This is a genomic window from Nocardioides sp. NBC_00368 (genome assembly GCF_036090055.1).
GTDB lineage: Bacteria > Actinomycetota > Actinomycetes > Propionibacteriales > Nocardioidaceae > Nocardioides.
Genome location: NZ_CP107970.1, coordinates 4485001 through 4596801, shown reverse-complemented (window position 1 = coordinate 4596801; position 111801 = coordinate 4485001). Strand labels below are relative to the sequence as shown.

At 69.6% G+C, this 111801-nt stretch carries 108 protein-coding genes, 3 tRNA genes and 2 rRNA genes (2 of these 113 cut by a window edge); 51 read left to right on the top strand and 62 right to left on the bottom strand.

Annotation, left to right across the window (positions count from 1 at the left end; genetic code table 11):
- Positions 1–56, top strand: the final stretch of a protein-coding gene (locus OG984_RS21960) for a class I SAM-dependent methyltransferase (protein ID WP_328528306.1). Its footprint begins 838 nt before the window's first position; only the last 56 of its 894 coding nucleotides appear in the window; its start codon lies off the left edge, out of view; its stop codon occupies positions 54–56.
- Here the strand turns inward: OG984_RS21960 and OG984_RS21955 are convergent.
- Positions 40–882, bottom strand: coding sequence for a hypothetical protein (locus OG984_RS21955; protein WP_328528305.1), 843 nt, complete (start codon positions 880–882; stop codon positions 40–42). The genes OG984_RS21960 and OG984_RS21955 overlap by 17 nt on opposite strands.
- 434 nt (positions 883–1316) lie before the next feature.
- Here OG984_RS21955 and OG984_RS21950 point away from each other — a divergent pair, with 434 nt between their 5' ends.
- On the top strand, positions 1317–2516 hold the full coding sequence (locus OG984_RS21950) for a glycosyltransferase (RefSeq protein ID WP_328528304.1): 1200 nt from the start codon (positions 1317–1319) through the stop codon (positions 2514–2516).
- An 81-nt stretch (positions 2517–2597) separates the two neighbouring features.
- Here the strand turns inward: OG984_RS21950 and OG984_RS21945 are convergent, their stop codons facing one another.
- From OG984_RS21945 to OG984_RS21930, 4 genes are all read right to left on the bottom strand, one after another.
- Positions 2598–3458 carry a S1 family peptidase gene (locus tag OG984_RS21945; RefSeq protein ID WP_328528303.1) on the bottom strand — a complete coding sequence of 287 codons (861 nt, stop codon included), beginning with the start codon at positions 3456–3458 and terminating at the stop codon, positions 2598–2600.
- Between the two features lie 235 nt (positions 3459–3693).
- A complete protein-coding gene (locus tag OG984_RS21940; protein WP_328528302.1) occupies positions 3694–4566 on the bottom strand; it encodes a S1 family peptidase in 873 nt (290 codons plus the stop codon).
- Positions 4567–4760: 194 nt separating this feature from the next.
- The gene (locus tag OG984_RS21935) at positions 4761–5633 is read right to left on the bottom strand and encodes a S1 family peptidase (RefSeq protein ID WP_328528301.1); all 873 of its coding nucleotides are present in this window, start codon (positions 5631–5633) and stop codon (positions 4761–4763) included.
- Positions 5630–6019 (bottom strand): hypothetical protein, encoded by a 390-nt coding sequence (locus tag OG984_RS21930; RefSeq protein WP_328528300.1) that lies wholly within the window; start codon positions 6017–6019, stop codon positions 5630–5632. The genes OG984_RS21935 and OG984_RS21930 overlap by 4 nt, the downstream gene beginning before the upstream one ends.
- Between OG984_RS21930 and OG984_RS21925 the strand changes: the two genes are divergently transcribed.
- Positions 6018–6923, top strand: a complete 906-nt coding sequence (locus tag OG984_RS21925) for a hypothetical protein (RefSeq protein WP_328528299.1) — start codon at positions 6018–6020, stop codon at positions 6921–6923. The two genes, OG984_RS21930 and OG984_RS21925, sit on opposite strands and share 2 nt — an antisense overlap.
- Before the next feature lie 7 nt (positions 6924–6930).
- Here the strand turns inward: OG984_RS21925 and OG984_RS21920 are convergent, their stop codons facing one another.
- The gene (locus tag OG984_RS21920) at positions 6931–7749 is read right to left on the bottom strand and encodes a hypothetical protein (RefSeq protein ID WP_328528298.1); all 819 of its coding nucleotides are present in this window, start codon (positions 7747–7749) and stop codon (positions 6931–6933) included.
- Positions 7750–7802: 53 nt separating this feature from the next.
- The gene (locus OG984_RS21915; protein WP_328528297.1) at positions 7803–8576 is read right to left on the bottom strand and encodes an IclR family transcriptional regulator; all 774 of its coding nucleotides are present in this window, start codon (positions 8574–8576) and stop codon (positions 7803–7805) included.
- A 135-nt stretch (positions 8577–8711) separates the two neighbouring features.
- Here OG984_RS21915 and OG984_RS21910 point away from each other — a divergent pair, with 135 nt between their 5' ends.
- Entirely contained in the window at positions 8712–9542 is an 831-nt protein-coding gene (locus OG984_RS21910; protein ID WP_328528296.1) for a fumarylacetoacetate hydrolase family protein, read from the top strand.
- Positions 9543–9547: 5 nt separating this feature from the next.
- Positions 9548–10207 (top strand): maleylpyruvate isomerase family mycothiol-dependent enzyme, encoded by a 660-nt coding sequence (locus OG984_RS21905; protein ID WP_328528295.1) that lies wholly within the window; start codon positions 9548–9550, stop codon positions 10205–10207.
- 92 nt (positions 10208–10299) lie between these two features.
- Here the strand turns inward: OG984_RS21905 and sigJ are convergent, their stop codons facing one another.
- A complete protein-coding gene (sigJ, locus tag OG984_RS21900) occupies positions 10300–11181 on the bottom strand; it encodes an RNA polymerase sigma factor SigJ (protein WP_328528294.1) in 882 nt (293 codons plus the stop codon).
- Positions 11182–11232: 51 nt separating this feature from the next.
- On the opposite strand from sigJ, the gene OG984_RS21895 reads away from it, so the two are divergent.
- On the top strand, positions 11233–11772 hold the full coding sequence (locus OG984_RS21895; RefSeq protein WP_328528293.1) for a carboxymuconolactone decarboxylase family protein: 540 nt from the start codon (positions 11233–11235) through the stop codon (positions 11770–11772).
- A gap of 61 nt (positions 11773–11833) precedes the next feature.
- On the opposite strand, the gene OG984_RS21890 is transcribed toward OG984_RS21895, so the two are convergent.
- Positions 11834–12403 carry a TetR/AcrR family transcriptional regulator gene (locus tag OG984_RS21890; protein WP_328528292.1) on the bottom strand — a complete coding sequence of 190 codons (570 nt, stop codon included), beginning with the start codon at positions 12401–12403 and terminating at the stop codon, positions 11834–11836.
- Positions 12404–12508: 105 nt separating this feature from the next.
- Between OG984_RS21890 and OG984_RS21885 the strand changes: the two genes are divergently transcribed.
- Positions 12509–13720 (top strand): MFS transporter, encoded by a 1212-nt coding sequence (locus tag OG984_RS21885; protein WP_328528291.1) that lies wholly within the window; start codon positions 12509–12511, stop codon positions 13718–13720.
- Positions 13721–13777: 57 nt separating this feature from the next.
- On the top strand, positions 13778–14197 hold the full coding sequence (locus OG984_RS21880) for an Ohr family peroxiredoxin (RefSeq protein ID WP_328528290.1): 420 nt from the start codon (positions 13778–13780) through the stop codon (positions 14195–14197).
- A 69-nt stretch (positions 14198–14266) separates the two neighbouring features.
- Here OG984_RS21880 and OG984_RS21875 read toward each other — a convergent pair whose 3' ends face one another.
- Positions 14267–14449: a hypothetical protein gene (locus tag OG984_RS21875; RefSeq protein WP_328528289.1), complete on the bottom strand. Its 183-nt coding sequence runs from the start codon at positions 14447–14449 to the stop codon at positions 14267–14269.
- Between the two features lie 249 nt (positions 14450–14698).
- On the opposite strand from OG984_RS21875, the gene OG984_RS21870 reads away from it, so the two are divergent.
- Positions 14699–15439 (top strand): hypothetical protein, encoded by a 741-nt coding sequence (locus OG984_RS21870; RefSeq protein ID WP_328528288.1) that lies wholly within the window; start codon positions 14699–14701, stop codon positions 15437–15439.
- A gap of 128 nt (positions 15440–15567) precedes the next feature.
- Positions 15568–16470, top strand: coding sequence for an endonuclease/exonuclease/phosphatase family protein (locus OG984_RS21865; RefSeq protein ID WP_328528287.1), 903 nt, complete (start codon positions 15568–15570; stop codon positions 16468–16470).
- Positions 16471–16486: 16 nt separating this feature from the next.
- Here OG984_RS21865 and OG984_RS21860 read toward each other — a convergent pair whose 3' ends face one another.
- The gene (locus tag OG984_RS21860) at positions 16487–17710 is read right to left on the bottom strand and encodes an alanine racemase (protein WP_328528286.1); all 1224 of its coding nucleotides are present in this window, start codon (positions 17708–17710) and stop codon (positions 16487–16489) included.
- A 97-nt stretch (positions 17711–17807) separates the two neighbouring features.
- On the opposite strand from OG984_RS21860, the gene OG984_RS21855 reads away from it, so the two are divergent.
- Positions 17808–18413, top strand: a complete 606-nt coding sequence (locus OG984_RS21855; protein ID WP_328528285.1) for a TetR/AcrR family transcriptional regulator — start codon at positions 17808–17810, stop codon at positions 18411–18413.
- Between the two features lie 9 nt (positions 18414–18422).
- Here the strand turns inward: OG984_RS21855 and OG984_RS21850 are convergent, their stop codons facing one another.
- Positions 18423–19643: an amino acid deaminase/aldolase gene (locus tag OG984_RS21850; RefSeq protein ID WP_328528284.1), complete on the bottom strand. Its 1221-nt coding sequence runs from the start codon at positions 19641–19643 to the stop codon at positions 18423–18425.
- Between the two features lie 128 nt (positions 19644–19771).
- Between OG984_RS21850 and OG984_RS21845 the strand changes: the two genes are divergently transcribed.
- Both OG984_RS21845 and OG984_RS21840 read left to right on the top strand, forming a co-directional pair.
- Complete coding sequence (locus tag OG984_RS21845) at positions 19772–21079, top strand: D-arabinono-1,4-lactone oxidase (protein WP_328528283.1); 1308 nt, start codon at positions 19772–19774, stop codon at positions 21077–21079.
- A 45-nt stretch (positions 21080–21124) separates the two neighbouring features.
- Positions 21125–23188: an acyltransferase family protein gene (locus OG984_RS21840; protein ID WP_328528282.1), complete on the top strand. Its 2064-nt coding sequence runs from the start codon at positions 21125–21127 to the stop codon at positions 23186–23188.
- Here OG984_RS21840 and OG984_RS21835 read toward each other — a convergent pair.
- The 3 genes from OG984_RS21835 to OG984_RS21825 all read right to left on the bottom strand — a co-directional run bounded on the left by OG984_RS21835 (position 23185) and on the right by OG984_RS21825 (position 26426).
- On the bottom strand, positions 23185–24480 hold the full coding sequence (locus OG984_RS21835; protein ID WP_328528281.1) for an MFS transporter: 1296 nt from the start codon (positions 24478–24480) through the stop codon (positions 23185–23187). The two genes, OG984_RS21840 and OG984_RS21835, sit on opposite strands and share 4 nt — an antisense overlap.
- Positions 24481–24642: 162 nt before the next feature.
- Entirely contained in the window at positions 24643–25566 is a 924-nt protein-coding gene (locus tag OG984_RS21830) for a serine hydrolase (protein WP_328528280.1), read from the bottom strand.
- Positions 25563–26426: a LysR family transcriptional regulator gene (locus OG984_RS21825; protein ID WP_442940914.1), complete on the bottom strand. Its 864-nt coding sequence runs from the start codon at positions 26424–26426 to the stop codon at positions 25563–25565. Before OG984_RS21825 ends, OG984_RS21830 begins: the two co-directional genes overlap by 4 nt.
- 107 nt (positions 26427–26533) lie before the next feature.
- Between OG984_RS21825 and bla the strand changes: the two genes are divergently transcribed.
- Positions 26534–27412 (top strand): class A beta-lactamase, encoded by an 879-nt coding sequence (gene bla, locus OG984_RS21820; RefSeq protein WP_328528278.1) that lies wholly within the window; start codon positions 26534–26536, stop codon positions 27410–27412.
- A gap of 108 nt (positions 27413–27520) precedes the next feature.
- Here bla and OG984_RS21815 read toward each other — a convergent pair whose 3' ends face one another.
- The gene (locus tag OG984_RS21815) at positions 27521–28402 is read right to left on the bottom strand and encodes an SDR family oxidoreductase (protein ID WP_328528277.1); all 882 of its coding nucleotides are present in this window, start codon (positions 28400–28402) and stop codon (positions 27521–27523) included.
- 111 nt (positions 28403–28513) lie between these two features.
- Here OG984_RS21815 and OG984_RS21810 point away from each other — a divergent pair, with 111 nt between their 5' ends.
- The 5 genes from OG984_RS21810 to yidC are packed head-to-tail and all read left to right on the top strand — an operon-like array spanning position 28514 to position 32104.
- Positions 28514–29257, top strand: coding sequence for an enoyl-CoA hydratase family protein (locus OG984_RS21810; RefSeq protein ID WP_328528276.1), 744 nt, complete (start codon positions 28514–28516; stop codon positions 29255–29257).
- Positions 29254–30324 carry an NAD(P)H-dependent flavin oxidoreductase gene (locus tag OG984_RS21805; RefSeq protein WP_328528275.1) on the top strand — a complete coding sequence of 357 codons (1071 nt, stop codon included), beginning with the start codon at positions 29254–29256 and terminating at the stop codon, positions 30322–30324. Before OG984_RS21810 ends, OG984_RS21805 begins: the two co-directional genes overlap by 4 nt.
- 17 nt (positions 30325–30341) lie before the next feature.
- Positions 30342–30911, top strand: a complete 570-nt coding sequence (locus OG984_RS21800; protein WP_328528274.1) for a GNAT family N-acetyltransferase — start codon at positions 30342–30344, stop codon at positions 30909–30911.
- Positions 30912–30946: 35 nt separating this feature from the next.
- On the top strand, positions 30947–31234 hold the full coding sequence (locus OG984_RS21795) for a hypothetical protein (protein ID WP_328528273.1): 288 nt from the start codon (positions 30947–30949) through the stop codon (positions 31232–31234).
- 57 nt (positions 31235–31291) lie between these two features.
- Complete coding sequence (yidC, locus tag OG984_RS21790) at positions 31292–32104, top strand: membrane protein insertase YidC (RefSeq protein WP_328528272.1); 813 nt, start codon at positions 31292–31294, stop codon at positions 32102–32104.
- A gap of 21 nt (positions 32105–32125) precedes the next feature.
- Here the strand turns inward: yidC and OG984_RS21785 are convergent, their stop codons facing one another.
- Genes OG984_RS21785 through OG984_RS21775 form a run of 3 tightly spaced genes read right to left on the bottom strand, consistent with a single transcriptional unit; the run spans position 32126 to position 35259 of the window.
- Entirely contained in the window at positions 32126–33274 is a 1149-nt protein-coding gene (locus OG984_RS21785) for an acetyl-CoA C-acetyltransferase (RefSeq protein ID WP_328528271.1), read from the bottom strand.
- Between the two features lie 15 nt (positions 33275–33289).
- Positions 33290–34084 (bottom strand): SDR family oxidoreductase, encoded by a 795-nt coding sequence (locus OG984_RS21780; protein ID WP_328528270.1) that lies wholly within the window; start codon positions 34082–34084, stop codon positions 33290–33292.
- Positions 34081–35259 (bottom strand): acyl-CoA dehydrogenase family protein, encoded by a 1179-nt coding sequence (locus OG984_RS21775; protein ID WP_328528269.1) that lies wholly within the window; start codon positions 35257–35259, stop codon positions 34081–34083. Before OG984_RS21775 ends, OG984_RS21780 begins: the two co-directional genes overlap by 4 nt.
- A gap of 47 nt (positions 35260–35306) precedes the next feature.
- Between OG984_RS21775 and OG984_RS21770 the strand changes: the two genes are divergently transcribed.
- From OG984_RS21770 to OG984_RS21745, 6 genes are all read left to right on the top strand, one after another.
- The gene (locus OG984_RS21770) at positions 35307–36152 is read left to right on the top strand and encodes an enoyl-CoA hydratase (protein WP_328528268.1); all 846 of its coding nucleotides are present in this window, start codon (positions 35307–35309) and stop codon (positions 36150–36152) included.
- A 124-nt stretch (positions 36153–36276) separates the two neighbouring features.
- Positions 36277–37407 carry an acyl-CoA dehydrogenase family protein gene (locus OG984_RS21765; RefSeq protein WP_328528267.1) on the top strand — a complete coding sequence of 377 codons (1131 nt, stop codon included), beginning with the start codon at positions 36277–36279 and terminating at the stop codon, positions 37405–37407.
- The gene (locus OG984_RS21760) at positions 37404–38366 is read left to right on the top strand and encodes an acyl-CoA dehydrogenase family protein (protein WP_328528266.1); all 963 of its coding nucleotides are present in this window, start codon (positions 37404–37406) and stop codon (positions 38364–38366) included. Before OG984_RS21765 ends, OG984_RS21760 begins: the two co-directional genes overlap by 4 nt.
- Entirely contained in the window at positions 38363–39316 is a 954-nt protein-coding gene (locus OG984_RS21755; protein WP_328528265.1) for an acyl-CoA dehydrogenase family protein, read from the top strand. The genes OG984_RS21760 and OG984_RS21755 overlap by 4 nt, the downstream gene beginning before the upstream one ends.
- The gene (locus OG984_RS21750; RefSeq protein WP_328528264.1) at positions 39313–40137 is read left to right on the top strand and encodes a CoA transferase subunit A; all 825 of its coding nucleotides are present in this window, start codon (positions 39313–39315) and stop codon (positions 40135–40137) included. Before OG984_RS21755 ends, OG984_RS21750 begins: the two co-directional genes overlap by 4 nt.
- Positions 40134–40889, top strand: coding sequence for a CoA-transferase subunit beta (locus OG984_RS21745; protein WP_328528263.1), 756 nt, complete (start codon positions 40134–40136; stop codon positions 40887–40889). The genes OG984_RS21750 and OG984_RS21745 overlap by 4 nt, the downstream gene beginning before the upstream one ends.
- A gap of 106 nt (positions 40890–40995) precedes the next feature.
- Here the strand turns inward: OG984_RS21745 and OG984_RS21740 are convergent, their stop codons facing one another.
- Complete coding sequence (locus OG984_RS21740) at positions 40996–41613, bottom strand: TetR/AcrR family transcriptional regulator (protein WP_328528262.1); 618 nt, start codon at positions 41611–41613, stop codon at positions 40996–40998.
- A 46-nt stretch (positions 41614–41659) separates the two neighbouring features.
- Between OG984_RS21740 and OG984_RS21735 the strand changes: the two genes are divergently transcribed.
- Positions 41660–43195 (top strand): AMP-binding protein, encoded by a 1536-nt coding sequence (locus OG984_RS21735; protein ID WP_328528261.1) that lies wholly within the window; start codon positions 41660–41662, stop codon positions 43193–43195.
- A gap of 71 nt (positions 43196–43266) precedes the next feature.
- Entirely contained in the window at positions 43267–46089 is a 2823-nt protein-coding gene (locus OG984_RS21730) for an FG-GAP-like repeat-containing protein (protein WP_328528260.1), read from the top strand.
- A gap of 51 nt (positions 46090–46140) precedes the next feature.
- Here the strand turns inward: OG984_RS21730 and OG984_RS21725 are convergent, their stop codons facing one another.
- On the bottom strand, positions 46141–47733 hold the full coding sequence (locus tag OG984_RS21725; RefSeq protein WP_328528259.1) for a cation:proton antiporter family protein: 1593 nt from the start codon (positions 47731–47733) through the stop codon (positions 46141–46143).
- A gap of 83 nt (positions 47734–47816) precedes the next feature.
- Here OG984_RS21725 and OG984_RS21720 point away from each other — a divergent pair, with 83 nt between their 5' ends.
- Both OG984_RS21720 and OG984_RS21715 read left to right on the top strand, forming a co-directional pair.
- Positions 47817–48077, top strand: coding sequence for a ribbon-helix-helix protein, CopG family (locus OG984_RS21720; RefSeq protein ID WP_328528258.1), 261 nt, complete (start codon positions 47817–47819; stop codon positions 48075–48077).
- Complete coding sequence (locus OG984_RS21715) at positions 48074–48325, top strand: type II toxin-antitoxin system RelE family toxin (protein ID WP_328528257.1); 252 nt, start codon at positions 48074–48076, stop codon at positions 48323–48325. Before OG984_RS21720 ends, OG984_RS21715 begins: the two co-directional genes overlap by 4 nt.
- 91 nt (positions 48326–48416) lie before the next feature.
- Here OG984_RS21715 and OG984_RS21710 read toward each other — a convergent pair whose 3' ends face one another.
- From OG984_RS21710 to OG984_RS21700, 3 genes are all read right to left on the bottom strand, one after another.
- Positions 48417–49634, bottom strand: a complete 1218-nt coding sequence (locus tag OG984_RS21710; RefSeq protein ID WP_328528256.1) for an acetyl-CoA C-acetyltransferase — start codon at positions 49632–49634, stop codon at positions 48417–48419.
- A 9-nt stretch (positions 49635–49643) separates the two neighbouring features.
- A complete protein-coding gene (locus OG984_RS21705; protein ID WP_328528255.1) occupies positions 49644–50411 on the bottom strand; it encodes an SDR family oxidoreductase in 768 nt (255 codons plus the stop codon).
- Between the two features lie 66 nt (positions 50412–50477).
- Positions 50478–51365 (bottom strand): hypothetical protein, encoded by an 888-nt coding sequence (locus tag OG984_RS21700; protein WP_328528254.1) that lies wholly within the window; start codon positions 51363–51365, stop codon positions 50478–50480.
- Positions 51366–51582: 217 nt separating this feature from the next.
- On the opposite strand from OG984_RS21700, the gene OG984_RS21695 reads away from it, so the two are divergent.
- Positions 51583–52275: a nitroreductase gene (locus tag OG984_RS21695; protein ID WP_328528253.1), complete on the top strand. Its 693-nt coding sequence runs from the start codon at positions 51583–51585 to the stop codon at positions 52273–52275.
- A 94-nt stretch (positions 52276–52369) separates the two neighbouring features.
- Here OG984_RS21695 and OG984_RS21690 read toward each other — a convergent pair whose 3' ends face one another.
- Both OG984_RS21690 and OG984_RS21685 read right to left on the bottom strand, forming a co-directional pair.
- Positions 52370–54463, bottom strand: coding sequence for a YhgE/Pip family protein (locus tag OG984_RS21690; protein ID WP_328528252.1), 2094 nt, complete (start codon positions 54461–54463; stop codon positions 52370–52372).
- The gene (locus OG984_RS21685) at positions 54460–57153 is read right to left on the bottom strand and encodes an MMPL family transporter (protein WP_328528251.1); all 2694 of its coding nucleotides are present in this window, start codon (positions 57151–57153) and stop codon (positions 54460–54462) included. Before OG984_RS21685 ends, OG984_RS21690 begins: the two co-directional genes overlap by 4 nt.
- Positions 57154–57214: 61 nt before the next feature.
- Here OG984_RS21685 and OG984_RS21680 point away from each other — a divergent pair, with 61 nt between their 5' ends.
- Positions 57215–57835: a TetR/AcrR family transcriptional regulator gene (locus tag OG984_RS21680; protein ID WP_328528250.1), complete on the top strand. Its 621-nt coding sequence runs from the start codon at positions 57215–57217 to the stop codon at positions 57833–57835.
- Positions 57836–57882: 47 nt separating this feature from the next.
- Positions 57883–59109 (top strand): TerC family protein, encoded by a 1227-nt coding sequence (locus OG984_RS21675; RefSeq protein ID WP_328528249.1) that lies wholly within the window; start codon positions 57883–57885, stop codon positions 59107–59109.
- Positions 59110–59135: 26 nt separating this feature from the next.
- Here OG984_RS21675 and OG984_RS21670 read toward each other — a convergent pair whose 3' ends face one another.
- The gene (locus OG984_RS21670; protein ID WP_328528248.1) at positions 59136–60047 is read right to left on the bottom strand and encodes an AraC family transcriptional regulator; all 912 of its coding nucleotides are present in this window, start codon (positions 60045–60047) and stop codon (positions 59136–59138) included.
- A gap of 73 nt (positions 60048–60120) precedes the next feature.
- Between OG984_RS21670 and OG984_RS21665 the strand changes: the two genes are divergently transcribed.
- Both OG984_RS21665 and OG984_RS21660 read left to right on the top strand, forming a co-directional pair.
- Positions 60121–60906: an NAD(P)H-binding protein gene (locus tag OG984_RS21665; protein ID WP_328528247.1), complete on the top strand. Its 786-nt coding sequence runs from the start codon at positions 60121–60123 to the stop codon at positions 60904–60906.
- Complete coding sequence (locus OG984_RS21660; RefSeq protein WP_328528246.1) at positions 60906–61334, top strand: anthrone oxygenase family protein; 429 nt, start codon at positions 60906–60908, stop codon at positions 61332–61334. Before OG984_RS21665 ends, OG984_RS21660 begins: the two co-directional genes overlap by 1 nt.
- Before the next feature lie 49 nt (positions 61335–61383).
- On the opposite strand, the gene OG984_RS21655 is transcribed toward OG984_RS21660, so the two are convergent.
- Genes OG984_RS21655 through OG984_RS21645 form a run of 3 tightly spaced genes read right to left on the bottom strand, consistent with a single transcriptional unit; the run spans position 61384 to position 62497 of the window.
- Entirely contained in the window at positions 61384–61947 is a 564-nt protein-coding gene (locus OG984_RS21655) for an NADPH-dependent F420 reductase (protein WP_328528245.1), read from the bottom strand.
- On the bottom strand, positions 61935–62177 hold the full coding sequence (locus tag OG984_RS21650) for a (4Fe-4S)-binding protein (protein ID WP_328528244.1): 243 nt from the start codon (positions 62175–62177) through the stop codon (positions 61935–61937). Before OG984_RS21650 ends, OG984_RS21655 begins: the two co-directional genes overlap by 13 nt.
- Before the next feature lie 2 nt (positions 62178–62179).
- Positions 62180–62497 carry a GNAT family N-acetyltransferase gene (locus OG984_RS21645; RefSeq protein WP_328528243.1) on the bottom strand — a complete coding sequence of 106 codons (318 nt, stop codon included), beginning with the start codon at positions 62495–62497 and terminating at the stop codon, positions 62180–62182.
- Between the two features lie 143 nt (positions 62498–62640).
- Here OG984_RS21645 and OG984_RS21640 point away from each other — a divergent pair, with 143 nt between their 5' ends.
- Both OG984_RS21640 and OG984_RS21635 read left to right on the top strand, forming a co-directional pair.
- The gene (locus OG984_RS21640; protein WP_328528242.1) at positions 62641–63828 is read left to right on the top strand and encodes a CE1758 family FMN-dependent luciferase-like monooxygenase; all 1188 of its coding nucleotides are present in this window, start codon (positions 62641–62643) and stop codon (positions 63826–63828) included.
- Complete coding sequence (locus tag OG984_RS21635) at positions 63828–64514, top strand: CE1759 family FMN reductase (protein ID WP_328528241.1); 687 nt, start codon at positions 63828–63830, stop codon at positions 64512–64514. The genes OG984_RS21640 and OG984_RS21635 overlap by 1 nt, the downstream gene beginning before the upstream one ends.
- 19 nt (positions 64515–64533) lie before the next feature.
- On the opposite strand, the gene OG984_RS21630 is transcribed toward OG984_RS21635, so the two are convergent.
- The gene (locus OG984_RS21630; RefSeq protein ID WP_328528240.1) at positions 64534–65037 is read right to left on the bottom strand and encodes a MarR family winged helix-turn-helix transcriptional regulator; all 504 of its coding nucleotides are present in this window, start codon (positions 65035–65037) and stop codon (positions 64534–64536) included.
- A 118-nt stretch (positions 65038–65155) separates the two neighbouring features.
- Here OG984_RS21630 and OG984_RS21625 point away from each other — a divergent pair, with 118 nt between their 5' ends.
- A complete protein-coding gene (locus OG984_RS21625; RefSeq protein WP_328528239.1) occupies positions 65156–65974 on the top strand; it encodes an APH(3'') family aminoglycoside O-phosphotransferase in 819 nt (272 codons plus the stop codon).
- Between the two features lie 104 nt (positions 65975–66078).
- Here OG984_RS21625 and OG984_RS21620 read toward each other — a convergent pair.
- A tRNA-Arg gene (locus OG984_RS21620) sits at positions 66079–66151 on the bottom strand.
- A gap of 107 nt (positions 66152–66258) precedes the next feature.
- Here OG984_RS21620 and OG984_RS21615 point away from each other — a divergent pair.
- A complete protein-coding gene (locus OG984_RS21615) occupies positions 66259–67329 on the top strand; it encodes a LuxR family transcriptional regulator (RefSeq protein ID WP_328528238.1) in 1071 nt (356 codons plus the stop codon).
- 382 nt (positions 67330–67711) lie between these two features.
- On the opposite strand, the gene OG984_RS21610 is transcribed toward OG984_RS21615, so the two are convergent.
- Positions 67712–67805: transfer RNA gene (locus OG984_RS21610), tRNA-Ser, on the bottom strand.
- A gap of 43 nt (positions 67806–67848) precedes the next feature.
- Positions 67849–68343, bottom strand: a complete 495-nt coding sequence (locus tag OG984_RS21605) for a hypothetical protein (RefSeq protein WP_328532381.1) — start codon at positions 68341–68343, stop codon at positions 67849–67851.
- Positions 68344–68433: 90 nt separating this feature from the next.
- On the opposite strand from OG984_RS21605, the gene OG984_RS21600 reads away from it, so the two are divergent.
- On the top strand, positions 68434–68739 hold the full coding sequence (locus OG984_RS21600) for a hypothetical protein (protein WP_328528237.1): 306 nt from the start codon (positions 68434–68436) through the stop codon (positions 68737–68739).
- 3 nt (positions 68740–68742) lie between these two features.
- Here the strand turns inward: OG984_RS21600 and OG984_RS21595 are convergent.
- The 4 genes from OG984_RS21595 to OG984_RS21580 form a co-directional block, all read right to left on the bottom strand.
- Positions 68743–68830, bottom strand: a tRNA-Ser gene (locus tag OG984_RS21595).
- 42 nt (positions 68831–68872) lie between these two features.
- A complete protein-coding gene (locus OG984_RS21590) occupies positions 68873–69103 on the bottom strand; it encodes a biotin/lipoyl-binding carrier protein (RefSeq protein ID WP_328528236.1) in 231 nt (76 codons plus the stop codon).
- A gap of 50 nt (positions 69104–69153) precedes the next feature.
- On the bottom strand, positions 69154–70923 hold the full coding sequence (locus OG984_RS21585) for a hypothetical protein (protein ID WP_328528235.1): 1770 nt from the start codon (positions 70921–70923) through the stop codon (positions 69154–69156).
- Between the two features lie 85 nt (positions 70924–71008).
- A complete protein-coding gene (locus OG984_RS21580; protein ID WP_328528234.1) occupies positions 71009–71785 on the bottom strand; it encodes a carbon-nitrogen hydrolase family protein in 777 nt (258 codons plus the stop codon).
- Positions 71786–71892: 107 nt separating this feature from the next.
- Here OG984_RS21580 and mobA point away from each other — a divergent pair, with 107 nt between their 5' ends.
- From mobA to OG984_RS21565, 3 genes are all read left to right on the top strand, one after another.
- Positions 71893–72462, top strand: coding sequence for a molybdenum cofactor guanylyltransferase (gene mobA / locus OG984_RS21575; RefSeq protein ID WP_328528233.1), 570 nt, complete (start codon positions 71893–71895; stop codon positions 72460–72462).
- Positions 72463–72613: 151 nt separating this feature from the next.
- Positions 72614–73591, top strand: coding sequence for an NAD(P)H-quinone oxidoreductase (locus tag OG984_RS21570; protein ID WP_328528232.1), 978 nt, complete (start codon positions 72614–72616; stop codon positions 73589–73591).
- Positions 73592–73605: 14 nt separating this feature from the next.
- Entirely contained in the window at positions 73606–74196 is a 591-nt protein-coding gene (locus tag OG984_RS21565) for a bacterial proteasome activator family protein (RefSeq protein ID WP_328528231.1), read from the top strand.
- 43 nt (positions 74197–74239) lie between these two features.
- On the opposite strand, the gene OG984_RS21560 is transcribed toward OG984_RS21565, so the two are convergent.
- The 3 genes from OG984_RS21560 to OG984_RS21550 all read right to left on the bottom strand — a co-directional run bounded on the left by OG984_RS21560 (position 74240) and on the right by OG984_RS21550 (position 79208).
- The gene (locus tag OG984_RS21560) at positions 74240–76975 is read right to left on the bottom strand and encodes an ATP-binding protein (RefSeq protein ID WP_328528230.1); all 2736 of its coding nucleotides are present in this window, start codon (positions 76973–76975) and stop codon (positions 74240–74242) included.
- Between the two features lie 95 nt (positions 76976–77070).
- On the bottom strand, positions 77071–77715 hold the full coding sequence (locus OG984_RS21555) for a VOC family protein (protein WP_328528229.1): 645 nt from the start codon (positions 77713–77715) through the stop codon (positions 77071–77073).
- A 125-nt stretch (positions 77716–77840) separates the two neighbouring features.
- Positions 77841–79208, bottom strand: a complete 1368-nt coding sequence (locus tag OG984_RS21550) for a dihydrolipoyl dehydrogenase family protein (protein WP_328528228.1) — start codon at positions 79206–79208, stop codon at positions 77841–77843.
- A 162-nt stretch (positions 79209–79370) separates the two neighbouring features.
- On the opposite strand from OG984_RS21550, the gene OG984_RS21545 reads away from it, so the two are divergent.
- A complete protein-coding gene (locus OG984_RS21545) occupies positions 79371–80192 on the top strand; it encodes an alpha/beta fold hydrolase (RefSeq protein WP_328528227.1) in 822 nt (273 codons plus the stop codon).
- A gap of 24 nt (positions 80193–80216) precedes the next feature.
- Here the strand turns inward: OG984_RS21545 and chrA are convergent, their stop codons facing one another.
- The gene (gene chrA, locus OG984_RS21540; RefSeq protein WP_328528226.1) at positions 80217–81353 is read right to left on the bottom strand and encodes a chromate efflux transporter; all 1137 of its coding nucleotides are present in this window, start codon (positions 81351–81353) and stop codon (positions 80217–80219) included.
- A 165-nt stretch (positions 81354–81518) separates the two neighbouring features.
- On the opposite strand from chrA, the gene OG984_RS21535 reads away from it, so the two are divergent.
- Entirely contained in the window at positions 81519–81734 is a 216-nt protein-coding gene (locus tag OG984_RS21535; protein WP_328528225.1) for a hypothetical protein, read from the top strand.
- 261 nt (positions 81735–81995) lie between these two features.
- On the opposite strand, the gene OG984_RS21530 is transcribed toward OG984_RS21535, so the two are convergent.
- The 3 genes from OG984_RS21530 to OG984_RS21520 are packed head-to-tail and all read right to left on the bottom strand — an operon-like array spanning position 81996 to position 83546.
- The gene (locus OG984_RS21530; RefSeq protein ID WP_328528224.1) at positions 81996–82574 is read right to left on the bottom strand and encodes an NUDIX hydrolase; all 579 of its coding nucleotides are present in this window, start codon (positions 82572–82574) and stop codon (positions 81996–81998) included.
- A 10-nt stretch (positions 82575–82584) separates the two neighbouring features.
- Complete coding sequence (locus OG984_RS21525; protein WP_328528223.1) at positions 82585–82914, bottom strand: YnfA family protein; 330 nt, start codon at positions 82912–82914, stop codon at positions 82585–82587.
- Entirely contained in the window at positions 82911–83546 is a 636-nt protein-coding gene (locus OG984_RS21520) for a histidine phosphatase family protein (protein WP_328528222.1), read from the bottom strand. Before OG984_RS21520 ends, OG984_RS21525 begins: the two co-directional genes overlap by 4 nt.
- A 127-nt stretch (positions 83547–83673) precedes the next feature.
- Between OG984_RS21520 and OG984_RS21515 the strand changes: the two genes are divergently transcribed.
- Positions 83674–84627, top strand: coding sequence for a helix-turn-helix transcriptional regulator (locus OG984_RS21515; RefSeq protein ID WP_328528221.1), 954 nt, complete (start codon positions 83674–83676; stop codon positions 84625–84627).
- Between the two features lie 10 nt (positions 84628–84637).
- On the opposite strand, the gene OG984_RS21510 is transcribed toward OG984_RS21515, so the two are convergent.
- From OG984_RS21510 to OG984_RS21460, 11 genes are all read right to left on the bottom strand, one after another.
- A complete protein-coding gene (locus tag OG984_RS21510) occupies positions 84638–86008 on the bottom strand; it encodes a cytochrome P450 (RefSeq protein WP_328528220.1) in 1371 nt (456 codons plus the stop codon).
- A gap of 117 nt (positions 86009–86125) precedes the next feature.
- Positions 86126–87337: a hypothetical protein gene (locus tag OG984_RS21505; protein WP_328528219.1), complete on the bottom strand. Its 1212-nt coding sequence runs from the start codon at positions 87335–87337 to the stop codon at positions 86126–86128.
- Between the two features lie 153 nt (positions 87338–87490).
- Entirely contained in the window at positions 87491–88216 is a 726-nt protein-coding gene (locus OG984_RS21500; RefSeq protein WP_328528218.1) for a TetR/AcrR family transcriptional regulator, read from the bottom strand.
- 272 nt (positions 88217–88488) lie between these two features.
- Positions 88489–90186, bottom strand: a complete 1698-nt coding sequence (gene atzF, locus OG984_RS21495) for an allophanate hydrolase (RefSeq protein ID WP_328528217.1) — start codon at positions 90184–90186, stop codon at positions 88489–88491.
- Entirely contained in the window at positions 90183–93863 is a 3681-nt protein-coding gene (gene uca / locus OG984_RS21490; RefSeq protein ID WP_328528216.1) for an urea carboxylase, read from the bottom strand. The genes atzF and uca overlap by 4 nt, the downstream gene beginning before the upstream one ends.
- A complete protein-coding gene (locus OG984_RS21485; protein WP_328528215.1) occupies positions 93860–94651 on the bottom strand; it encodes an urea amidolyase associated protein UAAP2 in 792 nt (263 codons plus the stop codon). Before OG984_RS21485 ends, uca begins: the two co-directional genes overlap by 4 nt.
- Entirely contained in the window at positions 94648–95502 is an 855-nt protein-coding gene (locus OG984_RS21480) for an urea amidolyase associated protein UAAP1 (RefSeq protein ID WP_328528214.1), read from the bottom strand. The genes OG984_RS21485 and OG984_RS21480 overlap by 4 nt, the downstream gene beginning before the upstream one ends.
- 470 nt (positions 95503–95972) lie before the next feature.
- A complete protein-coding gene (locus tag OG984_RS21475; RefSeq protein WP_328528213.1) occupies positions 95973–96776 on the bottom strand; it encodes an HAD family hydrolase in 804 nt (267 codons plus the stop codon).
- An 81-nt stretch (positions 96777–96857) separates the two neighbouring features.
- Positions 96858–97556, bottom strand: coding sequence for a cation transporter (locus OG984_RS21470; RefSeq protein WP_328528212.1), 699 nt, complete (start codon positions 97554–97556; stop codon positions 96858–96860).
- Positions 97553–98461 (bottom strand): cation diffusion facilitator family transporter, encoded by a 909-nt coding sequence (locus OG984_RS21465; RefSeq protein WP_328528211.1) that lies wholly within the window; start codon positions 98459–98461, stop codon positions 97553–97555. Before OG984_RS21465 ends, OG984_RS21470 begins: the two co-directional genes overlap by 4 nt.
- On the bottom strand, positions 98461–98796 hold the full coding sequence (locus tag OG984_RS21460; RefSeq protein WP_328528210.1) for an ArsR/SmtB family transcription factor: 336 nt from the start codon (positions 98794–98796) through the stop codon (positions 98461–98463). The genes OG984_RS21465 and OG984_RS21460 overlap by 1 nt, the downstream gene beginning before the upstream one ends.
- A gap of 298 nt (positions 98797–99094) precedes the next feature.
- Here OG984_RS21460 and OG984_RS21455 point away from each other — a divergent pair, with 298 nt between their 5' ends.
- Positions 99095–99673 (top strand): TMEM165/GDT1 family protein, encoded by a 579-nt coding sequence (locus tag OG984_RS21455; protein ID WP_008355279.1) that lies wholly within the window; start codon positions 99095–99097, stop codon positions 99671–99673.
- 16 nt (positions 99674–99689) lie between these two features.
- On the opposite strand, the gene OG984_RS21450 is transcribed toward OG984_RS21455, so the two are convergent.
- Positions 99690–100922, bottom strand: a complete 1233-nt coding sequence (locus OG984_RS21450; RefSeq protein WP_328528209.1) for an RNA polymerase sigma factor — start codon at positions 100920–100922, stop codon at positions 99690–99692.
- A 1-nt stretch (position 100923) separates the two neighbouring features.
- Positions 100924–101301: a YciI family protein gene (locus OG984_RS21445; protein ID WP_328528208.1), complete on the bottom strand. Its 378-nt coding sequence runs from the start codon at positions 101299–101301 to the stop codon at positions 100924–100926.
- A gap of 178 nt (positions 101302–101479) precedes the next feature.
- Between OG984_RS21445 and OG984_RS21440 the strand changes: the two genes are divergently transcribed.
- The gene (locus tag OG984_RS21440) at positions 101480–102301 is read left to right on the top strand and encodes a nicotianamine synthase family protein (RefSeq protein ID WP_328528207.1); all 822 of its coding nucleotides are present in this window, start codon (positions 101480–101482) and stop codon (positions 102299–102301) included.
- Here the strand turns inward: OG984_RS21440 and OG984_RS21435 are convergent.
- Positions 102298–103182 (bottom strand): LLM class flavin-dependent oxidoreductase, encoded by an 885-nt coding sequence (locus tag OG984_RS21435; protein WP_328528206.1) that lies wholly within the window; start codon positions 103180–103182, stop codon positions 102298–102300. The two genes, OG984_RS21440 and OG984_RS21435, sit on opposite strands and share 4 nt — an antisense overlap.
- Before the next feature lie 152 nt (positions 103183–103334).
- On the opposite strand from OG984_RS21435, the gene OG984_RS21430 reads away from it, so the two are divergent.
- The 3 genes from OG984_RS21430 to OG984_RS21420 are packed head-to-tail and all read left to right on the top strand — an operon-like array spanning position 103335 to position 106307.
- Positions 103335–103763 carry a YciI family protein gene (locus OG984_RS21430; RefSeq protein WP_328528205.1) on the top strand — a complete coding sequence of 143 codons (429 nt, stop codon included), beginning with the start codon at positions 103335–103337 and terminating at the stop codon, positions 103761–103763.
- A gap of 27 nt (positions 103764–103790) precedes the next feature.
- Positions 103791–105020: an RNA polymerase sigma factor gene (locus OG984_RS21425; RefSeq protein WP_328528204.1), complete on the top strand. Its 1230-nt coding sequence runs from the start codon at positions 103791–103793 to the stop codon at positions 105018–105020.
- A gap of 21 nt (positions 105021–105041) precedes the next feature.
- The gene (locus tag OG984_RS21420; RefSeq protein ID WP_328528203.1) at positions 105042–106307 is read left to right on the top strand and encodes an Nramp family divalent metal transporter; all 1266 of its coding nucleotides are present in this window, start codon (positions 105042–105044) and stop codon (positions 106305–106307) included.
- A gap of 106 nt (positions 106308–106413) precedes the next feature.
- On the opposite strand, the gene OG984_RS21415 is transcribed toward OG984_RS21420, so the two are convergent.
- On the bottom strand, positions 106414–107214 hold the full coding sequence (locus OG984_RS21415) for a siderophore-interacting protein (RefSeq protein ID WP_328528202.1): 801 nt from the start codon (positions 107212–107214) through the stop codon (positions 106414–106416).
- A 104-nt stretch (positions 107215–107318) separates the two neighbouring features.
- Here OG984_RS21415 and OG984_RS21410 point away from each other — a divergent pair, with 104 nt between their 5' ends.
- Positions 107319–108611 carry an MFS transporter gene (locus OG984_RS21410; protein WP_328528201.1) on the top strand — a complete coding sequence of 431 codons (1293 nt, stop codon included), beginning with the start codon at positions 107319–107321 and terminating at the stop codon, positions 108609–108611.
- A 320-nt stretch (positions 108612–108931) separates the two neighbouring features.
- Here the strand turns inward: OG984_RS21410 and rrf are convergent.
- Together rrf and OG984_RS21400 are read right to left on the bottom strand one after the other, a co-directional pair.
- Positions 108932–109048, bottom strand: a 5S ribosomal RNA gene (gene rrf, locus OG984_RS21405).
- A 115-nt stretch (positions 109049–109163) separates the two neighbouring features.
- Positions 109164–111801 (bottom strand): 23S ribosomal RNA (locus OG984_RS21400) (it continues 455 nt past the right edge of the window).

Genomic DNA, 111801 nt, shown 5'->3' with positions numbered 1-111801 from the left:
GGGTCGTCACCGACCCCGAGAACGGCGACGACGACCTGCTCATCGACTTCCGGTGAGAGGGTCCCGCGGACGGGTGGTGGCAGCGTCGCGCTCCGGGTCCATCAGGTCGAAGCTCTGGATGACCCAGAAGATCGCGAAGCACACCAGCAGCGACACCTCGGTCGCCAGCAGCCACAGGTGCCACCCGACCAGGCCGAGCACGATGCCGGCGGCCAGCAGCACCACCATCGCCACGACCAGCACCCAGTAGGTCTTGTCCAGCCGGGTGCGCGCCTTGTCCGCCTCGCGCGCGATCTTCCGCACGCCCCAGTCGGTGTTGAGCACGACCGCCAGCGCGAACGGCGTGAAGGTGAAGATCGCCGCGAGCCCGTGCGCCTTGGCCGCGAAGCTCTCCTGGTCGATCAGCAGCCAGCCGACACCGACGAACCACGCCCCCGCGACCGAGACCAGACCGATCAGGCCCCAGCGCGAAGGCCAGGCACCTGCGGCGGCCCGCTTGCGGAGCCCGAAGATCAACACGACCACCCAGCCGATCGCCATCACCGCCAGATAGCTCCAGGCGTTGTTGACGATCGCCGCCTTGTCGATCTCCTGCCCGATCTCGGGTGTCGGCACGAAGCCGACCATCGGCGCCGAGAGCCCGGCGAGGTTGAGGGCGGTGTCCTCCGCGTCGGTGTAACCCCGCAGCACCACCAGACACACGCCGAGCGCGCACAGGACGGCGGTGAAGACCGGGCCTGCGGGGGTGTAGTAGTAGGACGAGATGGAGGTCTGCCACTCCCCGCTCACGATCGTCTCGGCACCCACGGAGACCGCCAGGCCCAGAAGCAGACAGCACAGCGCGAAACGGACATAGCGGTACGTCGTCACCTCGGTCGTCATGGTTCTCGAAGGTAGCGGGATCCGGCCACCGTTGCGCCTCTATTCGGCAGCGCGTCCGAGACCCGCGCCATCCGTTCACCGAACAATCTCGGTGAACGCATAGCGTGACGCACGCCACATCCGATAGCGTAAATCGACTCCGGATCCCCGCCGGTTTCGAGAAATCCTCCGTCCCTCCCTACGATGCGCGCGTGAAGATGACGAACAAGTGAAATCACGCGTCCCGAGCCGACGACGCCTTGGGATGTTCATCCCGACGCGTTAGCGTCCACCCCGGATGCCGAAGGCACCCGATGTTGCCCTGAACTCGTTCAAACGGGCCCGCTGGCTGACGCTCGATCAGCGACGATCACCTGCAAAGCCGCATATCTCTGCCGTAGCCCCACCAACTCCAACGCTCGGGCGATGCTGCCCTGCGGATCAGTGAGGTCGACATGTCTAACGTGGCATACCTCGAGGACGGCCCCTCCGTCCTCTCCCTGTACGAAGGTTTCTTCGCCGGCGGCGCCCGGATCCTGCATACCGCCGTCGTCCGCGCGCTCGATGCCACCACGCCGCAACGGCACAGCGTGCTGAGCCTCAGCGACCGCGTCCAGCGCGAGTTCACCGCCCAGCGGATCTCCTCGGACAACTCCTACCGACGCCTGACCTCGGCCGGGGTTCCGGTCCGGGCGTTGAGGCGTACGCCGACCGGTCCGATCACCGCCAGCCAGCTCAAGCGGGTGGCGCAGTCGGTGGCGAAGGCGGACGTCGTGCTCTCCCTCAAGGAGCAGCCGCTCACGGTGCTGGGGAGGGTCGGCACGTCGGGCACTCCGCTGATCACCTGCCTTCACCGCTCCGACCCGGAGCACCAGGGGGCCGGCGTACAGGAGCTCATCGACCTCGACCGGGCCGGGCTGCTGACCGCGGCGGTGTGCTGCGCGGAGTCGACGCAGCGGGCCTACCACGAGGCCACCGGTATCCCGCTGGAGCGGCTGCCGGTCTTCCCGAACGGCGTGGACCTCCACAAGTTCCGCACCGACGCCGACCTGCGCGCGAGCAAGCGCGCCGAGCTCGGCGTGACCGGCGAGCAGCCGGTCGTGATGATCGCGGCCCGCTTCGACGAGATGAAGAACATCCCGCTCTTCGTCCGCGCCGCGCGCCGGTTCGTCCACGAGCACCCCGACGCCCACCTCGTCATGTGCGGCGCCGGGATGACCGCGGACAACCCGGCCTTCGCAGCACTCGTGGCCGAGGAGCTGGGCGCGTGGCCGGCCCTGGGGACCAACCTGCACGCCCTCGGGATCCAGAGCCAGATGGCGCCGCTCTACAACGCCGCCGACCTGATCACGCTCACCTCGGCGTTCGGCGAGGCCGCCCCGCTGTGCCTGCTCGAGGGGATGGCCTGCGGCGCGGTCCCGGTGACCACGCCGGTCGGGGACGCGCCGGCGATGGTCGGCGACCAGCGCCTGGTCGCGTCCTTCGACCCGGCCGAGATGGCCGAGACCTGGAAGGTCGCCTTCGCCCAGCGCGAGGAGCACTTCGAGCGCATCTTCCGCAACCGGCAGCGTCTGTCCGAGCAGCGGCTCTTCGACGCGTACGCCCGGCTCATCAAGGAGTCGGCAGGCTCGGCCCTGATTCCGGTTGCGGTCTGAGCGTCTGCTCGCCCTGAGTCGGCGCAATACGGTCCTCGCTTCGCTCCGGTCCGTTTGCGCCGACTCAGGCTCGCCGAACGCTCAGTAGACGGTCACGCCGTAGGCGTTGACGGCCTCACGAACGGGCTGGAAGAAGGTCGTTCCGCCCGTCGTGCAGTTGCCGGAGCCGCCCGAGGTGATGCCGAGCGCCTTCGTGCCGTCGTAGAGCGCGCCGCCGGAGTCACCGGGCTCGGCGCACACATTGGTCTGGATCAGCCCACCGACCCGACCCGAGCCCTGATACCGCACGGTGACGTTGAGCGCCTGGACGATGCCGCTGTGGACACCGGTGGTCGAGCCGTCTCGGGTCACCCGCTCGCCGACGTACGCATCGGCGACCGTGAAGCCACCTGGGTGCGAGAGCGAGCTGTTGTCGTAGCGGACCAGGGCGTAGTCGTTGCCCGGAAAGCTCGAGGCGACCGTCGGTCCGATCAGGGTGGACTGGGACGAGTTGGCGTACCAGGTCGGAACCTCGTCACCGCAGTGACCGGCGGTGACGAAGTAGTAGCTGCTGCCGCTCTGCACGTTGAACCCCAACGAGCAGCGGTAGCCGGAGCCGTAGATGGCGTCGCCGGCACCGAGCAGCGTGGTGAACGTGCCGTTGGTGCGCTTGACCGTGAGCGCGTCGGCGTCGGCGCCGGCAGCCTTGGTGACCTTGGCGAGCTCTGCCTTCGAGACGGTGGAGTCGGCGGTGACGACGACCTTGCCGGTGGCTTCGTCGGTGTACCAGGCGATGCCGGACACACCTGACTTGTCGACGGCGGAGTTGAGGGAAGCCAGCGCCTTCGGGCCGAGCTTCTTGTCAGCTGGTGCGGCGGCAGCCGGCATGACGGCAGCGGTGGCTGCCAGGCCAAGACCGGCCACGACTGCGGCCAGGCGGGTGCGGGACGTGGTGAAACTCATGTGTTCCTCCTACGAAACGACCAGGCACCCGCGTGGTTGCAGGCGCCAGGAGTGCCCGACCACCGCGATGTGCCCGAGCACGACCTCCTGGGAGTATGTCGGCGGCTCAACCGGTCGGCCATGCGGAGAAAGAAAATTTCACCGTTACCCCGAAATCATTACCACATAGGGCGAAGTGGTCTGGACCACTTCGTCCCATGTGGCGTCACCATGCCCCCGACGGGGGCGGCGACCATCAGTAGATGTTGACGTCGTAGGCGCGGACGGCTTCGCGAACGGGCTGGTAGAAGGTGGTCCCGCCCGAGGAGCAGTCACCGGTGCCGCCCGAGGTGATCCCGAGGGCGGTCGAACCGGCGTAGAGCGGACCACCGGAGTCACCCGACTCGGCGCAGATGTCGGTCTGGATCATGCCGCGCACGGTGCCGGAGCCGCGGTAGCGGACCGAGACGTCGAGCGCCTCGACCCGGCCGGAGTGCACGCCGGTGGACGAGCCGTCGCGGGTGACGCTCTGGCCGACCCGGGCGTCACCGACGGTGTAGCCGCCCGCGTGGGTGAGCGAGGTGTTCGCGTAACGCACCAGCGCGTAGTCGTTGCCCGGGAAGCTCGCCTTGACCGTCGGCCCGATCCGGGTGGTCTCGCCGGAGTTCGTGTACCACGTCTCGACATCGTCGGCGCAGTGACCGGCGGTGAGGAAGTAGTGGTTGCCGCCGCTGCGTACGTTGAAGCCCACCGAGCACCGGTAGCCCGAGCCGTAGATCGCGTCGCCGGCGCCGACGAACGGCTTGAACTCGCCCTTGGCACGCTTGAGGGTGATCGCGTCGGCATCGACGCCGACGGCATCGGTCAGCCTGCTCAGCGCGGATGCGGGGACCGTGGAGTCGGCCGTGACGACCACCTTGCCGGTGGCCTCGTCGGTGTACCACGCGATGCCGGAGAGCGCCGACCGGTTGACCGCCGAGTCCACTGCGGAGTGGACGGCCGCGAGCGCCCTCGCGCTGTGCCTCTGCTCCGGTGGCGCGGCGCCCGCCGGCATGGCCGCGGCGCTAGCCGCCAGACCTAGACCGGCTGCTGCTGCCAGCAGACGGTTACGTGACCTGGTGAACCTCATACATTCCTCCACCGCAGTGTGCCCGAACACGACCACAGTGAGTATGGCGTTGTAGATGCCTCATCGGCCAGTCGTTGGCAAAAAACTTTCGTTGTTCGACGAAATTTCGTACGCCGCGGGGCAAAGTGGACCAAACCACTCCACCCCGCGGCGTACCTGCACTGGATCAGCCGTGCGGGATCAGCCGTGCTCGATCAGTAGATCGTGGCGCCGTACACGCTGAGCGCCTCGGTCACCGGCTGGAAGAAGGTCGTGCCGCCGGTGGTGCAGTTGCCGGAGCCACCCGAGGTCAGACCCAGCGCGGTCGAACCGGAGTAGAGCGCGCCGCCCGAGTCACCGGGCTCGGCGCACACGTTGGTCTGGATCAGGCCGCTGACGGTGCCCTCGGCGTAACGGACGCTCGCGTTGACCGCCGTCACGGTGCCGCTGTGGACGCCGGTGGTCGAGCCGTCACGGGTGACGCTCTGGCCGACCCGGGCGGTGCCCGCGGTGAAGCCGCCGGTCTTGGAGATGGACGTGTCGTGGCGGACGATGCCGTAGTCGTTGCCCGGGAAGCTCGACCCCGCGGTCCGGCCGAGCAGCGTGGTGTTCGACGAGTTGGCGTACCAGGTCGAGACGGCGTTGGTGCAGTGACCCGCGGTCAGGAAGTAGTCGGCGCCGCCGACCTTGACGTTGAAGCCGAGCGAGCAGCGCGAGCCGCCGCCGTAGATGGCGTCGCCGGGGCCGATGAGCGGGGTGAACTCGCCCTTGGTGTGCTTGACGGTCACGGCCTCGTCGCCCTGGCTCGTCTTCTCCGCGGCAGCCTCCTTGACCTCGGCGATCTCGGCCGCGGAGACGGTCTCGTCGACGGTGACGACGATCTTGTTGGTGGCCGGGTCGGTGTACCACGACGAGCCGACCGGGGCGGACTCGGCGACGGCCGACCTGACCGATGCGACCTCGGCCTTGCTGAACTCGGCGTCCGCGGCGGCTGCCGGGACGGCGACGGCAGCGGAGGCCGCGAGACCCACACCCGCGGCGAGCGCGGCGACGGTGCGGGGACGGAAAGTGGTGCGTTCGAACCTCATACGTCTCCTCCTGGGGGAAAGGCCCGCTTGTTGCGGGCTTCCGCCCCGGAACCACGGGTTTCGCGGCTTACCGGGAACGGGTAACTGAGTTTCGTGTTCTTTCCCTTGCCCCGCAGCACATTCGATTCCCCAAGAATCTGCATTGCAAAGACTGGTTCTTCGAATTCCTGCAGTGCAGCAACACGCGATTCCCGAAGGGTTTCCGGCACACGGCCCGACGAAGAGGATTGGGTAAGCATGGCCAAGTTGTAGGTGCCCGGGTCCCGGGCCGCGTACGGTGGGTATCCATGTTCATCTCGCCGCTCGAACGGTGAATCGGACCGGAATTCGTCCGTCTTCGAAACCTTCGGCGTGGCGACCGTCGATAGATGGTAGACAAACCCCATGCCGTATCCGCCGCCCCCAGGCTCCCCCGGTTCGGGCGCGCCTGACGAGGAGCCGCAGAATCAGCCTGCCCCGTTCGACTACAACGAGCGCCTGATCGGGCTCTCCGAGGACCTCGGCGGCGACCGGCCGGCGTTCAACGCCCGCAAGGAGCGCGCCGGGCGCGGCGGCCCGCTGCGCCAGCTCCTGACCATCGCCGTCTCGCTCGGCCTCGTGGTCGTGTGCGGAGTGGTCGTCTACGCCCTCTTCACGCGCGGCGACGACGCGGCCACGACCGCCGGCGCGCCGACGTCGAGCGACACGCCCTCGGCCGGCAAGGCACCGACCGGATCGGCGAGCCCGGGTGGCGGCAGGTCCGACGTCAGCGGCGAGTCCAGCCGCGGACCCGGCTGGCCCGACACCAGCTCCCCGGCCGACCCCAGCGACGGCGCCACCTCGCGTTCGACCATCGGCCCCGAGCACCTCTCCAAGGCCGATGTCCCCCGGCCCTGGCAGTTCACCTACGGCGACGTCACGCTGAAGGCCCGCTACCTCAGCGGCAAGGACTACTCCGGCTGCAAGGCGACGCTCAAGCGCGCCATCCGCGACCTCGGCTGCGACTACGCCGTCCGGGTCTCCTACAAGGCTCAGCAGGGCAACTTGCGGATGACCCACTTCATCTACGACTTCACCACCGTCGAGGACGCGGGCAAGGCCGCCGCGCGGATCGAGCCACGACACGTGATCCCGCCCACCGAAGCCTCCCTGCCCGGATACACCCAGGGCTGGTTCAAGGTGAAGGACTACGGCAAGTACGTCGTCTACACCATGGTCACGGCCAACGACGGCATCACCGTGGCCAAGGGCAAGGAGTACACCTCCTACGGCAACACCGACCTCGGCGCGGAGATCCTCTTCCGGATGTGACCCCGGCTCAGGGAGTCGCCGGGTCGGTGGCCTCCGAGGAGGCTCCTGCCGTGGGCGACGGCTCGCTGGACGTGCCGGCGCTCTCGCTCGGCTGCTCCGACGGCGTCGCGCTCGGGCCGGTCGAGGTGGACGGCTCGGCGCTCGGGTCCCCCGTCGCGGGCGACTCCGACTCCTGGGGCGCCTCCTCCGAGGGCTCGGTGGTGGTGCTCGCGGACTCCTCCGGCGTCGCGGTGGCACCGCTCGACGGGTCCTCGCCCGGCCCCTCGTCGCGAGCGTCCGATCCGCCGCCGGTCACGCGGGAGAGCGTCGTGCCGCCGTCACCGTTGCCCACGATCGAGCTGACACTGCGCCCGGCCAGGAGCTCGAAGACCGTGATCACGGCGACCACCACCACGAACATCGCCAGCGAGAGCAGAGCGATCCGCTTCCAGGGCAGCGCCTCGAGGCGCTCCCGCCACGACGGCATCGGCTCGGTGTCGGTGACCTCGGTGGCTTCGGTCGCGGTGCTCCCGTCCCCCGTCTCGGCCTCGGGTTCCGAAGAAGCCTCGCTCCGTGCGCCGGCCAGCCCGGCCGACCGCCACCGGGCGATCGCCTGGACGCTGGTCACCTTCTGGTGGGTCTTGGCGAGCCACTGCGTGTAGAGGTTGGAGCCGACGGTGGCCGCGACGCTGCCGATCGCCGCCCCGATCAGGGTGCCCACGGCTCCGAGAGTGGAGAGCAGCAGCGCGGAGGTGACGGCGGCAAGAGCGCCTGCGGTGGTGGCTAGCCAGTCGATGCCGGCCGGTTTCGATGCTTTGGTGTCGATGGAGGGGGGAGTATTGCTCATCGGCCTCTAGGTTAACTCGCCAACCGACGCTACCGGCATCAAGTTGACGCAGATCACCCTTGACTCAGGTCACGCTCCAGGGACGCCGCACCGGACATCAGGGTCGCGACGATGCTCGGCAGCGACTCCTTGTCGTAGCGGACGCTGGGCATGGAGATGGACATCCCGGCGACGACGTCGCCACCGGCGCCACGGACCGGCACCCCGACGGCGACCACGCCCCGCTCGGAGCGGCCGTCGTTGAAGGCGAAACCGTTGCGGCGTACGCGCTCCAGCTCGGTGCGCAGCGCCTCGAGGTCCGGGCGATCGGCCAGGTGGTCCGCGTACCTCTCCCGGCTGTAGAGCGAGGCGAGCTCGTCCTCGGAGATCTGGGCCAGCAGCAGGAGGCCCGCGGTGGTGCGGTGGGCGGGGAAGACCATGCCCTCGCGGGAGCCGACCTTGAGCGACTGCGGCGACTCGACCGAGGCGATGAACCGGCAGGTGTCGCCCGCGCGCACGGCGACGTTGGCGGACTCGCCGAGCAGGTCGACCAGGCGCTGCAGGTGCGGCAGCGCCACCTGGCGGAGCCGGGAGGCGGTCGAGCGCGAGTGGGCGGCCAGCTCCAGCACCGGTCCGGCCCGGTAGACCTTGTCCTCGTCCTGGACCGCGAAGTCCCGGTAGACCAGCATCGCGAGCAGTCGGTGGGCGGTGGAGCGAGCGACGTCGAGCCGAGCCGCTGCCTCCGAGACGGTCAAGCGGCCTTCGAGCTGAAGGATCGTCGCCAGCTTGAGTGCGTGGTCGACGCTCGTGATCGCGTACGGGGGCCGGGTCTTGAGCGGCTTGTCCATCCCACCTCTTCCTGATCACACCAAACCTGGCATCTATCGCTCGCCTCCGCAGGAGATTGCCCGAGCTCGGGACGGCGCTGTGAGAATGGCCACGTCTCCGAAGCCCTCCCCTCGACAAGTGAGGAACACCAGACGATGAAGCTCGCCACCATCCGTACGGCCAAGGGAACCCGCGCGGTCAGGCTCGACGGGGACCAGCACGTGGACCTGGGTTACGCCTCCGTGGGCGACCTCCTCGCAGAGGAGGACTGGAGTTCCCGGGCGTCCTCGACCGGATCGACCACCTATCCGGCCGACGGCGCCGACTTCGCGCCGGTCGTGCCCCGGCCCAGCAAGGTCGTCTGCGTCGGGCTCAACTACCGCAGCCACATCGAGGAGATGGGCCGTGACCTGCCCGAGTACCCGGTCCTGTTCGCCAAGTTCGCCGACACCCTGACCGGCGCGAACGACGCGGTGGCCAAGCCCGCCGAGACCGAGCAGCTCGACTGGGAGTGCGAGCTGACGATCGTGATCGGCTCGACCGTGCGGCACGCGGACGAGGAGCAGGCCGCCGCAGCGATCGCCGGCTTCACCGCGGCCAACGACTACTCGGTCCGCGACTGGCAGTTCCGCACCCGCGAGTGGCTGCAGGGCAAGATGTGGGAGGCCACCACACCGGTCGGCCCCTACGTCGTGACTCCTGACGAGCTGCCCGGCGGCGTACGTCCGCAGCTGGCCGCGAGGCTGACCGTCGACGGCGTCGAGAAGCAGAGCGCGAACACCTCCGACCTGCTCTTCGACCCGGTCGACCTGGTCCGCTACATCTCCACGATCACCACGCTGCGCCCCGGCGACCTGATCCTCACCGGCACCAACGGCGGGGTCGGGCACGCCCGCGCACCTCAGGAGTTCCTGTGGGGCGGGGAGACCGTCGAGATCACCATCGAGGGCATCGGCACCCTCACCAACACGATCGTGAAAGGCTGAACACGATGTCCGTCCTGATCGGCACCACCCCGACGCGTACGTTCGACGACTCCCGTCGCTGGGCCAGGGAGGGCACGGCCCTGCTGACCGGCGCCATCGACGGCCTTTCTGCCGCCGACTTCGAGGCCGACTCGCAGCTGCCGGGCTGGACCCGCAAGCATCTGATCGGCCACGTCGCCGCCAACGCCGATGCCCTCGGCAACCTGATCTCCTGGGCGGAGACCGGCGTGGAGAAGCGGATGTACGCCTCCACCGAGCAGCGCAACGCCGACATCGAGGCGGCGGCGACGCGGCCGGCCGAGGAGCTCCGCGAGTGGTATCTCCGCGGCGCCGGCGAGCTCGACGCGGCCATGGACCGGCTGACCGCCTCGCAATGGGAGCACGAGATCATCACCGCGCAGCTCGTCACCCGCAAGGCCAGCGACGTCCCGTGGATGCGCGCCCGTGAGGTCTGCATCCACGCCGTCGACCTCGGCGTCGGAATCACCTTCGCCGACCTCCCCGACGACTTCCTGCTCGCCCTCGCCGGCGAGATCCGTACGAAGCGAGGGCTCTCCGACGACGACCTGCGCGGTGTCGCGGGCTCGCTGCCCGACGTCGCCGCCTGGCTCGCCGGGCGGCCGCACGGCCTCGTCGACGCGCCGGAGCTCGGGCCGTGGCTGTGACCTGGCTGTCGGGGTAGTCCAGGGAGTTCCGGTCTATTACCAGCGAGTAGACCGACGGAAACTCCCTGGACTACCGCCTCCGGGGGCAGCGGTCAGCTCCAGCGGGCCAGCTTGTCCGGGTTGAGGACGATCCAGACGTCGGTGACCCGGCCGCCGGCGACCCGGAGGTTGGCGACGCCTCGGTGAGCGCCGTCCTCGACGAGCGTGAACCCGAGGCCGTCGGCGGTGGCCTCCGTGCGGATCGTCCAGGTCGGCCGCTTCGTGAGCACGCCCAGCAGGAACCGGGCGACCTTCTCCGGCCCCTCGATCGGGTTGCGCGCCGCACTGACCCGGCCGCCGCCGTCGGAACGGAGCGTGACCGACGGGTCCAGCAGCGTCACCAGCCGGCCGAGGTCGCCGCCGGCGGTGGCCGAGACGAAGGCGCGGACCACGTCGTCGTGCTCGGGCAGCGGCGCGACGTCGTCGCGCTGCTGGGCGACCCGGCGTCGTGCCGAGGCGGCGAGCTGCCGCACCGCGGCCGGCGAGCGGCCGACCACCTCGGCGACGTCGCCGAACGGGACGGCGAAGATGTCATGGAGCACGAACGCCACCCGCTCGGCCGGGGTCATCGCGTCGAGCACGACCAGCAGCGCGGTGCTCACCGTGTCGTCCAGGGTCGCCCGGTCGGCCGGATCCTCGGGGGCCGCCAGGAAACCCGGCCTGACCGGCTCGGGCAGCCAGGGGCCGACGTACCTCTCCCGGCGGGCTCTCGCCGACTTGAGTACGTCGAGGCAGATCCGGCTGGTGACGCGGCTCAGCCAGCCGGAGGGGTTGTCGATCGCCGCCCGTTCGTCGTCGGAGAGGCGGTACCAGCGCAGGTAGGTCTCCTGGACCGCGTCCTCGGCCTCCTCGAGCGTGCCGAGCAGTCGGTAGGCGAGCGCGATCAGGCGACGGCGCTCGATCATCACCTCGCCCAGGTCGTCCATGTCAGGCATCGTCGCATCTCCTCCGGGTTCACCCAGTGTGACGAGCCAGACAGTGTGAATGTGAGGTGGCGACCTCACATCCGTCGGCGCCACCTCGTCAACCTGATGAGTGCCCGCGCTGTGGCGGGCCAGACCCGAAGGACCACGATGCTCGCCAACGTCAACGTGACCAAGCTGTTCCCCGCTGCGTACAAGGCCCAGATGGCCGTGGAGGAGGCGGTCGAGGAGGCCATCACCGTCGCCGGCGTCGACCGGCTCACCGTCGACCTCGTCAAGCTCCGCGCCTCGCAGATCAACGGCTGCGCCTTCTGCCTGCGGATGCACACCCAGGACGCCCTCAAGAACGGCGAGACCACCGACCGTCTCGCCCTCGTCGCCGCCTGGTGGGAGTCGCAGTACTTCACCCCCGAGGAGCAGGCCGCCCTCACCATCGCCGAGCAGATCACCCGCATCGGCGACCTGCACACCGCCGCCGCCCCCAAGGTGGATGTCGAGAGCATCCTCGACGACAAGCAGATCGCCGCCCTCACCTGGGTCGCGATCGCCATCAACGCCTGGAACCGCATCGCGATCTCCAGCCACTACCCCGTCGCCCCCTGACGAGCGACGAGATCGGGCCCGGACGCGGTGGCGTCCGGGCCCGCTGCGTATCTCAGGTGTCTCAGGTACGCGGGGAGGACTCCAACACCGTCCGGGCGAGCTCCCTGGCCAGCCGGACGGCTTCCGGGTGCGAGTCGAGCTGGGAGTTGGCCACGGCTCCGTCGTAGAGCAGCCGCAACCGGTCGGCGACCGCGGCCGGATCGTCGTAGCCGGCCTCGACCGCCAGCGAGAGCAGCATCTCCCGCAGCCAGCCGCGGAAGGCCTTCAGCGCGGCCAGCTCCGCGCTGCCTGCCGCTGCCTCGACGCTCGCGTTGGCGAACGGACAGCCCCGATAGGTCGGAAGATGCGCCACCTCGTCGAGAGCGTCGAAGCTCGCGAGGAGCTTCTCGACCGGATCGGACACGGCATTCTGATGGTGCTCCGTGCGCTCGCGCCGGCGCTGATGGCGCCCTTCGAGGTAGGCAGCGACCAGCTCGTCCTTGCCCGAGAAGTTGTAGAACAACGAACCCTTCGCGACGCCGGCCTCCTCGATGATCCTGTCGATGCCGACCGTGTGCACGCCCTCTGCGTAGAACAGGCGGTCGGCCGTCTCCAGCAGACGCTGCCGTGCGGATGGCCTCTTCGTGCTCATGGAAGAAGAATATCAGACAAGTCTGTCTAAACGGCTTGACTTGCTTGAACAGATCTGTCTAAATGGACCCATGAAGTTAGACCGATCTGTCTAAGGAGTCCTCCGATGTCACGCACCCTCAGCCCTACGGCGGCATTCGCCGGGCTCGCCGCGATCTTCGCGGCCTTCTTCTTCGCGGCCGGCGCCCCGACGCCGCTGCTGGCCCTCCGTCAGCAGGAGTGGGGGTTCTCGGCCGGCACCCTGACCTTCGCCTTCTCGGTCTACGCCCTCGGCCTGCTCGTGGCGCTCCTGGTCGGCGGCTCCCTGTCCGACCATCTCGGCCGCCGGCCGGTCCTCGTCACGGCCCTGGCCGGGGAGCTGATCTCGATGGTCGCCTTCCTCGCCGCCCCCGACATCGGCTGGGTGATCGTCGCCCGTGCGATCCAGGGGCTGGCGACCGGCCTCGCCACGAGCGCTTTCAGCGCAGCGATCGTCGAGCACGCGCCCGCCCACATGAAGATGCTCGCCGGCGGGCTGGCAGCGGCGTCGGTCGCCGGAGGTCTCGCCCTCGGCGCGCTCGCGACCGGTGCCGCGGTGCAGCTCCTCCCGGACGCCAACACCCTGGTGTTCGGCACGCTCTCGCTGGTGATGGTGCTGGCGATGGTCTTCGTCGTGTTCACCAGCGAGACCTCCGACCCGCGACCGGGCGCCTGGCAGTCGTTGGCACCCCGGATCAGCGTGCCCAGCAACATCCGGACCGAGTTCCTGGCCGGGATTCCCGTCCACGTCGCGGCCTGGATGACCCCGGCCTTCTTCCTCGGACTCTCACCATCGGTCCTGCGTCTCCAGTTCGGCCTGGATGGCGGTCTGGTGACCGGGTTCACCGCCTTCCTCGGACCGTTCGTCGCAGCGATCGCCAGCTTCTACTTCGCCCGGCATCCCGCCCGCCGGAGCACGATCGCGGGAAAGGTGCTCGTGCTCATCGGCATGGTCGTCGTGGTCGCCGGCGTCCTCACGACGTCACTCCCGATCCTCTGGCTCGGGGCGGTCCTCGGAGGGCTCGGGTTCGGCGGGGCCTTCGGGGGCCAGCTCCGCCTCGTCGCCCCACACATCCGGCCCCAGGACCGGGCCGGCGTCTTCGCCGGGATCTACACCGTCGCGTACCTCTCCTTCGGTGTTCCCGTGATCATCGCCGGCCAGCTCGCTCAGCGATGGGGCCTGATCCCGACCTTCGAGCTGTACGCCGGGGTCCTCATCGCCGTCGCCGCGCTCGCGATCGTCGTCCAGGCCGGCCTCGGCCGCCGCGCGTCCAGCCGGACCGCCGCCGTAGGCGCCTGAGCGACCCACACACCTCCCTGGCGACCGCCAGGGATCGGAAGAGAAAGAGAACCATCGATGACCAGCAAGAGCTACACGGCCGTCGTCACCACGGTCGGCGAGGGCCGCAACGGAGGCCGGAGCACCACCCCCGACGGCAATCTCGACGTCCTGCACGCCTACCCCGTCGAGCTGGGCGGCAACGGCGCCGGCACCAACCCGGAGCAGCTCCTGGGCGCCGGATGGTCCGCGTGCTTCCGCGGTGCACTCGGCAAGGCCGCCGCCGACCGTCAGATCCGGCTCGGTGACACCGAGGTCACCGCCGAGATCACCGTGACCGCAGACAACGGGGACCACAACCTGAGCGCGGTCCTCCGGGCTTCGGCGACCGGCGTCGACCACGTCACCCTGCGGGCGCTCATGGAGGTCGCGCACACCCTGTGCCCGTACTCGAAGGCCACCGCCGGCAACATCCCGGTGGAGCTGATCGCGGGTTAGACCGAGTAGTCCGGGGCGTTCTGGTCCACTACCTGCGGGTAGAAGGACGGGAACGTCCCGGACTGTCTTTCAGCGACTGCTGTCGCGACCGAGCAGGTAGCCGACCGCCAACGCGACGACCGCCAGAGCCACCGGATAGCTCCGCAAGAAGCCCCCGATGACCACGTCTGCCATGAACCCGAGCAGCTCGAGGACCACCCAGATGGCCACGACCGCCCCGGCGACGACGAGGACCTTCCACCTGGTCTCCATCTACGGGCTCACCCGGTCGGAGGCGTACGTGGTCGGGCGAGAAGCCATGGAGGATCCTTTGTGCGGAGCGTGAGGGGCCAGCGGGCGCCCACCCGTTGGCGCATCGCAGAAAGTAGCAGCGGTGGCGGGGACGTAGGAGAGAATTGCGGAACCGCGGGGAAACGCTTCTCCCACGGGATTCTTTACTCGGGCAGGGGACCGATGACGACACCGACACCACCACCGCCTCCACCGGACGGGTACGGGGCGATGCCGCCTGCGCCGAACCTCCAGCCCGGGCCGCCGCAGGCCGGCTGGCCGCCGAACGAGAGTTCGTTCGGCACGGGAGGTCCGCCCCCGCCGCAGAAGCCTCACAACCCGTGGCCGATCGTCATCGGGCTCGGGGCGATCGCGGGTGTGCTGATCATCGGCGTGATCATCACCGCGGCGATCGTCATCCTCCGAGGCGAGGATGACCCGACCGGAGGGCCGGGGCCGGTGACGGTCACCGCGACCCCGACCACGTCGCCGGACCCGTCCTCCGCGGCTCCGGCTCCGGGCGGGCTGGCCGCGGACCTCTTCGAGGGTGACTGGAAGTTCAAGCTCGGCGACGTGAGCATGAACGCGACGTACGTGGCCTCCCAGGACTACCCAGACTGCGGGGCGATCGCGTCGGCTGCCCTGGACCGGAAGGGCTGCCGCTACGCCGCGATGGGGATCCACGACGCCGAGGGCGGCAAGCTGCGGATGCTCCGGGTCATCTACGTCTTCGACAGCGAGGCGAAGGCGACGGCGGCCGCGGAGGCGGTCAAGGAGACCGACATCGACCTGCCCACCGGCAGCCTCATCGAGGACGACGTGATCGGGAAGTGGGTCGCCAAGGACTCCTCCAAGGCGGTCGTCGTCGGTTTCGTGACCGCGCAGAAGGGCGTCCCCGAGGCGACCGTCGACGACTACCTCCACTACGGCACCGCCGACATCGCGGGCGCTCTGATCTTCATGGACCTGTAGGCGCCGCGGGTCGTCACGGAACCGTCCGGTCGCTCATGGACCCGGTTCCCTGGTCGTTCATCTGGGGTTTCGCGGTATTCGAACGCGTTTGGCCGTGCGCACACTGCCCGCCCATACCGTCAGTAGGCGTGTCCCCCACACTGATCTCCTCGGGTCCAGGTCGGGCAGCGTTGCTGCGCGCCGTCGTGCCCGCGGTCGCGTTGTGCGGCGTCCTCGGCGCTGCCCTGAGCTTCCTGGTCCCGACGACGGCGGCCGCCGGCCCGACCGTCGAGGTCACCCAGGCGGCACCGGTTCAGCCGGGCTTCCAGCGCTTCGCCTGGCTCAACGCCTGGGCCGACCACCACACGGCTCCCGGAGGCGCTGCCGCCGGCCGGCTCGACGGCGTGCCACGGATGCGGATCGTGGTGGGCCACCTGCGGCGTACGGCTGTCGACTTCGGCGTCCTCGCGGAGGTGGAGGCGCCGCAGCGGGAGGCCTTCGAGTCCTTCGGACGGGAGTACGCCCTCGTCTCGACGCCCGACGCCACCGACGACGCGGTCTTCTACCGCAGATCGGCGTTCCGGCTGGTCAGCAAGGATACGGTTGCCATGTACTACCGCCACGGTGCCCGCGTCAGCGCGCCCGTGGTGGTGCTGGAGGAGCGCTCCTCGGGCGAGCGCTTCGGGGTGCTTCCCGTGCACTTCCCTGCGAGCATCCCCTCGGCTCCTCGACAGAAGAGATGGCGCGACATCAATGCCCAGATCGTCAAGGACGTGGTCGCGCGCGCCGAGGTGCCGATGGTCGTCGCCGGTGACTTCAACCAGCGCAACGACATCCTGTGCGACCTGACCTCGCCCGGGACCGGCCTGGTGAGCCCGCTCGCGAAGCATGAGGGCTGCGCCACCGGCCCCCGGGCGCCGATCGACCAGGCCTTCCTCAGCCCGTCGCTGCGTCCGGACCGCTACCAGGTCTACTCCGGTCCGTCGGCCCGCCGGGCCACCGACCACGGCGCGTTCTACCAGGTCAGAGTGCGTCTCTCCGACATCGCGTGACGCCTCGGCGGACGCCTCAGAAGTACGTCCGGACCAGGTCCGTCACCGTGTAGTCGAGGTCGACGACAGGGATCAGCCGCCACTTGTCGAACGCCGTGCACGGGTGCGAGATCCCGAAGCTGACCAGGTCGCCCGGCCGCAGGCCGGCGTCGGTGCGCAGGAAGGCGTGCTGGTCGCCCAGCTTCTCGACGGTGCCCGCCAGCTCCTCCGCACCGCCGAAGCCGCTGCGCCGCACCGTGAGCGGGATCGGCATGCCGTTGTCGTAGGGCACGTCCCGCCGGCCCATACCCACGATGACCAGCCCGTCCTCGGGGGCCGAGACGACCTGGGCCCACACCTCGATGGCCGGGTCCAGGCTCCCCGCGATGCGGTTGTAGGGCGTCGTGGCGGCGTAGAGGCCGTGGTCGTGGGTGAGGTAGGTCCCGCTGCGCAGCACCTTGCGAGGCGTCATCCCCTCGGGCCAGCCCGCGGACCAGCGCTCGGCGAGGACGTCGAAGAAGGCGCTCCCGCCCGCCGAGACGATGGCATCGGCGGCGACGAGGCCCTCGGTGAACAGGATCGAGGCGAGCTCCTCGAGACGGTCGAAGTAGTCGCCGACCTCCTCGGCCGTCTCCAGTCCGCCCTCGTAGCCGGCCACCCCGGCGAGGAGTACGCCGGGCGTGGAGTCGACCACGCGCGCGAGCTCGACCGCCTGCTCGACGGAGCGGGTGCCGGTACGTCCGCCCGGGAAGCCCAGGTCGATCAACACGGCCAGCGGCCGGTCCTCGACGCCCACCAGGGCCGACGCCTCGGCCGCCGCCTCGACGCCCTCGACCGAGTCGACCCAGTGCAGGTGGAGGAACTCGGGGTCGGCCGCACGCTCGGAGGCCACCCAGCTCAGCGCGCTGTGGTCGAGGATCTCGTTGGCGACCAGGACCCGGCGTACGCCGGCGCGGCGGGCGACCAGCGCCTGGCTGGGCGAGGCGACCGTGATCGCCCACGCGCCGGCGTCGAGCTGCCGCCGGTAGAGCGACGGCGCCATCGTGGTCTTGCCGTGCGGGGCGAGCAACAGTCCGTGCTCCTCCGCGAACTTCGCGAGGGTCGCGATGTTGTGCTCCAGCGCGTTCTTCTTGAGCGCCATCACCGGCCAGGTGAACGAGCCGTCGAAGAGGTTGCGGCCGGAGGTTGCGTAGGTGGTGAGATCGACGGCTTCCCCCGGTTCCATGAAGCCCTTGTCCGCCCAGGTCACATGATCGTCCATCGGGACCGAACCTACCGACGGCCCGTCGGCCGGACACCGGGTTTCGAGAAAACTTGGAAATCTCCAGAGAGGTCCCGGCGTCGCCTATCGTGACGCCATGGCCAAGCGTGCGGCTCAGAGGGCGATGACTCGCCAGCTCCTGCTGGATGCAGCGATGGATCGGTTCGTCGCGAGCGGCTACGCAGCCACGACGATCGATGAGATCGCCTCGGCGGCGGGCACCACCCGGGTGACGTTCTATGCCTACTTCCCCTCGAAGTCGGAGGTCATCAAGGCCTTGGTCGCCGAGCGCCTCGAGGACGAGCTGATCCAGATTCGTTCCCCCGAGGGCAGCTCGCTCGGCGGCCTCGCCGATGCGGTGGCGGCCGGCACCCGCGAGCAGCTCGGTTCCTGGATCCGGCAGGCCATGGCCCGGTGGCCGGGGGTGCGTCCGATCGTCACGGTCGCCCGGGCAGCCCAGGCCGTCGATCCCGATCTCAGCCATATCGTCGACGCCTGGACGGACGAGACGATCGAGGACGTCAGCGCGGGTCTGGACAAGGCGGACCGGTTCGACGCCGACAGCCGGCGGCTGCGCGGCGCACTGGCGGTCGGCCAGCTCGACTATCTGTTCCAGCGCTGGTCGGACGGGTTCTGGGGTGTCGAGCACGACCGCATGTGCGAGCTGGTCACCGAGAGCTGGTTCCAGCTGCTGGGCGAGTGACCCGGCAGGTCACAGGAAGGTCTGGCCCTCACCGCGGTACGTCGGTGCGACGGTGATGATCGAGTCGCCCTCGATCAGGTGGAGGGTGTCGAGCCGTTCGCACACCTCGCCGGCCTTGGCATGGCGGAACCAGACCTTGTCGCCGATCGCGAGCTCGTCGGCGGCATGCCCGCGCAGCGGGGTCTGGACCTCCCCGGCGCCTTCGGTGGCGACGTACTCCAGGCCGAAGGGGTAGGTGGGGCTCGGGACCCGGTCGAGTCCCGGCGGGCCCGAGGCGATCCAGCCGCCCCCGGCGACGGTGACGATGCCTGGCGCGGGACGACGCACGACGCTCAGCCCGAAGTAGGCCGCCGGGTGAGGCGTGAAGCCGTCGTAGCGGTCGAAGAGGGTCGGACCGTAGAGGCCGGAGCCGGCCGCGATCTCGGTGACCGACGTGTCGGCCCTCGTGGACTCGATCGAGCCGGTGCCGCCACCGTTGACGAACTCGAGATCGGTCAGGGAGCGCACGGCCGCGACGATCTTCCCGCGGCGCTCGGTGATCTCGGCGATGGAGGCCTTCTTCATCCGCCGGATCACCGGGGCGGGCGGGTTGCCGCCGAGCGGACGATCGACGGTGCCGGCGACCTGGCCCTCGTAGGCCATCAGCCCGACCAGCTGGAAGTCAGGGTCCTCGGCGACGATCCGGGCCAGCGCGACGGCTTCCTCCGGGGTGCGGACCGGCGAGCGGCGGGCGCCGAGCCAGATGCGGTGCGCGATGACCAGCGCGGCGTCGAGGTCGATGGCCACGCGTACGGGGGCGACCGGGGTGCCGATCGCGGCCTTGACCAGCGACAACCCCTCGGCACTGTCCACCATCAGCGTGATCCGGGCGAGCTTCTCCTCGTCCTTCGCGAGCGCGGCGAGCGCGGCCCGGTCGACGGTCGGGTAGCCGATCACGATGTCGTAGTGCGTCTCGGCCAGCCACAGCGCCTCGGGCAGCGTGAAGGCCAGGATCCCCTCATATCCCTCACGGGCGAGCACGCGGTCGATCAGCGCCCGGCAGCGTACGGACTTGCTGGCGACTCGGATCGGGGTGCCGGCGGCTCGGCGCACGAGGTCGTCGGCGTTGGCGTCGAACGCCTCCAGGTCGACGGCCCCGACGGGACCGTCGAGAGCGGCGGTCGCACGATCGAGCCGTTCGTGCTGCTGGGCCGAGAGATGGTGGGAGCGTTGAATAGAGGGCTTGACCACGACCCAAGTGTCTATGCCCCGTGCGGCGCCCGCGTCAACGGCAGATGACGAACTGTGCCGCGGTACGGGCTGGACGGATCTGAGCGAAGTCGTTGACCGCACGCCTCCGACCCGACACCCTTGCCCGCGTGAGCGAATGGCAGAACTGGGCGGGCAACCAGCACGCGGGATCGGTCGAGGTCATCGCGCCTCGCGACGAGGCGGAGCTCGCGGCGGTCGTGGTGGCCGCGACCGAGGCCGGCCGGAAGGTCAAGCCGATCGGTGCGGGACACTCCTTCACCGCCATCGGCTCGCCGGTGGACGTCCAGGTCAGCCTCGACCGGATCTCTGGGATCGTACGAGCCGACTCGACCACGGGGCTCGTGACGGTCCGTGGCGGCACCCGCCTCAAGGTGCTCAACCGTGCGCTCGAGGCGCTCGGGCTCTCGATGACCAACCTCGGCGACATCGAGGAGCAGTCGATCTCGGGGGCGATCTCGACCGGCACCCACGGCACCGGGGCCCGCTTCGGCGGCCTGGCGACGCAGGTACGCGGCCTCCGGCTGCTCCTCGCCGACGGCTCCGTCCTCTCGTGCTCGGCGACGGAGAATCCCGAGGTCTTCGACCTCGCCCGGGTGGGGCTGGGTGCGCTCGGGATCATCGTGGAGGTCACGCTGCAGACCGAGCCGCTGTTCGCGCTCAGCGCGCGTGAGGGCAACGGCGAGCTCGCCGACGTGATGAGCGGCTTCGAGGAGCACTCCTCGGGGACCGACCACTTCGAGTTCTACTGGTTCCCGCACACCACCCGGGTGCTGACCAAGCACAACACCCGGCTGCCGCTGCCGGAGACGCCGCTGGCCCCGGTGGGCCCGGTCCGGGGGTGGTTCGACGACGAGCTGCTCTCCAACACCGCGTTCGGCGCGACCGTCGGCCTCGGTCTCCGTGTCCCCGGCCTGGTCAAGCCGCTGGCGCGCTTCGCCGCCTCGGCCCTCTCGCCGCGCGAGTTCACCGACATCTCCTACCGGGTCTTCACCTCGGAGCGGAAGGTGCGGTTCGTGGAGAGCGAGTACGCCGTCCCGCGGGCCGCCGGAATGCAGGTCCTCGCCTCGCTGCGGCAGGCCGTCGAGGCGTCCTCGTGGCACATCTCCTTCCCGGTCGAGGTCCGGGTCGCCGGCGCCGACGACATCCCGCTGTCCACCGGGTTCGAACGCGAGAACGTCTACATCGCCATCCACACCGCCCCGGCCTCGCCGTGGCGGGCGGAGTACTTCGCGGCCTTCGAACGGATCGCCGGCGAGGCCGGTGGCCGCCCGCACTGGGGCAAGATGCACACGCTCTCCGCCGCCGACCTGGCCGAGCGCTATCCGCGGTTCGGTGACTTCGTCGCGCTGCGCGACAAGCTCGACCCGTCCCGCGCCTTCGGCAACCCCTATCTGGAGCAGGTCCTCGGCTCTTAACCTGGCCTTCTCCCCCGGGTCACCGGCCACCCTTACCGTGACCCGATGCCGCAGCCGCCGTCGTCTCAGCGCATCGCCGAGATCCACGGGCTGCGGGGGCTGGCGCTGGCGCTCGTGGTGGTCTTCCACCTCTTCGGCAACGGCCGCGTCTCCGGCGGTGTCGACGTCTTCCTGGCGCTGACCGGGTTCCTCGTCACCCGGTCGCTGGTCCGGCGGGTCACCTCGTCGGAGCTCCACCTTGCCGACCACTACGGACGTACGTTCCTGCGGCTCTCGGCTCCGATGCTGGTCGTCCTCGCCGGGACGGCGGTGCTGATGGTGGCGGTCATGCCCCGGTCGATGTGGAGCTCGACCTTGCGGGAGATCGCTGCTTCGGCTGCGTACGTCCTGAACTGGGAGATGATCCGCTCCCAGCTCGCCTACGGAGCCGCCGGGCCGAGCGCGAGCCCGCTGCAGCACTTCTGGTCGCTGGCGGTACAGGGGCAGTTCCTGCTGGCCTGGCCGCTGGTCGTGGTCGGCCTCGGATGGTTGGCGCGGCACCGGCTCCGGCTCGTGATGACCGTCGTGGTGGCGGTGGCGACGATCGCGTCGTTCGTCTTCGCATGGCGGCTCGGGGCGGCCGACCAGCAGGTGGCGTACTTCCACTCCTGGGCGCGCTTCTGGGAACTCGGCGCGGGCGCGCTGCTGGCGCTCGGGCTCGACCGGCTCCGCCCGCCGGGTGGGGCGCGGCCGGTGCTCGCCTGGCTCGGGCTGGCGCTCGTCGCGAGCTCGGGGTTCGTGCTCGACGGGGCCGCGCTCTTCCCCGGCCCGTGGGCGCTGTGGCCGGTCGGCGGGGCGCTGCTGGTCGTGATCGGCTCCGGGTCTTCTGCCCGCTGGGGCCCGCAGCATCTCCTCGCTGTCAGGCCGCTGCGGTTCGTCGCCGACATCTCCTTCCCGCTCTACCTGTGGCACTGGCCGCTGCTGGTGGCGTGGCTGAGCTGGACGTACGCGACCCGTACGAGCCTGGTCGCCGCGGCCGTGGTCCTGTCCGGGTCGACGGCGCTGGCCTGGCTCACCCATCGGTACGTCGAGCGGCCGGTCACCCGGATCGGGGCGCCGTTCACCGGCGTGGTGCGGCTCGTGACGGTTCCCGCGGTGCTTGCGCTGGTGGTGGGCGGCACGCTGGTGGTCACCGGTGAGGTGGAGCGGCAGGACGCCGCCCGGAAGGCGGCCGCGGTCGAGGCCGCCGAACGCTACGCGGGCTGCATCGGCGCCGCCGCGCTCGACCCGGCGCTCACCGACTGCCGGCGCCCCTCGACGCTGATCGACGCGAGCCTGGGCTACCAGGCTCCGGACGGGTCGGCGTGCTGGTCCAACAAGGAGCGGCCGGTCGCACTGAGGGTGTGCACGCTCGGCCCGAGGACCGGCTACACGCGGCGGCTGCTCGCGATCGGCGACTCCCACAACCACCAGTTCGTGCCCGCCTATCGCGCCATCGCCGAGAGCCGCGGCTGGCGCATCGACGTGGCCGGGCGGGCCGGCTGCCACTGGAACGCCCGGGACCGCGTCGGCACGCCCGAGGCGAGCGTCGAGCTGTGCGACCGGTGGAAGCGGAAGCTGGCGGCGTACGTCGCCTCGGAGAGGGGGATCGATGCCTACGTCGTGGTCCACTCCAGTCTGGTGAGCGTGGAGGCCTCTCCCGGCGAGAGCGAGGTCGAAGCGCTCAGCCGTGGGATGGCGGAGGCCTGGGCGACGAGACCGGACCCGTCGGTGCCGGTGATCGCGGTGCAGGACTCACCCATCTTCGAGGGCAGCAGCGCACTCTTCGCACGCGTGGTCCAGCCGTGCATCGACGACCACGGGCTGGCGGCCTCGACCGAGTGCTCGCGGAGGCGCAGCAGGGTCGTACGCGACGACGGGAGCCTGGGCGCCACCCGGCTCGCGACGAACGCCCATCACGTCGACCTGACCTCCTACTTCTGCGCGAAGAGGCGGTGCTCGCCCGTCGTCGGGAACCTGGAGGTCTACCTCGACGGCTTCCACATCTCGCCGCTCTACGCCGAGACGCTGGCGCCCTACCTCGGCGACCGGATCGCCGGGGTCCTGCGCCGATCCCCCGGGTCGAGCTAGGCGGCGGCCGGCTCCGGCTCGTTCTCGCGCGGGAAGTGAGTCTCCTTGAAACGTACGGCCATCCGGGTCGACGGACCCATCGCGGCCGCCGCGGCGACGATGATCGCACCGATCACGATCCAGCCGGCACCGCTGTAGAACTCGGGGTGCCAGCCCATCGCGAGGAAGGTGAACAGGGCCGGGGCCCAGGCGCCGCCGAGCTGGCGACCGATGCCGGCGACACCTTCGTACTCACCTCGTCTGGCCGGGTCCATGAGCTCTGCCTGGAAGGCCCAGCCGGCGGAGCCGATGGCCAGCTCGGCGCCGGTCACGGCCACGTGGCCGACCCAGACCAGGAAGATGGTGAGGATGCCGCGGGTGTCGTGGGTGACCAGCGTGATCGCGCAGGCGGCGACGAAGAACCCGCTGCTCCACCAGACGCGCCGCAACGCGTCGCCGACGCTGTGAACGCCCTTCGAGGTGTAGGCCGGGAGGATGATGCACAGCACCGTGTTGGTCGCGAAGAGCCACGCCAGCAGCCAGCGAGGCGAGTCGGTGTATTCGACCAGCCACAGCGGGATCACGGTGTGCAGCAGCACCTGGTTGGACCACAGCGTGCCGGTGAAGGTCGTCACCAGGAGCCAGCCGACGTTGCGAAGCGCGCCCGGGCCGGGCAGCTTCTCGGTGACCTCGCCGGCCGCGCGGCGCTCCTCGTGCGGCGCCTTCGGCAGCCGGGTGATCCAGACCGAGTTGGCGATCCCGATCACCAGCGCGAAGAACGGCACACCCCACTTGAGAACGGTGTCGGTGTCCAGCGCGAGCGCGACACCGGCGATCAGGGCACCGATGGTGAAGCCGAGGTTGAGGCTCGAGTACATGAACGCCTGCGTCTCGACCCGCTCCTTGTCGGGGAGGACGTCGAGGACGTACGCGTTCCGGCCGGCGCCGCCCGCGTTGTTGACCACCTCGAAGACGACGATGACGGCGAGGTAGGCCCAGAAGCCGTGGATGAACGGCATCGTCGCGAACATCAACGCGCTGATCAGGGCGCTGATCGCCCAGATCCGCTTCGGACCGATGACGTCGGCCAGCCGGCCCATCGGGTAGGCGGTGAGGAAGCTCGCGATCCCGGCAACCGTCAGGCCCACACCGATCTGCGCCGGGCTCAGGCCCACGAAGGCGACCAGGTAGAACGCGGCCGCGGTGTTGAACGTCCCGTCCCCCGCTGCGAAGAGCAGCGACTGCGTCGCCAGACGCTTCGACAACGGCGTCGGCGGGATCAGGTTGTTGAGGAAACCGGGCAGGGCGGGCACCGGCCAATTGGACCACCGCGAGGGGGTGGCTGCCATCTGGTTATTTGCCGAAGCGTCAGCCCGATCGGCCGAAGCGTCACTCCCGTCGATCGAGGTGGCACAGGGATGCCATCTCGGCCGACGGGAGTGACGTCTCGGCCGACGTACCTGACGCCTCCGCGGTCAGGCTCGGCGGGAGGCGAGGGCGTCGACGGCGTCGCGGGCGGTGGCGGCGATGGCGAGGTCGACGTCGTTCTGGATCCGGGCGGTGCGGTCGGAGTCGGTGAGTACGGCGATGGCGACGCGGCCGCCGGGGTGGGTGACGACAGCGATCTCGTGTCGCAGGGTGAGGAATCCGCCGGTCTTGCCGGCGAGCTGGATGTCGTCGGCGAGCAGGTCCGCGGCGATCCGGTGGGTGAAGACCTGCTTGCCCATCAGGCGTCGCACCATCTCGGTCGCCTCGGGCTTGGCGATCTCGTCCCGCCAGACGCGCTCGAGCAGGTCGACGCAGGCGCGCGGCGAGCCGATCGTGGCGCGCTCGACGTCGAGCGAGTCGATGACGTGCCGCCCACCCGGCCGCCGCCCCTCGACCGCGAGCTGGGTGGCGAGGGCGAAGTCGGGGCCGGCGACCCGGGTGGCGTAGTCGTACATCGGCTGCATCCGGTGCCGCACGCGCAGCCCCTCGACGCCCCATTCGGCGAGCTGCTCGTCGACGTCGCTCGGCGTGACGAGATCGAAGAGAGCATCGGCGGCGGCGTTGTCGCTGAGGCCGAGCATCATCAGCATCAGGTCGGCGACGGAGCAGGTCGCGTCGTGGGTGAAGGCGGAGATGCCGTACGGACCGTAGCTCCGCTCCGCCGCGGCCAGCGTCACCATCGTGGCGCCGTCGATCTCACCGCGGGCGATCCGGTCGGCCACGACCAGGGCCAGCGGCACCTTGGCCACCGACGCCAGCGGCATCGGCCGGTCGACGCCGATCCCGACCTCGAGGCCGGTGTCGATGTCACGGGCCAGGAAGGCGGCCCGGACCCGGAGGTCCCGGAAGCGCTCGGCGGCGATCTCGGCCAGATCGATCAGACCTCGGTCGCTGCCGACCAGCGGGCTCACTCGGCACCTGCTTCGGACGCTCCGATGCTCGCGCCGAGCAGCGCGAGCGCCCGGTCCCGGACCGGGCCGGCGGCCAGCGGTCCCGGCACCGGCGGCTGCTCGACCAGCCGATGGCCGCGGCGTACCGGGTGGGCGAAGGGCGACCAGCTCAGCCCGTACGTCACCGCCTCGTGCCGCGCGCAGATCAGAGTGCCGCGTCCCGCAAGGGTCTCGGCCACCGCGAGCGGGTGCGGCGCGCGGCGCAGGGTGGCCGGTCCGATGCCCGCCCGGTCTGCCTGCTGCCGCAGGCGCCCGTCGGGTTCGTCCAGGTCTCGCGGGAGGGCCAGCACCTGCGTACGTTTTCCGCCGCGGCGGGGCCGGAGCGCACCCAACGACACCGGGCTCAGCGTGGTCCCCGGCGCGGTGGCCGCACCCAGCGGGGTGGCCCAGGTGGCCGCGTCGGGGTCGCACGCCTCGACCGTCCAGGCCGCCGACTCGGGCGTCTCGTCGGTCGAGAACGCGAGGCGTACGTCGACGCCTTCCTCCTCCAGCAGCGCGACCAACCGGGCCAGCGGCGCCGGGTCGCAGCCGGACGGCACGGCGACCACGAAGGGCTCCCGATCCTGGCGGCGGATGCTCCGCAGCAGATGGTCGGCCTGGTCGACCAGGTGCCGGGCCCGCGGCAGCAGCGCCGCACCGGCCGGGGTGAGCGCGATCTGGCGCCGGCTGCGGTCGAGCAGCTCCACGCCGAGCTCCCGCTCGAGGGCACGCAACCGACGGCTGAGGAGCGGCTGGTCGACACCCAGCTCCAGGGCCGCCTCGGAGACGCTCATCTCGTCGGCGACCGCGGTGAAGCCGCGAAGGTGAAGCAGTAGGTCCACGCGTACAGGATGGCTGATCGCCTCCACCTCGTCCCATGTCGGCGATGCATACGTCCATGCGTGATCGTCCTTGGACGCCGTCGCGGCAGCGGGGTCACGATGCCCGCATGACTCACCCGATCCTCAGCCGCCGCACCCTTCTGGGCGGAGCCGCCACAGCCGCCGCCGTCGCCGCGACCGGTGTCGGCAGCTCCGTCGCGTACGCCGCCGACAGCCCATCGATCGCCGCTCTCGAGCAGAAGCATCAGCGTCACCTCGGCGTCTGGGCGAAGAACCTGCGGACCGGACGCGTCATCGAGCACCGTGCCGACGAGCGCTTCCCGATGCTGTCGACGTTCAAGACCCTGCTCGTGGCCGCGATCCTGCACTACCTGCCCGCGCGTACGCTGCAGCAGCGCCTGACCTGGGAGGCGACCGATGTCGTGGTCAACTCGCCGATCACCTCGCTCACGGTCCGTAACGGCCTGACCGTCGCGCAGCTGGCCGAGGCGACCATGACGCGGTCCGACAACACCGCGGCCAACGAGCTGCTCCAGCTCATCGGCGGCCCGGCCGGGGTGACCTCGTTCGCACGGTCCCTCGGCGACACCATCAGCCGGCTCGACCGCTGGGAGCCCGACCTCAACAGCGCGATCCCGGGCGACCCGCGCGACACCACGTCGCCGCGAGCCATCGCGAAGACGTACACGAGACTCGTGCTCGGCGACGCCCTCGACCGTGGCGACCGGGACCAGCTGATGACCTGGATGCTGGCCAACCAGTCGACCGTCACGCGGTTCGGTGCCGGGGTCCCGGCCGGCTGGCGCCTCGCCGACAAGACCGGCGGCGGCGACTACGCCTCCCGCAACGACGTCGGTGTCACCTGGACCCCCGACGGTGCCCCGATCGTCATCGCCGCCCTCACCCGCTCCGACGACCCCACCGCCGAGCCGCTCGACGTCCCCCTCGCGGACATCGCGGCGACTGTGTGTGGGGAGCTCGGCTGAGGCGTTGGGGTACCCGGTCAACCGGTGAAACCTGCACTTCTCTGGCGTTGCATTGCCTGAGAAGTGCAGGAATACCCTGTCAACCGGGTACTCGTGGGGCTGGTGTGACTAGCTCCCATAGACCGGCTCCGGCTCCGGCGCCTGCGCGAGCAGCTTACGCAGCGCCGGCCCGACGTCGGCGGCCTCCCAGCGGGCGCCGGCGTCGGCGGAAGGACCGTGGGCCCACCCGTTCTCGACGGTGATCCGCGGACCGTCGATCTCGATGACCCGGCCGGTGATGTCGCGGGCGTCCTCGGAGGCGAGCCAGGCGACGATCGGTGAGTTGTCCTCGGGGAGCGCCATCGCGGAGGTGTCGAAGGCGCCCTCGGTCATCCGGGTCTTCGCGACCGGGGCGATGGCGTTGACGGTGACGCCGTAGCGAGCCATCTCGGCGGCAGCGACGAGGGTCAGGCCCGCGATCCCCGCCTTGGCGGCCGAGTAGGTCCCCTGCCCGATCGAGCCCTGCAGGCCCGCGCCGGAGGAGGTGTTGACGATCCGGGCCTCCCGCTGACGACCGGCCTTCGACTCCGTCCGCCAGTACGCACCCGCGTGCCGCAGCGTGGCGAAGTGGCCCTTGAGGTGGACCCGGATGACCGCGTCCCACTCCTCCTCGGAGGTGTTGACGAGCATCCGGTCGCGCACGAAGCCGGCGTTGTTGACGAGGATGTCCAGCCCTCCGTACGTCTCGACCGCCTGCCGCACCAGGGCCTCCGCCGCCGCGAAGTCGGCGACGTCGGCGGGATTGGCAACCGCCTCCCCGCCTGCGGCGACGATCTCGGCGACGACCTTGTCGGCGGGCGACTCACCGGTGCCCTCACCCGCCAGCGAGACCCCGAAGTCGTTGACGACCACCTTCGCGCCATGGCGGGCGAGCTCGAGCGCATGCGCCCGGCCGATCCCCCGCCCCGCTCCGGTGACGATCGCGATCCGGCCGTCCAACAGTCCGGTCATTGAGTGCTCCCTGCGTCGATGCGTACGTCGTCCTTGCCAGCTTGAACCAAGCAACTGCTAGGCTACCAAGCAATCGCTAGGTTAGGCAGTGCACATTCAAGGACGGACGCCATGGGCATCTCCACCGAGATCACCGACGAGCAGATCGCCGTCGTCACGATGAACCACCCGCCGGTGAACGCGCTGCCGGTGAAGGGCTGGTTCGAGGTTGCCGACGCGGTCACGACCGCCGCCGAGAACGGCGCCCGGGTGGTGATCCTGCGTGCCGAGGGCAAGGGCTTCAACGCGGGCGTCGACATCAAGGAGATGCAGCAGATCGAGGGGTTCGAGGGCATCCTCGGCGCCAACCGCGGCTGCTACGCCGCCTTCAAGGCGATCTACGAGTGCCCGGTCCCGGTCATCGCCGCGGTCAACGGCTTCTGCCTCGGCGGAGGGGTCGGGCTGGTCGGCAACGCGGACACGATCGTGGCCAGCGACGACGCCTTCTTCGGCGTACCCGAGGTCGATCGCGGCGCCCTCGGAGCCGCCACCCACCTGAGTCGGCTGGTGCCCCAGCACATGCTGCGTACCCTCTACTTCACCGCCCAGACCATCACCGCCCAGCGCCTCCACGAGCTCGGCTCGGTCCATCAGGTCGTCCCCCGCGAGGACCTCGACGAGACCGCTCTCGAGGTCGCCCGGCAGATCGCTGCCAAGGATCCGCAGGTCATCCGCGCCGCCAAGGCCGCCCTCAACGGCATCGACCCGGTCGACGTGAACGCCTCCTACCGCTTCGAGCAGGGCTTCACCTTCGAGCTCAACCTCGCCGGCGTCGCCGACGAGCGCCGCGACGCCTTCGTGAAGGACGGCCGATGAGCACCGCACAGACGTTCCGTACGCCGCTGACCGAGCTGGCCGGCGTCGACCACCCGATCGTGCAGACCGGGATGGGCTGGGTCGCCGGCCCGCGTCTGGTCTCGGCGACCGCCAACGCGGGCGCCCTCGGCATCCTCGCCTCGGCCACGATGACCCTCGACGAGCTCGAGAAGGCGATCGTCGAGGTCAAGGGGCGCACCGAGAAGCCGTTCGGCGTCAACCTGCGCGCCGACGCCTCCGACGCCCCCGACCGCTGCCAGCTGCTCATCGACCACGGCGTGAAGGTCGCGAGCTTCGCCCTCGCCCCCAAGCCCGAACTCATCAGCAGGCTCAAGGAGCACGACATCGTCGTGATGCCGTCGATCGGGGCGGCCAAGCACGCCAAGAAGGTGGCGAGCTGGGGTGCCGACATGGTGATGATCCAGGGCGGTGAGGGCGGCGGCCACACCGGCGCGGTCCCGACGACCCTGCTCCTGCCGAGCGTCCTCGACGCCGTCGACATCCCCGTCGTCGCCGCGGGCGGCTTCTTCGACGGCCGCGGCCTCGCCGCGGCGATGGCCTACGGCGCGGCCGGCATCGGCATGGGCACGCGGTTCCTGCTCACCGCAGACTCCGCGGTCCCCGAGGACGTACGGAAGCGCTACCTGACCTTCGGCCTCGACGGCACCGTCGTCACCACGAAGGCCGACGGCATGCCGCACCGACTGCTACGCACGGAGTTCATCGACACCCTCGAGAAGGAGGGCATCACCGCCAAGCTGCTGCGCACGCTCAAGCGAACCAGGCAGTTCAAGGAGATGTCCGGCCTGCCCTGGCGGACGCTGATCAAGGACGGCCGAAGCATGGTCCACGGGGGCGACCGCACCTGGGCCGAGGTCGTCCTGGCCGCCAACACCCCGATGCTCCTCCGTGCCGGGCTCGTCGAGGGCGACACGAATGCCGGGATGCTCTCCAGCGGCCAGGTCGTCGGCCTCCTCGACGACCTCCCCACCTGCGAGGAGCTCGTCGACCGGATCATCGCCGGCGCCGTCGATCGCATCAAACATGTGGACGCGGTCCGCGCCTGAGCAGCAGTCTTGGACCCATGGTGATCGAGGTTCGCCCGGCAGAGGTGTTCGAGGACGTACGCACGCTGGTCGGCCCCAAACGTGCCGACGCCAGCGTGTGCTGGTGCCTGAGCTACCGGATCCCCTCGACGATCAACAACAAGATGCGCGGCCAGGAGCGCGGGGAGTTCGTGCGCAGCCTGCTGGCCGACGGCCCGTTGGGCGTGCTCGCCTACGAGGGCGACGAGCCGGTCGGCTGGGCCGCCGTCGCCCCACGCGCGGACACCACCTTCGCCCGCAACCGGAAGATCCCCCACGTCGACGACCTGCCGGTGTGGTCGGTGTGGTGCATCCGGGTCCGGCCGGGCCATCGCGGCCAGGGCATCTCCCACGCGCTCATCGAGGGCGCGGTCGAGTTCGCGCGCGACCGCGGCGCGCCGGCCGTCGAGGCCTACCCGCTCGACAACAAGGGCGCGAAGGTCGACCTGACGATGGCGTACGCCGGGATCCGCAAGAACTTCGAGGCGGCAGGCTTCACCTGGGCCGCCGACACGACCTCCGTCCTGGCCGGTCACCCGCGCGTGCTGATGCGGCGCGACCTGACCTGACGACCCGGTTGACCACGATCGCTAGACTGACCTGCGTGAACACCGAGACGAGCCGCGTACGCATCGCGCTCGTCGCACTTTTCACGCTGATGCTCCCGGCGCTGATGAGCGTCGACCCCGAGCAGGCGCTGCTCACCATCGCCGTCTCGACCGCGCTCGCGGCCGTCGCGGTCGGATCGCTCCACGGCGTCAGCGCGTTCGCCTTGGTCAGGGCCCGTTCGACGGTCCCTCCGGACGTATCCGACGGACCGCACCATCTCGCTGCCCGGGTCACCGACCCGGTCTGCTCCCCGCGGCGCCCGCGCGCTCCTGAGCAGGTCTGACCCCTCGCCCACCGGCGAGCCCGTCAGGCCTACCCACTCACCCTCAGGAGCACACCCATGTCCGTTCTCGCCCCGCTGTCGCACGCCCTCGCCGCCGTCCTCGCCGGCGCCCACCACGTCCTGGCCTCCGTCGGCCCCAACGTCAGCTGGCTGCTGGCCATCGCCGCCGTCGTCGTGCTGGTCAGGCTCGTCCTCCTGCCGCTCGCGATCCGCGGCGTACGCCACGCTCACGCCTCCGCCCGGGCCCGCCCACAGCTCCAGGCACTGACGAAGAAGTATCAGAAGAAGACCGCGAAGGGCAGCGCCAGCCAGGCCGACATGATGGCGATGATGGAGGAGCGGCGGAAGATCAACGAGGAGCACGGCGTACCCCGCTTCGCCATCCTCGCCGCCTTCGCCCAGCTGCCGATCTTCCTGGCGCTCTACCACCTGCTCTCCGACGTCAGCCGGAGCAACCCGGTTGGCGCGATGAACGACTCGCTGGTCGACTCACTCGGCGCCGCGACCTTCCTCGGCACGCCGCTGACCGGCCACGGCTATCTGTCCGGCGACACCACCCACCTGGTGATCACCCTCGGGCTCGCCGCCACCGCCGCCGCGGTCAGCTACCTCAGCCAGCGGCTGTGGGTGCTGCCCAACATGGTCCGCGCCGACATGCCCGAGTCGATGCTGCGGATCCAGGAACTCATGCCCGTCATCTCCGCCGGCGGCATGCTCCTCGCCGGCAGCACCGTCCCCCTCGCCCTGCTCGTCTACTGGGTCGTCAGCGGCCTGTGGACCGCCGGTCAGGCCGCGGTCATCCACCGCTGGTTCCCCACCCCCGGCTCCCCCGCCGCCGAGCGCCGCACGCTCAGGTTGCAGCCCGCCTGACCCGGTCGGTCAGGCCAACCTTCAGAGCCGCTCGATGATGGTGACGTTCGCCTGACCGCCGCCCTCGCACATGGTCTGGAGACCGTAGCGGCCGCCGGTGCGCTCGAGCTCGTTGAGGAGGGTGGTCATCAGCCGGGTTCCGGTGGCGCCGATGGGGTGGCCGAGGGCGATGCCGCCGCCGTTCACATTCACCTTCGAATGCGGGACGTCGAGCTCCTTCATCCACGCCAGCACGACGGAGGCGAAGGCCTCGTTGCACTCGAACAGGTCGATGTCGTCGACCGTCAGGCCGGTCTTGACCAGGGCATGACGAGTCGCCTCGATCGGGCCGGTGAGCATCCAGACGGGGTCGTCACCGCGGACCGAGAGGTGGTGGATCCGAGCTCGCGGGGTGAGGCCGAAGGTGCGTACGGCCGCCGCCGAGGCCACCAGCAGCGCCGAGGACGCGTCGCAGATCTGCGAGGCGACGGCCGCGGTGATCCGTCCGCCGGGAGCGAGCGGCTCCAGCGCGGCCATTTTCTCCAGCGATGTCTCGCGCGGGCACTGGTCGACGGCGAAATCACCGACCGGCACGATCTCCCGGTCGAACCGCCCCTCGGCGATCGCGGTCTTGGCGCGCTGGTGGGAGGCCAGCGCATAGGCCTCCATGTCCTCACGGGAGATGTCCCACTTCTCCGCGATCATCTCGGCGGAGCGGAACTGGGAGACCTCCTGGTCGCCGTAGCGCTTCACCCAGCCGGGCGACTCGGCGAACGGCGTGGTGAACCCGTATTGCTGTCCCACCAGCATCGCCGCCGAGATCGGGATCGCGGACATGTTCTGCAGCCCACCGGCGACGACGAGGTCCTGCGTCCCCGACATCACCCCTTGCGCCGCGAAGTGCACCGCCTGCTGCGAGGAGCCGCACTGCCGGTCGATGGTCACGCCGGGTACGTGGTCGGGCAGCCCGGCCACCAGCCACGCCGTCCGCGCGACGTCTCCTGCCTGTCCGCCGATGGTGTCGCAGCAGCCCATGATCACGTCGTCGACGGCCCCCGGGTCGATCCCGGTGCGGTCCACGAGCGCGGCCAGCGAGTGGGCGCCGAGATCGGCCGGATGAATCCCCGCCAGCGCCCCGCCTCGCTTCCCCACAGGCGTACGAACCGCGTCGATGATGAATGCCTCAGGCATCGGTGATCCTCTCGATCAGGCGTGCTGGCTGGAGACGGATACGACCTCGCCGGTCATGTAGGACGAGTAGTCGCTGGCCAGGAAGACCATGACGTTGGCGACCTCCCACGGCTCGGCGGCGCGGCCGAAGGCCTCGCGGCCCTTGAGCTCGACGAGCAGCTCGGGCGAGGTGACCTTCTCCAGGAACGGGTGCATCGCCAACGAAGGCGAGACCGCGTTGACCCGGATCCCGTGCGGCGCGAGGTCGGCGGCGGCCGAGCGGGTCAGCGCCATCACCCCGGCCTTGGCCGCGGCGTAGTGCGCCTGCCCCTCCTGCGCACGCCAGCCGATCACGGAGGCGTTGTTGACGATCACGCCACGCTTCCCGGCGGCCACGAACCGCTGTCCGACCGCCCGGATGCACCGGAACGTCCCGGTCAGGGTGATGTCGAGGACCTTCGACCACTGCTCGTCGGTCATCTCCAGCACCGACGCGGTGCCGCCGAGGCCGGCGTTGTTGATCATCACGTCGACGCCGCCGAACGGCTCGGCCGCGTCGAGCAGCGCCTGGACCTGGTCCTCCTGGGTGACATCGCAGGTCACGGCGGCGACCCGGTCTGCACCGAACTCCTCCCCGAGCGCATCGACGGACTCCTTGAGCCGCCGCTCGTGGGTGTCGGACATGACGACCGCCTTCGCACCCTCCTCGAGCACCTTCCGCACGACCGCCGCCCCGATCCCCGCACCGGCGGCGGCGGTCACGACGACGACCCGCCCCTCGAGGAGCGAGTGGCCGGGGACGTACGCGGGGGTGGGCTGTTCCGGCTTCATGCACGGACCTCTCGTGGCAGGCCGAGGACGCGCTCGGCGATGATGTTCCGCTGGATCTCGTCCGAGCCGCCGTAGATCGTGTCGGCGCGGGAGAAGAGGTAGAGGGACTGCAGCCGGTCGAGCGCGTAGTCCTCTCCGGTGGTCAGCCCGGCGGGGCCGAGGACGTCCATCGCCAGCTCGCCGAGGTCGCGGTGCCACCGGGCCCAGAGCAGCTTGGAGACGCTCGCCTCGGGGCCCGAGGAGCCGGAGTCGTACGCAGAGAGTGTCCGCAGCGCGTGCAGCCGGAGCACCTCCAGCCCGACATGGGCCTGGGCGAGTCTGGACGAGATGGCGGGGTCGTCGATGGTGCCGTTGGCGCGCGCGGCCTCCTCCACCGTCTCCAGCTCGCGCGCGAAGCCGACCTGCTGGCCGATGGTGGAGACCCCGCGCTCGAACCCCAGGGTCGCCATCGCGACCTTCCAGCCGTCGCCGGGCTCACCCACGACCATGTCGGCTGCGGTGACGGCGCCGTCGAAGAAGACCTCGTTGAACTCGGAGGTGCCGGTGAGCTGCTCGATCGGGCGTACGTCGACGCCGTCCTGCGCCATCGGCACCAGCAGGTAGGACAGCCCGTGGTGGCGCTCGGAGCCCGGCGTCGTGCGGCACACGACGAAGCACCAGTCGGACAGATGGGCGTTCGACGTCCAGACCTTCTGCCCGTCGACGACCCACCGGTCGCCGTCCAGCCGCGCGCGGGTGCGTACACCGGCCAGGTCGGAGCCGGCACCGGGCTCGGAGTAGCCCTGGCACCACAGCTCCTCGACGGCGACGATCTTGGGCAGGAACCGCTCCTGCTGGGCCGCGGTGCCGTGCGCGATCAGCGTCGGCCCGAGCAGCTCCTCGCCGAGATGGTTCACGCGGGTCGGGGCATCCGCCCGGGCGTACTCCTCGTGGAAGATCACCTGCTGCCACAGGGGCAGGCCGCGCCCGCCGTGCTCCTCGGGCCAGCCCAGACACGTCCAGCCGTGTGACGCCAGGTAGCGGTTCCACTCCAGCCGACCCTCGTACGACTCGTGGTCGCGCCCGTTGCCCCCGGTGCCACGCAGCGCCGCCCACTCGCCGGCCAGATGGTCGGCCAGCCACTCGCGCACCTCGGCACGGAACGCCTCGTCCTCGGCGGAGTAGGTCAGGTCCATGCCGGACAACCTACCAAACCAAGCACTTGTTTGGTAGCGTCTGCGGCATGAGCGCCACTCCCACCGAGACCAGTGTCGTGACGTACGAGACCCACGGACCCGTCGCGGTGGTGCGGCTGAACCGCCCCGAATACCGCAACGCCCAGAACTCGAAGGTGACCTACGCGCTCGACGCGGCGTTCACCCGGGCGACCAACGACGACGAGATCAAGGTGATCGTCCTCGGCGGCAACGGCAAGCACTTCTGCGCCGGCCACGACATCGGCACCCCGGGCCGCGACGTCGACGAGAGCTTCGAGCGCAAGGCAGTGATGTGGTGGGACCACGTCGGCAAGTCGGGCGTGGACAGTCGGTTCGCGCGCGAGTCCGAGGTCTACCTCGGCATGTGCCGCCGCTGGCGCGAGCTGCCGAAGCCGACGATCGCGATGGTGCAGGGGGCCTGCATCGCCGGCGGCCTGATGCTGGCCTGGTCCTGCGACTTCATCGTCGCCTCCGACGATGCCTTCTTCTCCGACCCGGTGGTCAAGATGGGCATCCCGGGCGTCGAGTACTTCGCCCATCCGTGGGTCACCAACCCTCGCGCCGCCAAGGAGATGCTCTTCACCGGCGGCCGCTTCTCCGCTTCACAGGCGGAGCGTTGGGGCATGGTCAACCACGTCGTACCCCGTGACGACCTCGAGACCGAGACCCTCGAGCTGGCGGGCCGGATCGCCGAAATGCCGCGCCTCGGGCTCGCCCTGGCCAAGAAGGCGGTCAACCAGGCCGAGGACCTGATGGGCATGCGCGCCGGGATGGACTCGGTCTTCGGCCTCCACCATGCCGCCCACGCGCACAACGCCGAGGTCGGCAAGGACTCGCTCGCCGGGATGGACGCGAAGGCGATGAAGTCGTGAAAGCCGAGAATGGCCCGCTGCGGCCGACGAGCGCCGCTGTAACACGTCGTTCGTCGGACTACTCGCCCGTTCAGAACGACCGGACAGTCCTACGAACGACGTGTTACAGCGAGCGAGGAGCGCGATGAGCACCTTGGAGTTCACCGAGGCCGAGGAGGCCTTCCGGCTCGAGGCCCGCGAGTGGCTCGCCGCCAATAACCCCGGCCGGCTGCCCTCGATGGACACCGCCGAGGGCGCCGCGGCACACCGGGAGTGGGAGCGCACGCTGGCCTCCGGTCGCTGGTCGGTCGTCACCTGGCCCGAGACCTACGGCGGCCGGGACGCGTCGCTGACCGAGTGGGTCATCTTCGAGGAGGAGTACTACCTCGCGGGCGCCCCCACGCGGATCAGCCAGAACGGCATCTCGCTGCTCGCGCCGATCATCTTCGGCCACGGGACCGAGGCCCAGAAGGAGCGCTACCTGCGCGACATGACCGACGGCACGCTCGTCTGGGCGCAGGCGTGGTCGGAGCCCGAGGCCGGTTCCGACCTGGCCTCGCTCCGCGCGACCGCGACGCGGGTCGAGGGTGGCTGGAAGCTCAACGGACAGAAGACCTGGAGCAGCCGGGCGCCCTTCGCCGACCGCGGCTTCGGCCTCTTCCGGAGCGATCCGTCCGCGGAGCGGCATCGAGGCCTGACGTACTTCCTCTTCGACCTCCATACCGACGGCGTGACCGTCCGCCCGATCGACCAGCTCGACGGCACCCCGGGGTTCGCGGAGATCTTCTTCGACGACGTCTTCGTGCCCGACGAGGACGTGCTCGGCGGCGTCGGAGACGGCTGGAAGGTCGCGATGTCAACGGCGGGCAACGAGCGGGGCCTCTCCCTGCGGTCGCCGGGTCGGTTCTGCGCAGCCGCGGAGAGGTTGCTGGACCTGTGGGCGACCGACCCGCAGTCGCACCTGCGCGACCAGGTCGTCGACGCCTGGATCGGCGCGGAGGCCTACCGCCTCTACACCTGGGGCACGGTCGCCCACGTCGAGGCCGGCGGCTCGGTCGGCGCCGAGGGCTCGATCAACAAGCTGTGGTGGTCCGAGCTCGACCTCTCGCTGCACGAGACCGCGCTCTCGCTGCTCGGCGCGGACGCCGAGCTCTCCGGTCCGTGGGCCGACGACTACCTCTTCTCCCTATCCGGCCCGGTCTACGCCGGCACCAACCAGATCCAGCGCAACATCGTCGCCGAGCGCGTGCTCGGACTCCCGAGGGGTGGCCGATGAGATTCGGACGTACGCCGGAGCAGCACGCCTTCTCCGAAGCACTCGACGACCTCCTCGGTGCCGCCGACGTCCCGGCGGCGTCGCGCGCCTGGGCGACCGGTGACCACTCGGCGGGGTTGAAGCTGTGGCAACGACTCGCCGAGCTCGGTGTCACCGGGTTGCTGGTGTCGGAGGAGAACGGCGGCCTGAGTGCGTCCGCCGTAGACCTGACCGTCGCTTTCGAGCGGCTCGGCTACCACGGCGTTCCCGGGCCCTGGATCGAGTCCGTCGCCGTCGCTCCGCGACTCCTGCCCGGCACTCCCGAGGGGGACCTCCTCGCGCGGCTGGCCTCGGGCGAAGCGCTGGTCTCGGTGGCCCCGGGGAAACGGGCGCTCGACGCCGATGTCGCCGAGCGGACCTACGCACTCGGCGCGACTCTGTGCCGAGCGGAACCCGGTGCCGAGCGGACGTCGGTCGACCCGACCCGGCGGCTCTTCGAGGTCACGCCCGGCGAGGAGATCGCCACGATCGACCCTGCGCCGGCGCTCGACCTCGGCACGCTCGCCTGCTCGGCCCAGCTCCTCGGCGCCGGACTGAGGCTGCTCGATGACTCGGTCGCGTACGTGAAGCAGCGGACGCAGTTCGGGCGCCCGATCGGTGAGTTCCAGGCGGTCAAGCACCTGCTCGCCGACGTACGCGTCGCCCTGGACTTCGCCGCCCCGCTGGTGCACAACGCGGCCGTCGAGCTCGACGCCGGCACCCCGACGGCGGCCCGGGCGGTCTCGGCCGCGAAGGTCGCCGCCGGAGATGCGGCGTACCTCGCCTCGCGTACCGCGCTCCAGGTCCACGGTGCGATCGGCTACACCCGCGAGTTCGACCTGAGCCTGTGGATCCTCAAGGTGCGCGCACTGGTGGGTGCCTGGGGCACCCCGGCCGAGCACCGTGCGCGGATCCTCGAATCACTGGTGGAGGCGCGATGAGGTTCGCGCTCACCGAGGAGCAGACCGACCTGGTCGCGACGGTGCACACGCTGATCGCCAAGCGCGCGGCGTCGATGGACCTGCGGGCGGCGATCGCCACGCCCGAGGGCTACGACACCATCCTGTGGCAGACGCTGACCGAGCAGATCGGGGTGACCGCGCTGGCGGTCCCCGAGGCGTACGGCGGGGTCGGCTGCACCTACATCGAGGCGCATCTCGTCCTCGAGGAGCTCGGCGCCACGCTCACGCCGTCGCCGTTCGTCGGAACGCTGCTGGCGACGCAGGTCCTGACCGCCGCGGGCACCCCGGCCGCCGGTGAGCTGCTGGAGCGCATCGCCGGCGGCGCCACAGCCGCGGTGATGGTCCCGGATTCCGAGCTGGTCATCGATGCCACCGACGCGGAGATCCTTCTCGTGCTGCGCGGCGACCAGGTCCACGCAGTGGATCCCTCGGCGGTCACGGTCACCACGGCCCCCGCAATGGACCCGACCTGGAGGTTCGCGACGGTCACCGTCGACGTTCCCGGCGACCCCGTCGGCACGGTCGACCCGGCGTACGTCACCACCGTCGGCGCCACCATGATGACCGCCCTCCAGGCCGGCGCCGCACGCGAGGCGCTGGAGCGTACGGTCGCCTATCTCAAGGAGCGTCACCAGTTCGGCCGCCCGCTCGGCTCGTTCCAGGCGCTCAAGCACCGGTGTGCCGACCTGCTCGTCCAGGTCGAGACGGCCAGGACGATGAGCTGGGCGGCGGCCTGGGAACTGACCCAGCCCGCGCCCGATCGACGTCTCGTCCACGCCGCCAAGACCTGGTGCTCCGACGCGTTCTCGCAGGTCGCGGCCGAGATGATCCAGCTCCACGGTGGCGTGGCGATCACCTGGGAGCACGACGCCCACCTCTACTTCAAGCGCGCTCACGCCACCGCCCAGCTCTTCCGAGGAGACACGTGAACAAGACCCCGCTCGACAAGACATTGCCCCTCGCCGAGGTCGCCAGCAAGCTCGAGTCCGGGATGACCATCGGCATCGGCGGCTGGGGCTCGCGCCGCAAGCCGATGGCGCTGGTCAAGGAGATCCTCCGCAGCGACATCACCGACCTGACCGTGGTCGCGTTCGGCGGCCCCGACGTGGGTCTGCTCGCCCGCGCCGGGAAGATCCGCAAGCTGGTCTACGGCTTCGTCAGCCTCGACTCGATCCCGCTCGACCCGAACTTCACCCGCGCCCGGGAGCGGGGCGAGATCCCGGAGACGAACGAGTACGACGAGGGCATGTTCGTCGCCGGCCTGCGAGCAGGCGCCAACCGGCTCAGCTTCCAGCCCATCCGCGCCGGCCTCGGCAGCGACGTGATGGCGATGAACCCCGACCTCAAGACGGTGAAGTCGCCCTACGACGACGAGGAGTACGTCGCCGTCCCCGGCCTCCGCCTCGACGTCTCGCTCATCCACCTCAACCGCGCCGACGCGGCCGGCAACGGGCAGTACCTCGGCCCCGACCCCTACTTCGACGACCTCTTCGCGATGGCCGCCGACACCACGATCATGTCGGTCGAGCAGATCGTCTCCACCGACGACCTGACCGCCAAGGCCCCGCCGCAGACCCTCCTGGTCCCGCGGATCTTCGTGAACCACGTCGTCGAGGCACCGGGCGGCGCCCACTTCACCAGCTGCGATCCCGACTACGGGCGGGACGAGGAGCTCCAGAAGGCGTACGTGGCGGCAGCCAAGTCAGAGTCCGACAGCGACTGGACCGAGTTCGAGGAGCGCTACCTGTGACCACCCAGACCATCACTCGGGCCGACGTATGCGTAGCCGCCGTCTCCGACGCCTTCAAGGGCTCCGGCGAGGTTCTCGCCCACGCCGTCGGGATCGTCCCGGCGATCGGCGTACGTCTGGCCAAGGCCACCCACACCCCCGAGCTCGCGCTCAGCGACGGCGAGGCGTTCATGATGGCCGAGGCTCCTCCGTTGCTGAAGACCGCGGCGGCCGGCGGCACTCCGGAGGCCTGGGTGCCGTTCCGCAGCATCTTCGACATCGTCGCCAGCGGCCGCCGGCACTCGATGATGGGCGCCAGCCAGATCGACCGCTACGGCAACCAGAACATCTCCTCCATCGGCGACTGGCGACAGCCGAAGCGCCAGCTGATCGGCGTACGCGGCGCGCCGGGCAACACCGTCAACCACCGTGTCGACTACTGGGTCGCCAAGCACTCCGCCCGGATCTTCGTCGACCGCGTCGACGTCGCCAGCGGCGTCGGCAACGACCGCGCGGCTGGCACCGCGGGCCGCTTCCACGACCTCGGCGTCATCGTCACCAACCTCGCCGTCTTCGGCTACGACGACTCCGGGCTCGTCAAGGTCGTCTCGATCCACCCCGGCGTGACCCCCGAGGAACTGCAGGACGCCACCGGGTTCCCGATCGACGCCACCGACGCACCCCTCACCCGCGAGCCCACGGCGGATGAGCTGGAGATCATCGAGGCTGAGGACCCCAAGGGTCTCCGCCACCGCGAGGTGCCCGAAACCTGAGACGCCGGTGGTTACTGGACGGACACTTGGTGGGGTTGACGGGTGTTTCAGTGCCCGTCAACCCCAGGAATACCCGGTCGACCGGGTATCCCTGGGGTCCGCCCGGTCAGGCGAGGATGCCCGCGTGGAGCAGCTTCAGATACTGCTCCGAGAGCGTCTCGGGGGTGTGCCGCCCGCCGGGGCGATACCAGGAGACCGTGGACCAGACGCCGTCGCGGATGAACCGGTAGGTCAGCGCGGGGTCGAGGGAGTCCTGGAAGACGCCCGAGGCCTGGCCGGCCTCGATGACCCGGATCCACAGCGCCTCGTTGTCGCGGGAGCGCTCGGCGACGAACTCGAAGCCCTCGACGGTCGCCAGGAAGGATGCCTCGTTCTGGTAGAGCGCGACAGCGAGGCGCTCGTTGTGGATCGTCCGGAACGACTCCGCGATCAGCCCGTCCAGGTCGGCCTGAGGGTCGACGCCGGACTCGACGATCTCGGTGAACCGGGCGTTGAGCCCGTCGAGGAAGCCCGACAGCACCTCGGTCAGCATCGCCTCCTTGGAGCGGAAGTGATGGTAGAGCGAGCCCGAGAGGATCCCCGCGGCGTCCGCGATGTCGCGTACGGTCGTCTGGGAGAACCCCTTGGTCGCGAACATCTCGGCCGCCAGCGTGAGCAGCTCGGCCCGCCGCGACGACCCCGACGCCGTCCCCCGCCTTCTCGGCGCAACCCCCGTGTCAGTCATGGATGAAGGCTACCAAACAAGCAGTTGCTCAACTACGCTTGCCCGGGTGACCCCGCGCACGATCCCCGCCCTGCTCGAGAGGGCCAAGCAGACGTACGCCGACCACCCGGCGATCGTCGACGGCCCCACGACGCTCACCTACACCGAGCTCGCCGACGCAACGGAGAAGGCCGCGCGCGCCTTCCTCGCCAGCGGCGTACGCAGCGGCGACCGGGTCGCGATCTGGGCGCCCAACCGCTGGGAGTTCCCGGTCGCCGTCCTCGGCGCGCAGACGATCGGGGCGGCCGTGGTGCCGCTGAACACCCGCTACCGGGGCCATGAGGCGCGCGAGATCCTGGAGCGGTCCCGCGCCACCGCACTGATCACCGTCAACGGCTTCCTCGGCACCGACTACGTCCAGATGCTCCACGACGCCGGCCCGCTCCCGGAGCATCTGCTCACCGTCGTCGACCTGGCGAGCGGCTGGGACGAGTTCCTGGCGAGAGGCGACGACACGACCGAAAAGCGTCTCTCGGACGCCAAAGCGACCGTCACCCCCGACACCCTCGCCGACCTGCTGTTCACGTCCGGCACGACCGGGAAGCCGAAGGGCGTGATGAGCGCCCAGCGTCAGACGATCGGCGTCGCCGACGTCTGGGCGCGCGGCGCCGCGCTCTCCCCCGAGGACCGCTACGCCATCGTCAACCCGTTCTTCCACGGCTTCGGCTACAAGGCCGGCTTCATCGCCGCATTCACCGCGGGCAGCACGGTCTACCCGGTCGCGACCTACGATCCGACCCAGGCGCTGAAGCTGATCCAGGACGAGCGGATCACCGTCCTCCCCGGCGCCCCCACGATCTTCACCACGCTCATCAACCACCCCGACCTGAAGACGTACGACCTCTCCTCGCTGCGCTTCGCGATCGCCGGCGCCGCGAGCGTTCCCGAGAGCCTCTTCGCCGACATGCGCGACGTCCTCGGGATCGACGAGGTCAAGGGCGCCTACGGGCTCACCGAGTGCATGGTCGCGACCACCACCCGCCCCGGCGAGGACCCCGAGCACGTCGCCAAGGTGGTCGGTCCGGCGGTCGAGGGGCTGGAGATCCGCACCGTCTCCGCGTCCGGCACGGATGCGGAGCCGGGTGAGGACGGCGAGGTCTGGATCCGCGGCGACAACGTCATGCTCGGCTACTTCGAGAACCCGGAGGCCACCGCCGAGGCGATCGACGAGGACGGCTGGCTCCACACCGGTGACGTCGGCTACCTCGACGAGCACGGCTGCCTGAAGATCACCGACCGGATCAAGGACATGTTCACCGTCGGCGGCTTCAACGTCTATCCGGCCGAGGTCGAGAACACCCTCGCCGGCCATCCCGGCATCGTCGAGGCCGCGGTCATCGGCATCCCCGACGCGCGCCTGGGTCAGGTGGGCAAGGCCTTCGTCGTCGTACGCGACGACCTGACCGCCGACACGATCGCGACCTGGCTCAAGGACCGCCTGGCCAACTACAAGCAGCCGCGGACGTACGTGCTGGTCGACAGCCTTCCGCGCAACGCCAGCGGCAAGGTGCTGAAGACGGATCTGCGTGACACCTCGATATAGGTGAGACACCCGACCCCGCGGGGGTATAGGTTTCCTCAGCCCGTTCTTTACTTCCCCCACGGAGGCCTTCGATGCCCCGACGCGCCACGATCGCGTCCATCTCCGGCACCACCCTCGTTCTCGGCGTGGCCGCAGTCGCGATCCCGCTGACGCTGAACTCCGCCACCGCCGAGCCGACCACGTCCGGCCCGCTGGCCGCGTTCGACGCCGCGAACAGGGAGCCGTCCACCCTTCCCGCCGGCCCGGTGGAGTCTCACGTCGATGAGATCTCACTGACCACCTCGACCGGCAAGGCGACCGAGCACGCGACGAAGGTCGACAAGCCCCGCACGGACGTCATCAAGAGCGACCCGCAGGACGTCACCGGCTTCGGTGTCGTGGGCGTGACCTGGTCGGGCGCCATCGCCGACGGCGTACGCCCCGAGATCCGCACCCTGAAGGACGACGTGTGGTCGTCGTGGAGCCCCATGGTCGTCGACGTCGAGGACCACGGTCCGGACGCCGGCACGGCGGAGGCGAAGGGGGTCCGCCCGGGTACCGACGAGTTCCTGGCCGGGCACGTCGACCAGGTGCAGACCCGGATCATCGTCCCCGACGCCGCCGAGATCCCCGCCGACCTCGAGCTCGCGGTGATCGAGCCCGGCAAGCCTTCGGACACGGTCGAGGAGCTCCCCGAGATCGAGACCGACAAGGACAAGCCCCGGGCGACCAGCACCCACAAGGGCAGCAAGGACTCCGACCTCAACCTGGTGGCGTCCACCTACACCTCGAGCCCGACGATCTACAGCCGTGCGCAGTGGGGCGCCGACGAGACGATCCGCGAGCAGACGGCCCCCAGCTACCGCCAGATCCACGGCGGTTTCGTCCACCACACCGCGGGCACCAACGACTACACCGAGACCGACGTCCCCAGCATCATCCAGGGCATCTACGAGTTCCACGTGAAGACCCGCGGCTACCGCGACGTCGGCTACAACTTCTTCGTCGACAAGTTCGGCCGCATCTGGGAGGGCCGCCACGGCGGCGTAGCGCTGCCGGTCGAGGGAGCCCACACCAGCGGCTACAACTACGACAGCTTCGGTGCGTCCGCGCTCGGCTGCTTCGACACGGTCGCGGCCGGCTGCCCTGACGACACCGGCGCGACACAGAACCAGCCCACGGACGCGATGGTCCAGGCGTACGGCTCTCTCTACGCCTGGAAGCTCTCGCTCCACGGCGTCACCGCCAACGCCACCAATGTGACCCTGACCAAGACCGACGGCACCAAGACGACGTTCCCGCACGCGATCCAGGGCCACCGCGACGCGGGCACCACCGTCTGCCCGGGGGCTAACCTCCAGGCCAAGCTCCCCAACATCCGTACGCTCGCCGCCAGCCTGCAGAAGAGCTGGAGCGGTCGCGACCTGGAGTCCCACATCACCGGCACGAGCCACTCCGACTTCGTGGCCCGCCGGGCCTCCGACGGCCGGATCTTCACGCTGCGTACGGGCGGGTTCGCCGGGTTCAACTCGACCAGGACGTCCACGACGGTCGGCAGCACCGTGCGCGAGGCGGTCGTCACCCCGGACATCACCGGCGACGGCAAGGCCGACCTGATCCAGGTCCGCACCGACGGCTCGGCCGGCATCCGCAAGGGCCGCGGCGACGGCACCTTCGCGGCGGTCTTCAAGAACCTCGGCAGGAGCACATTCTCCGGGGTCTCCAAGATCACCGCGACCGGCAACATCGGCGGCACCTCGGCCAACGACCTGGTCGGCAAGAACGCGAAGGGTTACCTGGTCCGCTACACCGGCAACGGCTCCGGCGGATTCACCCGGGCAGGCAGCACGCGCTCGCTGAGCGGCTTCGACAAGCTCGCCGCGACCGGTGACGTCAACAAGGACGGCAGGCGCGACCTGATCGGCCGCAAGTCCGGTGCTCTCTACTACTTCAAGGGCTCCGGCAGCGGTACGTTCGGCTCCCCCGTCAAGCTCGCGACCCAGAGCCCGTCGTGGTCCTCGCTGGTCCAGATCAGCGGCTACGGCGACTTCACCGGCGACGGCCGCGGCGACCTGATCGGCCGGGACTCGTCCAACCGCGGCTGGATCTACCCGGCCTCCGGCTCGGGCTTCGGCAAGCCGTTGGGGCCGTACGCGGACGTCAACCGCACCCTCGTCGGCGCGGTCAACCTCGTCGGCAACAGCCTCCCGGACCTGGTGATGAAGTCCGGCTCGACGCTCTACGTCAAGCCGAACAGCGGCCGGGTCAGCCTGGCCGCTCCGGTCGACAGCGGCATCACCCTGACGAGTGCCACCGCGCTGATGAACGCCGGCGACTGGAACCGCGACGGCAAGGGCGACTTCCTGGCGAAGATGTCCGACGGCTCCGTCCGGCTCTACCGGGGCTACGGCACGGGCAAGTTCGCCAGCCCCGTCACGATCGCGACCGGCCTCGGCACGGTCAGCGTCATCGACGCGGTCGGCGACGTCACCGGCGACGGCTACCCGGACCTGATGGGCCGCGTCTCCGGCGGCACGATCAAGCTGTGGCCGGGCAAGGGCTCGACCAATGTCGGCGCCTCGATCGTGATGCGCACCTCGGCAGCGGGCACCCGCCTGGTCGGTGTCGGGCGCTGGAACAGCAGCAACACCCCCGACGTACTCTTCGTCAACGGCACCAGCACCGTCGTCCACGAGAGCAACGGGCCCGGCGGCCTGGTCTCCACGCAGAGCCTGTCGATCAACCTGTCGGGCTATGACGCAGTGCTCGGCGTACGCGACCTGCGGGCCGGCTCGGGCGGCGACCTGATCGTGCGGTCGGGCAGCTACATCTACGCGCTGGAGCGCAACAGCACCGGCACCGGCGTGACCCGCACCTACCTGGGTGCACTGTCGGGCTTCAACCTGCTGGGCTGACCCGAGTTGTGAAGCCGAGAGTGGCCTACCGGTCGCTCTCGGCTTCACAGCTCACCCGGAGAGCTGGCGCTCCTGGTTGACCCGGATCGCCTTCACGGCGAGGTCGGAGCCGGCCGAGGCGTAGAGGTTCAGGACGGCGTGGGCGCCACGCTTCTTGAGCTCGTCGCGCTCCTCGGGGCGCAGGGCGATGGCGGCCACGGTGCCCTTGAAGCCGAGCTTGTGGAGCAGGTCCATGGCGAGCAGGTTGTCGCCGTGGAAGGGCATCGTGAGGACGACCAGCTCCATGCCGGCGCCCTTCTTGACCCGCTCCCAGAAGTCCTGGTCGGTGGCGTCGGCCTCGACGACGTCGAAGCCCTCCTCCTTGAGCGCGTCCGCCCGCACCGAGTCGTGCTCGACCGCCAGCACGTGGTAGCCCTGGGTGTCGCGGAGCTCCTCGTAGGTCGTACGGCCCACCCGGCCCATCCCGACGACCAGTGCCTTGGCGTCGCCGAGGTTGATCGGCCGGTCCGCCTCCTGGAGCCGCTCGGGCCTCCGCTCCGGCAGCAGCCGGTTGAGCAGGTTGATGAGCTTCGGGGCGTAGGCGTTGAAGACGGCGCCCACCAGGAACGAGAGCGACGTCGCGACCGCGAGCACGGTCTGCCACTGCGCCGAGGCCAGCCCGGTCGCGGAGGCGATGACGATCACGATCAGCCCGAACTCGGAGTAGTTGGTCAGGGTGAACGAGGCCAGCGTCGCGGTGCGGTAGCGCAGCCCCATGAGGACGAAGATCACGACGTACGCCGCGGCCTGCAGCGGCAGCAGGATCTGCAGCACGGAGGCCAGCGCCAGGTCCTCCAGCGACGGCACCCCGGTCAGCCCGATGCTCAGGAAGAAGGCGATGAGGAAGAGTTCCTTGGTGCTGAACAGCAGCTTGGCCAGCGCCGGCGCCTTCGCGTGCGACCCGAGGAGTACGCCGACCACCAGTGCCCCGAGGTCGCCCTTGAGCCCCACGGTCTCGAAGAGCCAGTAGCCCGGCACGAGCGCGATCGCCAGGCCGAAGAGCGCGGTCAGCTCGGCGGAGGTGATCCGGTCCCAGATGCGGTGGGCGAGCCACGCGCCCGGGAGGAGCAGCACCAGCGCGAAGACCCACGGCGAGGGCCAGTGGCCCTTGGAGATGGTCAGGAACGCCACCGCCACGATGTCCTGCATGACCAGCACACCGATCGCGATCCGGCCGTAGAGGGTGTTGTTGTCGCGGCGCTCGTCGAGGACCTTGATCGCGAACACGGTGCTCGAGAAGGAGAGGACGAACGCGATCAGTGCCATCTCGCCGAGGTCGGCGTCGGCGAGGAGCGCGAAGCCGAGCGGCGCGATGCCGGCCAGCAGCCCGACGCCGATGACGACGCTGAAGCCGAGGTGGGCGAAGGTGCTCAGCCACACGTCGGGCCGGAGCAGCGATCTCACGTCGAGCTTGAGGCCGATGCCGAACAGGAGCAGCGTGACGCCCAGGTCGGCCAGCGTGTGCAGACCCTCCACCTCACCGACGCCCGCGGCGTGCAGCCCGAACCCGGCGGCCAGGAACCCGACCAGGGGCGGGAGTCTCAAGAACATCGCGACCAGCCCCGCTCCCAGTGCGACGAGCAGATAGAGCGCGGTCAGCGACATGTTCGGATATCCCCCAGGCTGAAACTCGACGTTCCGACCCGCGTACGATACCGCGTGATACCACCTCGGGTTACGCTGGGTCCATGGCTATGACTCTGCGACTCAGCGAGGCCGACGACCGGCTGCTGACCGACCGCGCCCGGTCGGAGAACCGCTCCAAGCAGGAGATCGCCCGCGAGGCCATCCGCGCCTACCTCAACGACCACGACCGGCGTATCGAGGATCTCGAGGACGATCTCGCCATCGCGCGCTACTCGCTGCGCCGCGAGCTCGGCGAGGTCCGCTACACCCCGCATGCCGAGGCCCGCCGCGCCCTCGGTCTCGACCGCCCGCTCGGCGAGTGACCTATCAAGTCGTCTGGGCCGACGAGGCGTTGCAGTCGGCCGAGGCGTACGTCGACGACGACCCGATCGGCCTGATCCAGGTCTTCGACACCGTCGACTCCCTGGCCGAGACCCCGCGTGACGTCGGCGCGTACGCCTGGGGCAAGGACCGCTACCGCCTCCGCGTCGGCCGCTACCGGATCGTCTACGTGGTCGAGGAGCGCCGGATCACGGTCGCTGTCATCCACCTCGGCCGGCGGAGCGTCTGACCCGCCGAGACTGTAGTTGTGGGCGACGAAACTGCAGTTTCGTCGCCCACAACTACAGTCTCGGCGCGCCGCTTCTACCGATTCGGCGGGATCAGGACAGCCGTTCGATGACCAGCGCCATGCCCTGGCCGCCGGCGGCGCACATCGTCTCCAGGCCGTAGCGGCCGCCGGTCTCCTGCAGACCGTGGAGCAGCGTCGTCGTCAGGCGGGCACCGGTGGAGCCGAAGGGGTGGCCGAGGGCGATCGCGCCGCCGTTGACGTTGACCCGCTCGGGGTCGAGACCGATCTGGTCGATGCTGGGCAGCACCTGGGCGGCGAAGGCCTCGTTCATCTCCACGAGGTCGATGTCGGACGCCGAGAGTCCGGCACGGGCGAGCGCCTGGCGAGACGCCTCGACCGGCCCGAGCCCCATGATCTCGGGCGAGAGACCGGAGACGCCGGTCGACACGATCCGGGCCAGCGGCTGGATCCCCAGTTCCGCCGCGCGGGAGTCGCTCATGATCACCAGCGCGGCGGCGCCGTCGTTCAGCGGGCAGCAGTTGCCGGCGGTGACGGTGCCGTTCTCCCGGAACACCGGCGCCAGGCCGGCGACCTTCTCCAGGGTCACCCCGGCCCGCGGCCCGTCGTCGGTGGAGACGACCTCACCGGACGGCAGCGTCACCGGCGTGATGTCCCGCTCCCAGAAACCTCGGGCAGCAGCGGCCTCGGCGCGGTTCTGGGAACGTACGCCCCACGCGTCCTGCGCCTCCCGGGTGACGCCGCACATCTCGGCGACGTTCTCGGCGGTCTCGCCCATCGCCAGGTGGTAGTCGGGCAGCTCGCCGGACTCGCGCGGATCGGCCCACGCCGTCCCCGCAGCCACCCGGGCGGCACCGCGCTCGCCGGCCTTGAGGAACTCCTCGGCCTTGGTGTCCGGCATCCCGTCGGCCTTGCCGCGCTCGTAGCGGGACACGCACTCGACCCCGGCGGAGACGAACGCGTCCCCCTCGCCCGCGCGGATCGCGTGGAAGGCCATCCGGGTGGTCTGCAGCGACGATGCGCAGTAGCGGTGGACGGTGGTGCCGGGGACCGCATCCAGGCCGAGGCGTACGCCGACGACCCGACCGATGTTGTAGCCCTGCTCCCCCGCGGGCTGGGCACAGCCCATCATCAGGTCGTCGAGCTGCGCCGGATCCAGCTGCGGAACCGCGGCGAGGGCGCTGCGTACGATCTGCTCGGCCAGCTCGTCCGGCCGCAGGTCCTTCAGCGACCCCTTGAAGGCGCGGCCGATCGGCGAGCGGGCGGCAGAGACGATGACTGCTTCGGGCACGGTTTCTCCTCAGGAGTTGGGGGTGTGCTGGAGGAAGGCGGGCCACTCCCCGCCGCCGTCGACGGCGAGGACGGCGCCGGTGATGTGTGTGGCGAGCGGCGAGGCGAGCATCAGACAGGCATCCCCGATCTCCGACGGGGTCGCGAAGACGCCGCGCGGGATGGTCGCGGCCACGGCGGCCCGCTGCTCCGCGCTGCCGTAGTGGTCCTCGGACCCGGGGGTCGCGACGATCCCGCAGGAGATGGCGTTGACGCGTACGTCCGGAGCCCACTCGACCGCGATCGACCCGGTCAGGCTCTCCACGGCCGCCTTGGCAGCGCCGTAGACCGCGGTCCCGGGACTGGGCCGCCGTGCCGAGATCGAGCTGATGTTGACGATGGATCCGCGCGAGGCCTTCAGCGCTTCGTACGCCGCCTGGCAGACGTAGGCGGTGGCCAGGAAGTTGATGGCGGAGATCTTCTCGTGGAAGCGCGGCGACGCGGTCGCGAAGTCGGCGTAGGGGGCGCCGCCGGCGTTGTTGACGACCACGTCGAGCCGACCGAGCCGTGAGGTGATGGCGGCGATCCAGGCCGCGACCTGCTCGGGATCCCGGACGTCGACCTGGGAGAAGACCGGCTTGCGGCCGTCGATCACGGGAAGATCGGCCGGAGCCGTCCGGCCGCAGATCTCGACCTCCGCGCCGGCCTCGAGGAACCGGGCGACGATCCCGGCGCCCACCCCGCGGGCGCCACCGGTCACCGCGACCACCTTGCCGCTGAAGTCGATCTCGACTGCCATGTCCGGCAGTCTAGAGCGCCTACCAAGCAAATGCTAGGTTGATGGTCGCGGTGACCGATTCAGAGGTCAGACGCAGTGCACGTCCACCCAGTAGGTGTGATCTCCGCTCATGTGCTTCTTGACCTGCACCGGGACGGTCACCGAGCCGTTCGCGTCGGGAACGAACGTCTGCCCGGCGTGGTGCACGTCATCGATCTCGCAGCCGACCTGGTCGGTCACGGTGATCTTGTGCAACCCTGCCTCCGCAGCCTCGACGTGCGCCTCGTGGAACGCGAGGACGGCCGGGTTGTACTCGGAGTACTTCACGTTGTGCGCCCCCAGGGTGTCGGTCCAGTGGGCAGCCAGACCGTCGATGAACGGCCCGCCGTGCCGGGAGAAACGGGTGTCGATCTCGACGATCGCCCGGGCTCGGACCTTGAAGTTGTCGGTCTTGCTGTCGGCCGGGACGAAGCCGTGCCGGTTGCCGGGCGCGGTGGGGTCGAGCGCGTCGTACGGCGTCAGCCAGACCTTGTACTCGCCACCGTTGTTCGGAGTGTCGAGGAAGGGGAACAGCTGCACGGTGATGCCGCCGTCCTCCGCGTCGGTGCCGGTCGCGTGCGCGCAACCACCGCTGGGTGCGACGCTGACGAAGCGGCCGCTGTCGTCGACCTGGACCAGGCGGCACTCGACGGCGTCGGTGGAGAGCAGCGTCTTGCCGGACGGGTCGGTCACCTGGAAGGCGTAGATCCCGGCAGGCAGGCCGGCGGCGTCATCGGGCGCGTTGATGCCGGGACCGCCGTTGAGATAGACGTCCTGCTTGGCGGCGTAGTGGTTGAGGTTGACGGGCGCGCCGGAGACGTCGGTGGTGAAGATCGCGCCGGAGAGCTGCATCAACGGCGCAGCCGAGGCCGGCATCGACCAGAGCGCCGCCGCGGCGACCCCCGCCGCGACGGCACAGACGAGCTTTCGGATCATGGGTTTCCCCCTCAGATAGGTCGGACCTCGAGTCTTCGACTCGCGGCGGTAAAGGCTCCCGTCCGGCCCCCGGGTATCACCCGAACCGGGTAGGTCCCCGGAGTGTGTGATGAGCCACCTTCGCGCCGCCCACGGGAATACCGGAGAGTCCCTCCGTCTTTGGCCAGGAGTGGATCGAGGTCATCAGCCCTCGGCAGACCTGAGAGGAACCCTTCTTGTGAGCGCTACCGCCGTCGACACCTTCACGGACGTGATCCGAGCTCGCCGGTCCGCGCGGGCCTTCCTGCCCGACCCGGTGCCCGCCGACGACATCCGCGGTGTGCTCGAGGACGCCCAGCGCGCCCCGTCGCACAGCAACACCCAGCCCTGGGAGGTCCACGTCTTCTCCGGCGACGCCCGCGACGAGCTCAGCGCCGCGATGCTCAAGGCGTTCGAGGCCGGCCAGATGAGCCCCGACTTCACCACGACGTACGGAGACGACGACAGCGTCCACGTCCAGCGCTCGCAGCGTGCCGGGGCCGCTCTCTACGGTGCCATGGGCATCGCCCGCGACGACGCCGACGGGCGCACCAAGGCCGTCGCCGAGAACCTCCGCTTCTACGGCGCACCCCACGTGGCCCTGCTCTTCGTGCCGGAGCTCGGCGATGTCGTACGCGCGGCCAACGACGTCGGCATGTACGCCCAGAACTTCCTGCTCTCCCTCACCGCCCGCGGCTACCACGGCGTCCCGCAGGGCATGCACGGCCTGTTCGCCGACACCGTCCGCGCCCACCTCGGCCTCCCGGCCGACCTCAAGCTGCTCTACGGCATCTCCTTCGGCACCGCCGACCCCGAGGCCTCGGTCAACCGCGTCGAGATGGGCCGCGCCCCGCTCGACGAGCACATCGTGCTGCACGACACCTCGCTCTGAGCCGCCGCGACGAGCTGTAACACGTCGTTCGTAGTACTTCTCGCCCTGTTGCGGCGACCGGATAGTGCTACGAACGACGTGTTACACGTGCGGATCAGCCGGCAGCCGCAACCCTGCGGATCTCCGACACAGACGTACGCTGCGCCCGACCCGCCGCGAAGACGCTGAGCGCCACCGCGAGCAGGAGCCAGAGGACCAGCCCCCCGACCGGCGCACCGACCGCGGCACCGCTCTGCGCGACCACGACCCCGCGCAGCGCCTCGGCGGCGAGCGGGACCGGCAGGATGCCGGCGAGCGCGCCGAACGGTTCGGACGCCGTGGCGACCGGCAGCAGCCCGCCGAGGGAGACCAGCTGCAGGGCGAGGAAGGCGAGCGAGATCAGCCACCCGCGGCGCTGGCCGGCGAGCGCCACGACGGCCTGGTGGACCGCGACGAACACCACCGCAGCAAGAGCCGCGAGACCGACCGCCGCGACCGGCTCCGCGAGATCCGCGCCGAGAAGACGAGCCGCTCCGACGAGCAGACCCGCCTGCGCCAGCCCGATCAGGGCCGCCGGCCACAGGCCGACGAAGGTGAGCCGGCGTGCCGTGAGAGCCTCGCGCAGCCGTCCGGCGGGGAAGGCCGGGCGGAGCAGATAGACGGCGAGCGCACCGAGCCACAGCGCCAGAGCGATCACCCCTGGCGCCAGCCGGGTCGCCCCCGAGGTGGACGTGCCGGAGGCGACGGCTACCTGCACCGGGTCGGCGACGACCTCGGCCTGCTTCTCACCGGGGACCGCGATCTTCGAGGCCCCGTCGTCGAGTCCCGAGGCCAACGAGGACGCGCCCTCGTTCAGCGAGGAGGTCCCGGCGGAAAGGTCGTCGGCCCCGGTGGCCAGGGAGGCCGAGCCGTCCTCGAGCCGCTTGGTGCCCGAAGCGAGTCGGGACGCACCGGAGGCCAGCTCGGTGGCCCCGTCGTTCGCCTCCCCGACACCGGCGGAGAGCTCCCGCGCCCCGGCGGCCACACGCTCGTTGGCGGAAGCGAGCTGGGACGCCCCGGAGGCGACCTTCCTTGCGCCGCCCGCCGCCGACGAGATCCCACCGCTCAGCTCGGGCGCCGCCTGCGACAGCGCGGAGGCACCCGAGGCGACCTGGTCCGCCCCGGCGGCGAGCTGGTCGGCCTGGGCACCTCCGGACCCGACGGCCGCGGCGGTGGCGCCGCACAGCTGCGGCTTGGAGGCGGCGAGCACCGGGTCGCTCGCGCACGCCTGGGCCCAGCCCTTGGCGAGCTGGGTGTAGCCGTCCACGCCCTCCGACACCTGAGCGGCGCCGGTGGCGAGCGCCGAGGTCTGCGACGGGAGCTCCGCGGTCGACCGCTCCAGCCGGTCGAGCCCGCCGCTGAGCTGGCGGACACCGGCCGACAGCGAGGACGCACCCTTCGACGCCTTGCCCGCGCCGGTGGCCAGCGATCCGGCACCCGACTCGAGTCGCGCGGTCCCGCCGGCGAGCGAGTCGAGGCCACCGGCGACCTGCGAGGCGCCGTCGGCCGCGCCCGCGGCGCCGGAGGTGAGCTCGCGGGCACCGTCGGCGACCTTCCCGGCACCCGAGTCGGCGGCAGCGGTGCCGTCGGCGAGCTCGTCGGCCCCGTCGGCGGCGTCGGTCAGGCTGGTCTTGAGCTTCCCGGTCTCGTCCCGGACGCCATCGAGGTAGGTGGTCGTGACCGTACGCCCCAGGGTCGACGCGGACTGCCGCGCGACCTGCCGCGCGATCTCGGCGGTGACCTCGCTGGAGGCGTCGGACGCCTCCACGCTCACCCGGCCGGCGCTCGGGTCGCTGCCCTGCACGCCGGACAGCGTCTTGGACAGGTCCTCGGGGATCGTGATGACCGCGGCGTACGTCCCGTCCGCATAGCCCGAGCGCGCGTCCTCCTCGTCGGTGAGCTCCCAGCCCAGCGTGGGTCCGGACGAGCCGGCGCCCGAGGAGGAGACCAGGTCCGCGGCGAGCGCTCGCCCGGCGTAGATCGTCTGCTTGTCCTTCCCGCTCCCCGTCGTCACCGGCTTGTCGAGGTTGACCACGGCCGCGGGCACCTTGTCGAGGTTCTCGGTGCGGTCGCTGAGCGCGACGAGCGCGAGCGCCGTCACGACGACCGGTAGCAGGATCGCGGCGGCCACCAGGCGGCGTCCGCCCCACCATGATTTCGTACGTGTCATCGGACTGTCTCCAGATCAGCGGCCGAAGCCGCGGGGTCGGTGAGCGCAGGAAGAGCGCGGGCAGGCTCGGCACACGCGACGGCGTCGGCGACCTGCGGTACGGCGGGCAGTGACGGCATCCCGAGCAGGACCGTCGTGCCTCGCGAGGTCAGCGAGGACAGGGCCGCGAGCTGACCGGGGTCGAGCGAGGTGGTGCTGTCGATCGCGACCAACGCCGGGACGCGGCGGGCGCCCACGAGCCGGAGGGCGGCCGCGACATCGTCGACGAGTGCGGCGCGAGCACGGACGGCTCCCGCCTCCTCCGGCAGCAGCCGGTCGAGCACGACCAGCTGTCCCGAGAACCCGAGCCGCCCGGTGATCGCCGCGAGTGCGGAAGATCGAGCAGCCGGGTCGGATCCATGGACGATCCCGAGCCCGCCCGGCCGCAGCTGCATCGTGAGCGGCGCGAGCGCCCCCGGCACCTCGACCTCGTGTGCCCGTACCGCCACCTCGCCGTGAGCAGCGACGTAGTCGGAGTGCTCGAGGTGGTGCACGAGCGCCTCACCCTCGATGTCGAGCACCGGCAGCCGCCGGTCCAGCCAGCGCGGCAGCCACCAGGCACCCCGCCCGAGCAGAGCGAGCACGGCCGGCACCAGCGTCATCCGGACCAGGAACGCATCCACCAGCACACCCACGGTGAGCCCCAGCGCCATCGGCTTCACGATCGGGTCGCCGTTCGGCACGAAGGCCGCGAAGACGGCGATCATGATGACCGCCGCGGCGGTGACGACGCGGGCACTGGCGGCGAACCCGGTGTCCACCGAACGCCTGGCATCCCCGGTGTGGACGAAGTCCTCCCGCATCCGGGAGACGAGGAACACCTCGTAGTCCATGGCGAGCCCGAAGAGCACGCCCATCAGGATGATCGGGAAGAACGCGATCACCGGCCCGACCTTGGCGACGTTGAACAGGTCGGCGCCCCAGCCCCACTCGAAGACCGCGGCGACCACCCCGAAGGATGCCGCCACCGACAGCACGTAGCCCAGTGTCGCCTTCAGCGGGACCGCGATCGAGCGAAACACGACCGTGAGCAGGATCAGCGACAGGCCGACGACGACGGCCCCGAACGGCAGGATCGCGTCGAAGAGTCGAGCGCTGACGTCGATCGCGACCGCGGTCTGACCGGTGACCATGACGTCCTCGATGCCGAACCGCTTCTCCAGCCCACCCGAGTCGGCGCGGATCTCCTTGACCAGCGCGGCGGTCGCGGGGTCGCTCTTCTCGGTGGTCGGGTAGATCACCACGAGCCCGAGGTCGGCGGTCCGGTTCGGCGTGGCCAGCGCGACCTTCTGCACCCCGTCATAGCCGCCCAGCGCCTTGCCGAGGGAGTCCATCACCCCGATCGGGTCGGTGGTGTCGATGATGTCCGCAGTCACGAAGAGCGGCGCGTTGTAGCCGGGCCCGAAGTCACGGCTGATCAGGTCGTACGTCTCCCGCGGAGCCGTCCCCGGATCGGCGCTGCCGTTGTCGTTGAGGCCCAGTGCGAGATCGCGCGCCGGGATCGCCAGGACGGCGATGACCAGCAGCGAGACCACGACGGTGAGGACCGGCACCTTGGTCACCAGCCGCACCCAGCGCGCCCCGAGAGTGGTGGCGTGAGGCCGTCCCTCCGCGACAGCCTCACGCCGGTGGGCCCGAGACCCAGGCTTCGGTCGGAGCCGCTCACCCGCGATCGCGAGGAGCGCCGGCACCGCGGTGAGCGCGACCAGCACCGCGACGAGTACGGCCGAGGCCGCTGCGTACCCCATGACGGCGAGGAACGGGATGCCGGCGACCACCAGTCCGCACAGCGCGATGATGACGGTGACGCCCGCGAAGATGACCGCGCTGCCGGCGGTGGCGACCGCCCGGGCGATCGACTCCTCCACCTCCAGGCCGTGAGCGAGCTGGCTGCGGTGCCGGGCGATCACGAACAGCGCGTAGTCGATCCCGACCGCGAGCCCGATCATCAGCGCGAGGGTCGGGGTGGTCGCCGAGATGTCGGTGACAGAGGCGACCGAGAAGATCCCCGCCATCGCGCTCCCGACCCCGAGCAGCGCGGTCAGGATCGGCAGCCCGGCGGCCAGCAGCGACCCGAAGGTGATCGCCAGGACGAGCAGTGCGATGAGGATCCCGATTCCCTCGGTCGCGCTGACGTGCACCCCGGTGACGGAGTACGCGTCCCCGCCGATGTGGAGCTCCAGCGAGGATCCCGCCGGCAGCTCCGCGGCCTCCTCCAGATCATCGGTCACACCCTCGGGAAGCTCGTCCAGGTCGAGGTCGAACTGGACCGTCGCCAGAGCGTCCCGGCCGTTGTCACTGACCGTCCTGCTGTCCTTCGCCAGAGGATCGGTGACCGTCGCGACGTGGTCGACCTTCTCGACCGCGTCGAGCACCGCCCGGACCTCCTTGCGGTGATCGTCGATCTTCTCGCCCTCGGGGGCGACGAAGACCAGCTGGGCCGAGGTCCCGGAGACCTCGGGGAAGCGCTGGGTGAGCGCGTCCAGCCCCTGCTGGGACTCGGTGCCCGGGATCGTGAAGTCGTCCTGCAGCTTGCCGCCGAGCGAGATGGTCAGCGCACCCAGCAGCACGGCGAGCAGGAGCCAGAGCGCCAGCACGGTCTTGGCGCGGCGCGCGACCAGACGGCCGAGCCGGTAGAGGTAGGAGGACATGTTCGATACAATAATGCATTCAATACAGAAATGTATCTTCCGGGTATGTGAGGATGGCGACATGACCGAGGTGAAGGCCCCCCGACGACGTACGAACACCCGCGCGCGACTGCTGGCCGCCGCCGTCGACGTCTTCGTCGAGCGCGGCGCGCGCCGGGTCACCGTCGACGACCTGGTCAGCGCCGCGGGCTATACACGTGGCGCCTTCTACTCCAACTTCAACACCGTCGACGAGGTGCTCCTCGAGGCGTTCAAGGAGGAGTCCCAGAGGCTGATCGAGGCCGTACGCACCGCTGTCGGCGAGCAGACCGACGCGGAGTCGAGCGGATCGCTGATCGGCGCGGCCTTCGACGCCGTCGGCCCCATGCAGGACCGCTGGTTCGTCCTGCAGAGCGAGGTCGTGCTGCAGAGCCTGCGCGACCCCGACGCGAGGGACATCATCTCGGCGACGTTCACGACGCTCAGCGAGCAGCTCGTCGAGGTCGTCGGGCTCGCCCTGGACCGCCTCGACCGCACCTCCACGATGCCGACGGACCTGCTCGCCCAGACGCTGATGGGCGTGTTCCTGCACAGCCTCACGATGCGTACGATTCACCCCGACGATCCTCGGGCCGACCGGCTCCTCGAGGACGCGGTTCCCCAGATCATCGATGGGCTGTCCATCCCGAAAACCTCCGCCTAGGCTGAGGCCGATCCCACTCTCGGGTCGTCTCTCAGGGGGTTGTCACTATGGGCGCACCGACATGGGTGTGGCTGGTCACCGTCGTCGCGATCGTCGGTCTGCTCGGATTCGACTACATCTTCCACGTACGCAAGGCCCACACTCCGACGCTCAAGGAGGCGGCCGGGTGGTCGTCGGTCTACGTCGCGATCGCGCTGCTGTTCGGCATCGGTGTGCTGGTCTTCGGCGGCGGCGCGATGGGCGGAGAGTACTTCGCCGGCTACATCACCGAGAAGGCGCTCTCGGTCGACAACCTGTTCGTCTTCCTGATCATCATGACCAGCTTCCGGGTCCCCCGCGAGGACCAGCAGAAGGTGCTGCTCTTCGGGATCACGTTCTCGCTGATCGCGCGCACCGGGTTCATCTTCGTGGGCGCCGCGCTGATCAACACCTTCGCGTGGGTGTTCTACCTGTTCGGGCTGATCCTGCTGATGACGGCCGGCAACATGCTGAAGCCCGACGACGATTCCCACGGGGAGAACGTCGTCGTCCGGCTGGCCCGGCGGCTGTTCCACGTCAGTGAGCACTACGACGGCGACAAGCTCTTCACGGTGGAGAACGGCAAGCGCATCCTGACGCCGATGCTGCTCGTGATGGTGGCCATCGGAGGCACCGACATCCTGTTCGCCCTCGACTCGATCCCGGCGATCTTCGGCCTCACCCAGAACGTCTATCTGGTCTTCACCGCGACCGCGTTCTCTCTCCTGGGCCTGCGCCAGCTCTACTTCCTGCTCGACGGCCTCCTCGACCGGCTCATCTTCCTGTCCTACGGCTTGGCCGCGATCCTCGCCTTCATCGGCGTGAAGCTGATCCTGCACGCGCTCCACGAGAACAACATCCCGTTCATCAACGACGGCGATCCCGTGCACGTGGCCGAGATCAGTACCGGCCTCTCCCTGAGCGTCATCCTCGGCGTACTCGTCGTCACCGTCGTGGCCTCCCTCTTCAGCAAGCGTGGCCGCGCGAAGAACGCCATCGCCAACGCCCGCCGCCACGCCGCCGCCTACCTCGACTCGGAGTACACCGCCGACCCAGCCGAGCGCGAGCGCATCCACAACGCTCTGCTCGCCGAGCGCGACATCATCGTCGCCCTCGGCCCGAAGTACCTGCAGATCGCCCGCGACGAGACTCCGCTCATGGAGCTTCTCGAACGCGCCCTCGCCAGTCATTCCGCCGCCGTGGAGCGCGGCGAGGCCACCCCTGCGGGACCGCCGAAGATCCTCCGCGAGGAGTAGCCGGACCAGGACCGTCGCGCGAGATGTCAGGCCGCGTGGCGGGTCCGGAACGAGGTCGGCGAGGTGCCGTGCAGGCGCTTGAAGGCAGCGCTGAGCGCGAACGGACTGGTGTAGCCGACGCGGGCGGCGATCGCCGACAGGGTCAGGTCGGTGCCGAGCAGCAGGTCGGCGGCCAGAGCGAGCCGCCACCGGGTCAGGTAGGCCAGCGGTGGCTCACCGACCTGCTCGGTGAAGCGCCGGGCCAGGGCGGCGCGGGAGAGGCCGACCTGTTCGCCGAGGCCGGCCACCGTCCAGGGCAGCTCAGGATGCTCTTCCATCGCACGCAGCACCGCGGCCACCGCGTCGTCGGCGGGAAGTGCCGGGGATGCGGAGAGCACCTCACGCACCGCCTTGACCACGAGTACGTCCAGCAGCCGGTCGAGCAGGGCCGTCTGGCCGGCCTCGTCCCGCGCCAGCTCCGTCGACAGCAGGTCCACGACAGCGGTGTCGAAGCCGCGCAGCACCACACTCGTCGGCAGCCGGGAGAGCAGCAGCGAGCCGACCGATGTCTCGCGCTCGTAGGTCCCGATGAGCATCACGGTCGAGTCCGGCGAACGGCTGTTCCCCCAGGTGCGTACGCCCAGCGCCAGCTCCTCGTCCAGCAGGGCCCCGCTCGGGTCGATGCAGACCTGGCCGGGAAGGATCCGGATGTCGGCGGGGCGGTCGGCCGAGTCGGCGATGACGTAGCTCGCCGGCCCGCGGCACACGATCACGTCACCGGCGCCCACCTCCTGCGGCCCCTCGCCACCGGTGAAGACCGCCTCGCCGCGCGCGATCGCGATGACCGTGAGCGGCGCCTCGTCCTCGGCCGTGATCGACCACTCCCCGGCGAACACGGCCTTCAACAGGAAGGCGCGCTGGGCTCGTGGGCCGTCCAGCAGGAGATCCAGTGACGACATGGTGAGACGATAACGCATTCTGCCTGGAGTCATACGTATTCCATCGTCGCTCACTCCCGAGCAGATTAGAGGCATGACAACTCTCATCACCGGCGCGACCGGCAAGACCGGCCAGCGCGTCCTCCGCCGCCTTCAAGCCCTCGACCACGACGTACGCGGCGTCACCCGGCACTCCACCCCGCGGTTCGACTGGCACGACCGGACCACCTGGACCGAGGCCGTCGCCGGCTGCGAGTCGGCCTACCTGGCCTTCCAGCCCGACCTCGGACTGCCGGGCGCGGACGAGATCATCGGCGCGTTCGCCGCCGAAGCGGTCGCCGCGGGCTGCCGGCGGCTCGTGCTGCTCTCCGGTCGCGGAGAGGAGGGTGCCGAACGAGCAGAGAAGGCCCTGATCGCCTCGGGCGCCGAGTGGACGGTCCTGCGCTCGGCCTTCTTCCTGCAGAACTTCACCGAGGGTGCGTTCGTGGACGAGCTGGCCGCCGGGTCGCTCACCATGGTCGAGCACACCGTCGCCGAGCCGTTCATCGACGTCGACGACATCGCCGCGGTCGCCGTCGCGACCCTCCTCGACCCCGGATATGCCGGCCGGGTCCTGGAGCTCACCGGGCCGGAGCTGCTCACCTTCGAGGAGGCTGCGCGCGCCGTCGGCGGGCCGACCGTCGCCTATCGCCCCGTGCCGACCGAGGACTACATCGCGACGCTGACCGCGGCCGGGCTTCCGGCCGCGGACGCGGCTGGGCTGGCGTACCTCTTCGAGGAGGTTCTCGACGGGCGCAACGCCTACGTGACCGGCGACGTCGAGGCGGTCCTGGGCCGTGCGGCCCGCAGCATCGATGGTCTCGGCAGAGGTGAGCAGTGATGAGCGAGGTCGTACTCACCAGCGCGCGGCTGCTCAACGGTGTCACCGCCGGGATCTACATCGCCTTCCTGGTCGCGTTCATGCCCGCGCTGCACGGCCAGCCCGACGAGGTCTACGCACGGGTCATGAACCGGCTCAACGTGGTCATCGTCAATCCGGTGTTCCTGGCCTTCTTCCTCGGCGCCCCGCTCCTGGCGCTGATCCTCCTCGGCTGGCACCGGACCCCACTTTCCGTCAGCGCCGCCTGCCTGGCCGTCGCCGCCGTCGTCATCACCTTCGCGGCGAACCTGCCGCTGAACGACGCCCTGGCGAACGGCGGCACCGTGTCCTCGTTCGAGCGGCCCTGGCTGATCTTCCACACCCTGCGAACCCTCACCGCCACCGGCGCCTTCGTCCTGCTCAGCCTGCCGTCGGTCGCCCGGACCTAGCAACGGACGACCTGCGCACGTCGAACAGCGGCGGTCCCGGAGCTGTCGGTCAGAGCTCTTCCGGCGGCGCCATGCGGTAGACGAACTCGCCGAGGCCGGACTGCGAGATCGCGAAGATCGCGCCGGCGAGTCCCTCCTGGGTGGCGGCCATGCTCAGGTCGCCCAGGCGGACCGCTTCGTATCCGGCATCGCGGCTCAGCTGGCTGACGACGCTACCGGCCTCGTCGTCGCCGGACCACAGGTTGCTCGGCCGCACGCGTGCACCGGCGACCCGGCCGAACAACGACGCGAAGTTGGTGCTGAACGCCTTGGCCGTGGCCCCGCCGGTGACCGACCTGACGTACTCGGCGTTGGAGGAGAACCCGGCCGGAGGACGAGCACCGCCGTAGAGGTTGGTGGCGTCGAGCACGATCTTGCCCTCGAGCCCGCTGACCGACGACAGCGCTGCCTCTACCGCGGCTCCCGGGACGGCGAGCAGAACCGCTTCGGAGTCACTGGCGTCGCCACCGGCTCGCCCCAGCCTGCTCACGTCGTGGCCGGCGCGCTCCCACAGATCTGCCAGTCCACCGCCGATGTTGCCGCGGCCGACCACGGTGATCTTCATGCCGACCACGACCCGTCAGGGTGGTCGACAACGCGAAGGGCGCCGGAGGGGCAGCGCCCGATCACGTCTCGCAGGATCTGAGCGGTTCCCTCCGAATCGGCGCGGGTCGGGTCGATCCACGGCCGCGCGGCAGTATCGAAGACGGTGGGCATCCCACGTACGCACTCAGCCGCGTGCTGACACACATCCCCGTCGAAGGAGACATCGACCACTGGCCCGGTGTAGGTCTTGCGCGCCATGGTCAGTCCTTCGCCGTCGACGCGGGCACACGCTTCACGAGTGGGACGTACTCGCGGTGGTTGCCGATCCAGCCCTTGATGAACGGGCACAGCGGCATCACCTTGCGCTCGCTGCCGTCGCGGACGTCGTCGAGCGCGAACCTCGCGATCGCGGAGCCGACACCCTTTCCCTCGAAGGCGGGATCGACCTCGGTATGGGTGAACACGATCAGGTCGGTGGCGAGGATGTACTCCGCGAATCCCACCACGGATCCGCCCACACGTGCCTCATAGCGCAGGCGCTCAGGCGCATGTGCGACCTCGAGGTCGATGTCTGTCATCTCTTGTCCTTGTTCGGGGTCTCGGATCGGCGTGGGTCGGCCGCGCCGACCTGTCAGCAGGCCCCACGCTACTATCTATTTGTTTGCACGCACAAGTAGATTGCCTGCAGTCGAGTTGCTCCCTTCCACCGTTAGGACCACGCATGCAGTTCGGGATCTTCAGCGTCGGGGACGTCACACGGGACCCGACCACCGGCTACACCCAGAGCGAGGCGGAGCGCATCCGCAACCTCGTCCGCATCGCGCAGCGAGCTGACGAGGTGGGCCTGGACGTCTTCGCCATCGGCGAGCATCACAACCCGCCGTTCATCCCCTCCTCGCCCACCACCCTGCTCGGTCACATCGCGGCCCTCACGGAGCGGATCATCCTCAGCACATCGGTGACGCTGATGACGACCAACGACCCCGTCAAGGTCGCCGAGGACTACGCGATGCTCCAGCACCTCGCAGGAGGCCGCCTCGACGTGATGCTCGGGCGGGGCAACACCGTCCCGGTCTATCCCTGGTTCGGGAAGGACATCCGTCAGGGCGTTGCCCTGGCGCTGGAGAACTACAACCTTCTGCACCGGCTGTGGCGAGAGGACGTCGTGGACTGGGAGGGTAAGTTCAGGACCGCGCTGCAGGGGTTCACCGCGACGCCGCGACCTCTCGACGATGTCCCGCCGTTCGTCTGGCACGGCTCGATCCGGACTCCGGAGATCGCCGAGCAGGCGGCGTACTACGGCAACGGCTTCTTCGCCAACCACATCCTCGCTCCCAATCTCGCCTTCAAGCCACTCGTCGACCTCTACCGCCAGCGCTTCGAGCACTACGGGCACGGCACCGCGGCGCAGGCGATCGTCGGCCTCGGCGGCCAGGCCTTCATCGCCCGGCGGTCGCAGGACGCGGTCGAGAGGTTCCGCCCGTACTTCGAGGCCTTCCCCATCTTCCGCGGAGCGAGCCTGGAGGACTGGATGACGGGTACGCCACTGACGGTCGGCAGCCCCCAGGAGGTCATCGACAAGACCCTGACGTTCCAGCAGGGCTTCGGTGACTATCAGCGCCAGCTCTTCGCGGTCGACAGCCTCGGCCTCCCCGTCGAGGTCGCACTGGAGCAGGTCGAGATCCTCGGCACCGAGGTGGTCCCGGTTCTCCGCAAGGAAATGGCCTCGCGCCGCGCGCCCGGCGTCCCCGAGGCACCGACCCATGCCTCGTTGGTCGCCGCCAAGTACGGCGACGGTGAACCCCGTCAGCCCCGGCCGAACCCGAACCGTGGCGACAACCTGTCCGGGACCTCCCCGTACCACGACAGCGACCCGAACATCGCGGCGCAGTTCCCGGCGGCACTGTGATGAGCGAGGTGACCATCGCCGTCCTCACCGCCGGCGTCAGCGATCCGTCCTCGACCCGGCTTCTCGCCGACCGAGCGGCCCAGCGCACCGCCGACGCCCTGAGCGCGTACGACCTGCGGGCGACGTTCCGTTCGATCGATCTGTCGACGATCGCGGTCGACGTCGCGCAGGCGCTGGTCTCAGGCATGCCGAGCCGACCGGTCACCGCCGCCGTCGAGACCCTCGCCGACACCGACGCGATCATCGCGAGCACCCCGGTCTACAAGGCGGGGATCAGTGGGCTGTTCAAGTCCTTCGTGGACCTTCTCGACAACGATCTGCTCATCGCCAAGCCTGTGATCCTGGCTGCCACCGGAGGCAGTGACCGGCACGCCACGGTCGTCGACGAGCAGCTCCGACCGCTGTTCGCGTTCCTCCGCGCGATCCCAATGCCGACATCCCTGTACGCCGCCCCCGACGACTGGAGCTCACCGGACCTGGGCGACCGGATCGCCCGAGCCGCCGGCGAACTGGCCATCTTCGTACGCAACGAGACCGGCCCCCAGATCGCCGAGCAGAACTGGGGCCGCCATCGACACGAGTTCGGCGGCAACGCCGGGGGCGCACCGCAATCGATCAGCGACGTCGACTTCTCCACCGACCTGATGCGCCTGGCGGCCGGCGGAGACAGGACACAGGAGACGTGACGACGCTCGTTCGGGAGAGTCAGCGGGGCGATCGGCGGCGAACCGGCGGGCCGATCTCGGCCTGAGCGATCCTCGCGAGCGCATCAGCGAACGCGGCCAGATCGACGTCCTGGAGATGATCCATCACATGGCGGCGCACACTCTCGAGATGCACCGGCCAGGCCTTCTTCAGACACGCCAACCCGGCCGGGGTCAAGCACGCCAGCTGGCCGCGACCGTCCGCCGTCGACCGGACTCGCTCGACCAGGCCACTGCGCTCCAACCGCTCCACGACCCGGGTCAGCCCACTGACCGAGATCGATACGTAGTTGGCGAGCTCACTCATACGCAACGAACGCTCGGGGGCCTCGGACAGGTTCATCAGCACGGTGTACTCCGTGAGGTTCAGGCCCTCCGACTGCATGAGATCGGCGTCGAGCACCCGTGGAATCACCACGACCGCCCGCCCCAGCGCACGCCAGGCAGTCTCCTCCTCGGGCGACAGTGGGGCCACGTCCCCTGCTGCTGCGCGCCGATCGTCCATACCGACGAGGCTAGCGTGTAGTTGCTTGACGTAATAACGATCCCCGACGGCGACGGAGGGTGCAGACAGCTGCGTCAGCTGTTGGACCCCGCGTACGCCGCACAGAGATCATGGATCCATGTCGGTCGACATCTCCTCGATTCCAGCCGGACTGCTGCCCGCCGACGGCGCGACCTGGGAGCCGGTCACGACCGGCGAGTCCGGCGCCGTCGTGCTTCACGATCGTGACCGTGGTCGCTACGCGAAGCTCGTCCCCACCGCAGCCAGGGACGACCTCACCGCCGAGCGAGACCGGATCGCCTGGCTCGTCGAGACAGGTATCCCGACCACGTCCGTGCTCGATTGGCGAACCACCGACGACGGCGCCTGCCTGATCACCGGTGCCGTACCCGGCGTTCCGGCCGGCCAGCTCGATGCCGCCGCACTCCGGCACGCCTGGCCGGCGATCGCAGCCACCGTGCGTGACCTGCACGCCCTACCTGCGGCGGACTGCCCCTTCGGTGGAGGGCTCGCGTCGATGATGCCCCTGGCGCGAACGACCGTGGCCGAGCACCGGGTCCAGACCGAGTTCCTGCCCGTCACGATGCAGCAGACTCCGCCGGCACAGATCCTCGGCCGGCTCGAGGACGAGCTGCCGCAACGCCGGCGTCAGGAGGAGAGTGAGCGAGTCGTCTGCCACGGCGACCTCTGCCTGCCGAACATCCTCATCGACCCCGACACGATGCGCGTCGCAGGCCTGATCGACCTCGGCCGCCTCGGCGTCGCCGACCCGTACGCCGACATCGCCCTGCTGCTGGCCAACGCCCGCGAGACGTGGCCCGACGAGCTCACCGCCCGGCAGGCTGATCACGAGTTCGCCGCACTGTACGGCGCCGACCTCGACGAGGAGCGACAGCACTTCTACCTGCTCCTCGACCCGCTGACCTGGCCGGTCTGAGACTCGGCGGCTGAGTGTCTGGCCGGAGCGCCGCATCTCTGCGGAAATGCCGAACCGCCTCCCAATCAGCATCTCGGCTGATTCAGAGGCGGTTTCGTGTCCTGCGCGCCTGTAGGGATTCGAACCCCAAACCTTCTGATCCGTAGTCAGATGCTCTATCCGTTGAGCTACAGGCGCAGCGTTACCGAAGCAACGTGTAGAAGATTAGCGGAAGATGGTCCGTGACCAGAAATCGCCACGTGTGAGAGGATCTGGCGCTAGCCACAGCATCGGGGAGGTGGAGCATGAGCAAGCGTCAACCCACGCCGTCCGGCGAGGAGAAGAACGTGACCGACGAGGGACGCACGCCCAAGACGCGTGCACTGCTCGAGGCAAAGGGCATCGAGCTCTTCGAACTCATCGCGAATCAGGGCGGGATCCCGGTGTCAGACCCACGGGTCAGCGAGAACGGGGAGTACGCGGGCGCTTTGGCAGCTCTCGAGGAGCTCGGACTCGTCCGCCACCCCGACGAGGCACCGGACACCTGGTTGACCGTCGACCCCGCGACCGTGCAGGCGCAGGTCGTCACCCCCATGACCCAGGAGGGGATCAGGCTCCTCCAGGAGTCGGCCGAGTGGGCCAACGACTTCACCGCCCTGCACAGCGCTTGGCGCCGCTCGACGCCGGCGGATCAACGTGGCGGCGGGATCACCAACCTCCACCGGCCACAGATCCAGCCATACATCGATTCTCTGGTCGCGGAATGCGAGTTCGAGGCGCTCACCGCACAGCCACAGGCAACGCGTGATCCCAGCGTGCTCGCGGAGACCGCCCGAAAAGATGCCGCGCTCCTCAGGCGCGGCGTGAAGATGCGGACGCTCTACCAGCATGCAGCCCGCCGTCACTCCGCGACCCGGGACTACGTCGTCGCGGTCTCACAAGCGGGAGGCGAAGTCCGAACGCTGGACGAGTTCTTCAACAAGATCCTCATCTTCGACCGGCGGGTGGCGATCATCCCGGGACCCGACGGGATCGACACGGCCATAGCAGTGCGGGAGCCCGCCATCGTGGCCTATCTGGTCGACGTCTACGAGCGATCGTGGGAACGAGCCCGCCCCTTCTCCGCGGCGGACACCTCGACGATGAAGGAGGTGGCCGGCGAGCAGCGGTCCATGACCCTGCGGATGTTGATCGAAGGGCATTCCGACCCCGCTGCATCGAAACGTCTTGGCGTGAGTCCACGAACGTACGCCGGCTACGTCTCCGACCTCAAGGACGAGTTCGGCGCGGACACGCGATTCCAACTGGGCTATGAGATCGGCCGCAGCGATGCCGAGACCGACAGGCTGGGCAGCACGCCTCCACCGCGCGACTGATGCCGGTGAACATGTGAACACTGATCACCGGCATCGGTTGCCGCACATCACCAGCTGGTGTCGGCCTTCCCAGCGATCCAGCTGGTGTCAGCCTTGGTGATCCAACTGGTGTCGGCCTGAGCCGGGGCCGTAGCGAACAAACTAACGACGACCGTCGCAGCCGAGGCCAGCGCAAGAGCCGCCGCAGAGCGTACGAACTTCATAGTTTTCCCTTCGTGGTCTCGAGGCCGCCGTGTCGCCGAGAGGCCTACGCATCGAATTATGGTGCCAGCCGCAGATCAAGAACAACCTTCGTTCCGCTGTACGAACCTCTGCAACGCACAAAACTGCAGGTCAGAACGGGTTTGACCCCCAACGTATTGGGGGTCAAACTCAGTGAAACTGGCGGAGGCGGAGGGATTTGAACCCTCGATGGGGTTTAAGCCCCAAACTCGATTAGCAGTCGAGCGCCATAGACCGGACTAGGCGACGCCTCCATACTGCGCGAACAGGCTACAAGACCAGCGCGTCTGGGACCAATCAGGGTGCTTCAGTGGTCCCGGATGCCTGGTCGAGGGGTTTGATCGTGGCCTTCAGATGGGCCTGCAGGTCGCGCACGAACTGCTCTCGGTCGATGCTGAGGATGGAGACCGGGATCGTGGTCGCGCCGCCCTTCTTGAGGCGGAGCTCCAGGCACGGCGTGCCGGCGGGCATGGTGGTCACGGCCTCCTGGATGTCGGCCCAACGGGCCTCGCGCACGCCGGCGCCCCGCACGAACGCGACCTTGTAGCCCTGGGCGCTGGCGCGCAGGACGTACGCCTTGTTGCGAAGCCACCAGCCGAAGACGGCCACCGCGACGACGCCGACGACCAGTGGGACGAAGATCCACGCGAAGTCGATCCGGGCCGCGATCACGACGGCCGTGCCGGCGAAGACCAGGAGCGCCAGGCCCACGACCGCGGCGCCGAGGAGGCGGGCCTGCAGGGTGGGAGCGAGACGGTAGTAGGTGAGCTCTGCGGACGACACGCTCTCCATTGTGACCGACACGGGCGGCCGGAGCCGCATCGGCTTGCTCCTTTACGTGACCTAGGTCACAATCTGCTCATGACAGGTGTGCTTCCCAATATGTCGGATGCTCTTCGGGCCCTGGATACCGCTATCGCTGCTCCCCGTCCCGGGGCCAACATCGGCCTCTGGCGCTGGTCGGTGCGCCAGCGTCTGGGCGGCGTACGTGAGGCGCTGCTGATCCTCGACAACGGTCAGGAGTGGCATGCCCTCAACGACGTCGGCGCGCTGCGTGACCGCGGCACGCTGCTGAGCCGGCTCGCGGTCCTCGCCGACGATGTGCTCGACCGTACGGATCTCGAGGATCTCCTCCTCGAGCTGCGCCGGTTGATGATCGACGTGGATCGGCACCTGCAAGAGGTCTGACTCTGGCAGAGGGAGCGGGATTCGAACCCGCGGTAGGTCTCCCTACGACCGCTTTCAAGGCGGTTCCGATCGGCCACTCCGGCATCCCTCCATGTGCCCGAAGGCACGTCGCCGAGTGTAGTGCGCCTGAGGCTCAGGCGCTCAACTCGACGAGAACGTCACCCTCCTGGACGACATCCCCGGCGGCCACCTTGACCGCCACCACGGTGCCCGGCGCCTCGGCGAGGACCGGGATCTCCATCTTCATGGACTCCAGGAGCACGACGGTGTCCCCGACGGCGACCTTGTCTCCGGGCTGCACGCCGACGCTCATGACGTTGGCGACCATCTCGGCAGCGATCGTGGTGGGGGTTCTGCGGCTCATAACCCAGAACGTACGGGTTACCCGACGGTATCCCTAGTCAGACCAAGGCGTCAGAGCAGCGCGTGGGTGCGGCCCGGCTCGGGGCGTACGGCGCTGGCCTCATCGGCCTCACGCGCCGCCCTGCGGCCACTGCCGGCGGCCGTGGAGCCGGTGAGCGCCAGGTCGATGCGGATGATCACGAACGCGATCACCAGGCCGACGAGGATGCTGTAGACGACCGAGAGGGCGGCCTCGGCGAGACCGACGTCGGGATTGAGGAACGTGCTGGCGACCGGCGCGGTGAGCGCGACACCGAAGAGGCAGACCCACCAGCCCTGGCGGCGCCGGGAGCGCATGTGGGTGCCCCAGACCAGCGCCGGGACGCCGAAGAACGCCTGGATCGGGTGCGGGTAGCCACCGATGTGGATGCGGCACCAGCGCTGCATCTCGTCGACCGAGTCCAGCAGCCCGGTGCTTCCGTAGCGGCGCAGCATCTCGGCGTAGATCAGCGTGAGCGCGAGCATCAGACCGCCGATGCCGACCACGATCGCGCCCCGTCGGCCGAGTCCGTGCAGGCCGGCGCCGAGGCGGTAGACCGCGAAGAAGGCGATCGCGAGCGAACAGGCGAGCGTGGCGTACTCGAAGCGGGAGACCATCACGACCGGTTCGAAACCGAGCGCGGCGAAGCTTCCGAGCGCGGCGATGCCGACTGCGATGAACGCCTCCCGGATCGATTTCGGGAAGCGACGTGCGGGGACGGTGCCCATCACCGCGAGGACCGCAGCCACCGACGCGACCAGGACCGCCGCACCCGTACGCAGCGCCTCGTTGTCCACGAGCACCACGACGAGACCGGCAACTGCTGCCAAAGAGCCGAAGATCAGCGGCCGGCCACCGGTGCGGTGGGCCAGCGCGAAGGTGAAGGCGGTGCCGACGACGACGGCACCGAGGCCGCCGAAGATCCGCGGACCCAGGTCGAAGGCGCTGACCGCGAGGCCGAGCAGGCCGACGGCGAGCGCGACCAGCCAGATCGCCCGGACCGTGCCGGCGGTCAGGCTCTCGATGATCCCGAGGCCCGCGCGGGCTGCGCCTGCGCCGGGCACCCGCGGCTGGGCGAGGAACGAGGTCACCTTGGCGACCGAGGTGGGACGGCCGGAGGACTCCGACTCGTAGGGCGACGCCGGCTCGTAGACCGGTTCACGGACCGGCTCGAGGTGGCCGGACTGGTAGGGGTCGGACTGGTAAGGGTCGGGCTGGTAGGCCGGCTGCTGGATGTGGGACGGCGTCTGCGGCGGCGTCTGCACCAGGCCGGGCATGACCGTGTAGGTGCCCGTCGTGGAGTAGGCAGGCGCCTGCCTGGCGCTAGGGGGCGGCGCGGTCGGACCACTCAGCGCGGGCTCCGGCGTGGGCGCGGGCCGGACCGGCGCGTCCGAATAGCCACCGGTGAATCCGTCGGCGCCGTAGCCACCGCTGACGGGAGCCGGGGGCTCCGGTGACGTCAGGCGGGCGCGCTTGCCCGTGTAGCCGGTCGGCTCATCGGGCTGCTGGGTCTCGGCGCGCCCGGCGATGCGGCGGCCACCCCCCGGGGTGGGCGGCGGCTCCTGCGGCGGCTGGCGGTCGTCGTACCACGTCTCGTCGGCCCAACCGGTCTGGTTCCAGTCCTGGCCGATGTCGTGGCCGGTTTCCTGATAACCGGCCGACCAGTCGTCCTCCGCCCACTGGTCGTACGCCAGCGCCTCGCTCGAGGTCGGCTCCACGTATGCGGGTGTGGGCTCGCTGCGACCGGCTGCACGACGGCCACGCTTGCTCTTGTCAGCGCGACGGCGGGGGGCTCGGTCCATAACAGGCGAGGATACCGGGGAAGGGGTGAACCTAACGAGTCATCGATATCCGTTTACCGCCGTGACGAGGAGTTGTTGACCAGCGTCACATTCTGCGGTTGACCAGGGAGGGGTTGGTGCGCCGCGCCTCCTCGAGCACGGCCCGTTCGATCGTCGCCGAGACGACCTCGTCGCCGTCCCCGGCCTCGGCCAGGACGTCCCCGAGCGGGTCGATGATCATGGAGTGACCGCAGTAGCGAGGCGTCGGCTGGGCGGCCGCCGCGATGAAGACGGTGTTCTCGATCGCCCGCGCACGCACGAGGGTGCGCCAGTGGTCGACCTTGCGCGGCCCGGCCACCCACGCCGCCGGGAGCACGATCAGCTCGGCACCTCGATCCACCAGGCTCCGCGCGAGCTCGGGGAAGCGCAGGTCGTAGCAGGTCATCAGCCCCGTGGGCACGCCGTCGATGTCGACCACCATCGGCTCGATCGCACCCGCGACCAGAGCGTCGGACTCCTGGTAGCCGAAGGAGTCGTAGAGATGGATCTTCCGGTACGCCGCCTTCGCCCCGCCCCGCACGAGCAGCGTGTTGAACGGCCGGCCGGCCGGATCACCGCTGGTCTCGAGCATCCCGGCCACGACCGTGGCCCCGCGCTCCTCGGCCACCCGCCCCAGCTCGGTGCCGAACGGCCCGTCCTGGTTCTCGGCGAAGGGGCTCAGGTCGGACCCGGGCTTGCCGAAGTCGCGCGCGAAGACCTCCGGGAAGACGACCAGGTCGCTGTCGCTCGGGGTCAGCTCGGCCAGGAGGGACCGGTTGGCGTCGGGCTCGAGGCCGGAGGCATGCTGCACGAGGCTGATCCGGAGGCTGTTCCACGTGGTCACCTCTCCAGACTAGAGTCCCCGGGTGTGAGCGAGCGCCAGCGAGTGAGCCGTCGGAAATACACGCGACCGCGTCCGTATCCTGGCGCTCGCGCTACGGAGGTGGTCGCATGACTGCCTGGGACGAATGGGAGCCGTACGCCGCCGTGCTGCTCGCCGGAGGACGCAGCTCCCGCCTCGACGGGATCGACAAGTCAGGGATCGAGCTCGGCGGCCGCACGATGCTGGCCTGGGCGCTGGACGCCGTCGTCGACGCGATGGAGGTCGTCGTGGTCGGCGACCCGGTGCACACCGAGCGCCCGGTGACCTTCGTCCGCGAGGATCCCCGCTTCGGCGGCCCGGTCGCCGCCCTGCTGACCGGCGTGGACGCGCTGCTGACCCCGAGGGCGTACGTCGGCGTGGTCGCCGTCGACATGCCCTTCCTGCGCCCGCGGACGCTGTCGCGGCTCCGCGAGGCGGCCTTCGGTCGCGACGGCGCCGTGCTCGTCGGGCCCGACCAGCGCCGGCAGCTCGCCCTGGTGCTCTCCACCGCTCGGCTCGACGAGGTCCGCCCCGACCACGAGGGCCAGCACGGGATGCCGCTGCGCAAGCTGCTGGCCGACCTCGATCTCGTCGAGGTTCCCTCGGAGGGCGACGAGCACCGCGACATCGACACCTGGACGGACCTGAAGTCGCTCTGAGGAAATCGCCGCGGCGGCCCGCGCGCGAGCTGTAACACGCTGTTACACCGACTATCCGGTCGTTCAGAACGACCGGATAGACCTACGAACGACGTGTTACACGCCGCCAGCCCGCCGCTCACCCCCACGCCAGACCCCTAGTGTTGGAGGCATGCGAGCCGTCGTCGTAGCCGAGCAGCCCGGAGGGCCCGAGGTCCTCACCGTCACCGACCGTCCCGACCCGGAACCGGCAGCCGGCGAGGTCGTGATCGACGTCGCGGCCGCGGGGCTCAACCGGGCCGACCTGCTGCAGCGCCAGGGCTTCTACCCGCCGCCGAAGGGCGCCAGCGACATCATCGGGATGGAGTGCAGCGGCGTCGTCTCCGCGGTCGGCGAGGGCGTCGACGAGTGGCAGGTGGGTGACGAGGTGTGCGCGCTCCTGGCCGGGGGCGGCTACGCCACGAAGGTCGCCGTCCCGGCCGGGCAGGTGATGCCGGTGCCCGAGGGCGTCGACCTGGTCACCGCCGCGGCGCTCCCCGAGGTCACCGCGACCGTGTGGTCCAACGTGTTCATGGTCGGCGGCCTGACCCCCGACGAGACGTTCCTGGTCCACGGCGGTGCCGGTGGGATCGGCACGATGGCGATCCAGCTCGCCAACCAGATCGGAGCCCGGGTGATCACCACGGTCGGCTCGACCGAGAAGGCCGAGCTGGCCAAGTCCCTCGGCGCCGAGGTGGTCGTCAACTACAAGGACCAGGACTTCGTCGAGGTCGCCAAGGTCTACGGCGGCGCCGACGTCATCCTCGACAACATGGGCGCGAAGTACCTCGCCCGCAACATCGACGCCCTCAACCCCGAGGGCCGGCTGGTCATCATCGGGATGCAGGGCGGCACCAAGGCGGAGCTCGACATCAACGCCCTCCTGCGCAAGCGGGCCGCGGTCATCGCCACCAACCTCCGCGGACGCCCGGTCGAGCAGAAGGCGAAAATCTGCGCCGAGGTCGTCGAGCGCATCTGGCCGATGGTCGAGGCCGGTGAGGTGAAGGCGGTCGTGCAGGACGTACTTCCGCTGGCGGAGGCCGCCGAGGCGCACCGGCTCATGGAGTCGGGCACGCACACCGGCAAGATCCTGCTGACCACCGTGGGCTAGGTAGGGTTGAGCGCATGACGCAGGAGCAGACCGGGGAAGTCGTGGTCATCGGACCCGACGGGCAGCCGATCGCGGTGCCCGCCGACGTACTCAAGGACGCCACCGCGCCCGAGGCCGACGGGGACGAAGAGCGCGACGTGACCGACCTCGTGGAGCAGCCCGCGAAGGTGATGCGGATCGGGTCGATGATCCGCCAACTGCTCGAGGAGGTCAAGGCCGCCCCGCTCGACGAGGCCTCCCGCAACCGGCTCCGCGAGATCCACCAGGCCTCGATAAAGGAGCTCGAGTCCGGGCTCGCGCCCGAGCTGGTCGAGGAGCTGGAGCGGCTCTCGCTGCCCTTCGCCGAGCAGCAGACCCCGTCCGAGGGCGAGCTGCGGATCGCGCAGGCCCAGCTGGTCGGCTGGCTCGAGGGGCTCTTCCACGGCATCCAGACCGCCATCTACGCCCAGCAGGTCGCAGCCCGTGCGCAGTTCGAGCAGATCCGCAAGGGCCTGCCGCCGGGTGTGAGCCTCTCCCCCGAGGGCCAGCCCGCCCCCGGCCAGGGTGGGCCCCAGCAGCAGGGTCAGCACGACCACGGCGACTCCTCCGGCGGGCTCTACCTCTAGGCCCGGACGAACATCACTGCGGCGTGAACGCGCAGGTGACGACCTAGTGGTCCGGGAGAGCGTCACGCAGCTCGCGACGTGACGTGATCCCGAGCTTGCCGAAGACCTTGCGCAGGTGCCACTCGACCGTGCGGGGACTGATGTAGAGCTCGCTGCCGATCTGCTGGTTGGTGCGGCCGTCGCGTGCCATGTGGGCGATCTGGCTCTCCTGCGCGGTGAGGTCGTTGAGGGTGTCCGCGGTCCGTCTGCGCACCTTCTCACCGGTGGCGAGCAGTTCATGTCGGGTACGTTCGGCGAAGCCGTCGGCTCCCATCGCCACGAAGTCCTCGAAGGCGGCCTTGAGGTGGACGCGTGCATCGCCGCGCCGCCGTTCGCGGCGCAGCCATTCGCCGAACAGCAGCCGCGTGCGGGCCAGCTCGAAGCGCAGACGGGTGCGCTCGAGGCGCTCGACCGCCTCGGCGTAGGACCGCTCCGCCACGTCGCCCGCCGCGACCAGGGCCCGGGAGCGCGCGAGCAGCCCGGCCGCCCAGTCCGAGTCGGGAACCTCGGCGTAGGCCTCCAGCCGCTCCAGCGCTGTCGTCGCAGTGTCCATCGAGCCGCTGCGTACGGCCGCCTCGACCAGGTCGGGCAGGGCCTGGGCCGTGAAGGGCCCGAGGTTGCCGGCGCCGGCACGCACCGCCGCCTCGTACGCGCTCTCATAGTGGCCGAGGCCGAGGTGGAGCAGCGCCGTGGCCCGCTCGGTGATCTGCAGACCGAGGCCCTCGCCACGTGCAGTCGCCTCCGCGGCGGCTGATGCGATCACCGGCGCCGCCTGGGTGACGTTGCCCTGGTAGGCCAGCAGGAACAGCTCGCCGTACGACGCCCGCTGGGTCCCGGTGACCTCTTTGACCCGTTGCTCCTCGCGGCCGAGGTCGCGAGCGTGGTCGACGTCGCCACGCCACAGCGCCACGACGCGGTGGGCGTTGAGTGCGTTGGCCAGCGGCGCGAGCGCACCGGCCGCGCGGGCCAGCTCCACGTGTCGGCTGGTCGCGGTGTCCCAGGCCTCGAAGTCCCATAGCGACAGGGCCGCGTTGGCGACCAGTACGCCACGGCGCAGAAAGACGTCGGCGGGAACGTCTCCCCCGAGGTAGGACGTCACCGCCTCGCGGAGCACGGGTGCCGCCGCTGCCGTCCCGTCCGCGACCAGAGTGGCCAGGCCGGGGCCGAGCGCATCTCGCGGGGTGGTCGTGCTCGGGGACGGTGCGGCGCAGGCAGCCCGCGAGACCACGGCCAGGTCACCGTCCGGGTCGGCCAGGGCACCGGCGACCAGGGCTGCTCCCCATGCGTCCAGGTAGGTCTCGCGTGCCAGGCGCGGGTCGAGGGATTCGAGTCGTCGGGCGACCCTGGCAAGCGCCGCGGGAGCGTCGCTGCCGGACGTGGCCGCCCGGCCGGTGAGCGCGCGCACGAGGTCGGCACGGGCACGCTGGAGGTCGTCGACGGCGTCGGCCTCCGCCTCGGCACAGAGCGCGAGCGCGGCTTCGTACCTGCCTGCGTCGAGGTTGGCCTGTGCCGCGGCGAGGGTCCGCTCGGCTCGTTGCCGAGGGTCGGCGGTGAGGGATGCGGCGCGCTGCAGGAAGGACGCTGCTGCCGCCACTCCCCCGCGGTCACGGGCGCGGCCGGCGGCCTCGTGGAGGGCGTCGGCGATCCCGTCGTCCGTCCCGGTGGTCGCCGCCGCGAGGTGCCAGATCCTGCGTTCCGGCTCGGTCTCGGCATCGAGGGCCGCGGCCAGAGCGGCGTTGACCTCACGCCGTTGCTCGGGCGTCCCCGCGGCATAGGCCGCGCTGCGCATCAGTGGGTGGCCGAAGCGGGCCTGCCCTCCGACCTCGAAGAGCTGCTCCTCATCGGCCGGCTCCGAGTCGGCGGGGGTGAGTCCCATCGACTGCGCTGCCCGCCACAGCACGGTGGCGTCGCCCGTGGGTTCGGCCGCGGCGAGGAGGAGGAGCCGGCGGGTCGGGTCGGGGAGGGCGCGGATACGGCGGACGTAGTGGTCGTGCAGGTTGCCGGGATGTATCGCGGGGAACGCGAACCCGCCCATCAGCTCGGAGGCACCTCGCTGCGCCAGCTCCAGCAGCGCCAACGGGTTGCCGCGGGTCTCGGCGACGATCCGGTCTCGGACCCGACCGTCGAGATGGCCGGGCAGCGCGGACGCCAGCAGATCGACCGCCTCGTCGTGACCGAGCCCCGAGAGGTGGAGAGCGGGGATGCCGGCGAGCAGCTGCTCCGCCGCAGGCTCGCGGACGGCGAACACCAGCAGCACCGACTCGGCGGCCAGCCGCCTGGCCACGAAGCCGAGGACCTGGATCGACGGCTCGTCGATCCACTGAGCGTCATCCACCACGCAGAGGACGGGCTGGCCGGTCGCCGCCTCCGACAGCAGCCCGAGGACCGCCAGTCCGACGACGAACTTGTCCGGAGCAGGTCCCACGACGTGCCCGAACGCCACCTGCAGGGCCTGCTCCTGGGGATCAGGGAGCTGAGGAAGCAGGTCGAACATCGGGGCGCAGAGCTGGTGCAGGGCGGCGAACGGCAGCTCCAGCTCGGACTCCGTCCCGGTCACCACCGCGACCCGGCACCCGCTCGCGCGGTCGGAGAGGTAGTCCAGCAGGGTCGTCTTGCCGATGCCGGCCTCACCTCGCAGCACAAGAGCACCGCCCTCGCCGTTGCGAAGGCGGTGCAGCGCGTCGTCGAGCCGGTCCCGCTCCTCGGTACGACCGCGAATGGCGGTGATCCGTGCGGCCATTTCGCCACCCTAAGGCTTGAGGACCACCGCCGTCGCGGGTATCGCACCGCTCCTGTTGACGACGGGGCTCGGCTGGTTGAGGCCGTCCTCGCGGGTCACTCGGGCAGCGGCTCGCCGCGGAACTCGGCGACCATGTAGGCCGCGTACCACTCGGGCCAGGCCTCGTCGTACTCACCGCCGTTGCGGGCCTCGTGCTCGCCGTGGGCGACCGCCGCCCGCTTGAGGGCCTCCGTCAGGTCGCTCGCCGTGGCGTACGACGTCGCGGTGGCGTCGATCCGCCCGGGAAGTCGGGTGGTGACCTCCTGGAGCAGGAAGGTGTTGCCGTCCGGGTCCGCGAAGGACGCGAACGATCCGTAGCTCGCGCGGTCGTCGGCCGCGCCGGCCAGGCGTCCGTCACCGGAGAGCGGCCGGAACTGGGCGCCGGGGACGTCGGGGTGGAAGACGTCGCTGATGTCGGCGCCCTGGGCCTCGAGGGCGTCGCGCGCCTGCTGGACGTCGGAGACCACCAGGTAGAGACCCTCGGCCGTACCCGGCTCCGCGGTGGTGATGTTGGTGCCGAACTGGATCGACGCGGGCGAGCCCGGGGGCGTGAACTGCACGACCCGGAAGCCGTTGTCGAACTCGAAGTCGGCGTCGAGGCGCCAGCCCAGACCGTCGTAGAACTTCTTCGACCGGTCCACGTCGGCGACCGGGATGACGACCGCCTCGAGCTTCAGCGCCGTGGCTGCAGTGGTGTTCATTGCTTCGCACTCCTTCTTCTGGTCGGCGGGATTGCCGACATCTCCGAGAGTGCTCTCTCGCCGCGGCGGTCGAACCAGGGGTGATCCCTGGTCGACCCCCCGGTGTGGTCAGAACGCCTACTGGGTCAGTCGAGCAGGGCGCGAAGCACGGTCTGCAGCCCGCGGTGGGCCGTCGGGTAGGCGAAGTGCATGTCCGCCAGGGTCGCGATCGGGATCTCGGCGTGGACCGCGGTGGCCACCATGCCGAGGATCTCGCCCCCTGCCGCCCCGACGACGGTGCCGCCGACGAGGACGCCTCGGTCGGCGTCGGCGACGAGCTTGATCGGTCCCGGGTCCTCGGCGATCCAGCCACGGGTGCCGAGGTCACCGGTCGCCGTACGCACCGTGATGCCCCGCTCGCGCGCGTCGGCCTCGGTGAGGCCGACCGAGCCGACCTCGGGGGCGGTGAAGGTGACCCGGCCGACGGCCCGGTAGTCCGCCCACGGACCGTCGACGCCGGTGAGGTCGCGGATCACGACGTCGGCCTGGTACATCGACACGTGGGTGAAGGCGCCCTTGCCGGTGATGTCGCCGACGGCCCAGACACCGTCGGCGACCCGCATCCGCTCGTCCGGGTCGAGGACCCTGGTCTGCGGGTCGAGGCCGACGTGCTCCAGGCCCAGATCACCCAGGTTCGCACGGCGTCCGGCGGCGACCAGCAGCCGCTCCGCGGTGACAGCACTCTCGCCGAGGTCGAGCGTGAACTCGGCGCCGTCATGGGAGACCTGCTGGGCACGGGCTCCGGTGAGCACGGTGATCCCGGCGTCCTCGAACGCCTGCTGGATCGCGGCCGAGGCCTCGGGCTCCTCGGGCGGTAGAAGCCGGTCGGATGCCTCGACGACCGTCACCCGGACACCGAAGGTGGCGAACACCTGGGCGAGCTCGCAGCCGATCGCCCCACCGCCCAGGATCGCGAGCGATGCCGGGAGCTCGGTCAGCCGCACGGCATCGCGGTTGGTCCAGAAGGGCGTCTCGGCGAGCCCCGGAACCGGCGGCGCGGCCGGCGAGGTGCCGGTGTTGAGCACGACGCCCCGCGCCGCGACGTACGACGTCTCCGTGCCGTCTTTGGCGGTGACCGTGACCGTGCGCGGCCCGGTGATCCGCCCTCGCCCCCGGGCGAAGGTGCCGCCCGCGGCGACCAGCCGGTCGACGGCGACCTGGTCGTCCCAGTCGTCGGTCGCCTCGTCGCGGATCCGGTCGGCGACCGGCTTCCAGTCCGCGGTGACGATGGCGGAGCCGGCACGCCCGTCGACCAGACGCGCGTCGCGGAGCTTCTGCGCGGCATGCACCATCATCTTGGTCGGGATGCAGCCGAAGTAGGGGCACTCGCCACCGACCAGCCGCTCGTCCACACCGACGACGCGCAGACCCGCCCGGGCCAGGCTCCCGGCGACGTGCTCGCCGCCCGGTCCGAGGCCGATCACCACGACGTCGCACTCGATCGCTTCGCTCATGAACGAACTCCATCAGACCGGCCGCCCGTTGTCATCCACTTCATCGATGAGAGTCCGACCCCCGGGTCGGCATCCCGGGGTGTCGACCCGGGGTTGACCCTGGTGCGAGGTCCGTGGGGCGGCCGCAGCCTGGTGGAGAACCAACCAGAAAGGAACGCCACCATGTCCACCTCACCCATCAACCCGCGCCACCTCACCGTCGACGGTGTCCGGATCCGCTACGCGGAGAGCGAACCGAACGGCGAGCACGGTCTGCTGCTCAGCCCCTGGCCCGAGAGCATGTACGCCTTCGAGCCGATCTGGTCACGGCTGGCGCGCGAGCACCACCTCGTCGCCGTCGACCTTCCCGGCTTCGGCGGGTCCGAGTCGCGTCCGGACCTGTTCGCGCCGAGCGCGATGGGCGACTTCCTCGTCAAGGTGCTCGACACGCTGGGCCTCGACCGTGTGCACGTCGTCGGCCCTGACATCGGCACCAGCGCGGCTCTGTTCGCGGCGGCCGCTGCCCCCGAGCGGTTCCAGAGCATCCTCATCGGCAGCGGCGGGTCGTCGGTCCCGCTCGAGCTGGGCGAGCCACTCACGACGTGGGTCGCCGCGACCGACCTGACGCCCTACCAGGACGGGAGGTCGATCATCGAGTTCGTCCTCGAGAACATCTTCCCCGCCTCGCCGCTGCCGAAGCATGTACGCGAGGACTACCTCGCCTCCTACGACGGCACCCGGTTCGCGGAGTCGATGGCCTACGTACGGTCCTACCCGACCGAGCTGGTCACGCTGCGCGACCGGCTGCCCGACATCCAGACCCCGGTCCGGCTGATCACCGGTCGTGACGACACCGCGATCCCGCCGTCCAACGCCGAGTTCCTCGCCGACCGGCTGCCGAACGCCAAGCTGGACATCGTCGACGCGGGCCACTTCGTGTGGGAGCAGAACCCGGCGGCGTACGTCACCCACGTCCTCGACTGGTGGGCCGAACACCGCAGGTGAGGCCTGCATCCCCGGACAACCGGTTCAGGGCAGCGGCCCGCCGGCGAGAGCGACGACGACGCCGACCCCTGCCGCGAGCAGGAGCGTGAGAACGACCCCGCGCTTGAACAGCAGCAGGAGTACGCCGGCGGCGGCGAGCACGACCCACTGCCACCACTCGCTCGTCGCCATCGCCAGCGGGACCGCGGATCCGAGGATCGCGCCGATCGCGGCCGGCCCCGCGCCGTCGAGGAACGCGCGCGCGAGCGGCGAGGAGCGCAGCGCTTCGAAGTGCCGCCCGCCGGCGATGATCATCAGGAACGACGGCCCGAACGCGATCACGGCCGCGCCCAGCGCCCCGAGGAGCCCCGCGGCCGCGAACCCGACGACCGCGACCGTGTGGACGACCGGCCCCGGCGTGATCTGCCCGAGCGCGACCGCGTTGAGGAACTCCGCGTCGCTCATCCAGCCGTAGCGATCGACCGCGTCCGACTGCATCAGCGGGATGATCACGAACCCCCCGCCGTACGACAGCGCACCGACCTTGAAGGCCGTCCACGCCAGCGGCGCTGCGACCGCGGCGGTGAGTGCTCCCTGGGCCAGGATCGGCACCGTGAGGACCGACTGGAAGGAGTTCGTACGCCACGGCCGCCGCATCGCGACCTCGACCAGCCCGGCGCCGACGAGCACGAGGACCACCCACGCTCCGGTAATCGCGGCGGCGACGGTGCCGACGACGGCGTAGAGGATCCAACGCGGACGCGACGGCGTCCGCTCGTAGGAGGACGGCACCAGAGCCCACCCGGCCTGGACCGCGACCGCGGCGACCGCCGCGCCTGCCCCGGCACCGGCGCCCAGGACCCAGGAGGGCGGGTCACCGAGGAACAGCGCCGCCAGGGCAAGGATCAGCACCAGGCCGGGCAGGATGAACGCGAGACCGCCGACCAGCGCACCGAGCGCGCCACGGACCCGCCAGGCGGTGAAGATCGCCAGCTGTGTCGAGGAGGGACCCGGCAGCAGGTTGCAGGTCGCGATCGCGTCCTCGAACTCCTCCGGCGCCACCCAGCCGCGGCGCTCGACGACGGTCTGCCGCAGCAGCCGGATGTGGGCGGGTGGACCGCCGAACCCGATGATGCCGATCCGGCCCCACTCCCGGGTGATCTCCGCCAAGGACGTCGCCATGACGCGCAGCGTACGGGCTCGGCCCCCTGTTTCTCAGGTGTGGATATGCCGTAACTCCAATGTGGACAAAAGTCGCGTCATGACCCTGCGATGACCCCGTTTCTCTCACGTGAAGGCCGCCGGACAACGGATGGCCAGCGCCGCCCGCCGAGAAGAGGAATCACCATGGCCACCACCACGATCACCGCACGTCACCGCAGTGACCTGACCGCCGTCGAGTCGATCCGCAACAACATCCTCGACGCCGTTCGCACCCTCCGCAAGGAGGACCAGGATGAGCACAAGCACCGCGGCGGGATGCCACCGGCCGTCGGCACCACGATGTTCGGTCTCGCGGCCATGGCCGCCACCGGGATCGTCGCTCTCGGCGTCGTCCGCTGACCATGCGCCTTCATCTACGGTCCGTCGTCCACAGCCTGAGGTTGTGGGTGGATGCCCTGGGCCTGCTGAGGGGGAGGCCCAGGGCGCGGTCGGGGGGCCGCTCCACGGACTGAGTGTCGTCACGCGCGCCATCGGGGGATCGGCGCGCGGGACGACACGCACCAGAGATCTCGCCCTACCGAGGGATATGGACGGATCTCGCAAGACCGCAGCCGACCATCCGTGAGGGATGGTCGGCTGCGGTGCTTCTGCGACCGGTCGTCAGGCCGGGACCGTCGACTCCTCCACCCAGCCGCCGTCGGCCGGATCGGCGGGAGCGGAGGCGGCCGACTCACGGCGTACGTCGGCGTCCTTCCACAGGTCGAGGAGCACCGCCGGCCAGATCTCCTCGTCGGTCGTCGCGAGCTCCGCGCGCGTCCACCAGCGGTAGGCGGCCATGGTGAGCTGCTCCTCCTCGGTGTGGCCCGCGGTGGAGACCTCGAAGGCCGGCACCCAGCAGGCGAAGAAGAAGTCCTGCTGGTCGATGACCACGTCGCTGTAGCCGTGGACCACGGTCCGCCGCATCGTCGGCCCGATCAGGTCGGCCTCGGTGATCCGCAGACCGGTCTCCTCCTCGACCTCGCGCACCGCCGCGGCCACCTCGCTCTCCCCGTCGTCGATGCCGCCGCCGGGAGTGATCCACCACCGCAGCCCGGGGATCCCCGGGTCGGAGTCGGCGAAGAGCAGGATCCGGTCGCGGTCGTCGATCAGGAGTACGCGGGCCGTGCTGCGGCTGCGCCGCGGCCGCTCCTCCGGCGGGACGGGGACGAAGGTGCGGGGTGAGTCTTCCTCGGACGCCATGGCCCCATCCTCACCCACGTGGCGCGTACATGATCATGCCCATCCCGGCCAGGCACAGCGCGGCACCGGCGACGTCCCACCGGTCGGGCCGGTAGCCGTCCATCGCCATCCCCCAGGCGATCGAGCCGACGACGAAGACCCCGCCGTACGCTGCCAGGATCCGTCCGAAGTGGGCGTCGGGATGCAGCGTGGCGACGACGCCGTAGAGGCCGAGCGCGATGAACCCGGCGCCCACCCAGAGCCAGCCGCGGTGCTCTCGCAGTCCCTGCCAGACGAGCCAGGCGCCGCCGATCTCGGCGACCGCGGCCAGGGCGAAGAGCAGGAGCGAGCGGAGGATCAAAAACCGTCGCCGATCAGGTGGGCGCCACCCAGCGGATCGTTGTTCCAGGAGATCGTCGTCCAGCCCTCGTCGGGACCACCTTCGACGACCGCGAGCCCTGTGTTGCGGATCCGGTTGTCGTCGCCGAACGCGGGTGACTGCGTGGTGCGGAGCCCGGTCCACATCCGGATCGCCGCACCGTGCGAGACGATCGCGACCGTGTCGTCGGGCTCGTGCTGCTTGACCACGGCCTGGACGGCGGCGTCGAAGCGCGCCAGGAACTCATGGCCCGCCTCGCCGCCGGGGACGGGGGTCTCGAGCGTGCCGGCGATCCAGTCGGCGAGCGCCTCGAGATAGGCCGTCACCGACTCCTTGTCGGTGGCCATCTCCAGGTGACCCGCGTTGATCTCCTCGAACCCCTCCTGCACCACGACCGGCAACCCGAGCCGGTCGGCGAGCGGCTGAGCGGTCAGCTGCGTACGCACCAGCCGGGAGGCGTACAGTCCCGCGATCCTCTCCCCCACCAGCGCGTCCGGCACGGCTGCAGCCTGGGACAGTCCGAGCTCCGTCAATCCGGCGCCGGGGAAGGCAGTGTCGAGCGCCCCCGAGACGTTGCTCGGGGTCTGGCCGTGTCTGATCAGCAGAAGTCTCATATGCCGGTAAGGGTACGGGACCGCCCCCGCCGAGAAGTCGGTTACGGCGGACGATCAGTCGCTCACGTCGGCCGGGGAGTCACCGACTAGGCTGAATCCGGACGAACTACTTCCGGGAGCCGCCACGATGGGACACGACGAGAGCCCGACAGCACGGGCGCTGCTCACCCTCGAGCTGCTGCAGTCCTCCCCCGGCATCACCGCCGAGCGGCTGGGCGAGCGGCTGCGGGTCACCGAGCGCGCCGCCCGTCGCTACGTCGCGATCCTGCGGGAGGCCGGGATCCCGGTCGAGTCCGAGCGCGGTCCCTATGGCGGCTACCGGCTCGGCCGCGGGATGCGTACGCCGCTGATCTTCACCACCGCGGAGGCCCTCGGCCTAGTGATGGCCCTGCTCGACGGCCACCACGACATCGCCGACGCCACCGGCCCGGTCGGCAGCGCGGTCGGCAAGATCGGCCGGGTGCTGCCCGAGTCGCTGGCCCAGACGGTGGCCGCGGTGCGGCGTACGATCTCGGCCGTCCCGGACCAGAGCGCCGTCTCGCCCGACCCGGACATCACCACGAGCCTGGTCCAGGCCTGTGACTCCCGGCGGCGAACGACCATCGCCTACACGACCGAGAACGGCAACGAGCGCAAGATGGTCGTCGACCCGTGGGCGGTCGTGGTGCGCCACGCCCGCTGGTATCTGCTCTGCTGGTCGCACACCGCCGACGCCCGCCGCGTGCTCCGGGTCGACCGGATGGGCGCGGTCGACATCGAGGAGACCTCGTTCGTACGTCCCGAGATCGACCCCGTCACCGAGGTCGAGGAACACCTCGGGGAGGGCTGGGCCTACTCGGTCGAGGTCGTCTTCGAGGCCCCGTTCGCGCAGGTCGACCGGTATCTTCCGCGCGTCCTGGGCCGCCTCGAGCCCATCGACGACAGCCGCTGCCGTCTCGTCGGGAGCACCAACAGCCCGAGCTGGTACGCCCAGGAGCTCGCCCGACAGGCCGTCCCGTTCCACGTCGCCGAAGGAGACGAGGTACGCCGCTGCGTCGCCGACCTGGGTCAGCGGCTGCTCGAGGCCGCGAAGCCCCGCTGACCTCGCTGGGTCAGGCGAGACGCGCGGGCAGGTGGGAGTAGCCGCGAAGGATGCGGGTGGGGTGACGCTCGCGGCCGTCGAGGAGCTTCAGGTCCGGGAAGCGCTCGAAGAGGAGCCGGAGGCCGATCTCGCCCTCCATCCTGGCCAGGGCGGCACCGAGACAGAAGTGGCGGCCGCTCGAGAAGGAGATGTGGTCGCGGGCGTTCTCCCGGGTCACGTCGAACACGTGCGGATCGGTGAACACCGCCGGGTCGCGGTTGGCGGCCGCGAGGATGGTGTTGATGATGGTGCCGCGCGGGATCGGCTGTCCTGCGATCACCGAGTCCTGACGGGCGACCCGGCCGGTCAGCAGCACCGGCGGGTCGAGCCGGAGCACCTCGTCGGCGGCGTTCGCCCACAGCTCGGGGCGATCGCGCAGGATGTCGAGCTGATCGGGGTTGTCGTGGAGCAGCGCGATGCCGTTGCCGATCAGGTTCACGGTGGTCTCGAACCCGGCCGCGAAGACGAGGCCGGCGATCGCGCGCAGCTCGGGCTCGCTGAGCCGGTCGCCGTCCTCGCGTACCGCGACGAGCTGGCTCAGCAGGTCGTCGCCGGGATGGGCGGCGATGTGGTCGAGGTGTCCGCGCAGCCAGGTGTCGAACTCCTCCAGCGACGCCTCCATGCCGCGGAAGGTGCCCCAGTCGAGCCCGATGTCGAGGCTCAGCGCGGCGCCCTTGCCCATCTCGAGCATGCGCTCGCGGAGCTCGACCGGCACCCCGAGCACCTCCGAGATGACCGTGATCGGCAGCAGCCCGCAGTAGCGCGAGACGAGGTCGACCTCGGAGGCCCCCGACTTCTCCAGGTCGTCGAGAAGCTCGCGGGCGATCTCCTCGGTGCGCCCGCGCAGCCGCTCGACGGCCTTCACCGTGAACACGCGCGTGACGAGCTTGCGGTAGCGGGTGTGGGCCGGCGGCTCGGTCGCGAGCAGCGACGGCGGCTGGATCGGGTTGAACACGTCGCTGGCCGCCCAGGTGCCGGCCTTCGCCATCCATCCGCCGCCCGCGTCGGGCGCGAAGAACCCGGTCACGAAGTCGGGGCTGGTCAGCACCTCGCGGATGACCGCCTGGTCGGTCGCGACCTGGCTGAACGCGCCGCGATAGAGCGGCCCCTGCGCGCGCACCTCCTCGAAGAGATCGATCAGGTCGAAGGTGTGCGATCCCGGTCCGCTGAGGATCAGATCGCCCTGGAGGTCGCCCTTCTTCGCGGCTCGGGTGATGACCGTACGCGGCAACCCGTGCCCCAGCGCCCAGCGCACACCCTGCTTCGCGGTGCGCTCCACCTGGTGGAGCGCCCGGCCGGCGATCCCGGGCGTGCGGACCGGCGGCGTGATCTTGAGCGGCATGCGAAACCTCCGAGGCGCAGTAACAGGTTCTTGTGCAGCGTACGCCGGACCGGAGTCCCACACATCCGACCCTGGTAGCAATCCAGTCCTGTATCGAACCGCCTCGGCCCGGACGGATCAACGCTTGACGAACTCGCGATCGCCCTTCGGCCAGGAGTGCGTGTAGCCGGTGACCTTCGCGGCTCCTTCGACGCGGACGCTCCATTCCGCGTGCCCGGAGGCGACCGGCTTGATCACCACGAGCTGGTTGGGCTCGGTGATCGTGACCGTACGCGTGAACCGCTCCGGCGCACCCCACGGATCCATCGCGATCGTGGCGGTCACCGGCAGCCTGCTGGCGTCGATCCGCAGCCCGATCGCCTCGGTCATCGCGATCGCCTTCACCGACAGCGTCCTGGTCGGCTCGGGCGCCGGCTTCTTGGTCGGCTTGGGCGTCGGAGTCGGCGTCGGTTCGACACGTACCGAGGACGCCGTCGCGCTCGGCGAGGGCGACGCCGAGGGCGGCTCGATGACCTCGTCGCTGGCCCCGGCGGTCGGCTCCGACTGCTGGCTCTGCGGCTCCTTCTTGTCGGAGGAGTCGGCGTCGGAACCGGTCACGACGCCGCGTACGACCTCGTAGATCAGGATCAGCAGGAGCAGGCAGACGACGACCAGCACCACCCGGCCGCGACGGGTGATCCGGGAACGTCGGTACGGGCCCGGCTCCATGTGGTGCAACGGCACCAACGGCCCCGGCGACCGCTCGGCGACAGGCTCTGGGTCCGGCTCGGGCAGCGGCGCGGGTGCCGGAGGCGGCGCGGGCGCCGGTGCTGGCGGCGGCTCGGGTTCCGGCTCAGGTTCTGGTTCCGGTTCCAACTCCGGTTCCGGTTCCAAATCCGGTTCCGGCTCCGGCTCGGGCACGGGCTCAGTCACAGGCTCGGGCTCTTCGACCACAGGCGCCGGCACGGCCAGGACCGGCGGGACGTACGGCTCAGGTTCGGGCTCGGGCTCGGGGAACGGCTCGACCTCGGCCTGGATGACCAGCGGCGCGATCGCGGTAGGGAGCCACGCGGCGCCTGGAACCTCGTCGGGCGAGCCGTAGCTACCGAAGACCTCGAGGGTCTCGAAGTCGGTGACGTGCCCGTCGGGATGGACGACCATCCGGACCCGGGCCTCGTCGTCGGTGGCGACGACCTGGACGGGCTTGCGGCTCGGGCCGGCGAGCTGCTCGCGTACGGCCCGGATGCCTGCTTGGTGCGGATCCTCTCCCCACGGACGATCCACCACGAGGCCGTTGAGCGTCGTGACCCCGCGGGTGACGGAGAGGATGGCTGTCTGCTTCCGGGCCATCAGTGGCCTCCGGAAGGGTCAATGCACACGTGTGGGGGTCCTCGCGGTGGGGAAGCGGGCAACGGGCTCGGAAAGTGTGTCGTTCAAGCCTCAACTGGGCAACTCACACGCGCAAGCCCTACCCACCAGTTACCGTCTTGTCAGCCTGCCTTGTCAGGCGAGCTCGCGAACCCTGTCCTCGAGGAAGTCGTCGAGCATCTCCACCGCGACCGCGTTCGCGGCCTGGATCTTGTCCTGGCTGACCCCGCACATCCGCAGGCACGAGGACGCGATCGCCCACGCCTCCGGGCACGAGATCCTGCGGACCGTGTTCTCGGTGATCATCTCGGCGCGCATGTTGATGACGCCTTCGACCTGCTGGATGAGCATGTTGCCCAGCTGCTTCAGGCTGACACCTTCCAGCACCTTCTCCGAGGCCACCTTGCTGGCGAGATCGGCATAGGCAGCGGCCAGCTCCTGGTGCTCCTTGCGGAACTCGGTGTAGACCTCGCCGTTGGTCACGTCCGGCAGCATGTAGAGCATGCCGACGTTGTGGTCGACGTCGGCAAGGGTGCGTACGTCGACGAGGACCAGCAGATAAAGAGCGGTCTCGTAATCGAGCGGCGGCACCTGGTTGAGGATCTTCTCGACCTTGTCCGTGGTCGGGCGGACCGACTTACGGAGCAGCTCGACGAGGATCTCGTCCTTGCCTGCGAAGTGGTAGTAGAGAGAGGCCTGACGGATGCCGACCTGGTCGGCGATCTCGCGGGTGGACGTCGCCGCGAAGCCCTGGGACACGAAGAGTCGCGCAGCAGCATCGAGGATCTGGTCACGTGGTGAGGCAGTACCCGAATCGGGCACATGCCTGGGGCGGCCGGGCCGAGAACGCCTAGTTGTCATGTACGCCATCTAAGCGGCCTCCCGAGTTTCGGGGAAGATTCGAAAGAGTCTTCTTCCCCTAAGGAATAGAGTCGAAAGTCCCACGGGAGGGTTGAATTCTCTGTCAACAAAGTGTATGGCGCGACCCACCAATAGACACGGCACAGCATCCCTCCCGGGCGATAATGCTGGCGGAATTCTGCCCAGTGTGACGGGGTTTCCGGCGGTTGAACAGAGTCGTGTGCCATCAGGAGGAATGACCCCGGTCCCATAACTGATATCCACGCCAAACGTTAAAGGCCCTGCTCAGACCGGTAACGGCGCCAGCCACCATGCGATGAGATATCAGCGGCTCTTTCGACCGCGATCGGCTCCACCAGAAATCCCGAAACCGAGGAGCCGTCCGCCAACGTCACCTTTCCGATCGCCATCGGAGCAGGTACGCCACCCACGAACGTCCCGAAGCCCGCGGCCGGGACGCGCCAGAGCTCGCCGTCGATCCGCACCCCGGTCGCGGGATCACCGACGCGGACCAGTCCGGGCTTCGGCGGCGCCGTCTCCAGGGCGAACAGCCGGTAGTCAGCCGAGGTCGACACCGGGCGCAGCAGGGTCGCCCCGGCCTCGACCAGCTGGTGGTTGAGCGGCATCCCCGACAGGTGCGCCCCCACCACGAACAGATCGACGCTCGGGCTGAGCAGGGTGTGGCCGAGCGCGGCCAGGGTGCGGTCGCTGCCAGCCGCCCCGCTCAGCATCACCCCGAAGGGCAGACCGCCTACCTGGCCGGCCGGGATCGCGAGCGAGGCCATGTCGAGGAGGTTCGCGAAGTTCGTGTAGCGGCCCAGGCGCGCGTTCGCGCCCACCGGATCCGCGGCCACCTCGGCCAGGGTCGGGTGCCAGGTCGTCGTCGGTGTCAGCAGCGCCGAGCAGCCGGCGAGCGCCTCGCGTCCCGCCGCCCCGAGGCGCGCGAGACGGGCGACGTCGCGTGCCCAGTCGGCCGCGCTGGCCGATGCCCCGGCGAGGACGATCTCGGCGACCGTCGGGTCGAGGTCGGTCCCGATGAGGTCACGGTTGGCTTCGAGGTGGGAGCCGACCGCGGCGTACCTCTCGGCGACGAAGGCGCCCTCGTAGAGCAGCCTGGCCGCCTCGAGCAGTGGCGAGATGTCGGTCTCGACGACCTCGACCCCGGCTGAGGCCAGGCGCGCGGCGACTGCGCGGAAGGCGTCGGACCAGCCCGGCGCGAGCCCGTCGAGATGCTCGCCGGTCGGCACCGCCACCCGCGGCACCGGCGGCAGTCCGGAATCTGCCGGCAACGTACGCGACAACGGGTCCGAGGGATCGGGCCCGGCCATCAGCTCCGCGGCTGCCCGCGCGGACGCGAGATCGCGGGCGAAGACGGTGACGCAGTCGAGCGTGTAGCAGGCAGGCACGACACCCGTGACCGGCACCAGCCCACGCGACGGCTTCACCCCGACGATGCCGTTGAGCGCCGCCGGCACCCTTCCGGAGCCGGCGGTGTCGGTCCCCAGCGCGAGGTCGACCAGACCGAGGGCGACCGCGACCGCCGAGCCCGACGAGGACCCTCCCGAGATCCGGGTCGGGTCCCAGGCGTTGCGGACGGCACCGTACGGGCTACGGGTGCCGACGAGCCCGGTCGCGAACTGGTCCAGGTTCGTCTTCCCCACGACCAGGGCACCGGCCGCGCGCAGCCGGGCGACGGCGGTGGCGTCGGCCGACGGCGTGTAGGCGTACGACGGCGCTCCGGCGGTCGTCGGCAGGCCGCGGACATCGATGTTGTCCTTGACCGCCAGCAGACGGCCGGCCAGGGGAAGGATCTCCCCGCCGGCCGCCTTCGCGTCGATCGCGGCGGCCTCCTCGAGCAGGTCGTCTCGCGTACGCAGCGAGATCCAGATCTCCGGCCGGTCCGACGCCTCGATCCGGTCGAGGACCTCGGCGGCGCGTTCGACCGCGCCGCCGGGAAGCGAGTGGATCAAGATCCGGGCCCGTCGAGCGGCCGCACCGCGGCGATGACCTGTCCCGGGACGATCTGCTCGCCCGGCTTCACGTAGACCTCGGCCACCTCGCCGGCGACCGGAACCGGGACGCTCGCCTCCATCTTCATCGCCTCGACGACCATCAGCGGGTCGTCCTGTGCCAGCCTCGACCCGCGGCTCGCGACGACCTTCCAGACGGTCGAGGTGAACGGCGCGGTCACCTGCACGCACCCCTCGGGCACGTCGACCTCCGACGGGTCGCCCCGCGCGTCGAGCCGGTCGCAGATGTCGAACTCGCCGGCCGCCTTCCAGCGCTCGCGCTCCTCGTCGAAGGCCGCGGACTGCTGGTCGCGGAAGGCTGCGATCGAGTCCGCGTTGGCGGTGAGGAAGCGGTCGTAGTCCTTGATCGAGAAGGTGCCCTCCTCGGTCTCGAACTCACCGCGCCCGGCGTCGACCTCCGCCCGGAGCTCGAGGAGCTCGTCGGCGGAGACGGGGTACCACTCGATCCGGTCGAAGAACCGCAGCGCCCACGGGTCGTCGTGGAAGGGCCCGCCGGCCGACGTGGAGCGCCGAAATCGGTTGAAGACCTGAGTGGTCCGCCCGACCAGCTGATAGCCGCCCGGCCCCTCCATCCCATAGATGCACATGTAGGCACCACCGATGCCGACGGAGTTCTCCGCCGTCCAGGTGCGCGCCGGGTTGTACTTCGTCGTCACCAGCCGGTGGCGCGGGTCCAGCGGGGTCGCGACCGGCGCCCCCAGGTAGACATCCCCCAGCCCGAGGACCAGGTACGACGCGTCGAAGACCGTCCGGTGGACCTCCTCGACCGAGGCGAGCCCGTTGATCCGGCGGATGAACTCGATGTTCCACGGCGCCCACGGCGCGTCGTCGCGTACGCCGGCGGTGTAGCGCTCGATCGCCTCCCGGGTCGCCGGGTCGTCCCAGGACAGCGGCAGCCGCACCCGGCGTGAGGGCACGGTCAGCTCGGAGCTGGCGGGAAGGTCCTCCTCCAGCTCGCGCAGGAGTCCCGCGACCTGGCCGGCCCGAAGGACCGAGGAGTCGGTGTGGACCTGCAGCGACCGGATCCCGGGCGTGACGTCGATGATGCCCGGCGGCGCGTGCTCGGCCAGTGCCGACTGCAGTGCGTGCACCCGCATCCGGAGGCCCAGGTCGAGCGTCATCGGCCCGTACTCGACCAGCACTGAGTTGTCACCGCTGCGCCGGTAGGTGACCTCCGGCCTCGCCGGCGTCCGGGGCAGGCGGCCCAGGACACCGTCGTCGCCGTCGCCGCCCGACCCGTGGGCGACGGTCAGCGAGGAACGGTGGTTGACCAGGCCGGCCGCCTTGCTCTCCCGCACCGGCACGAACTTGACTGCGTCCCCTGGACGCAGTTGGCCGACCTTCCACAGCTCGCCGCTGGCGACGACCGCCGGGCAGACGAAGCCGCCCAGCGACGGCCCGTCGGGGCCGAGGATGATCGGGGTGTCCCCGGTGAAGTCGAGCGAACCGACCGTGTAGGGCGTGTCGTGGATGTTCGACGGGTGCAGCCCGGCCTCGCCACCGTCGGCACGGGCCCAGGTCGGCTTCGGCCCGATCAGGCGTACGCCGGTGCGAGCCGAGTTGTGGTGCACCCGGTAGCTCGCCGAGTAGAGCTGGTCCAGGTCGGCGCGCGTGAAGAACTCCGGGGCCCCGTGCGGGCCCTCGGTGACGCCGATCTCCCAGGTGTTGGTCAGTGCCGGCCGTCGCGACACCGGCGTCGCCGCGGGCTGTGCCTGCGGATCGACCACGGTGCCGGGGCGGAGCACGTCACCACGCTGCAGCGTACGCCCGGCGTGACCGCCGAACCCGCCGAGCGTGAACGTCGAGGCGCTGCCCAGGTAGTCCGGCACGTCCAGGCCACCGCGGACCGCGATGTAGGTCCGCAGACCCGGCCCGTCGGTGCGGCCCAGCTTCAACGTCGCCCCCGCGGGGAGCTCGATCGGCTCCCACTGCGGGGCAGGGACGCCGTCGACGCTGACCGGCATGGGGGCACCGGTCACGCAGACGACGGCGGGATCGGAGAAGACCAGCGTCGGCCCCCCGGCCGTCGTCCGGCCCGTTGCCAGCGGCACCGTCACCTCGAGGCCCGGCGCGCCACGGTCGTTGCCGACGGCCAGGTTGGCCTCGGCGAAGGAGACCGGATCGAACGGACCCGACGGAGGCACCCCGACCTGCCAGTAGCCCACCCGGCCCGGAAGGTCCTGGACGGTGGTGAGCACGCCCGGGTCGAGGACGTCGATGCGCGGGTCCGGGTCGCCCCCGCTGCCCTCCTTGGCGCGTTCGGGGAGGGTCGAGGTCGAGTGCGTGGCCGAGCGGAGCTCGGGATAGGTCGTCATCGCGCGCAGCGCGGAGACGTTGGTGACGATGCCGTCGATCCGGGTCTGTGCGAGCGCGGCGCCCAGCGTGTCCAGCGCCTCGTCGCGGGTCGCCCCGGTGGCGATCACCTTGGCGAGCAGCGGGTCGTAGTGGGGCGAGACCTCGAGCCCGGTCTCGATCCAGGAGTCGACCCTGACGGTGTCGGTCGGCTCCGGCAGGATCGCACGCGTGACCAGGCCGGAGGACGGCATCGAGTCCTTGGCCGGGTCCTCGGCGTAGACACGGGCCTCGACGGCGTACGCCCGGGGCGGAGGACACTTGCGGAAGAGCTCGTCCGGCAATGCACCGACGCCGTCGCGGGCCAGTCGCAGCATCAGCGCGACGATGTCGATGCCCATCACCTGCTCGGTGACGGCGTGCTCGACCTGGAGGCGGGTGTTCATCTCCAGGAAGGAGATCTGCTCACGGCCCGGGTCGTAGACGAACTCCACGGTGCCGGCCGAGCGGTAGGAGACCGACTTGGCGAGCTGGCGCGCGGAGTCGTGCAGGACGGTGCGTACGTGCTCGGGAAGAGCAGGTGCGGGCGCCTCCTCGATCACCTTCTGGTTGCGGCGCTGCAGGGAGCAGTCGCGGTCGCCGAGCACGGCGACCTGACCCTCTCCGTCGCCGAAGATCTGCACCTCGACATGGCGGGCAGGACGCACCAGGTGCTCCAGAAAGACCCCGGCGGTCCCGAAGCTGGTCTGGGCCAGCCGCGCGACGCGCTCGAAGGCGACCCGGACGTCCTCCTCCGAGCTGCACGCGGTCATCCCGATGCCGCCACCGCCGCCGGTGGCTTTGACCATCACGGGCAGCCCGATCCGGGCGGCCTCCTCGGCCGCCTCATCCGGACCGGAGAGCAGGCCCGTGCCGGCCAGCATCGGCACCCCGGCGCTCTCGGCGAGCCGGCGGGCCGAGTGCTTCTCGCCGAAGGCGCTGATCTGGTCGGGCGTCGGACCGACGAACCGAAGGCCTGCCGCCTCGACCTCTCGGGCGAAGGCAGCGCTCTCCGACAGGAAGCCGTAGCCCGGATGGAGCAGCCCCGCGCCGGTGCGCAGGGCTGCTGCGATGATCAGATCGCCGCGGAGATAGGAGTCCCGTGCGGGCGCGGAGCCCAGACAGACGGCCTCGTCGGCCTCCCGCACGTGTGGTGCCGCCCGGTCGGCCTCGGAGAAGACCGCGACCGTACGCATCCCGAGCTCGCGCGCGCTGCGCATCACCCGGCGGGCGATCTCCCCTCGGTTGGCGACCAGGACGGTGTCGAAGGACGGTCCAGCCGTCATGCGTCGGCCTCGTAGTCCACGTCCGGCTCGGACACGATCATCCGCAGCGGCGTCGGGTTGAAGTCGTTGCAGGGGTTGTTCATCTGCGGGCAGTTGGAGATCAGGACGAGGGTGTCGATCTCCGCACGTAGCGCGACCCGCTTCCCCGGTGCCGACATGCCGTCGACGATGCCGAGAGCGCCGTCCTCCTCCACGGGCACGTTCATGAACCAGTTGATGTTGGAGACGATGTCGCGCATACCGAGGCCGTGCTTGGCACCCTCGGTGAGGAAGTTCTCCCGGCAGCCGTGGTGGTACATCACGTGGTGCCCGTAGCGCAGTGTGTTGGACTCGCGCGAGCAGGCACCGCCGATGGTGTCCTGGCGGTCGATCTCGTTGCCGACGACGGTCATCAGGGCACGACCGTGGTTGCTGCGCAGCACCGTCCCGGTGCGGATGTAGGCGTTGTCCTGCCACGCGAGCGTGTCCGGCGCGCTGTAGCGCTCGTCCGTCTCGTGGGCGTTGTAGAGCAGGCAGTCACCCGACTGGTTGCCGCCGACATCGACGATCGTCAGCACCTGTCCGGCACGTACAACACCCGACCACGACGCCCGCGGAGCGACCTGCTCGTCCAGCACGACGGCACCCGGCACCAGCGGGTCACCCCACTCCAGGTGAGTGCTGTCGGCGTACGACGCACCGACCGGGACGCTGGAGACCAGCTGACCGTCGGGCGTCAGATAGGTGGCCACAGGAACAGGAAGAGTCGTCACAGGCCTCATCACCGGGTTGTCGATCGTGGTAGTCACAGGCCCCGAGCCTCCGCATAGTCGAGTGTGTTCAGATACGCCCGCCGTACCTCGGGAGAGGCGTCGAAACGCTCGTCCGCCGGGGTTGTCGGGGTGGTCTCCGGCGTACGCCAGGCGTGCACGCGCAGCGGCCCGACGATGTACTCCGGACGTGGGTCCCGCGGATGCGGGACGTTGGCGATCAGCACGATCAGGGGCAGCTCGGCCACGAGCTCGACCGAGGTCCCGGCGCCTGACGAGCCGACCCAGTCGAAGGCGCCGTCCGAGGCGACGCGCACTCCCTGGAAGAACGAGACCGAAGGAGGTACGTCGGCCGGCCCGAGCCCGTGCTTGGCGGCCGCCTTCACGAAGAGGTCACGGCCGGCGGGCGCGGGTCCCTCGGGCAGCGCGGTGCCGTAGCGCAGCGCGTTCCAGGCGGCGGTGCTCGTCCCGCAGAACGCGTCGTGACGACCCGAGGTGTCGGTAAGGACGGTGGCGAGCACACGGCCGTCACCGGAGAGCAGCGGGTGGCCCGCACCGAGGTAGGCCTGCCACGGGATCTTCTGGGTGTCGGCGACGTTGAGGCGCTCGGTCGGCTCCAGGGCGTTGTAGACGAGCGTGTGGGCGCAGGCCTCGCCGGTCGGGTCCTCGAGGCGGAACCGCGTGCCCCGGGCGAGGACCTTGTGGGTGTAGCTGCCCGGCGCGACCGTCTCGGCCCAGGTCAGGCTCTCCGGGTCGACGTCGTCCGGGCAGAACGGGCTCGACGAGGCCGGTAGGTACGGCATCCAGTCGCTGACCTGCCCCCCTTGCGCGCGAGCATCTGCCCGTGCGTTCAGCACCGTGTCCGTGCTGTGGTCTGCAGCTAGCGCCACCCGGGTCCTCCTTGAAGCATGATTAACCTGTCGACTGACAGGTAAGCATGTAGGTCAAGGGCGTCGGGGGCAAACCATGACTGTTGGAAACCTGAGTCCGAAATGTGGGGTCGGAGACGGCGAGATTTCTTCCCTGTCGGTCGATCGATTCTTACCGTTTTCAGCGGGAACTCGCTAGGGGGCAAGGACCATTTCCTGCCGAATTCGCGCGTGCGGTGCCGCCTGATGGAGCGTTCTCGCCGGACCGACGCGCGCCCACCGGACGGAGAAACTGTCAAAAGACAGGTAACAGGTGTGGTGTGATATCGGACACCGATCCGATAGCGATCCGGAACCGTGCCGAGGAGCGGAAAGAAACGTCGGCGGATTCCGGATTCGGCTGACATCGGCCCTCGCGAGTGGGACCCTGACCCACGCAGGACGGGCACCTCGGGATGCCGGCAGGTCGCCTGTCGGCCTTCATCCGGAGATCAGCGGGATGATCTCTTCGAACCCCACGGCACCACATTTCCGGAGACGAACGTCCGCGATTCGGACCCGTCGCGTGGCATCGGGACTCCGATCATGCCGACGAGCTCGGACAGGTCGCTGATCGTCGGCCCGCTCCATTCGGGATCCAGATCGAACGCGTCGCCGTCCTCTTCCTTCTCGCTCCCCACGAGCTCGTCGTGCCTTCGGGCGCGGAACCGCACCGCTCGCATCCCCACCGCCTCGGCGCCGCTCAGCTCGTGGTCGGCACCGTCACCGACATACACGCATTCGCCGGTCCGCACCTCCAGTGCCGCCGCGGCGACCAGGTAGGCGCCCGAGTCGGGCTTGCGTACGCCCGTCTGGCAGGAGAACGACACGGCGTCGAGGTGGTCCGCGAGCGGACTCTGCGGCCAGATCGCGACCGTCTCCGCTCCGCAGTCGGCGACGAGGCCCAGCTTGAACCCGCGTTTGTGCAGCGACTTCAGTGCCGGCAGGGCCCAGGTCGCGGCGTGCAGGGAGAGCGAGTAGTTCAGCTGCCGCGTGATCGCGCTCTCCACCTGCGACTCGGTCGGCGACCCGCCGACCCGCCTGGCCAGGTAGCGCACCGTGTGGTGCACATCGGCCATCAGGCCGCGGACGCGTTCGTCGAAGGTCTCTGTGACGGCAGCCGCGAACGCGGCCGGGTCGACGCCGAGGTCCGCGCCCATCGCCCTGGACACCGCGGCGTGCTCGGCAGGGTGGCCGCTCGGGACGAGCGTGTCCTGCAGGTCGAAGAGGACCGCACGCACCTCGGCCTCATCCATGACCTCAGCGTAACCAGGATCGAATCTTTGCTGAGGAAGTTCGATGAATCCGTAAAGGTTACGTCGATCAGCGGTTTCCGGTCAGCAGCAGTCGCAGCCGTCGCCGGGCCGGCCGTCGTCGATGAAGGCCTCTGCCGGAGAGCAGCAGACCTCGCCCCGCCAGGCGTTCACGCCCTCCCGGACGGCGACGGCGGCGATCGTCAGCGCGGCGAGGGAATCGGCCCACCACCAGCCGAGGAGGCTGTTCAGCACCAGACCGAGCAGGAGCGCGGCCGACATGTAGGTGCACAGGAGGGTCTGCTTGGAGTCGGCGACGGCCGAGCGTGAACCGAGCTCCGTGCCCGTACGCCGCTGCGCCCATGAGGCCAGCGGCATGACCAGCAGGCTCAGCACGGCCAGGCCGATCCCGACGCTCGAGTGCGTCGCCGCCTGGCGGGTGGCCAACGCGGTGACGGCGTCGAAGCTCACGAAGGCGGCGAGCGCGAAGAACGAGCAGGCGATCACGCGCAGCGCGGTCCGCTCGCGGCTCTCGTGGTTGCCGCCCCCGAACTGCCAGGCGACGGCGACCGCGGAGGCGACCTCGATCACCGAGTCCAGACCGAATCCGACCAGCGCGGCCGACCCCGCCCCCACACCGGCGACGAGCGCGACGATCGCCTCGACCACGTTGTACGCGATGGTGAAGGCCACCAGCAGCCGCACCCGGCGTACGAGCACGGCCCTTCTCCGCTCGGCGGCCGGTCGGGCGAGGACCACCTCCGCGGAGCGGGCCGCACTCACCACGTCACATCGAGGCACTGCGGCGTCGGGGCGGTCTCGGTCTGAAGCGTCGCGTGCTCGATCCGATGTGCGGTCGCGAGCATCCGCTGCGCCCGGGCGAGGACGTCCTGCGAGTCGGCGTCCTCGGCGAGCGCGAGGTGCGCGGTCGCGACGTTCATCCCGGAGGTGAGGGTCCAGACGTGCAGGTCGTGGACGTCCTCGACGCCCGGGATCGCCTCCAGGTCGGCGACGACGGCATCCACCTGGAGGCCGTCAGGGATCTCCTGCCCGAGCACGGCCAGGACCTCGCGACCCAGCACGATCGCCCGGACCGCGACGAAGAGCCCGATGGCCACCGCGACGCCGGTGTCCCACAACGGCTCGCCGGTGAGCGCCACGATCACACCTGCCACGATCACGCCGACGCTGCCCGCGGCGTCGGCGATCACCTCGAAGTAGGCGCCCTTGACGTTGAGCGACTCGGCGGCGCCGGCACGCAGCAACAGCATCGAGACGACGTTGATCACCAGACCGACCGCACCGACCACGAGCATCGCCCCGGTCTGCACCTCGGTCTCGGCACCGATCCGCCCGACAGCCTCCACGACCACGTACGCCGCGACGCCGAACATGATCAGCACCGTCAGCCCCGAGGCGAAGACCTCTGCGCGATAGGAGCCGTAGGTGCGCCGACCGGTGGTGTCGGGCCGCGCCGCGATCCTGGTCGCGAGCAGCGCCGCCCCGAGCGCGACGGCGTCGGCACCCATGTGCCCGGCGTCGGAGACGAGCGCGAGCGAGCCCGACAACACGCCGGCGACCAGCTCGACGACCAGGAACCCCGCGACCAGGACGAACGTGACCGCCAGCCGCGACCGATACCTGCCACCCGCGTGGCCGACGGCGCCGTGACCGTGTCCGTGCCCCATCAGCAGCACCCCAGCTCATCGGCATCGGCGCAGGCGGCCTTGTCGGTGACCAGGACCAGTCCATGGAGATCGGCCAGAGCATGGGCAACGCGCTGGTCGACCAGCTCGTAGCGCGTACGCCGCCCCTCGGGAACGGCCACGACCAGACCGCAGCCACGCAGACAGGCCAGGTGGTTCGAGACCGCCTGCCGGGTCGCTCCGAGCGAGTCGGCCAGATCGGCCGGGTACGCAGGTCCCTCGCGCAGTCGCATCAGGATCCGGGCACGGGTGGCGTCGGAGAGCGCGTGGCCGAAGCGCGCGAGCGCGTCCAGGGAAGCCGTCGTCGTCGTGACCATGGGCCTGACGGTACAGCGTTTTCTGGATTCAGCAAATCGTGTACTAATGACCCGGGGTGACCCAGACCACGCCCGCACCGACTGGGAAGCGGCTCGACCGGTGGCCTAGACTCGAGACCACGAAGGGGAGTAGTCCTCAACAGTCGCGTCGACACACTGGCCTCTGCGCCCGGCGCGATCGGCCACGAAGTGGCGGACGAGACCTTCGACCAAGCACCCGTATCAACATGACGGTGCTGGTCGAAGGACGCTGCACCCCTCATGGGATTCCTCCGGCCGGCGCCGGAGAGGAACCCCTGTGTACGCCTTCCTGCTGTCGACCGCGGTCATCTTCGTCGCCGAGCTCGGCGACAAGAGCCAGCTCATGGCGATGACCTTCGCCACCCGCTACCGCGCTCGAGACGTGATCCTCGGGATCACCGCCGCCACCGCGATCGTCCATCTGGCCTCGGTCGCCATCGGTGCGCTCATCGGGGACGCCTTCGCCGAGCACCAGCACTACATCACCATCGTGGCCGGGCTAGCCTTCCTGGTCTTCGCAGCGTGGACCCTGCGAGGCGACGAGCTCACCGAGGACGAAGCCAAGAAGGCACGCAACAGCCGGGGCATGGCGATCATCGCCGTCGGCATCGCGTTCTTCCTGGCCGAGCTCGGTGACAAGACGATGCTCGCGACGATCACCCTGGCCACCCAGGAGGGCTGGCTCGGGACCTGGATCGGCTCCACCGTCGGGATGGTGGCGGCCGACGCCCTCGCCATCGGCGTCGGTGCCCTCCTCGGCCGCAACCTTCCCGAGAAGGTGATCAAGTACGGCGCCGCCGCACTCTTCGCGATCTTCGGGATCATCCTCGTCCTGGACGGCGTCGTCCAGCTCTGATCCTCAGCGACGGCCGTCACGACTGGTCGAGCGCGTCGACCCGGCGGTTCAGGTAGCGCTGCTCCGGCACGCTCTGGGTCAGGCGCGCCGCCAGCACGTAGTGCTCCCGGGCGGCCGCGAGGTCGCCGGACTGCTCGAGCAGGTGCGCCAGCACGGCATGGGCCCGGTGGTGCCGTTGCATCGCCGGGTGCTCCAGCAGGTCGCGTACGATCTCGATCCCGTGCTCCGGACCGAGGCTCATCGCCACCGCGACGGCCCGGTTGAGCGTGACCGCCGGCGAGGGCGCGACCTGGGCGAGCATCCCGTAGAGCAGGTTGATCTGGAGCCAGTCGGTGGCTTCGTACGACTCGGCCTCGGCGTGGACCGCGGCGATCGCCGCCTGCAGCTGGTAGCGGCCCACCGGCCCCTCGGGGAGCACATCCTCGAGCAGCGCGACGCCTTCGCGGATCAGCTCGCGGTCCCACTGCGAGCGGTCCTGGTCCTTGAGCGGGATCAGGTCGCCGAGGTGGTCGACGCGCCCGCACGAGCGGGCCTGGGTCAGCAGCATGAGCGCGAGCAGACCGGTGGCCTCGTCGTGCTCGGGCAGGATGCCGCGCACCATCCGGGTCAGCCGGATCGCCTCGTCGGTGAGCTCGATTCCCTGCAGGTCCGGGCCGCTGGTGCGGGTGTGGCCCTCGTTGAAGATCAGGTGGCAGACGTCGAGCACGCACGCGATCCGCTCGGGCAGCTCGTCGGGCGCCGGCGAGCAGAACTCCTCGTCCTTCAGCGTCGCCCGGGCCCGGCTGAGCCGCTGCCCCATGGTCGCCTCCGGGACCAGGTACGCGGCCGCGATCTCCGCCGTCGTCAGGCCGCCCACGCACCGCAGCGTGATCGCCACCTGCGACGGTCGGCGCAGTGCGGGATGGGCGCACATCATCATCAGCCGCAGCGAGTCGTCGTAGGCCGAGCCGATGTCGGGGGCGGCCGGGTCCGGGTCGTCGAGCCGGCGCGCCATCCCGTCGGCGATCTCGCGCCGGGTCCGGGCCGTGTCGGCTCGCAGCTGGTCGATCAGCCGCCGATGGGCCACCCGGATCAGCCAGGCCCTCGGGTCGGTGGGCAGCCCGTCGCAGGCCCAGCGCTGGCTGGCCGCGATGAGCGCCTCCTGGGCGGCATCCTCGCAGTCGGGCAGGTCGGGATGGACTCGCAGCAGGGCGCCGAGGACATGGGCGGACTCCTGCCGCCACACGTCCTCGACTCCCGTCACCGTCATGTCAGTAGGTTGCCACCGGCCGTAGCTCGACCGTCTCACCGGGGCCACTGAAGCTGCGTACGACCTCTTCGGCTCGCTCCTGCGACTCGACGTCGATCAGGAAGAAGCCGGCCAGGTGCTCCTTGGCCTCGGAGTAGGGGCCGTCGGTGGCGACCGGCTCGCCGGCGTCCCAGCGGTAGAGCCTGGCCGAGGCCGGGTCGGCGAGCGCCTGCCCGCCGAGGAGCTCCCCGTTGGCCGCTAGCTCCTCCATGATCCCCTCGAAGGCAGCGTTGAGCTTCTCCCTGGCCTCCTGCGGCAAGGACTGGAACTCGGGGATGAAGTCACCCGTCGGGTGGCCCCAGGGCTGCGGGTTGGAGTGGATGAGGATGACGTACTTCATGACTCTTCCCTTTCGACGGCGCCTGTCGCAGGCACCTTCCGTAGGCGTGCTTACGGGGGATACGTCGTAGCCGGCCGGCGTGGTTCTACATCGTCCCAGAAACTTCCGTGCCGCGGAGTGGGTCTCCTCGGCGGAACACTCTGCAGCGGCCGTCGCCGATATGGAATGGTGGCCGCTTGTGAATCCGGGAGCGTTCGAAGCAGTCGACGAACGCCTGGTCTCCACCCTCGACGACCTCCTCGCCCAGCAGTCGCTGGCGCCCGGCATCGTCGTCAACGCTCTCTTCCACCGGTTGGTCACCGAGGTGCTGAGCGTGCCCGAGTCGGCCGCCGACTCGGTGCTGGCCGCGTTGCCGCCGTCTCGCTCACCCGCGGTATTCCGATCGGTGGCCTCCGCCGGCGAGCACGCCCTCGAGCGGGTCTGGGCCGACCGGATCGCGCGCGCCGCCGACCCCGCCGAGGCGTTCTCCCGCTTCCCCTACCGCGAGAACTACCGGCTTCTGGTGGAGATGGAGCTGCAGGCCGTACGCCGCCAGGGCACCGACCCGCGGCACGTCCTGCTCCTCGGCTCGGGGCCGCTGCCCCTGACCGCGCTCTGTCTGGCCGAGCAGGGCATCGCGGTGCACTGCGTCGATCACGACCCGGAGGCCATCCGGCTCTCCGCCGCCGCCTTCGGGCGACTGGGCGCCGCCGGCGTGACGTTCGAGCACGCCGAGGCGGCGGCCGCCACACCACCGCACCCCGTCGACGTCGTGCTCCTCGCCGGCCTGGTCGGATCCGATGACGCCGCGAAGGCCGACGTGCTCGGCAAGGTGGTCACCCACCTCGCCCCGGGCGGGCTCGTCCTGGCGCGGAGCGCCCGGGGGCTGCGTACGCTGCTCTATCCGCGGGTCGGCCCCGCGGCCCTGGCCGGCCTGACCGTGGTGGCCGAGGCCAACCCCGAGGTCGACGCCCCCGGGACCGACGTGATCAACAGCGCCATCCTCGCCCGGCCGGTCTAGAGAGCCGGGTCGAGCACCTCGGCCTTGAGCTGTGCGGCCCGCTCGATCCGCTCGGCACCGGTCTTCCCGAGGTTCCACGTCGGCAGGATGAACTCGTCGAAGCCGGCCTCGACGTAGCGCCCGACGAAGTCCTGCAGCTCACCGGCCGAGCCGGTCTGCGTCCTGGCGAAGCCCGGGTTCGCGCCGTCGAGATCGAGCATCAGGTTCGTGGTCGTCCTGATCGTGGACGGGTCGCGGCCGACCTGCTCGCAGGCCTCCAGGAGCTTGGAGCGCACCGCGCCGGCGCTCTCGGGGGTGCCCCAGGTGTTCCACTCGTCGGCGTGCCGGGCGACGACCCGGAGCATCCGCGGACCCTTGGCACCGACCAGGATCGGCAGCGGTGACGCCACGGGCTTCGGCTCGCACGGCGCGTCGGTGAGCTGGAAGTGAGTCCCCTCGAACGTGGTGCGCGGCTTGTCGAGCAGCGACCGAGTGACCTCGATCGCCTCCTCGAACCGGTCGACGAGCACCTTCGCGCCCGGCAGGTCGAAGCCGTAGGCCTTGTGCTCGTTGATCTGCCAACCGGCGCCCATCCCGAGCACGAACCGCCCGCCCGCGATGTGGTCGATCGTCGCGGACCGGTTCGCGAGCACCGCCGGGTGGTGGATCGTCGTCGGGGAGACGAGCGGCCCGATGCGTACGTTCTGGGTGGTCGCGGCGAGCGCCGGCAGGATTCCCCAGACCTCGTGCATCGGCCCGTCGTCGATCTCCTCGGTGCCGGTGTTCGGCATGTAGTGGTCGGCGACCCAGACGCCGTACCAGCCGGCCTGGTCGGCCGCCTGCGCCTCGGCGAGGATGTCGGCGGCGGGGAAGACGAGGTTGGGCCACAGCGAGATCTTCACGTCCCCAACCTACCCAGAAACCCGGGTGGTCGAGCCTGTCGAGACTCTTGTCAGAAATATTCTTGGCAAGGTTGTCGATTCCGCGTAGACCTCGTTCGACCAAGGGGTGAACGGGCCGGCAAGACGGCCCTACCGACACAGGAGAAACCGAGATGCCGAAGTACATGCTGATCTGGCGGACCATCGACGAGGACAAGCAGAACGCCGCGATGGCCGAGATCCCCTTCGAGCAGATGCTCGAGAAGATGGGTCAACTCAACGACGAGCTCATCAAGTCGGGTGTGCTGCTCGCGATGGAGGGTCTGGACCCGGAGGAGCACACCGTCGTCACCTACGCCGACGCCGACGAGCCGCCGGTGGTCACCGACGGTCCCTACGGCGAGACCAAGGAGCTCTTCGGCGGCTTCTATCTGATCTCCGTCGCCTCGAAGGAGGAGGCCGTGGAGTGGGCGAAGCGGCTCAGCTACTTCCCCGGCTCCGCCGTCGAGATCCGCCGGGTGCCGACGATCGACGAGTTTCCCCAGGACAACCCCTGGATCCAGAAGGAGCTCGACTGGCGGACCAAGAACGGACAGCTCTGAGGGTCGAGACCACCGAAGGAGAAACCGATGAGTGACGCGACGCGCGCCGTCGAGGCGATCTGGCGTATCGAGTCCGCCCGTATCGTCGGCGCGCTCGCGCGTTACACCGGCGACTTCGCCCTCGCCGAGGACGCGGCCCAGGAGGCCCTCGCGGAGGCGCTGGTCTCCTGGCCACGCGACGGCCAGCCGGCCAACCCGGTCGGCTGGCTGATGACCACGGCCAAGCGGCGGGCCATCGACACGATCCGCCGCGCCGGCGTCCAGCGCGAGAAGTACGAGGCCATCGCCCATGACCAGGACGAGGCGTACGCCGACGACCTGGATGTCGAACGGATCGACGACGACGTCCTCGCGCTGATGTTCGTCTCCTGCCACCCGGTGCTGTCCAAGGAGGCCCGGGTGGCGCTCACCCTGCGGGTGGTCGGCGGTCTGAGCAGCGAGGAGATCGCCCGGGCCTTCCTGGTGCCGGTGCCGACGATCCAGGCTCGGATCACCCGCGCCAAGAAGACGATCGCGGCGGCGAAGGTGCCCTTCGAGGTGCCCTCGCCCGACGAGCGCCGGCAGCGGCTCGCCGGCGTGCTCAACGTCCTCTACCTGATCTTCACCGAGGGCTCCACCGCCACGTCCGGCGAGGATCTGATCCGCACCGACCTCGCCCGCGAGGCACGCAGGCTGACCCGCGTGCTGATCGGCGTGCTGCCCGACGAGCCCGAGGCGTACGGGCTGCTCGCGCTCATGGAGCTCACCGCCTCCCGCTTCCCGGCGCGCCTCGACGCCGCCGGTGACCCGGTCCTCCTCGAGGAGCAGGACCGCACCCGATGGGACCAAGGAGCCATCCGCCGGGGCCGGGCCGCCCTCGAGCAGGCCACTCCACGCGGCCTCGGCCCCTATGGTCTCCAGGCCGCGATCGCCGCCACCCATGCGGTGGCCGCCTCGGTGGAGACCACCGACTGGGAGCGGATCATCGTCCTCTACGAGGCGCTGGGCCGCATCGCGCCCAACCCGATCGTCGACCTCAACCGTGCCGTGGCGGTCGCGATGGCCCACGGACCGTTGCGAGCTCTGGAACTGGTCGACCGGATCGCCGAGGACAGGCGACTCGACCACACCCATCTCCTCCCGACCGTACGCGGCGAGCTGCTGCGCCGGCTCGGCCGAACCGTCGAGGCGCGCGAGGAGCTGGAGCGGGCGGAATCGATGTGCGCGAACGAGCGTGAGCGTGCCGTCCTTCGGCAAAAACTCGCTGACCTTCCCTAAAACGGGGTATACCTGTCGCTCATGTCACAAGCAGCAAGGATCGAGACGTCCGAAACCCCACGCTGGCGGATCCTGGGTCCTGGCCTCGTCGTGGCCGCGACCGGTGTCGGCGCCGCCGACCTGGTCGCCACCCTGATCGCCGGTAGCAAGTACGGCTACGCCCTGCTGTGGGCCGTCGTCATCGGCTGCGTGCTCAAGGTGGTGCTCGTCGAAGGCGCCGGACGCTACAGTCTGGCCACCGGCGAGACGATCTTCCAGGGCTGGCGGCGTCTGGGCATCTGGACGACGATCTACTTCGGCCCCTACATCGTGATCTGGGGCTTCATCTACGGTGCCGCGGCGATGGCGGGCACCGGCCTGGCGCTGGCGGCGCTCTTCTCGTTCGCCTCGGTGAAGGTCTGGGGCATCCTCTCCGGCCTGATCGGTCTCGCCATCGTATGGGCCGGCCGCTACGGGCTCTTCGAGAAGTTCCTCGCGGTCCTGGTCGGCATCATGTTCGTCACCATGGTCGCTGCCGCGATCATCACCGTGCCCAACCTTCCGGATCTCCTCAAGGGCCTCGTCCCGACCATCCCGGAGGGCTCGCTGGTGAACCTGCTCTCGGTCGCCGGCGGCGTCGGCGGCACGATCACCCTGGCCGCCTACGGCTACTGGCTGCGCGAGAAGGGCTGGAGCACCCCGAGCTTCATGCGCGTGATGCGGCTCGACAACACCACGGCGTACGTCGTGACCGGCATCTTCGTGGTCGCGACCCTCATCGTCGGCGCCGAGCTGCTCTACTCGGCCCAGATCGCCATCGGCACCGGCGACCAGGGCATGCTCGACCTGTCCAAGGTGCTCGCCGACCGCTACGGCAACTGGTTCGGCAAGCTGTTCCTGATCGGCTTCTGGGCGGCGGCGATGTCGTCCCTGGTCGGCGTCTGGAACGGCGTCAGCCTGATGTTCGCCGACTTCATGGGCACGGTCCGCGGCAAGGCGGACGAGCCCGAGGCCAAGAGCGGCGGGATCTGGTACCGCTCCTACATCCTCTGGCTGACCTTCCCCCCGATGATCTGGCTCCTGCTGGCCGACCAGCCCACCTGGCTGATCCTCATCTACGGAGTCCTGGGCGCGTTCTTCATGCCATTCCTGGCGATCACGCTGCTCTGGCTCCTCAACACCAGCCACACCCCGGCGGAGTGGCGCAACAAGTGGGCCTCCAACATCGGCCTCATCATCTGTGCCCTGCTCTTCGCCTGGCTCGCCTTCGATCAGGTACGCACCTCCATCACCGACCTCCTCGGCTGACGCCGAGGCGGCTCGAACTGACCGACAACCCGCCGAGTCGGCTCGTCATGACGAGCCGACTCGGCGGTGTTCTTGGTCAGGATGAGCCGACTCGGCGTCTGGACGGTTATGCCTGCGCCTTGCCGAGCCGCCAATAGCCGACGAACGTGATCCGCGACTTGGGGACGCCGAGCGAGACCAGATGCCGCCGTCCCTCGGCCGGGATCGTCCGCTCGCCGACGAGATAGGCGGAGAGCGTGGCCGGCTCCTCGGGCGTGAACGACTTCACCTCGGCGATCGCCAGAGCTCCGGCCTGATCGGCGGAGTCGCCCCGCGGCAGCCACCGCACCTCGACCCCGTCCGGCCCGGAGACGTCCTGGACGTCGGCCATGTCCGGGATCTCGATGATCGCCAGCCCTCGAGCGTCCCGCGGCATGTCCCGGAGGATCCCCAGGATCGCCGGAAGCGCTGACTCGTCACCGACGAGCAGATGGAACGAGGCGTCCGGCGCGAAGTCGAAGCCCGTGCCCTGGTCCATGAGCACGACCCGCTCCCCGGGCTGTGCCGTACGCGCCCACGGGCCGGCTATCCCGATGTCGCCGTGGACGACGAAGTCGACGTCGATCTCGCCAAGCTCGGGACGGTGCTCGCGCACCGTGTAGTTGCGCAGCGGCGGCCGGTCACCATGCCTCATGTACTTGAGGTAGTCGATCGTCCCGAGCTTCTCGGGCACCACGTCGAAGTTTGTGGCCGCGCCACCCGGTCGTGGAAGGAAGAGCCGGAACCACTGGTCGAAGCCACGCTGCGGGAAGCGCCGCAGGTCGTCGCCGGCCAGGGTGAGCCGCACCATGTGCGGGGTGACCTGCTTGTTGTGCAGCACCTCGGCGGCGTACAGACCTTTCAGCTTCCGACCGTCGTCGAATCCCATGCCCACTCCTCTTCGTAAAGTTAGGCTTACCTTACCTAGGACCCCAAAGGCGGCGAGACCAAAGTCGGTTGACGCCCCCTGCGTCCGGGTAAAGGCTGGACGCCATGCCCGCCGACGAGCTTTCCGGCTGGAGGCGCAACGCAGCGATCTTCCTCGCCGGCCAGACGGTCTCCCTGCTCGGCTCGATGCTGGTGATGTACGCCGTGATGTGGCACCTCACCATCGAGACCCGTTCCGGGTCCGTGCTGATGCTCAGCCTCGTGTTCGGGATGCTCCCGCAGGCGTTCATGTCGATCTTCGGCGGCGTCTGGGCAGACCGCCATCACCGCAAGTTCCTCATCATGGGCTCGGACGCCACGATCGCGGTCGCAACCCTGATCCTGGCCGGCCTGATGGCGAGCGGGATCGACGACCTCTGGATCATCTATCTCGCCCTGGCCATCCGATCGGTCTTCGCCGGCATCCAGATGCCCGCGGTGACCGCGATGATCCCGCAGATCGCACCGGAGTCCCAGCTGCTCCGGATCAACGGAGCCTTCCAGACCATCCAGTCCGCGATGACGCTCCTGGCTCCGGCGCTCGCAGCGGTCATCTACGCCAGCATGGACATCGTCGCCGTCTTCTTCATCGACGCGATCACAGCCCTGATAGGCGTAGGGCTGCTCGCCCTCGTCCCGGTCGCCCGTCTCGTACGCTCCGACCAGGGAGAGGTCTCCTACTTCGGCGACCTGCGTGCCGGCCTGAAGTACGTCTCCACCCACGCGCACGTACGTTGGATCCTCATCCTCTTCACGCTGGTCATGCTCATGGTCGGAGCGCCCTCCTACCTGACTCCGCTGATGGTCACCCGTACCTTCGGCGACGAGGTCTGGAAGCTGACCGCGAACGAGCTGTTCTGGGGTTTCGGCATGCTCGCCGGCGGAGCCGCGATGGCAGTCCTCGGACCCAAGATCGTCCACCGCATGCGCCTGATGGTTGGCTCCGTCATTCTCATCGGGTTGCTGGTCGTCGGCCTGGGCGTCTCGACGAACATGTGGGTCTTCTTCGTCTTCGGGCTGCTGATCGGAGTGTTCTTCTCGGCGCTCAGCACGCCGGCGATCACGATCCTGCAGGAGCGGGTGGTGCCGGAGATGCAGGGACGTGTCTTCGGCATCCTCGGGATCGTCATGTCGGTCGCCATGCCGCTGTCCATGGTCGTCTTCGGTCCCCTTGCGGACCAGTTCTCCGTCGAGTCACTGCTCGTGCTCGCTGGCCTGCTCCTCTTCCTGGTGGTGGCCGGGATCCTCGCGATCCCCGGTGCGCGCCGTTCTCTCGCCGAGGTCGACGTCCCGAAGGAGGAGCCGGCCGCCTCTGCTCCGATCACGCCGGACGAGGAAGCATCGCAGGGCAGCAAATGACAGCTGCCCGGCACCTCGAGGGCACCGGGCAGTTGCGGAAGCTCTGGGTCAGCGGCTGGTGACCAGCTTGATGGCCACACCGAGACCCGCGGCAACAACGGCAGCGATGAGCAGCTTCTTGACCATGGGAACTCCTAGTTCGAGATGTTGAAACGTACGGACTGCAACTATGACATTGGACCCCGTGACGCAGGCCACGTCAACCTGGCGTGGCGCGAAGAGACCGTCTCCAGCATCTCGACAAGCTCGATACTGGCATTGAAAACAGGCACAAATGGCAGCAGGGCCACCTCCGAAGAGGTGGCCCTGCGCAAAGTTATGTCCGGCGGCGTCCTACTCTCCCACAGCCTCTCGGTTGCAGTACCATCGGCGCTGAAGGGCTTGACTTCCGGGTTCGGGATGGGACCGGGTATTTCCCCTTCGCTATGGCCGCCGTAACTCTTGAGATCACTCTCCCCACACTCAGGGGGGTGACCAAACCTGTGTTACAACAGTTGGTTGTGGACGCGAGACTTGACGGTCTTCGTTTGTTGTTTTTGTTGAGGGTTTATGAAAGATAAGCCCTCGGCCTATTAGTACCGGTCGGCTGGGCATCACTGCTGTACACCTCCGGCCTATCAACCCCATAGTCTGTAGGGGGCCTTAACCCATAAAGGGTGGGAAACCTCATCTTGAAACGTGCTTCCCGCTTAGATGCGTTCAGCGGTTATCACTTCCGAACGTAGCCAACCAGCCATGCACCTGGCGGTACAACTGGCACACCAGAGGTTCGTCCATCCCGGTCCTCTCGTACTAGGGACAGCCTTTCTCAAGTTTCCTACGCGCGCGGCGGATAGGGACCGAACTGTCTCACGACGTTCTAAACCCAGCTCGCGTGCCGCTTTAATGGGCGAACAGCCCAACCCTTGGGACCTACTCCAGCCCCAGGATGCGACGAGCCGACATCGAGGTGCCAAACCATCCCGTCGATATGGACTCTTGGGGAAGATCAGCCTGTTATCCCCGGGGTACCTTTTATCCGTTGAGTGACCACGCTTCCACATGCCGTGGCCAGATCACTAGTTCCGACTTTCGTCCCTGCTCGACATGTCTGTCTCACAGTCAAGCTCCCTTGTGCACTTACACTCGCCACCTGATTGCCAACCAGGCTGAGGGAACCTTTGAGCGCCTCCGTTACATTTTAGGAGGCAACCGCCCCAGTTAAACTACCCATCAGGCACTGTCCCTGAACCAGATCATGGTCCGAAGTTAGACATCTAGTACGACCAGAGTGGTATTTCAACGATGACTCCACACACACTGGCGTGTGCGCTTCACAGTCTCCCACCTATCCTACACAAGCCGAACCAAACACCAATACCAAACTATAGTAAAGGTCCCGGGGTCTTTCCGTCCTGCCGCGCGTAACGAGCATCTTTACTCGTAGTGCAATTTCGCCGAGTCCACGGTTGAGACAGCGCCCAAGTCGTTACTCCATTCGTGCAGGTCGGAACTTACCCGACAAGGAATTTCGCTACCTTAGGATGGTTATAGTTACCACCGCCGTTTACTGGGGCTTAAATTCTGAGCTTCGCCTTACGGCTAACCCGTCCTCTTAACCTTCCAGCACCGGGCAGGAGTCAGTCCGTATACATCGTCTTACAACTTCGCACGGACCTGTGTTTTTAGTAAACAGTCGCTTGGGCCTGGTCTCTGCGGCCCTTCACGCTTCCCCCAGCTAGTGGGTTCACGATCCGGGCCCCCCTTCTCCCGAAGTTACGGGGGCATTTTGCCGAGTTCCTTAACCATGGTTCGCTCGATCGCCTCGGTATTCTCTACCTGATCACCTGAGTCGGTTTGGGGTACGGGCGGCTCATGACTCGCTAGAGGTTTTTCTCGACAGCATAGGATCATCGACTTCACCAAACGGCTCCCCATCACATCTCAGACATACAGAGCCCGGATTTGCCTAGACTCAGTCCTACATGCTTGGCCGGCGACAACCATCGCGCCGGTTCGACTACCTTCCTGCGTCACCCCATCACTTGACTACTACACACTCGGGTCCCATGTTCCACACACACGCCTCACCCCGAAGGGATCGGTCACGTGTGCTTCAGATGGTTAGCATCATGCGCCTCATCATGGGCGTCACTTCGCCGGTACGGGAATATCAACCCGTTGTCCATCGACTACGCCTGTCGGCCTCGCCTTAGGTCCCGACTTACCCAGGGCAGATTAGCTTGACCCTGGAACCCTTGATCAATCGGCGGATGTGTTTCTCACACATCATTCGCTACTCATGCCTGCATTCTCACTCGCGTACCGTCCACCGCTGGATCACTCCGCTGCTTCACCCGATACACGACGCTCCCCTACCCACCCCGGAAAACCGGAGTGCCATAGCTTCGGCGGATAACTTGAGCCCCGCTACATTGTCGGCGCGGAATCACTTGACCAGTGAGCTATTACGCACTCTTTCAAGGGTGGCTGCTTCCAAGCCAACCTCCTGGTTGTCACTGCGACTCCACATCCTTTTCCACTTAGTTACCGCTTAGGGGCCTTAGCTGATGGTCTGGGCTGTTTCCCTCTCGACAATGGAGCTTATCCCCCACTGTCTCACTGCTGCGCTCTCACTTACCGGCATTCGGAGTTTGGCTAACGTCAGTAACCTGGTCGGGCCCATCGGCTATCCAGTGCTCTACCTCCGGCAAGAAACACACAACGCTGCACCTAAATGCATTTCGGGGAGAACCAGCTATCACGAAGTTTGATTGGCCTTTCACCCCTAACCACAGGTCATCCCCTCCATTTTCAACTGAAGTGGGTTCGGTCCTCCACGCCGTCTTACCGGCGCTTCAACCTGCCCATGGCTAGATCACTTCGCTTCGGGTCTAGAGCGCGCGACTCAATCGCCCTATTAGGACTCGCTTTCGCTACGGCTACCCCACACGGGTTAACCTTGCCACACACCGCTAACTCGCAGGCTCATTCTTCAAAAGGCACGCCATCACCCCCACTACCCCGAAGGGTCGGCCGGGCTCTGACGGATTGTAGGCACACGGTTTCAGGTACTATTTCACTCCCCGCCAGGGGTACTTTTCACCTTTCCCTCACGGTACTGGTCCGCTATCGGTCATCAAGAAGTATTTAGGCTTAGCGGGTGGTCCCGCCAGATTCACACGACATTCCACGAGTGCCGTCCTACTTG

Bases quoted from the DNA above. Each gene is read 5' to 3' on its own strand.
- OG984_RS21545 (WP_328528227.1), top strand. From the start codon at position 79,371: ATGTCCACCTCACCCATCAACCCGCGCCACCTCACCGTCGACGGTGTC.
- OG984_RS21945 (WP_328528303.1), bottom strand. From the start codon at position 3,458: ATGAGTTTCACCACGTCCCGCACCCGCCTGGCCGCAGTCGTGGCCGGT.
- OG984_RS21705 (WP_328528255.1), bottom strand. From the start codon at position 50,411: ATGGCAGTCGAGATCGACTTCAGCGGCAAGGTGGTCGCGGTGACCGGT.
- OG984_RS21840 (WP_328528282.1), top strand. From the start codon at position 21,125: ATGCCGCAGCCGCCGTCGTCTCAGCGCATCGCCGAGATCCACGGGCTG.
- OG984_RS21775 (WP_328528269.1), bottom strand. From the start codon at position 35,259: ATGGACCTGACCTACTCCGCCGAGGACGAGGCGTTCCGTGCCGAGGTG.
- OG984_RS21675 (WP_328528249.1), top strand. From the start codon at position 57,883: ATGGGCGCACCGACATGGGTGTGGCTGGTCACCGTCGTCGCGATCGTC.
- OG984_RS21640 (WP_328528242.1), top strand. From the start codon at position 62,641: ATGCAGTTCGGGATCTTCAGCGTCGGGGACGTCACACGGGACCCGACC.
- OG984_RS21420 (WP_328528203.1), top strand. From the start codon at position 105,042: ATGTCACAAGCAGCAAGGATCGAGACGTCCGAAACCCCACGCTGGCGG.
- OG984_RS21650 (WP_328528244.1), bottom strand. From the start codon at position 62,177: ATGGCGCGCAAGACCTACACCGGGCCAGTGGTCGATGTCTCCTTCGAC.
- OG984_RS21755 (WP_328528265.1), top strand. From the start codon at position 38,363: ATGAGGTTCGCGCTCACCGAGGAGCAGACCGACCTGGTCGCGACGGTG.
- OG984_RS21780 (WP_328528270.1), bottom strand. From the start codon at position 34,084: ATGAAGCCGGAACAGCCCACCCCCGCGTACGTCCCCGGCCACTCGCTC.
- OG984_RS21740 (WP_328528262.1), bottom strand. From the start codon at position 41,613: ATGACTGACACGGGGGTTGCGCCGAGAAGGCGGGGGACGGCGTCGGGG.
- OG984_RS21870 (WP_328528288.1), top strand. From the start codon at position 14,699: ATGCCGCCTGCGCCGAACCTCCAGCCCGGGCCGCCGCAGGCCGGCTGG.
- sigJ (WP_328528294.1), bottom strand. From the start codon at position 11,181: ATGCCTGACATGGACGACCTGGGCGAGGTGATGATCGAGCGCCGTCGC.
- OG984_RS21625 (WP_328528239.1), top strand. From the start codon at position 65,156: ATGTCGGTCGACATCTCCTCGATTCCAGCCGGACTGCTGCCCGCCGAC.
- OG984_RS21410 (WP_328528201.1), top strand. From the start codon at position 107,319: ATGCCCGCCGACGAGCTTTCCGGCTGGAGGCGCAACGCAGCGATCTTC.
- OG984_RS21670 (WP_328528248.1), bottom strand. From the start codon at position 60,047: ATGTCGTCACTGGATCTCCTGCTGGACGGCCCACGAGCCCAGCGCGCC.
- OG984_RS21800 (WP_328528274.1), top strand. From the start codon at position 30,342: ATGGTGATCGAGGTTCGCCCGGCAGAGGTGTTCGAGGACGTACGCACG.
- OG984_RS21520 (WP_328528222.1), bottom strand. From the start codon at position 83,546: ATGAGACTTCTGCTGATCAGACACGGCCAGACCCCGAGCAACGTCTCG.
- OG984_RS21585 (WP_328528235.1), bottom strand. From the start codon at position 70,923: ATGGACCGAGCCCCCCGCCGTCGCGCTGACAAGAGCAAGCGTGGCCGT.
- OG984_RS21430 (WP_328528205.1), top strand. From the start codon at position 103,335: ATGCCGAAGTACATGCTGATCTGGCGGACCATCGACGAGGACAAGCAG.
- OG984_RS21445 (WP_328528208.1), bottom strand. From the start codon at position 101,301: ATGAAGTACGTCATCCTCATCCACTCCAACCCGCAGCCCTGGGGCCAC.
- OG984_RS21685 (WP_328528251.1), bottom strand. From the start codon at position 57,153: ATGTCCTCCTACCTCTACCGGCTCGGCCGTCTGGTCGCGCGCCGCGCC.
- OG984_RS21515 (WP_328528221.1), top strand. From the start codon at position 83,674: ATGGGACACGACGAGAGCCCGACAGCACGGGCGCTGCTCACCCTCGAG.
- OG984_RS21530 (WP_328528224.1), bottom strand. From the start codon at position 82,574: ATGGCGTCCGAGGAAGACTCACCCCGCACCTTCGTCCCCGTCCCGCCG.
- OG984_RS21680 (WP_328528250.1), top strand. From the start codon at position 57,215: ATGACCGAGGTGAAGGCCCCCCGACGACGTACGAACACCCGCGCGCGA.
- OG984_RS21730 (WP_328528260.1), top strand. From the start codon at position 43,267: ATGCCCCGACGCGCCACGATCGCGTCCATCTCCGGCACCACCCTCGTT.
- OG984_RS21555 (WP_328528229.1), bottom strand. From the start codon at position 77,715: ATGAACACCACTGCAGCCACGGCGCTGAAGCTCGAGGCGGTCGTCATC.
- OG984_RS21760 (WP_328528266.1), top strand. From the start codon at position 37,404: ATGAGATTCGGACGTACGCCGGAGCAGCACGCCTTCTCCGAAGCACTC.
- OG984_RS21935 (WP_328528301.1), bottom strand. From the start codon at position 5,633: ATGAGGTTCGAACGCACCACTTTCCGTCCCCGCACCGTCGCCGCGCTC.
- OG984_RS21915 (WP_328528297.1), bottom strand. From the start codon at position 8,576: ATGGACAAGCCGCTCAAGACCCGGCCCCCGTACGCGATCACGAGCGTC.
- OG984_RS21940 (WP_328528302.1), bottom strand. From the start codon at position 4,566: ATGAGGTTCACCAGGTCACGTAACCGTCTGCTGGCAGCAGCAGCCGGT.
- uca (WP_328528216.1), bottom strand. From the start codon at position 93,863: ATGACGGCTGGACCGTCCTTCGACACCGTCCTGGTCGCCAACCGAGGG.
- mobA (WP_328528233.1), top strand. From the start codon at position 71,893: ATGACTGCCTGGGACGAATGGGAGCCGTACGCCGCCGTGCTGCTCGCC.
- OG984_RS21665 (WP_328528247.1), top strand. From the start codon at position 60,121: ATGACAACTCTCATCACCGGCGCGACCGGCAAGACCGGCCAGCGCGTC.
- OG984_RS21875 (WP_328528289.1), bottom strand. From the start codon at position 14,449: ATGGAGACCAGGTGGAAGGTCCTCGTCGTCGCCGGGGCGGTCGTGGCC.
- OG984_RS21785 (WP_328528271.1), bottom strand. From the start codon at position 33,274: ATGCCTGAGGCATTCATCATCGACGCGGTTCGTACGCCTGTGGGGAAG.
- OG984_RS21855 (WP_328528285.1), top strand. From the start codon at position 17,808: ATGGCCAAGCGTGCGGCTCAGAGGGCGATGACTCGCCAGCTCCTGCTG.
- OG984_RS21550 (WP_328528228.1), bottom strand. From the start codon at position 79,208: ATGAGCGAAGCGATCGAGTGCGACGTCGTGGTGATCGGCCTCGGACCG.
- OG984_RS21565 (WP_328528231.1), top strand. From the start codon at position 73,606: ATGACGCAGGAGCAGACCGGGGAAGTCGTGGTCATCGGACCCGACGGG.
- OG984_RS21690 (WP_328528252.1), bottom strand. From the start codon at position 54,463: ATGACACGTACGAAATCATGGTGGGGCGGACGCCGCCTGGTGGCCGCC.
- OG984_RS21955 (WP_328528305.1), bottom strand. From the start codon at position 882: ATGACGACCGAGGTGACGACGTACCGCTATGTCCGTTTCGCGCTGTGC.
- OG984_RS21930 (WP_328528300.1), bottom strand. From the start codon at position 6,019: ATGGGGTTTGTCTACCATCTATCGACGGTCGCCACGCCGAAGGTTTCG.
- OG984_RS21660 (WP_328528246.1), top strand. From the start codon at position 60,906: ATGAGCGAGGTCGTACTCACCAGCGCGCGGCTGCTCAACGGTGTCACC.
- OG984_RS21880 (WP_328528290.1), top strand. From the start codon at position 13,778: ATGACCAGCAAGAGCTACACGGCCGTCGTCACCACGGTCGGCGAGGGC.
- OG984_RS21805 (WP_328528275.1), top strand. From the start codon at position 29,254: ATGAGCACCGCACAGACGTTCCGTACGCCGCTGACCGAGCTGGCCGGC.
- OG984_RS21425 (WP_328528204.1), top strand. From the start codon at position 103,791: ATGAGTGACGCGACGCGCGCCGTCGAGGCGATCTGGCGTATCGAGTCC.
- OG984_RS21635 (WP_328528241.1), top strand. From the start codon at position 63,828: ATGAGCGAGGTGACCATCGCCGTCCTCACCGCCGGCGTCAGCGATCCG.
- OG984_RS21905 (WP_328528295.1), top strand. From the start codon at position 9,548: ATGTCCGTCCTGATCGGCACCACCCCGACGCGTACGTTCGACGACTCC.
- chrA (WP_328528226.1), bottom strand. From the start codon at position 81,353: ATGGCGACGTCCTTGGCGGAGATCACCCGGGAGTGGGGCCGGATCGGC.
- OG984_RS21890 (WP_328528292.1), bottom strand. From the start codon at position 12,403: ATGAGCACGAAGAGGCCATCCGCACGGCAGCGTCTGCTGGAGACGGCC.
- OG984_RS21765 (WP_328528267.1), top strand. From the start codon at position 36,277: ATGAGCACCTTGGAGTTCACCGAGGCCGAGGAGGCCTTCCGGCTCGAG.
- OG984_RS21510 (WP_328528220.1), bottom strand. From the start codon at position 86,008: ATGCCGCTCAAGATCACGCCGCCGGTCCGCACGCCCGGGATCGCCGGC.
- OG984_RS21920 (WP_328528298.1), bottom strand. From the start codon at position 7,749: ATGAGCAATACTCCCCCCTCCATCGACACCAAAGCATCGAAACCGGCC.
- OG984_RS21885 (WP_328528291.1), top strand. From the start codon at position 12,509: ATGTCACGCACCCTCAGCCCTACGGCGGCATTCGCCGGGCTCGCCGCG.
- OG984_RS21600 (WP_328528237.1), top strand. From the start codon at position 68,434: ATGTCGGATGCTCTTCGGGCCCTGGATACCGCTATCGCTGCTCCCCGT.
- yidC (WP_328528272.1), top strand. From the start codon at position 31,292: ATGTCCGTTCTCGCCCCGCTGTCGCACGCCCTCGCCGCCGTCCTCGCC.
- OG984_RS21925 (WP_328528299.1), top strand. From the start codon at position 6,018: ATGCCGTATCCGCCGCCCCCAGGCTCCCCCGGTTCGGGCGCGCCTGAC.
- OG984_RS21720 (WP_328528258.1), top strand. From the start codon at position 47,817: ATGGCTATGACTCTGCGACTCAGCGAGGCCGACGACCGGCTGCTGACC.
- OG984_RS21415 (WP_328528202.1), bottom strand. From the start codon at position 107,214: ATGGGATTCGACGACGGTCGGAAGCTGAAAGGTCTGTACGCCGCCGAG.
- OG984_RS21560 (WP_328528230.1), bottom strand. From the start codon at position 76,975: ATGGCCGCACGGATCACCGCCATTCGCGGTCGTACCGAGGAGCGGGAC.
- bla (WP_328528278.1), top strand. From the start codon at position 26,534: ATGACTCACCCGATCCTCAGCCGCCGCACCCTTCTGGGCGGAGCCGCC.
- OG984_RS21460 (WP_328528210.1), bottom strand. From the start codon at position 98,796: ATGGTCACGACGACGACGGCTTCCCTGGACGCGCTCGCGCGCTTCGGC.
- OG984_RS21500 (WP_328528218.1), bottom strand. From the start codon at position 88,216: ATGACAACTAGGCGTTCTCGGCCCGGCCGCCCCAGGCATGTGCCCGAT.
- OG984_RS21910 (WP_328528296.1), top strand. From the start codon at position 8,712: ATGAAGCTCGCCACCATCCGTACGGCCAAGGGAACCCGCGCGGTCAGG.
- OG984_RS21505 (WP_328528219.1), bottom strand. From the start codon at position 87,337: ATGGCCCGGAAGCAGACAGCCATCCTCTCCGTCACCCGCGGGGTCACG.
- OG984_RS21725 (WP_328528259.1), bottom strand. From the start codon at position 47,733: ATGTCGCTGACCGCGCTCTATCTGCTCGTCGCACTGGGAGCGGGGCTG.
- OG984_RS21700 (WP_328528254.1), bottom strand. From the start codon at position 51,365: ATGATCCGAAAGCTCGTCTGTGCCGTCGCGGCGGGGGTCGCCGCGGCG.
- OG984_RS21535 (WP_328528225.1), top strand. From the start codon at position 81,519: ATGGCCACCACCACGATCACCGCACGTCACCGCAGTGACCTGACCGCC.
- OG984_RS21950 (WP_328528304.1), top strand. From the start codon at position 1,317: ATGTCTAACGTGGCATACCTCGAGGACGGCCCCTCCGTCCTCTCCCTG.
- OG984_RS21645 (WP_328528243.1), bottom strand. From the start codon at position 62,497: ATGACAGACATCGACCTCGAGGTCGCACATGCGCCTGAGCGCCTGCGC.
- OG984_RS21860 (WP_328528286.1), bottom strand. From the start codon at position 17,710: ATGGACGATCATGTGACCTGGGCGGACAAGGGCTTCATGGAACCGGGG.
- OG984_RS21630 (WP_328528240.1), bottom strand. From the start codon at position 65,037: ATGGACGATCGGCGCGCAGCAGCAGGGGACGTGGCCCCACTGTCGCCC.
- OG984_RS21475 (WP_328528213.1), bottom strand. From the start codon at position 96,776: ATGGATGAGGCCGAGGTGCGTGCGGTCCTCTTCGACCTGCAGGACACG.
- OG984_RS21770 (WP_328528268.1), top strand. From the start codon at position 35,307: ATGAGCGCCACTCCCACCGAGACCAGTGTCGTGACGTACGAGACCCAC.
- OG984_RS21590 (WP_328528236.1), bottom strand. From the start codon at position 69,103: ATGAGCCGCAGAACCCCCACCACGATCGCTGCCGAGATGGTCGCCAAC.
- OG984_RS21450 (WP_328528209.1), bottom strand. From the start codon at position 100,922: ATGACGGTGACGGGAGTCGAGGACGTGTGGCGGCAGGAGTCCGCCCAT.
- OG984_RS21605 (WP_328532381.1), bottom strand. From the start codon at position 68,343: ATGGAGAGCGTGTCGTCCGCAGAGCTCACCTACTACCGTCTCGCTCCC.
- OG984_RS21465 (WP_328528211.1), bottom strand. From the start codon at position 98,461: ATGGGGCACGGACACGGTCACGGCGCCGTCGGCCACGCGGGTGGCAGG.
- OG984_RS21810 (WP_328528276.1), top strand. From the start codon at position 28,514: ATGGGCATCTCCACCGAGATCACCGACGAGCAGATCGCCGTCGTCACG.
- OG984_RS21815 (WP_328528277.1), bottom strand. From the start codon at position 28,402: ATGACCGGACTGTTGGACGGCCGGATCGCGATCGTCACCGGAGCGGGG.
- OG984_RS21615 (WP_328528238.1), top strand. From the start codon at position 66,259: ATGAGCAAGCGTCAACCCACGCCGTCCGGCGAGGAGAAGAACGTGACC.
- OG984_RS21570 (WP_328528232.1), top strand. From the start codon at position 72,614: ATGCGAGCCGTCGTCGTAGCCGAGCAGCCCGGAGGGCCCGAGGTCCTC.